General features: G+C 66.6%; 98 protein-coding genes and 1 pseudogene (2 of these 99 running past the window's edge). 53 read left to right on the forward strand and 46 right to left on the reverse strand.

The features are described 5' to 3' along the window. The 7 genes from HL653_RS20680 to HL653_RS20710 all read right to left on the reverse strand — a co-directional run. Nucleotides 1-462 carry the beginning of an MmgE/PrpD family protein gene (locus HL653_RS20680; protein WP_171746170.1) on the reverse strand. The gene continues 924 nt to the left of window position 1, outside the view, so 462 of the gene's 1,386 nt are visible here — the first part of the coding sequence; its start codon is at nucleotides 460-462; its stop codon lies beyond the left edge, outside the window. Between the two features lie 81 nt (nucleotides 463-543). Further along, nucleotides 544-2,595, reverse strand: coding sequence for a S9 family peptidase (locus HL653_RS20685; RefSeq protein WP_253717205.1), 2,052 nt, complete (start codon nucleotides 2,593-2,595; stop codon nucleotides 544-546). A 115-nt stretch (nucleotides 2,596-2,710) separates the two neighbouring features. Continuing rightward, a complete protein-coding gene (locus HL653_RS20690) occupies nucleotides 2,711-3,415 on the reverse strand; it encodes a hypothetical protein (protein WP_171747164.1) in 705 nt (234 codons plus the stop codon). A gap of 92 nt (nucleotides 3,416-3,507) precedes the next feature. After that, nucleotides 3,508-3,819 carry a hypothetical protein gene (locus HL653_RS20695; RefSeq protein WP_171746171.1) on the reverse strand — a complete coding sequence of 104 codons (312 nt, stop codon included), beginning with the start codon at nucleotides 3,817-3,819 and terminating at the stop codon, nucleotides 3,508-3,510. A gap of 164 nt (nucleotides 3,820-3,983) precedes the next feature. Beyond that, nucleotides 3,984-4,583, reverse strand: a complete 600-nt coding sequence (locus HL653_RS20700) for a hypothetical protein (protein WP_171746172.1) — start codon at nucleotides 4,581-4,583, stop codon at nucleotides 3,984-3,986. 70 nt (nucleotides 4,584-4,653) lie between these two features. Next, on the reverse strand, nucleotides 4,654-4,848 hold the full coding sequence (locus tag HL653_RS20705) for a hypothetical protein (RefSeq protein ID WP_171746173.1): 195 nt from the start codon (nucleotides 4,846-4,848) through the stop codon (nucleotides 4,654-4,656). Nucleotides 4,849-4,976: 128 nt separating this feature from the next. Next, a complete protein-coding gene (locus tag HL653_RS20710; protein ID WP_253717207.1) occupies nucleotides 4,977-5,798 on the reverse strand; it encodes a DUF4198 domain-containing protein in 822 nt (273 codons plus the stop codon). Between the two features lie 73 nt (nucleotides 5,799-5,871). Here HL653_RS20710 and HL653_RS20715 point away from each other — a divergent pair, with 73 nt between their 5' ends. Continuing rightward, the gene (locus tag HL653_RS20715; RefSeq protein ID WP_171746174.1) at nucleotides 5,872-8,106 is read left to right on the forward strand and encodes a TonB-dependent hemoglobin/transferrin/lactoferrin family receptor; all 2,235 of its coding nucleotides are present in this window, start codon (nucleotides 5,872-5,874) and stop codon (nucleotides 8,104-8,106) included. 12 nt (nucleotides 8,107-8,118) lie between these two features. Continuing rightward, nucleotides 8,119-9,096, forward strand: a complete 978-nt coding sequence (locus HL653_RS20720; RefSeq protein WP_171746175.1) for a DUF6607 family protein — start codon at nucleotides 8,119-8,121, stop codon at nucleotides 9,094-9,096. A 46-nt stretch (nucleotides 9,097-9,142) separates the two neighbouring features. Here the strand turns inward: HL653_RS20720 and HL653_RS20725 are convergent, their stop codons facing one another. Then, complete coding sequence (locus tag HL653_RS20725) at nucleotides 9,143-10,474, reverse strand: HAMP domain-containing sensor histidine kinase (RefSeq protein ID WP_171746176.1); 1,332 nt, start codon at nucleotides 10,472-10,474, stop codon at nucleotides 9,143-9,145. Next, nucleotides 10,471-11,124, reverse strand: a complete 654-nt coding sequence (locus HL653_RS20730) for a response regulator transcription factor (protein ID WP_171746177.1) — start codon at nucleotides 11,122-11,124, stop codon at nucleotides 10,471-10,473. The genes HL653_RS20725 and HL653_RS20730 overlap by 4 nt, the downstream gene beginning before the upstream one ends. A gap of 50 nt (nucleotides 11,125-11,174) precedes the next feature. Between HL653_RS20730 and HL653_RS20735 the strand changes: the two genes are divergently transcribed. From HL653_RS20735 to HL653_RS20755, 5 genes are all read left to right on the forward strand, one after another. Then, a complete protein-coding gene (locus HL653_RS20735; RefSeq protein WP_171746178.1) occupies nucleotides 11,175-12,257 on the forward strand; it encodes an efflux RND transporter periplasmic adaptor subunit in 1,083 nt (360 codons plus the stop codon). 1 nt (nucleotide 12,258) lies between these two features. Beyond that, the gene (locus HL653_RS20740; RefSeq protein WP_171746179.1) at nucleotides 12,259-15,327 is read left to right on the forward strand and encodes an efflux RND transporter permease subunit; all 3,069 of its coding nucleotides are present in this window, start codon (nucleotides 12,259-12,261) and stop codon (nucleotides 15,325-15,327) included. Beyond that, nucleotides 15,324-15,626, forward strand: a complete 303-nt coding sequence (locus HL653_RS20745) for a DUF3240 family protein (protein ID WP_171746180.1) — start codon at nucleotides 15,324-15,326, stop codon at nucleotides 15,624-15,626. Before HL653_RS20740 ends, HL653_RS20745 begins: the two co-directional genes overlap by 4 nt. Beyond that, nucleotides 15,623-16,849: a TolC family protein gene (locus HL653_RS20750; RefSeq protein WP_171746181.1), complete on the forward strand. Its 1,227-nt coding sequence runs from the start codon at nucleotides 15,623-15,625 to the stop codon at nucleotides 16,847-16,849. Before HL653_RS20745 ends, HL653_RS20750 begins: the two co-directional genes overlap by 4 nt. A gap of 157 nt (nucleotides 16,850-17,006) precedes the next feature. Beyond that, nucleotides 17,007-18,398 carry an NAD-dependent succinate-semialdehyde dehydrogenase gene (locus tag HL653_RS20755; protein WP_171746182.1) on the forward strand — a complete coding sequence of 464 codons (1,392 nt, stop codon included), beginning with the start codon at nucleotides 17,007-17,009 and terminating at the stop codon, nucleotides 18,396-18,398. Nucleotides 18,399-18,425: 27 nt separating this feature from the next. Here HL653_RS20755 and HL653_RS20760 read toward each other — a convergent pair whose 3' ends face one another. Beyond that, nucleotides 18,426-19,322, reverse strand: a complete 897-nt coding sequence (locus HL653_RS20760; RefSeq protein ID WP_171746183.1) for an AraC family transcriptional regulator — start codon at nucleotides 19,320-19,322, stop codon at nucleotides 18,426-18,428. A gap of 147 nt (nucleotides 19,323-19,469) precedes the next feature. On the opposite strand from HL653_RS20760, the gene HL653_RS20765 reads away from it, so the two are divergent. Continuing rightward, nucleotides 19,470-20,195, forward strand: coding sequence for an SDR family oxidoreductase (locus HL653_RS20765; protein ID WP_171747166.1), 726 nt, complete (start codon nucleotides 19,470-19,472; stop codon nucleotides 20,193-20,195). A 65-nt stretch (nucleotides 20,196-20,260) separates the two neighbouring features. On the opposite strand, the gene HL653_RS20770 is transcribed toward HL653_RS20765, so the two are convergent. Both HL653_RS20770 and HL653_RS20775 read right to left on the reverse strand, forming a co-directional pair. Further along, nucleotides 20,261-23,320, reverse strand: a complete 3,060-nt coding sequence (locus tag HL653_RS20770; protein ID WP_216599907.1) for a glycoside hydrolase family 2 protein — start codon at nucleotides 23,318-23,320, stop codon at nucleotides 20,261-20,263. 100 nt (nucleotides 23,321-23,420) lie between these two features. Continuing rightward, on the reverse strand, nucleotides 23,421-26,669 hold the full coding sequence (locus HL653_RS20775) for a TonB-dependent receptor (protein WP_171746185.1): 3,249 nt from the start codon (nucleotides 26,667-26,669) through the stop codon (nucleotides 23,421-23,423). Between the two features lie 359 nt (nucleotides 26,670-27,028). Between HL653_RS20775 and HL653_RS20780 the strand changes: the two genes are divergently transcribed. From HL653_RS20780 to HL653_RS20820, 9 genes are all read left to right on the forward strand, one after another. Beyond that, nucleotides 27,029-28,807, forward strand: coding sequence for a rhamnogalacturonan lyase (locus HL653_RS20780; RefSeq protein WP_301337975.1), 1,779 nt, complete (start codon nucleotides 27,029-27,031; stop codon nucleotides 28,805-28,807). 29 nt (nucleotides 28,808-28,836) lie between these two features. Next, nucleotides 28,837-30,114 carry a GDSL-type esterase/lipase family protein gene (locus HL653_RS20785; RefSeq protein ID WP_171746187.1) on the forward strand — a complete coding sequence of 426 codons (1,278 nt, stop codon included), beginning with the start codon at nucleotides 28,837-28,839 and terminating at the stop codon, nucleotides 30,112-30,114. Between the two features lie 221 nt (nucleotides 30,115-30,335). Then, entirely contained in the window at nucleotides 30,336-33,203 is a 2,868-nt protein-coding gene (locus HL653_RS20790; protein ID WP_253717211.1) for a TonB-dependent receptor, read from the forward strand. Between the two features lie 15 nt (nucleotides 33,204-33,218). Next, nucleotides 33,219-33,902: a DUF6250 domain-containing protein gene (locus HL653_RS20795; RefSeq protein WP_171746188.1), complete on the forward strand. Its 684-nt coding sequence runs from the start codon at nucleotides 33,219-33,221 to the stop codon at nucleotides 33,900-33,902. A gap of 10 nt (nucleotides 33,903-33,912) precedes the next feature. After that, the gene (locus HL653_RS20800) at nucleotides 33,913-36,612 is read left to right on the forward strand and encodes a Tat pathway signal sequence domain protein (protein WP_171746189.1); all 2,700 of its coding nucleotides are present in this window, start codon (nucleotides 33,913-33,915) and stop codon (nucleotides 36,610-36,612) included. A 187-nt stretch (nucleotides 36,613-36,799) separates the two neighbouring features. Further along, entirely contained in the window at nucleotides 36,800-37,966 is a 1,167-nt protein-coding gene (locus tag HL653_RS20805; RefSeq protein WP_171746190.1) for a PepSY domain-containing protein, read from the forward strand. Then, entirely contained in the window at nucleotides 37,963-38,154 is a 192-nt protein-coding gene (locus HL653_RS20810) for a hypothetical protein (RefSeq protein WP_171746191.1), read from the forward strand. The genes HL653_RS20805 and HL653_RS20810 overlap by 4 nt, the downstream gene beginning before the upstream one ends. 46 nt (nucleotides 38,155-38,200) lie before the next feature. Continuing rightward, on the forward strand, nucleotides 38,201-40,411 hold the full coding sequence (locus tag HL653_RS20815; RefSeq protein ID WP_253717213.1) for a TonB-dependent siderophore receptor: 2,211 nt from the start codon (nucleotides 38,201-38,203) through the stop codon (nucleotides 40,409-40,411). Between the two features lie 137 nt (nucleotides 40,412-40,548). After that, nucleotides 40,549-42,669, forward strand: coding sequence for a hypothetical protein (locus tag HL653_RS20820; RefSeq protein ID WP_253717214.1), 2,121 nt, complete (start codon nucleotides 40,549-40,551; stop codon nucleotides 42,667-42,669). A gap of 160 nt (nucleotides 42,670-42,829) precedes the next feature. Here the strand turns inward: HL653_RS20820 and HL653_RS20825 are convergent, their stop codons facing one another. Both HL653_RS20825 and HL653_RS20830 read right to left on the reverse strand, forming a co-directional pair. Next, a complete protein-coding gene (locus HL653_RS20825) occupies nucleotides 42,830-43,705 on the reverse strand; it encodes a tyrosine-protein phosphatase (RefSeq protein ID WP_171746192.1) in 876 nt (291 codons plus the stop codon). Nucleotides 43,706-43,719: 14 nt separating this feature from the next. Further along, entirely contained in the window at nucleotides 43,720-46,023 is a 2,304-nt protein-coding gene (locus HL653_RS20830; protein ID WP_171746193.1) for a TonB-dependent receptor, read from the reverse strand. 171 nt (nucleotides 46,024-46,194) lie between these two features. Here HL653_RS20830 and HL653_RS20835 point away from each other — a divergent pair, with 171 nt between their 5' ends. The 3 genes and pseudogenes from HL653_RS20835 to HL653_RS20845 all read left to right on the forward strand — a co-directional run bounded on the left by HL653_RS20835 (nucleotide 46,195) and on the right by HL653_RS20845 (nucleotide 48,814). Continuing rightward, on the forward strand, nucleotides 46,195-47,421 hold the full coding sequence (locus HL653_RS20835) for a TetR family transcriptional regulator (RefSeq protein WP_171746194.1): 1,227 nt from the start codon (nucleotides 46,195-46,197) through the stop codon (nucleotides 47,419-47,421). Nucleotides 47,422-47,492: 71 nt separating this feature from the next. Next, nucleotides 47,493-48,485 (forward strand): annotated as a pseudogene (locus HL653_RS20840) (MFS transporter); the annotation flags it as partial. A gap of 65 nt (nucleotides 48,486-48,550) precedes the next feature. Next, complete coding sequence (locus HL653_RS20845) at nucleotides 48,551-48,814, forward strand: hypothetical protein (protein ID WP_171746195.1); 264 nt, start codon at nucleotides 48,551-48,553, stop codon at nucleotides 48,812-48,814. A gap of 115 nt (nucleotides 48,815-48,929) precedes the next feature. Here the strand turns inward: HL653_RS20845 and HL653_RS20850 are convergent, their stop codons facing one another. The 4 genes from HL653_RS20850 to HL653_RS20865 all read right to left on the reverse strand — a co-directional run bounded on the left by HL653_RS20850 (nucleotide 48,930) and on the right by HL653_RS20865 (nucleotide 54,069). After that, a complete protein-coding gene (locus tag HL653_RS20850; protein ID WP_171746196.1) occupies nucleotides 48,930-49,550 on the reverse strand; it encodes a histidine phosphatase family protein in 621 nt (206 codons plus the stop codon). 17 nt (nucleotides 49,551-49,567) lie between these two features. Then, nucleotides 49,568-51,844: a TonB-dependent siderophore receptor gene (locus HL653_RS20855; protein WP_171746197.1), complete on the reverse strand. Its 2,277-nt coding sequence runs from the start codon at nucleotides 51,842-51,844 to the stop codon at nucleotides 49,568-49,570. A gap of 88 nt (nucleotides 51,845-51,932) precedes the next feature. Continuing rightward, nucleotides 51,933-53,231, reverse strand: coding sequence for an MFS transporter (locus tag HL653_RS20860; protein WP_171746198.1), 1,299 nt, complete (start codon nucleotides 53,229-53,231; stop codon nucleotides 51,933-51,935). Continuing rightward, nucleotides 53,224-54,069 carry a metallophosphoesterase gene (locus tag HL653_RS20865; protein WP_171746199.1) on the reverse strand — a complete coding sequence of 282 codons (846 nt, stop codon included), beginning with the start codon at nucleotides 54,067-54,069 and terminating at the stop codon, nucleotides 53,224-53,226. Before HL653_RS20865 ends, HL653_RS20860 begins: the two co-directional genes overlap by 8 nt. A 137-nt stretch (nucleotides 54,070-54,206) precedes the next feature. Here HL653_RS20865 and HL653_RS20870 point away from each other — a divergent pair, with 137 nt between their 5' ends. The 5 genes from HL653_RS20870 (at nucleotide 54,207) to HL653_RS20890 (ending at nucleotide 63,705) form a co-directional block, all read left to right on the forward strand. Further along, nucleotides 54,207-55,259, forward strand: coding sequence for a LysR substrate-binding domain-containing protein (locus HL653_RS20870; protein WP_171746200.1), 1,053 nt, complete (start codon nucleotides 54,207-54,209; stop codon nucleotides 55,257-55,259). Nucleotides 55,260-55,457: 198 nt separating this feature from the next. Continuing rightward, complete coding sequence (locus tag HL653_RS20875) at nucleotides 55,458-58,400, forward strand: TonB-dependent receptor (protein ID WP_171746201.1); 2,943 nt, start codon at nucleotides 55,458-55,460, stop codon at nucleotides 58,398-58,400. A 124-nt stretch (nucleotides 58,401-58,524) separates the two neighbouring features. Then, nucleotides 58,525-59,112 (forward strand): RNA polymerase sigma factor, encoded by a 588-nt coding sequence (locus HL653_RS20880; protein WP_171746202.1) that lies wholly within the window; start codon nucleotides 58,525-58,527, stop codon nucleotides 59,110-59,112. Nucleotides 59,113-59,194: 82 nt separating this feature from the next. Further along, nucleotides 59,195-60,163, forward strand: coding sequence for a FecR family protein (locus HL653_RS20885; RefSeq protein ID WP_171746203.1), 969 nt, complete (start codon nucleotides 59,195-59,197; stop codon nucleotides 60,161-60,163). 497 nt (nucleotides 60,164-60,660) lie between these two features. Continuing rightward, nucleotides 60,661-63,705: a TonB-dependent receptor gene (locus HL653_RS20890; RefSeq protein ID WP_171746204.1), complete on the forward strand. Its 3,045-nt coding sequence runs from the start codon at nucleotides 60,661-60,663 to the stop codon at nucleotides 63,703-63,705. A gap of 404 nt (nucleotides 63,706-64,109) precedes the next feature. On the opposite strand, the gene HL653_RS20895 is transcribed toward HL653_RS20890, so the two are convergent. From HL653_RS20895 to HL653_RS24385, 3 genes are read right to left on the reverse strand one after another with little or no spacing between them, the layout of a single operon-like run. Next, the gene (locus HL653_RS20895; RefSeq protein WP_171746205.1) at nucleotides 64,110-65,042 is read right to left on the reverse strand and encodes a formylglycine-generating enzyme family protein; all 933 of its coding nucleotides are present in this window, start codon (nucleotides 65,040-65,042) and stop codon (nucleotides 64,110-64,112) included. Nucleotides 65,043-65,075: 33 nt separating this feature from the next. Then, nucleotides 65,076-65,675: a PEPxxWA-CTERM sorting domain-containing protein gene (locus HL653_RS20900; protein ID WP_171746206.1), complete on the reverse strand. Its 600-nt coding sequence runs from the start codon at nucleotides 65,673-65,675 to the stop codon at nucleotides 65,076-65,078. A 14-nt stretch (nucleotides 65,676-65,689) separates the two neighbouring features. Next, on the reverse strand, nucleotides 65,690-66,598 hold the full coding sequence (locus tag HL653_RS24385; RefSeq protein ID WP_253717216.1) for a PEPxxWA-CTERM sorting domain-containing protein: 909 nt from the start codon (nucleotides 66,596-66,598) through the stop codon (nucleotides 65,690-65,692). A 224-nt stretch (nucleotides 66,599-66,822) separates the two neighbouring features. Here HL653_RS24385 and HL653_RS20910 point away from each other — a divergent pair, with 224 nt between their 5' ends. After that, nucleotides 66,823-67,248, forward strand: a complete 426-nt coding sequence (locus tag HL653_RS20910; RefSeq protein ID WP_171746207.1) for a hypothetical protein — start codon at nucleotides 66,823-66,825, stop codon at nucleotides 67,246-67,248. A 16-nt stretch (nucleotides 67,249-67,264) separates the two neighbouring features. Here the strand turns inward: HL653_RS20910 and HL653_RS20915 are convergent, their stop codons facing one another. Beyond that, nucleotides 67,265-67,942 carry a PEPxxWA-CTERM sorting domain-containing protein gene (locus HL653_RS20915; protein WP_253717218.1) on the reverse strand — a complete coding sequence of 226 codons (678 nt, stop codon included), beginning with the start codon at nucleotides 67,940-67,942 and terminating at the stop codon, nucleotides 67,265-67,267. A gap of 608 nt (nucleotides 67,943-68,550) precedes the next feature. Between HL653_RS20915 and HL653_RS20920 the strand changes: the two genes are divergently transcribed. The 4 genes from HL653_RS20920 to HL653_RS20935 all read left to right on the forward strand — a co-directional run bounded on the left by HL653_RS20920 (nucleotide 68,551) and on the right by HL653_RS20935 (nucleotide 71,759). Beyond that, a complete protein-coding gene (locus tag HL653_RS20920) occupies nucleotides 68,551-69,699 on the forward strand; it encodes a DNA/RNA non-specific endonuclease (protein ID WP_171746208.1) in 1,149 nt (382 codons plus the stop codon). 92 nt (nucleotides 69,700-69,791) lie between these two features. Beyond that, a complete protein-coding gene (locus HL653_RS20925; protein ID WP_171746209.1) occupies nucleotides 69,792-70,208 on the forward strand; it encodes a hypothetical protein in 417 nt (138 codons plus the stop codon). Between the two features lie 181 nt (nucleotides 70,209-70,389). Next, nucleotides 70,390-71,265, forward strand: a complete 876-nt coding sequence (locus HL653_RS20930; RefSeq protein ID WP_171746210.1) for a DUF1521 domain-containing protein — start codon at nucleotides 70,390-70,392, stop codon at nucleotides 71,263-71,265. Nucleotides 71,266-71,360: 95 nt separating this feature from the next. After that, nucleotides 71,361-71,759, forward strand: coding sequence for a hypothetical protein (locus HL653_RS20935; protein ID WP_171746211.1), 399 nt, complete (start codon nucleotides 71,361-71,363; stop codon nucleotides 71,757-71,759). 22 nt (nucleotides 71,760-71,781) lie between these two features. Here HL653_RS20935 and HL653_RS20940 read toward each other — a convergent pair whose 3' ends face one another. From HL653_RS20940 to sctU, 15 genes are all read right to left on the reverse strand, one after another. After that, nucleotides 71,782-72,099 (reverse strand): hypothetical protein, encoded by a 318-nt coding sequence (locus HL653_RS20940; RefSeq protein WP_171746212.1) that lies wholly within the window; start codon nucleotides 72,097-72,099, stop codon nucleotides 71,782-71,784. Nucleotides 72,100-72,180: 81 nt separating this feature from the next. Then, nucleotides 72,181-73,344 (reverse strand): phage tail tip lysozyme, encoded by a 1,164-nt coding sequence (locus HL653_RS20945; RefSeq protein ID WP_171746213.1) that lies wholly within the window; start codon nucleotides 73,342-73,344, stop codon nucleotides 72,181-72,183. Nucleotides 73,345-73,431: 87 nt separating this feature from the next. Continuing rightward, entirely contained in the window at nucleotides 73,432-74,286 is an 855-nt protein-coding gene (locus HL653_RS20950; protein ID WP_171746214.1) for a hypothetical protein, read from the reverse strand. A gap of 29 nt (nucleotides 74,287-74,315) precedes the next feature. Then, complete coding sequence (locus tag HL653_RS20955) at nucleotides 74,316-74,798, reverse strand: hypothetical protein (protein ID WP_171746215.1); 483 nt, start codon at nucleotides 74,796-74,798, stop codon at nucleotides 74,316-74,318. A 2-nt stretch (nucleotides 74,799-74,800) separates the two neighbouring features. Beyond that, entirely contained in the window at nucleotides 74,801-75,322 is a 522-nt protein-coding gene (locus tag HL653_RS20960; RefSeq protein WP_171746216.1) for a hypothetical protein, read from the reverse strand. Between the two features lie 79 nt (nucleotides 75,323-75,401). Next, a complete protein-coding gene (locus tag HL653_RS20965) occupies nucleotides 75,402-75,959 on the reverse strand; it encodes a GNAT family N-acetyltransferase (RefSeq protein ID WP_171746217.1) in 558 nt (185 codons plus the stop codon). Beyond that, nucleotides 75,959-76,699, reverse strand: a complete 741-nt coding sequence (locus tag HL653_RS20970; RefSeq protein WP_171746218.1) for a hypothetical protein — start codon at nucleotides 76,697-76,699, stop codon at nucleotides 75,959-75,961. The genes HL653_RS20965 and HL653_RS20970 overlap by 1 nt, the downstream gene beginning before the upstream one ends. Before the next feature lie 70 nt (nucleotides 76,700-76,769). Then, nucleotides 76,770-77,441 carry a hypothetical protein gene (locus HL653_RS20975; protein WP_171746219.1) on the reverse strand — a complete coding sequence of 224 codons (672 nt, stop codon included), beginning with the start codon at nucleotides 77,439-77,441 and terminating at the stop codon, nucleotides 76,770-76,772. A 166-nt stretch (nucleotides 77,442-77,607) separates the two neighbouring features. Continuing rightward, complete coding sequence (locus HL653_RS20980) at nucleotides 77,608-77,982, reverse strand: LuxR C-terminal-related transcriptional regulator (RefSeq protein WP_171746220.1); 375 nt, start codon at nucleotides 77,980-77,982, stop codon at nucleotides 77,608-77,610. Beyond that, a complete protein-coding gene (gene sctT, locus HL653_RS20985) occupies nucleotides 77,979-78,755 on the reverse strand; it encodes a type III secretion system export apparatus subunit SctT (protein WP_171746221.1) in 777 nt (258 codons plus the stop codon). Before sctT ends, HL653_RS20980 begins: the two co-directional genes overlap by 4 nt. Beyond that, nucleotides 78,752-79,033 carry a type III secretion system export apparatus subunit SctS gene (gene sctS / locus HL653_RS20990; protein WP_171746222.1) on the reverse strand — a complete coding sequence of 94 codons (282 nt, stop codon included), beginning with the start codon at nucleotides 79,031-79,033 and terminating at the stop codon, nucleotides 78,752-78,754. Before sctS ends, sctT begins: the two co-directional genes overlap by 4 nt. Before the next feature lie 24 nt (nucleotides 79,034-79,057). Next, nucleotides 79,058-79,714 (reverse strand): type III secretion system export apparatus subunit SctR, encoded by a 657-nt coding sequence (sctR, locus tag HL653_RS20995; RefSeq protein ID WP_171746223.1) that lies wholly within the window; start codon nucleotides 79,712-79,714, stop codon nucleotides 79,058-79,060. 5 nt (nucleotides 79,715-79,719) lie between these two features. Beyond that, nucleotides 79,720-80,736, reverse strand: a complete 1,017-nt coding sequence (locus HL653_RS21000) for a FliM/FliN family flagellar motor switch protein (RefSeq protein ID WP_171746224.1) — start codon at nucleotides 80,734-80,736, stop codon at nucleotides 79,720-79,722. After that, nucleotides 80,733-81,071, reverse strand: coding sequence for a flagellar biosynthetic protein FliO (locus tag HL653_RS21005; protein ID WP_253717220.1), 339 nt, complete (start codon nucleotides 81,069-81,071; stop codon nucleotides 80,733-80,735). Before HL653_RS21005 ends, HL653_RS21000 begins: the two co-directional genes overlap by 4 nt. Next, the gene (gene sctU / locus HL653_RS21010; RefSeq protein WP_171746225.1) at nucleotides 81,071-82,222 is read right to left on the reverse strand and encodes a type III secretion system export apparatus subunit SctU; all 1,152 of its coding nucleotides are present in this window, start codon (nucleotides 82,220-82,222) and stop codon (nucleotides 81,071-81,073) included. Before sctU ends, HL653_RS21005 begins: the two co-directional genes overlap by 1 nt. 489 nt (nucleotides 82,223-82,711) lie before the next feature. On the opposite strand from sctU, the gene HL653_RS21015 reads away from it, so the two are divergent. Genes HL653_RS21015 through HL653_RS21070 form a run of 12 tightly spaced genes read left to right on the forward strand, consistent with a single transcriptional unit; the run spans nucleotide 82,712 to nucleotide 93,521 of the window. Continuing rightward, complete coding sequence (locus HL653_RS21015) at nucleotides 82,712-83,398, forward strand: lytic transglycosylase domain-containing protein (protein ID WP_171746226.1); 687 nt, start codon at nucleotides 82,712-82,714, stop codon at nucleotides 83,396-83,398. 11 nt (nucleotides 83,399-83,409) lie between these two features. After that, nucleotides 83,410-85,380 (forward strand): flagellar biosynthesis protein FlhA, encoded by a 1,971-nt coding sequence (locus HL653_RS21020; protein ID WP_171746227.1) that lies wholly within the window; start codon nucleotides 83,410-83,412, stop codon nucleotides 85,378-85,380. 11 nt (nucleotides 85,381-85,391) lie between these two features. Further along, nucleotides 85,392-87,269 (forward strand): type III secretion system outer membrane ring subunit SctC, encoded by a 1,878-nt coding sequence (gene sctC, locus HL653_RS21025; RefSeq protein ID WP_171746228.1) that lies wholly within the window; start codon nucleotides 85,392-85,394, stop codon nucleotides 87,267-87,269. After that, nucleotides 87,266-88,408 carry a hypothetical protein gene (locus HL653_RS21030; RefSeq protein WP_171746229.1) on the forward strand — a complete coding sequence of 381 codons (1,143 nt, stop codon included), beginning with the start codon at nucleotides 87,266-87,268 and terminating at the stop codon, nucleotides 88,406-88,408. The genes sctC and HL653_RS21030 overlap by 4 nt, the downstream gene beginning before the upstream one ends. A gap of 60 nt (nucleotides 88,409-88,468) precedes the next feature. After that, nucleotides 88,469-88,780: a hypothetical protein gene (locus HL653_RS21035; RefSeq protein WP_216599908.1), complete on the forward strand. Its 312-nt coding sequence runs from the start codon at nucleotides 88,469-88,471 to the stop codon at nucleotides 88,778-88,780. 14 nt (nucleotides 88,781-88,794) lie between these two features. Further along, a complete protein-coding gene (locus HL653_RS21040) occupies nucleotides 88,795-89,193 on the forward strand; it encodes a hypothetical protein (RefSeq protein ID WP_216599909.1) in 399 nt (132 codons plus the stop codon). A gap of 19 nt (nucleotides 89,194-89,212) precedes the next feature. Beyond that, nucleotides 89,213-89,965 carry a type III secretion system inner membrane ring lipoprotein SctJ gene (gene sctJ / locus HL653_RS21045; protein WP_171746230.1) on the forward strand — a complete coding sequence of 251 codons (753 nt, stop codon included), beginning with the start codon at nucleotides 89,213-89,215 and terminating at the stop codon, nucleotides 89,963-89,965. Beyond that, the gene (locus HL653_RS21050; protein ID WP_171746231.1) at nucleotides 89,962-90,480 is read left to right on the forward strand and encodes a hypothetical protein; all 519 of its coding nucleotides are present in this window, start codon (nucleotides 89,962-89,964) and stop codon (nucleotides 90,478-90,480) included. Before sctJ ends, HL653_RS21050 begins: the two co-directional genes overlap by 4 nt. Further along, nucleotides 90,477-91,082, forward strand: a complete 606-nt coding sequence (locus tag HL653_RS21055; protein ID WP_171746232.1) for a FliH/SctL family protein — start codon at nucleotides 90,477-90,479, stop codon at nucleotides 91,080-91,082. The genes HL653_RS21050 and HL653_RS21055 overlap by 4 nt, the downstream gene beginning before the upstream one ends. Next, complete coding sequence (locus tag HL653_RS21060; RefSeq protein WP_171746233.1) at nucleotides 91,079-92,404, forward strand: FliI/YscN family ATPase; 1,326 nt, start codon at nucleotides 91,079-91,081, stop codon at nucleotides 92,402-92,404. Before HL653_RS21055 ends, HL653_RS21060 begins: the two co-directional genes overlap by 4 nt. Then, nucleotides 92,401-92,853 (forward strand): hypothetical protein, encoded by a 453-nt coding sequence (locus HL653_RS21065; protein WP_171746234.1) that lies wholly within the window; start codon nucleotides 92,401-92,403, stop codon nucleotides 92,851-92,853. The genes HL653_RS21060 and HL653_RS21065 overlap by 4 nt, the downstream gene beginning before the upstream one ends. Further along, complete coding sequence (locus tag HL653_RS21070) at nucleotides 92,850-93,521, forward strand: hypothetical protein (RefSeq protein ID WP_171746235.1); 672 nt, start codon at nucleotides 92,850-92,852, stop codon at nucleotides 93,519-93,521. The genes HL653_RS21065 and HL653_RS21070 overlap by 4 nt, the downstream gene beginning before the upstream one ends. Nucleotides 93,522-93,528: 7 nt before the next feature. On the opposite strand, the gene HL653_RS21075 is transcribed toward HL653_RS21070, so the two are convergent. The 3 genes from HL653_RS21075 to HL653_RS21085 form a co-directional block, all read right to left on the reverse strand. Next, the gene (locus HL653_RS21075; protein ID WP_171746236.1) at nucleotides 93,529-94,401 is read right to left on the reverse strand and encodes an ankyrin repeat domain-containing protein; all 873 of its coding nucleotides are present in this window, start codon (nucleotides 94,399-94,401) and stop codon (nucleotides 93,529-93,531) included. A 43-nt stretch (nucleotides 94,402-94,444) separates the two neighbouring features. Next, complete coding sequence (locus tag HL653_RS21080; protein WP_171746237.1) at nucleotides 94,445-95,371, reverse strand: DUF2974 domain-containing protein; 927 nt, start codon at nucleotides 95,369-95,371, stop codon at nucleotides 94,445-94,447. 129 nt (nucleotides 95,372-95,500) lie between these two features. Next, nucleotides 95,501-95,902: a hypothetical protein gene (locus HL653_RS21085; protein WP_171746238.1), complete on the reverse strand. Its 402-nt coding sequence runs from the start codon at nucleotides 95,900-95,902 to the stop codon at nucleotides 95,501-95,503. Nucleotides 95,903-96,171: 269 nt separating this feature from the next. Here HL653_RS21085 and HL653_RS21090 point away from each other — a divergent pair, with 269 nt between their 5' ends. Together HL653_RS21090 and HL653_RS21095 are read left to right on the forward strand one after the other, a co-directional pair. Continuing rightward, on the forward strand, nucleotides 96,172-96,684 hold the full coding sequence (locus HL653_RS21090; protein WP_171746239.1) for a hypothetical protein: 513 nt from the start codon (nucleotides 96,172-96,174) through the stop codon (nucleotides 96,682-96,684). A 32-nt stretch (nucleotides 96,685-96,716) separates the two neighbouring features. After that, nucleotides 96,717-97,838 (forward strand): hypothetical protein, encoded by a 1,122-nt coding sequence (locus tag HL653_RS21095; protein ID WP_171746240.1) that lies wholly within the window; start codon nucleotides 96,717-96,719, stop codon nucleotides 97,836-97,838. 486 nt (nucleotides 97,839-98,324) lie between these two features. On the opposite strand, the gene HL653_RS21100 is transcribed toward HL653_RS21095, so the two are convergent. After that, nucleotides 98,325-98,975, reverse strand: a complete 651-nt coding sequence (locus HL653_RS21100; protein WP_171746241.1) for a hydrolase — start codon at nucleotides 98,973-98,975, stop codon at nucleotides 98,325-98,327. Nucleotides 98,976-99,124: 149 nt separating this feature from the next. Between HL653_RS21100 and HL653_RS21105 the strand changes: the two genes are divergently transcribed. The 4 genes from HL653_RS21105 (at nucleotide 99,125) to HL653_RS21120 (ending at nucleotide 102,620) form a co-directional block, all read left to right on the forward strand. Further along, nucleotides 99,125-100,018: a LysR family transcriptional regulator gene (locus HL653_RS21105; RefSeq protein WP_171746242.1), complete on the forward strand. Its 894-nt coding sequence runs from the start codon at nucleotides 99,125-99,127 to the stop codon at nucleotides 100,016-100,018. Between the two features lie 188 nt (nucleotides 100,019-100,206). Further along, nucleotides 100,207-101,169 carry a retropepsin-like aspartic protease gene (locus HL653_RS21110; protein ID WP_171746243.1) on the forward strand — a complete coding sequence of 321 codons (963 nt, stop codon included), beginning with the start codon at nucleotides 100,207-100,209 and terminating at the stop codon, nucleotides 101,167-101,169. Between the two features lie 184 nt (nucleotides 101,170-101,353). Next, nucleotides 101,354-102,094 (forward strand): SDR family NAD(P)-dependent oxidoreductase, encoded by a 741-nt coding sequence (locus tag HL653_RS21115; protein WP_171746244.1) that lies wholly within the window; start codon nucleotides 101,354-101,356, stop codon nucleotides 102,092-102,094. 124 nt (nucleotides 102,095-102,218) lie between these two features. After that, nucleotides 102,219-102,620: a RidA family protein gene (locus HL653_RS21120; protein ID WP_171746245.1), complete on the forward strand. Its 402-nt coding sequence runs from the start codon at nucleotides 102,219-102,221 to the stop codon at nucleotides 102,618-102,620. A 77-nt stretch (nucleotides 102,621-102,697) separates the two neighbouring features. On the opposite strand, the gene HL653_RS21125 is transcribed toward HL653_RS21120, so the two are convergent. From HL653_RS21125 to HL653_RS21145, 5 genes are read right to left on the reverse strand one after another with little or no spacing between them, the layout of a single operon-like run. Next, nucleotides 102,698-103,537: a CoA ester lyase gene (locus tag HL653_RS21125; RefSeq protein WP_171746246.1), complete on the reverse strand. Its 840-nt coding sequence runs from the start codon at nucleotides 103,535-103,537 to the stop codon at nucleotides 102,698-102,700. Then, nucleotides 103,534-103,986 (reverse strand): MaoC family dehydratase, encoded by a 453-nt coding sequence (locus HL653_RS21130; protein ID WP_171746247.1) that lies wholly within the window; start codon nucleotides 103,984-103,986, stop codon nucleotides 103,534-103,536. The genes HL653_RS21125 and HL653_RS21130 overlap by 4 nt, the downstream gene beginning before the upstream one ends. Then, nucleotides 103,986-105,839, reverse strand: a complete 1,854-nt coding sequence (locus tag HL653_RS21135; protein WP_171746248.1) for a biotin carboxylase N-terminal domain-containing protein — start codon at nucleotides 105,837-105,839, stop codon at nucleotides 103,986-103,988. The genes HL653_RS21130 and HL653_RS21135 overlap by 1 nt, the downstream gene beginning before the upstream one ends. Nucleotides 105,840-105,844: 5 nt before the next feature. Then, nucleotides 105,845-107,440: a carboxyl transferase domain-containing protein gene (locus tag HL653_RS21140; RefSeq protein ID WP_171746249.1), complete on the reverse strand. Its 1,596-nt coding sequence runs from the start codon at nucleotides 107,438-107,440 to the stop codon at nucleotides 105,845-105,847. Continuing rightward, nucleotides 107,437-108,588 (reverse strand): acyl-CoA dehydrogenase family protein, encoded by a 1,152-nt coding sequence (locus tag HL653_RS21145; protein WP_171746250.1) that lies wholly within the window; start codon nucleotides 108,586-108,588, stop codon nucleotides 107,437-107,439. Before HL653_RS21145 ends, HL653_RS21140 begins: the two co-directional genes overlap by 4 nt. A gap of 92 nt (nucleotides 108,589-108,680) precedes the next feature. Here HL653_RS21145 and HL653_RS21150 point away from each other — a divergent pair, with 92 nt between their 5' ends. The 5 genes from HL653_RS21150 to HL653_RS21170 form a co-directional block, all read left to right on the forward strand. Further along, entirely contained in the window at nucleotides 108,681-109,625 is a 945-nt protein-coding gene (locus tag HL653_RS21150; RefSeq protein WP_171746251.1) for a LysR family transcriptional regulator, read from the forward strand. Nucleotides 109,626-109,667: 42 nt separating this feature from the next. Beyond that, nucleotides 109,668-110,387 carry an RNA polymerase sigma factor gene (locus HL653_RS21155; RefSeq protein ID WP_253717222.1) on the forward strand — a complete coding sequence of 240 codons (720 nt, stop codon included), beginning with the start codon at nucleotides 109,668-109,670 and terminating at the stop codon, nucleotides 110,385-110,387. Further along, nucleotides 110,384-111,379 carry a FecR domain-containing protein gene (locus HL653_RS21160; RefSeq protein ID WP_171746252.1) on the forward strand — a complete coding sequence of 332 codons (996 nt, stop codon included), beginning with the start codon at nucleotides 110,384-110,386 and terminating at the stop codon, nucleotides 111,377-111,379. Before HL653_RS21155 ends, HL653_RS21160 begins: the two co-directional genes overlap by 4 nt. An 84-nt stretch (nucleotides 111,380-111,463) precedes the next feature. Continuing rightward, on the forward strand, nucleotides 111,464-114,685 hold the full coding sequence (locus HL653_RS21165) for a TonB-dependent receptor (protein WP_171746253.1): 3,222 nt from the start codon (nucleotides 111,464-111,466) through the stop codon (nucleotides 114,683-114,685). A gap of 78 nt (nucleotides 114,686-114,763) precedes the next feature. Next, on the forward strand, nucleotides 114,764-115,343 hold the 5' end (the start) of the coding sequence (locus tag HL653_RS21170; protein ID WP_171746254.1) for a BNR repeat-containing protein. The gene runs 788 nt beyond the window's last position; the window shows 580 of its 1,368 coding nt (coding positions 1-580); its start codon is at nucleotides 114,764-114,766; its stop codon lies beyond the right edge, outside the window.

The following is a 115,343-nucleotide window of genomic DNA, read 5'->3' on the forward strand; positions in this document are numbered from 1 at the left end:
CGCCGGATCCTCGGCCAGGGCCAGCCCCATCCGGCACACCAGATCGCAGCCGATCGCCAGCGCGGTGAGGAACAGGCGGCCATCGATCCCCCCCTGCCCTTCCGCCCAGGCGAGCGCGGCCGGGATCGGCACCGCATTGGGATGGACCGGAGCGCCATCATGCCCGTCCTCGAAATCGATCGCGTGGGCTAGCGCCCCATTGGCCAGCGCGGCCAGCGCCGGCGTCGCGCTCGCGCCGCGCCCGATCAGCGTCGCCGATCCCGCGCCGCCTTCGCGGGCCAGATCGGCGAAGGGTTCGCAGCCGGTGCCGAGCGTGGTCGCGGCCATCATCACGCCGATCGCGTCGAGCAGCGAGCGCTTCGTCGCCCGCACGACGGCGGGCGACAGATCCTCATAGGAGGTCGTGACGATATACTCCGCGATCCGGCGCGACAGCCCCTCCGCGTCCTGGGTCCCGTTCATATCGATCCTCCCCTCCCGGCCTTATCGGTGTGGCCAGCTGGAAACCTTCCGGGGGCGTCACCGCGCCCCGGAACGCCTCCCTCAACGCGGCCGATAGCGATCGAACCATGCCAGGATGGCGGCATTCTCGCCCACGAGCTGGGACGGGCGATCCGCGAGGCCGCCGTGGCTGGCGCCGGGCACGCGGATCAGGGTGGTCGGCACCGATCGGATCTGGAGCGCGGCATAGAATTGCTCGGCCTCGCCCGGCGGGGTGCGATGATCCTCCTCGCCCACCATCACCGCCGTCGGCGTCTTCACATTGCCGACGAGGCTCAGCGGCGAGCGGCGCCAATATTGCTCCTGATCCTCCCACGGCATCTTGCCGAACCAATATTTGGCCATCGTGGTATAGCCGTCGGTGGTCAGCACCTCGCTCGTCCAGTTGATCACCGGCTTCTGCGAGACCGCCGCCTTGAAGCGGTCGGTCTTGCCCACGATCCACGCGGTGAGCAGGCCGCCGCCCGATCCGCCCGTGACGAACAGGGCGTTCGGATCGACATGCCCGCCCGCGATCGCGGCATCGACGACGCTCATCAGGTCGTCATAATCCTCGCTCGGATAATTGTGGTGGATGCGGTTCGCGAATTCCTCGCCATAGGAGGTCGAGCCGCGCGGATTGGCATAGACCACGATATAGCCCGCCGCCGCATACAGCTGATCGTCGGTCGACCAGACCGGGCCGTAGCTGGAGAAGGGCCCGCCGTGGATCTCCAGGATCATCGGATATTTGCGGTTGGGATCGAAATCGGGCGGTGTCACCATCCACGCATCGATCGGCAGCCCGCCAGCCGAGGAGGTCACCGCCATCGGCTTGACCTGCCCCAGCGTCTTGCCCTCGAACAGATCGCGGTTGAGGTTCGTCAGGCGCCGCAATTCGCCCCCTCGCCCGACGATCGCGACATCGCCCGGATGCGTTCCATCCCCCGCCGTAACGGCGACGGCGCCGCTCTTCGAGACGCTGTAATCGCCGCTGGAATACGGCCGGTCGAGTTCGCCGCTGGCGAGGCCCGACGCCACATTCGTCATGTGGCCGTCCAGCGTCACCCGCGCCACCTTCGTCACGCCGTGATCGGCATAGCTGACGAAGATCGACTTGCCGTCGCCCGACCATTGCGGATCGCCGAGATCGCGATCGATCGTGGCCAGCACGCGGGCGTTGCTGCCGTCGGCGTTCATCACCGACAGCCGGTTGCTCTGATTGCCCAGCAATTTGTCGTCATAGCCGACGAACGCGATCAGGCGGCCGTCGGGCGATGTGGCCGGCTGCTCGTCAGGACCGTAGCGCGTGGTCAGCTGGCGCAGCGCGCCGCTCTCGGCATCCACGGAGAAGATGTCGCTATTCTGGGCGTCGCGCTCCGGATCCTTGCCGCGATTGGCCGAAACCAGCAGGCTGCGGCTGTTCCCCGCCCAGGCGATGCTGCGGCCATCGTCATAGGGCCCGAAGGTCAGCTGACGGGCGGCGCCGCCATCCGCCGAAACGGTGAAGACGTGACGATATCCCGGACGCAGATAGCCGGCACCGTCCGCCCGGTAGCGCACCTGCCCGATGATCTTCAGCGGCTCCGCCCATTTCGCCCCCTCGGGCTTGGCGATCGGAGCGCCGAGCTTCTCGCCCTCGCCCGGCACGAACATCGTGAAACCGATCTTCCTGCCGTCCGGCGACCAGGCCATGTCGGACGGCGCCTCGGGCACGGTCGTGATCGCGGCATTGGTGCCCGTGGCCAGCCAGCGGACATAGATTTGCGGCTTCTGCCCGTCGGCCCGCGCGGAAAAGGCGAGACGGGTGCCGTCCGGCGACCAGCGCGGCCGCGAGCTGCCCGCCACGCCCAACGGCGTCTGCTGACCGCTGGCGACATCGACCAGCCAGACCTCATTGCGATCCCCGTCGATCATGATGTCGCCGGTGGCGCGCGTATAGGCGATGCGCTTGCCGTCGGGGCTGATCTGCACGTCGCTCGCCTGCGACAACGAGAAGACGTCGCGCGGCCCGAAGCGATGGGACGGCGTCGTCGCATCCGCCACCGGCTGCCCGGCCTGGGCCACAGCCGCGCTCCCAACGAGCAGAGAGAGCATCATAGCGGGCCGGAACATGGGCAACTCCAATCAGACGACATCATCGAGATGTGGCAGATAGACCGCCTCGGACCGCACAAACAATGGCGGCGTTGCCCCGCGTCCGCCCCGGCCTCCCGCTGCCGCAGTCACCTCATTCCCCGGTGGCGCCCGCCGTTACCGCCTGGACGCGCAGCCGCGGGAAAACCACCTCGATCGGCTTGGTGTCGGGCAGAACGTACACATAGCCGCCTTTCTTCTGGAAGAGCGGGCGCAGGAGCTTGCCGTAGAACAGCTTGGGCACGTTGATGCAGCCGAAGGTGATGCGATTGTCGTCGGCGGTGAGCGACAGCATCCGCTCGCGCCGCCTTTCTCGGGCGCCGACATCCTTGGGAATCGGATGGAGCGCGACGGAGGTCGCATAGTCCACCCACAGCACGCGCTCCCCTGCCACCGGCAATCCGAACTTGGCGAGAAAGCGCCCGGCGGGTGTCGTCTTTTCTGCGGGGCCGAGATCGGCCAGCTTCTTGCTGCCGACACCGGGGCTGGCATCATCGCCCTCGGCAAGGCCGAGCAACACGGGCACCGCGTCCAGCGATCCGCCCTTCGCATCGAACAGGAACAGCGCGGCCCGTTTCTTGTCGACGACAAGCCAGGGCAGGCCATGATTGTCCTTTGACGCGAGCACCCATGCGATCACGCGCGCGGCTTCCGCGGACGGACTGATCTGCGCCTTGGCCTTGTCGGCCGGGGCTTCGATGCCAACGGGTCCGGCCGGCGCGGGCTTGGGCGGGCGAGCGTTCGACCAGGTCGGAATCATCAGCACGATTCCGGCGAGCAGCCGCAGGATCAGGATCATCACTCTCGAACGCTCAAACAGGTTCGGCCGCCTCACGCGGAGACGGCCGAAACAGGAAAAACAGGCAGGTCAGTCCGTCGCGCGGGGCGCGATCAATGGCGCGCTTGCTTCGCGCGCTTCGCTTCCTGCACCGTCAGCCGCTGATCGAGGCCATCGACGCGCCCGTTGATCTGGTCGAGCCGCTGGCCATTATTCTGCGCCTGCCCGGATGCGGCCTGCGCCTCCGCCAACGCCGATTTGGCGGTGCCGTCCGTTTCCTGCAATTTCGCCTCAAGCGTGCCGACGCGCTGGCTCACGGGGGCGATCTGTTCGCGCACATAGGATTTCGTCGCGCAGCCACCGAGACCCATGGCACCCACCAAAGTTACCACAGCCAGCGCAGATTTCGACACAAATGGGGACATCGCATATCTTCCAGTCGTTAAACGATTGGAACAATCAAGCCGAGGAAGGATAGGCCTGCAATCCCGATCTGTTCGAATGTGCATCTTCTCCGGCCAGCGGTTTACCGCAATTTTCACATCGCACGGCTGGGGCGCTTCATCGCATCTTCCGCCGCGCATCTGTGCTATTTCTTCGTGCTTCTCAACTTTCGTTTCGGATCCGCAGCGAACGGATCCGCTGGTATGTCGTCGGATGCCCGTTCGTCGGGACCCGCCTTCACCGGCTTGTCCCGTTGCGCCTCGACACAGGTGCGCAATTCCACCACTGCGGCACCGCTGCCATCGAGGGCCAGCCGCTCGACCGGAACGTCGCCGCGAAAGATCTGGAGGATCTTCGACGTCGCGAAGAAGGTCGGGAATTTCGTCTCGAAACTGGTCACGAACCCCTGTTTTCCCTCGGACACCATGCCGACGGCGAAATGCTTCGTATAGCCGCCATTCGAAAGGCGGAAGTCGAGCTTGAGCCGATCCTGCGGCTTGATCGACCAATGCGTGTTCAGCACCGACAGATGGTTTTTCCCGTCGAGATCGAGGCCGAGGAGCAGGGTCGTCTCGCCGGGCCGATCGAACGTCCGGGTGACGAAGCATCCCGACCCATCCTTGCTGGGCGCGACGGTCCAGCCGCCGATATCGCGCGATGCATAGGGGCCGGCGATCGCGGCGGCACTCGCGAAAAGCCCTGTCGCGCAGGCCAGCAGAAGCGCCGATTGTCTCATGATGGCCATAGTCCTTTCCTCCACGCCGATGCCGGAAACCCATCGAACACGGAGCAACGCACGATCGCCTGCCGCCGGTTCAGAGAAGCGGAGCGAGCGGCGGCCGCAGATCCAGCCGCCGCTCCGCGACTTCGCCGAACCGGCGATCGGGAAACACCGTTTTCCAGATGTCGCAGGTGGCGCCGATCTGGCACAATTCGACGAGCGTGCGATCCTCATCGGGGGTCCATGGCCTGGAGGGCGGCCAGGCCGGTCGGCGTCGGGATCGTCTCATGGCCGCCCGATAGTGCGGGCGGGATTCCCCGGTCCAGCCCCAAAAACAGATCTTCGGGTTCGGTGCCGAAAAGCCGGCCATCCTGCCGCGTCATGGGATGAGCCCGCGCCCATCCCATCGCCTCAGCGCTACATCGCTTCGAACGCGAGCGTCACCGAATAGCTGTAATAAGGCGCCGCCGCCGTCTGCGGTGCCGCGTCCCGATGTCGGACGAGAAGGAGGTAGCGGCCGGCATCGGGTGGCGTGAGGCTGAACCGGCCGTCCGCGCCCGTGATCGCATCCGGCAAGGTCTTCCGGCCGTCATAATAGCCGGCCTCCCGGAAGGCCGAAACGGTCGCGCCCGGCAACGGCTTGCCCTGATACAGGATCTCGAACGCGATCGGCTCCCCCTTCCCCGCCGCCGTCGGATCGCCGAGCGGATGGATTTCCAGCCCCGTGCCCCGCGGCTTCAGCGCGCCGGCCGCTCCCGGATGGCCGCGCAGCACATAGGCATCGGCCAGCGTGGTACTCTGCACCTTGAGGATCGTCGCGCCGGCCGGCGCGGCCGCATCTTCGCCCAAAACCTTCCACGTGGCGCCGTCCCGCACCATCCGGTTCATCCGGCCGAGCCGCTGGCCGGACGAGATGCGCCAGATCCCTTCCGCCGACAGCGGCGCTTCGGCGACGGTGCGATCCCCGAGACGGGTCGGCGCCGCCAATCGGACGGTCGTGCCATTCGGCCCCGTCGCTTCGAACGGAGCATTGTCCATGCCGATTTCGGGCCGGAACGCATCCTCGCTGAAGGCCGCCTCGATGCCGATCGCGCTGCGCGTGCCCACGTCGAATACCGACGGAAGCACGTAAGGCATGTGAGCGGCCGCCGGCGGCGCCAGCATCAACACCCCCAGCGCGCCCCGCAGCGCCATCGCGCCACGTTTCCGCTCCGCCATAACCCGATCCCGCCGCGTCATTCCATCCTCCATCACCCCCTCTTGCTAACGAGAACGATTCGCAATAGCAACAAGATGAGAAGGGGAATGATCCATGAAGTCGAGTTACCTGACCGGCGCCGCCCTCGCGGCGCTGATCCTGTCGTCGCCGGTCCATGCCGCCGACCTGTCCGCCGCCGATGTCGGCGCCGCTGCCGACGGCACGAGCGAAGCCGAACAGATCACCGTGACGGCCACGCGCACCGAAAAGTCCGTGATTGATGTGCCGGCGACCGTGTCCGTCATCGACGCATCCACCATCACCGATCGCTTCGTGAACGATATCAAGGATCTGATCCGTTACGAGCCCGGCGTCGCCGTCCGCCGCGCCCCCGCCCGCTTCACGGCGGCCGGCGCCTCCACCGGGCGTGATCGCAACAGCGGCTTCAACATTCGCGGGCTTGAGGGCAATCGCGTGCTGATCACCGTCGATGGCGTGCGTGTGCCGGACGGGTTCAGCTTCGGCGCGCAGTCCGTGGGCCGGGGCGACTATGTCGACCTTGATCTGGTCAAGTCGGTTGAGATCCTGCGCGGCCCGGCCTCCGCGCTTTACGGCTCCGACGGTGTGGCCGGCGCGGTGAGCTTCATCACCAAGGACCCGGCGGATTTCCTGAAGGACGGCAAGACGATCGCGGGCGGCGCCCGCGTCGGATACGACAGTTCGGACGAAAGCTGGAGCGAGAGCGCCGTCCTCGCCGGCAAGTCGGGCCAGTTCTCGGCGATGGTCGCCTACACCCGCCGCGACGGCAAGGAACTGGACAACAAAGGCACGAACGACAGCGCCAACACCGATCGCACCACGCCCAATCCGCAGGATACGGCGTCCAACGCGGTGCTCGGCCGGGTCGTGTGGCAGCCGTCCGACGCGCATCGCGTGCGCGCCACCTACGAGCATTTCGATTCCGACGTGGATACGAACGTGCTGAGCGCGATCGCCAAGCCGCCGCTCGCCTCCACCTCGGTTCTCGGTCTCACCGCCGCCGACGATACGAAGCGTGATCGTGCGACCCTCGACTATCGTTACATCGGCGAAGGGCTGATCTCGGGCGTCCGCGCCGCCGCCTGGTGGCAGAACAGCCGCACGCTGCAGGATGCGCTGGAGGATCGCAACACGGCCGCCGATCGCCGCCGCATCAATCGCTTCAACAATCGCGTCTATGGCGCGATGCTGCAGCTGGAAAGCAAGGCGTCGATCGCCGGCACCGAGCATCTGTTCGTCTATGGCGCGGATTATAGCCGCACCCGCCAGACCGGCGTGCGCGACGGCACCGTGCCGCCTGCGGGCGAAGTCTATCCGACGCGCGCCTTTCCCACCACGAACTACAGCCTCGTCGGCCTGTTCGCACAGGACGAGATCCGCATCGCGGACGGCCTCGTCACGCTCTATCCGGCGCTGCGCTGGGATCATTACAAGCTGGATCCGAAGGCCGACGCCCTGTTCACCGGCTTCGTACCGAGCAAACAAAGCGGATCGAAGCTCACCCCCCGCATCGGCGCGGTGGTGAAACCGATCGAGCAGATCCGCCTGTTCGCCAATTACACACAGGGTTTCAAGGCGCCCGAGCCCAACCAGATCAACAACAGCTTCGCCAATGTGGTGGCCAATTACCGCTCGGTCCCGAACCCGGACCTGAAGCCCGAAAGCAGCCGCAGCGTCGAGGGCGGCATCCGCTTCGCCGGCAGCGGCGCGACGGCCGAGCTGGTCGCGTTCAGCAGCCGCTTCCGCAACTTCATCGATCAGATCCAGGTGCGCGGCAGCTTCACCGCCGCCGATCCGGCCGTCTATCAGTACGTCAATCTCGGCCGGGTGAAGATCCACGGGATCGAGGCGAAGGGCGATTATCGTCTGCCGCAGGGCTTCGGCGTGCGGACCGCGCTGAGCTGGGCGAAGGGCTCCGTGCGGCAGGCCGGCGTGGCGGGCACGCGCCCGCTCGACAGCGTCGAGCCGTTCAAGTTCGTCGCCGGCGCCTTCTACCAGCCCGAGGGCGGCCCGTTCCGCGCCGAGATCGTCACCACCCATTCGGCCGGCAAGAAAGTCTCGCGCACGAACAACAGCTGCAACACCACCACGACGAGCTGCTTCACGCCGTCGGGCTTCTGGATCGTCGATGCGACCGCCTCGTTCCGGATCCTCGATCATGCGACGATCCGCGCCGGCCTGTTCAACATCTTCGACAAGAAATATTTCTGGTGGAGCGATGTGCGCGGCCTCGCCGCGACCTCGTCGATCCGGGATGCCTACAGCCAGCCGGGCCGCAATTTCGGCCTTTCGCTCGCCGCGACCTTCTGAGGACCAACGATCATGACATATCGCATTTTGCTCTCGATCGCGGTGCTGACGGCGCCGCTGGCGGCCGCGCCGGCCGTCGCCCAGGCGTCGTTCGCGGTCGCCCCGGTCTATGGCGACAAGGCGAAGGACCGCGCCTCGATCCTCGCCATGGCCGGCACCTTCAAGGTGACGTTCGACATGCGCGAGACCGTCCCCCTCGTCGCCGGCTACAAGCTGTTCGAGCCCAAGCTCAGCGGCGGGCACGAGGTCGTCCGCGTCGTGATCGACACGCCCGATGTGATCGGCCTCCAGCATCTGCTGGTGGTCGAGGGCGAGGACAAGAAGCCCATGGTAATCAAGCATTGGCGTCAGGACTGGGCGTGGCAGCCCGCCACCGTCCTGTCCTATGTCGGACGGGGCCGCTGGTCGCTGCTCCCCGTCTCGGCGACGGCCCGCAAGGGCGCCTGGTCGCAGACCGTCTACCAGACCGACGACAGCCCGCGTTACGGCGGCCTCGGTCGCTGGCGCTATGACGACGGCGTCGCCCGCTGGATGAGCGACGAGACCAGCCGCCCCCTCGCCCGCCGCGACGCCACCCGCAAGCCGCCCTACGATCATTATATCGGCACCAATCGCCACGCGCTGACGCCCACCGGCTGGGTGCATGAGCAGGACAATGCCAAGATCGGGACGAAGGACGGCACCCGGCAGACTTTCGCGCACGAGGTGCTGCTCAACTCCTATGTGCCGGCCAGTGATTTCCCGGTGGCCGCCGCCGACGAATATTGGGTGAAGACGAAGGATTATTGGGCGGCCGTCCGCGCAGACTGGGCGCAGGCGGTCGCCCGGAACAAGGGCCTCACGCTCGGCGAGGATGCCGATGCCGGCTCGGTCACGGGCCACCAGCTCATGCTGCTGGCGGACGATATCGCCTCGGGCGAAGCGAAGGCCGACGAGGCCAAGGCGGAGGCCGCCAAGCTGATCCAGGAGGCCAGTTCGCAGCGCCCCTGATCCCGGATCGCATCGGGATGGGCGCCTCCCGCGCCCATCATCGGCGTCATCGGCGGGGCAATCGCACCATCACAACCAGACCTTGCGCATCGGGGGCCGTCCGCAGATCGAGCGTGCCCCCGTACAGCGCGGCGATATCGCGCGAGATGGTGAGGCCGAGCCCGGTTCCGGGCGTGGTTTCGTCGAGGCGGACACCGACTTCGAGGACCCTCACTCTCTCGGAGTGGGGGATTCCGGGGCCGTCATCCGCCACTGAGATTGCGATCCCTTCAGCATGCGCCGCGGCGCCGATCCGCACGGTCGAGCCGGCCCATTTGCAGGCATTGTCGATCAGGTTGGACAGAATCTCGGCAAGATCGCCGGGATCGCAGGCGACCGACAGGCCCGCCGGAATATCGTTGGCGATCGCCACGTCGCGCGCGGCATGGAGCCGCCGCAACGCGTCGGCGATCGGGCCGATGAAGTCGCGCAGATCGGCGACGATCCCGGTCCCGCGCGCGCCGGCGGCGGCGGCCCGCTTCATCTGATAGTCGATCTGGCGCTGCATCCGGTGGCACTGGTCGAGGATGAAGGCCGCGCTGGCATCGTGGCCGGCATCGGCCAGTTGCTCCGCTTCCCCGGTGACCAGGGCCAGCGGAGTGCGCAGATTGTGGCCGAGATTGCCCGCCTCGATGCGCGCACGCGCGACGAGCGCCGCCTGCGCTTTGATCAGTTCGTTCATCTGCTGCACGACGCCCGCAAATTCGCTGGGCACGTCGTCCGGCAACCGATCGCGCCGCCCCCGGCGCAGATCCTCGATCCATTCGGCCAGGCGCTGCGTGGGACGCAGGCCATATTGCACCTGGAGAGCGGCCCCGACCAGCATCAGCGTGGCGAACACGCCGAGCGAGACGGCCAGATCGGTGCGGAAGGCTTGAAGCTCGGCGTCCAGCACCCGGCCGGACGCGGTGATCGAGAAGAGCAGGCCAGCGGGGCCCGGCCGATCGATCCGCAGCAGCCACTCGCCATGATCGCGCGTCCAGATCGGCAGGTCCGTATCGTCGCCACGGGACGGCACGAGGTGATGGCCCGCCAGCGATGCGGAGATGAGCGCCGGCCGCCCGTCGCGTTCGATCTGCCAGTAGAAACCGGAGCGCTTCTCCTGAAAACGGGGATCGGAGAGGGGGCGATCGATCGCCGGGCGCCCGTCCGCACCCTTGACCGTAAGGCTCGCCAGTTCGTCGAGATGGTTGGCGAGATCGCTGACGAAGGTGTGCGTGACGTGGCGGCGATAAAGACCGCTGATGACGAGGCCCGCCACCAACGTTCCGATCCCCACCCAGAGCAGAGACGCGACCGCGAAGCGGAAGCGCAGGCTGTGCGCGCGGGCGCCGCTCACGGGACGAGCCGATAGCCGAAGCCGCGCATCGTGGCGACGCGCGCATGGCCGATCTTGCGACGCAGGCGCCCGACCAGCACCTCCACCGTATTGGGATCGCGCTCCGTCTCCAGCGCATAGAGCCTGTCGAGGATCGCCTCGCGGGACAGCGTGCGGCTCGGCTCCAGCAGGAAGGCGCGCAGCAGGCGGAATTCGTTCTTGGTGAGATCGATCGCCGATCCCTCCAGCCACGCCTCCCGCGTGCTGGTGTCCAGCGCGAGCGCGCCCGCTTCCAGCCGCGAGACGAGATGCCCCGCCGCACGGCGCGCCAGCGCATGAAGGCGCGCGATCAGTTCCTCCGCGCGCACCGGCTTCACGAGGAAATCGTCCGCACCGGCATTCAGGCCTTCCACTTTCTCCTCCCAGCTCCCCCGCGCCGTGAGGATCAGGATCGGCGTCGCCACCCCGCGACGGCGGAGCAGGCGGATCAGGTCCAGCCCGCTGATGCCGGGCAGGCCGAGATCGACGATCAGCGCATTGAAGCCGTCCTCGGCGAATCCCGCCGCATCCTCGGCCTTGGGCAGCCATTCGGCGGTGATCCCCGCCCGCGCCAGGCTGGCGATCGTGCGCCGCGCCAGTTCCGCCTCATCCTCGACCAACAAAATCCGCATGGGCGGTAAACTGACAGCATTTTGGCAGCTTCGCCAGATAGGGACGCGCCGTGGCCCATCGCATCCTCCCCTCCGCCTGCGCGCTTTCGCTGCTTCTCGCCGCCTGTTCGGGTGGGGAGGAGGCCAAGGCGCCGGAGCCCGCCGCCAAGGGCCCGCCGGGCTCGATCGGCCTGACCCCGGCGCAGGTCGCCCGTCTGGACATCGCCTTCGCGGCGGCGACGGCGGCGACCGAGGTGCCCGTGGCGGATGTACCCGCGACGATCGCGCCGCCCCCCAATGCGCGCGTCGCGGTGGCGGCGACGATCCCCGGCTCCGTCACGCGGACGATGGTGGTGGAGGGGCAGCAGGTGCGCGCCGGCCAGCCGCTCGCCGTGATCGCCAGCCGCGAGGTGCTGACGATGCAGGCGGCGATGGAGCAGGCCTCGGCCCGCGCCGCCGTCTCGCGCGCCTCCGCGCATCGGCTCGATCAGCTGGCGCGCGAGGGCGTGATCGCCGGCGCCCGCGCCGACGAGGCGGGCGCCTCCCGGCGCGAGGCGGAGGCCGAACTGGGCGAGCAGAAGCGCGCCCTCGCGCTGATCCACGCCGGACGCAGCGGCGGCACCTATACGCTCACCGCGCCGATCGCGGGCACGGTCACGAAAGCCGCGATCGAGGCGGGCGCGCCCGTCGACGGCACCAGCGCGCCCTACGTGATCGACGCCGCCGGCCGCTACGAGATCACCGCCCAATTGCCCGAGCGCCTGATCGGGCAGATCCGGCCCGGCATGAAGGTCGTTCTGGAAGGCGTGACCGGCACGGTCACCAGCGTCGGCTCGACGGTCGACGCCACCACCCGTTCGGCGCTGCTGCGCGCGACCGTGCCCGCGTCGGCGGGCTTCATCTCCGGCCGGGCGACGACGGTGACGCTGCTGAAGCCCGCCACCTCCGGCGCGATCGCCGTGCCGACCAACGCGGTCGTCATGATCGAGGGCAAGCCCGTGGTGTTCGTGCGGACGCCGGGCGGCATCGTCCGGCGCGCGGTGACGAGCGCGGGGGCTGCAGGCGATCTCACCGTTTTGCTGTCCGGCGTGAAGGCGGGCGAGCAGGTCGCGATCTCGGGCACGAGTGAGCTCAAGGCGCTGGCGGCGAACTGAGATGCTGCGCGCTCTGGTTGCCTGGTCGCTGTCCTATCGGCTGCTCGTGCTGGCGCTCGCGCTGGTCACGGCCGGCCTTGGCGCCTGGGCCTTCTCGACCCTGCCGGTCGATGCCTATCCGGACATCGCCCAGACGCAGGTGAAGATCATCCTCAAGGCGCCCGGCATGACGCCCGAGGAGGTGGAAACCCGGATCATCGCGCCGATCGAGCTGGAGATGCTCGGCCTGCCGCGCCAGGCGGTGCTGCGCTCGACCGCCAAATATGCGGTGGCGGACGTCACGATCGATTTCGACGAGGGCACCGACCTCTACTGGGCACGCCAGCAGGTAACCGAACGGCTGGCGGGCGTGATGAAGGACATGCCGGAGAGCGTGTCCGGCGGCCTCGCCCCCATCTCCACCCCGCTCTCCGAAGTCTTCATGTTCACGATCGAGGGCCCGCTGTCGCTGGCCGAGAAACGCGAGCTGCTCGACTGGACGATCCGCCCGGCCCTTCGCACCGTGCAGGGCGTGGCGGATGTCAATGTCCTGGGCGGCCATGTGCGCACCTATGAAGTGCGCCCCGATCCCGTGCGCCTTGCCGCCGCCGGCCTCACGCTGGACGAAGTGCGCCAGTCGGTGGAGCGCGGCAATCGCAACGATGGCGCGGGGCGCCTCGCCCGGGGCGACGAGGCGCTGATCGTGCGCGCCGTGGGCGCGATCCGCGATGCGGACGATCTGCGGCAGATGGTGGTGGTCGCGAAGAATGACCGGATCGTGCGGCTGGGCGACGTCGCCACCGTCGGCGCGGGCAGCCTCACCCGCTATGGCGGCCTCACGCGCAACGGCAAGGAAGCGGTGGAGGGCCTCGTCCTCGCGCTGCGCGGCGCCGATGCGCGCAAGGTGGTGGAGGGTGTCGAGGCCCGGCTGGAAGAGCTGCGGCCCGGCCTGCCCAAGGGCACCACGCTCGACGTCTTCTACAATCGCTCCGATCTGATCGAACATGCCGTGGGCACCGTGCAGGAAGCGCTGCTGGAGGCGATCGTGCTTGTCGTGATCCTGTTGATCGTGTTCCTCGGGGATTGGCGCGCGGCCGCGATCGTGGCGACGACCTTGCCGATGGCGGCGCTGATCACCTTCCTCGCCATGCGCTACATGGGCATGTCCGCCAATCTGATGAGCCTGGGCGGCCTCGCCATCGCGATCGGCATGCTGGTGGATGGCGCGGTCGTGGTGGTGGAGAATGTGGTCGATCGCCTCGCCCATGCGGGTGAGAGCGGGACGCCCCGCCTGAACATCGTCTTCCGCGCGGCGGCCGAGGTGGTGGTGCCGGTGTCGGCGGGCCTCGTCATCATCGCGCTCGTCTTCCTGCCCTTGCTGTCCCTGCAGGGGCTGGAGGGCAAATTGTTCGCGCCGGTCGCGCTGACGATCATGTTCTCGCTCGCCGCCGCTTTGCTGCTGGCGCTGACCCTGGTGCCGGTGCTGGCATCCTACGGGCTGAAGACCGGGCATCATGGCGAGCCGTGGATCATGCGCGCGCTGGCGCCGCGCTATCACACGCTGCTGGCGGGCGCGTTCGCGCGCAAGCCGATCGTCTATGGCGCCGCCGGTATCGGGCTCGTCATCGCCGTGCTGGCCTATGGCCGCGTCGGCAAGACCTTCATGCCGACGATGGATGAGGGCGCGGTCGTGATGCAGACCGCCAAGCTCCCGTCGATCGGGCTGGACCGCACGCTCGCGCTCGACGGACGGGTGGAGCAGGCGATCCTCGCCGCCGTGCCCGAGGTGGACCGCATCGTCGCGCGCAACGGCGTCGACGAGATCGGGCTCGACGCGATGGGGCTCAACGAGACCGACATGTTCATGGCGCTGAAGCCACGGGCCAAATGGCGCGGCACGAAGGAGGACATCGTCGACGGCATCCGCAAGGCGATGGAAGGCCTGCCGGGCATCGATCCCGTCTTCACCCAGCCGATCGAGATGCGCGTGTCCGAGATGCTGACGGGATCGCGTGGTGATCTCGCGATCAAGATCTTCGGGCCGGATCTCGCGACCCTCTCCACGCTCGCCGGCCGGGTCGAGGCGACGTTGCGCGGCGTGCGCGGCGCATCCGAAGTAGTCACCGCCGCCACCAGCAGCGTCGATTATCTCCAGCTCGACGTGGACCGCGCCGCCGCCGGCCGCTTCGGCCTTCCGGTCGATACGTTCGAGGATATGCTGCGCGCCCAGATCGAGGGCATTCCCGCCGGCACGGTGATCGAGGCGCAGAAGCGCATCCCCGTCGTCATCAAGGGCGGCGACGAGATACGCGGCGATGCCGCGCGCTTCCGCGACATGCAGATGGTGACGCCCACCGGCACGGTCGCCCGCGTGAGCGACATCGCGCGCATCACCGAGACGCAGGGCCCCGTGATCCTGAGCCACGAAAGCGGCGGACGCTATGCGCTGGTGCAGGCGTTCGTCTCGGGCCGCGATCTGGTGGGCTTCGTCGAGGAGGCCAAGGCGCAGGTGGCGGCGCAGGTGCCGCTGCCGGCCGGCTACCGCCTCGTCTGGGGCGGGCAGTTCGAGAACCAGCAGCGCGCCGCCGCGCGGCTGATGCTCGTGATCCCGATCGCGCTGGTGATGATCTTCTTCGTCCTGTTCGGCACGCTCAAGTCGCTGCGCGGCGCACTGCTGATCCTCGCCAACATTCCGTTCGCGGCCGTCGGCGGGATCGTCTCGCTCTGGATTTCGGGCGATTTCCTGTCGGTGCCGGCCTCGGTCGGCTTCATCGCCCTGCTCGGCATCGCGGTGCTGAACGGCCTCGTCCTCGTCTCTTACTTCCGCCAGCTGCGCGAGGAGGGCGTGTCGCTCGCCGATGCGGTCCGGCTGGGTGCGGAGCGGCGCTTGCGGCCGGTGCTGATGACCGCGTCGATCACCGCCTTCGGCCTCGTGCCCCTGCTGTTCGCGACGGGGCCGGGATCGGAGATTCAGAAGCCGCTCGCGATCGTCGTGATCGGCGGACTCGTCACCTCGACGCTGCTGACGCTCGTGCTGCTCCCCCTGCTCTATGAGCGCTTCGGCGAAAGCGCGGCGGAGCGCGCGCGATGACGGGCCGGGTTCTCCTGACTCTCGCCTGCGCCGCCGCCGACGCGGAGCCGATCGCCGAGGCGCTGCGTGCGGCCTGCACCGCGCCGATCCATCTGCGCGACGAGATCGTGCGTGGCCTCGATTTCGCGGACGCCGGTACGGCCGAGCGCGTGACGGGCGCGCTGCGGCGGGTCGCGATCGAACTCGTCGTCGCGGCCGATCAGGTCCCCGCGCTCGTCTCGGCGGTGGAGCGTTCGCGTCGCCGCCTGCCCGTGCGCTGGATCACCCTTCCGGTGCTGGCGGAGGGGCGCCTGTCATGAAGTCTTCGTCCTTGCTGATCCTCGCCTTGCTCGCCCCCGCCCCGCTGTTCGCGCAGCAGGCCGATCTGCCGCCCGTCGATCAAGTGCGCGAGGCGCTGGAACATTCTCCCGCCGTCGCCGCCGCCGACGCGCGCGTCGATGTGGCGCGCGGCGGCGCGGCGGCGCTGAACGTCGGCCCGCATGAGGTGACGCTGCAGGGCACGGTCTCGCGCCGCCGCGTCGATCTCGAGGGTCGCGACTATCAGGAATTCGATGCCACGCTCAGCCGGGCGATCCGCCTGCCGGGCAAGGCCTCGCTCGATCGCAAGGCGGGCGCGCTGGGTGTCGAGGTGGCGGCCAATCATGCCGAGGATGCGCGCCATCAGGCGGCGCTGTCGCTGGCCGAACTCTGGTATCGCTGGCTGGGCGCCAGCGCGCGGCATCGCAATGCGGAGCAGACGCTCGCCAATCTGACCTCCGCCGCGCGCGGGATCGATCGGCGCGTGGCGCTGCGCGATGCAGCGGCGCTGGACGCGGATCAGGCGGCGGCGGCGGTCGCGGCGGCGGCGGCGCGCCTGAACGATGCCGCCGCGACACGCGATCGCGCGCGGGCCGAGCTGGCGGCGACCTTCCCCGATCTGGCCCTGCCCGCGGAAGCTCCCGACATCACGGTGGCCGAGCTTTCGGCGGCGACGCTGGAGGGGCTGGCGGCCGATGCCGTCGCCAAGAGCCACGACATCACCGCCGCCGACAGCGAGTCCGCGCGACAGGATGCGATGGCGCGCCGGTCGCGGCTGGATCGCATTCCCGATCCCTCGCTCGGCTTCCGCGCCTTTCAGGAGCGTGGCGGGCAGGAGAAGGGGCTCGGCGTCTATGTCGCGATGCCGTTCGGCGGCGGCTACCGCAAGGCGCTGGCCGATCAGGCCGCGGGCGAGGCGCGCGCCGCGTCCGCCGAGGCGGCCGTCGTCCGCCGCGAGGTCGAGGCGCATGCGGCGGGCGATCTCGCCGAGACGCGCGCGCGCCTCAGCGCCTGGCGCAGCGCGCGCGAGGCGCTGAGGCGCTCGGATGCCGCCGCCGCGAAGACGGAACGCGGCCAGCAGGTCGGCGTCATCGATCTCGCCGACCGCCTCTATGCCGATCGCCTCGCTTATGAGGCGCGCGCGGCCGAGATCGACGCGCGCGTGGCGGCGGCGCACGCCGTCACCAGGATGCGGATCGACGCCCACAGCCTCTGGATCGATTGAGCCGCAGCGGATCGAAGGCCGCATGACGCCGCGACGATTTTGCGCGGCGCTTTCCTGATCCCATGCGAGCCATCGGTGGATGCGCATGAGAACCGGTGGTGATCGGATCGGCCCGTCCTACGTTCTGACTCTCGAGCATTCCCGCAGAGAGGCCATCATGACGAATAACCCGACCGGCGCCGTGTCGCGCAATCCGGCGACCGGCACCCTGATCGCAACCTATCCGTTCCAGACCCCGGCGGACGTCGACCGCACGCTCGCCGCCTCCGTCGCCGGGTTCCGGCTGTGGCGCGATACCCCCATGGCGGAGCGGGTGGCGGCCTATCGACGATTGGCGTCGGTGCTGCGGGACCGCGCCGAAACGCTCGCGACGACGATCACGGCCGAGATGGGCAAGCCGATCGGGGCCGCCCGCGCCGAGGTGGAGAAATGCGCCGTGACGATCGAGTGGATCGCCGATCACGGCCCAGCCATTCTCGCCGATGAGCCCGTCGCCGTCGAAGGCGACGATCAGGTGCATGTGTCCTATCTGCCGGTCGGCACGATCCTGGCCGTGATGCCGTGGAACTTCCCGTTATGGCAGGTCATCCGCGCCGCCGCGCCGATCATGCTGTCGGGCAACGGCTTCCTCCTCAAGCATGCGCCCAACGTGATGGGCTCGGCCTATGCGCTGCAGGATGCCTATGAGGCGGCCGGTTTCCCGCCCGGCCTGTTCGCCAATCTCAACGTCGGCAACGATATGGTCGCGCAGGTGATCGAGGATCCGCGCATCGCCGCCGTCACGCTCACCGGCAGCATGCGGGCGGGTGCGGCGGTCGCGGCCATCGCCGGCAAGGCTCTCAAGAAGAGCCTGCTCGAACTCGGCGGCAGCGATCCGTTCATCGTGCTGGCCGACGCCAACATCGATCTCGCGGTGCAGACCGCGATCGAGGCGCGCTTCCAGAATACGGGCCAGGTCTGCCTCGCCGCCAAGCGCTTCATCCTGGAAGCGCCGATCGCAGAGGAATTCACGCGCAAATTCGTGGCGGCGGCCCGGGAGATGGCGATCGGCGATCCCATCGATCCGGCGACGCGCATCGGCCCGATGGCGCGCGCCGATCTGCGTGACGAACTGCACGCGCAGGTCCGCAAGACCATCGATCAAGGCGCCACCCTGCTTCTGGGCGGCGACACGATCGAGGGCGCGGGCAATTTCTACCAGCCGACCGTCCTCGCGAACGTGCAGCCGGGAATGACCGCGTTCGACGAGGAGACGTTCGGCCCGGTCGCGGCGATCACCGTAGCCGAGGACGAGGAGCATGCGATCACGCTCGCCAATGCCAGCGATTATGGCCTGGCTGGCAATCTGTGGACCAGCGACATCGCCCGCGCGCAGCGCATCGCCCGCCGCCTGGAGACGGGTGGCGTGTTCATCAACGGCTTCAGCGCGACCAACGCCCGCATCCCGGTCGGCGGCGTGAAGAAGAGCGGCTACGGACGGGAACTCTCCCATTTCGGGCTGCGCGAATTCACCAATGCCCAGGCCGTATGGGCGAAAACCGTGGGGTGATCCGGGCGGACCGCGTCGGCTGGAGCCTCACAGCGCCACGGCGAGGTCCTGCGTCGCCTGCAATCGCTCGATATCCTGCCGGGGCGGCGCGCCGAACAGGCGGCGATATTCGCGGCTGAATTGCGAGGGGCTGTCATAGCCGACCGCGAAGCCCGCCGATCCCGCGCTCGCGCCCGCGACGAGCATCAGCCGCCGCGCCTCCTGCAGGCGAAGCTGCTTCTGATAATCGAGCGGGCTCATCCGCGTGATCGCCTTGAAATGCGCGTGGAGCGACGACGGGCTCATCCCCGCCGCGCTGGCGATGTCGTCGATCCGCAGCTGGGTGTGGAAGCCGCCGCGTATCGTGGCGATGGCGCGGCTGACCTGGCTCAGGTGGCTGTCGACCGATGCCATGTGCCGCAGCATCGCGCCGTGCGGGCCGGTCAGCAGGCGGTACAGGATTTCGCGCTCGATCAGCGGCGCGAGCGCGGCGATGCTCTCCGGCCGGTCGAGCAGGTTCACGAGCCGACAGGCCGCGTCGATCAGATCGGGGTTGCCCGGATAGACGGCCAGCGCGGGCAGATCATGCCGGGTGCCGACACGGCCCTCGGCGACGATCAGGTCGGCGAGCGCGGCCTGATCGAAATCGATCTTGCAGCACAGATAGGGCGCATCCGCGCTCGCCTCCAGCACATGGCCGACCAGCGGCAGATCCACCGACACGAGCAGATAGCGTGCGGCATCATAGACAACGCTCTGTTCTCCCAGCGAAACCCGCTTGGATCCCTGGGCGATCAGGCAAAGCGATGCCTCATAGACGGCCGGCACGGGCTCGCTCGGCCGATCGGCGCGGATCAGGGTGAGACGCGGCACGGCGGTACCCGCCAAACCGGAAACGGGCGCATGACGCGCGATCGCGCCGGCCAGATCGGCGATATCCCTCATGCGAGCCTGATCCACGATGCGGCGATGATCCGCAAGGGCGCGCCGCACCGATTTGGAGGATCGTGCAAAGTGTTCGGGCGATCGCTCTACCTCTCGCCGGTACGCGGCGGCATCTTGCCCCCATCACCTGAAGCGAAAGGAAAGATCATGTCGGGAGTGAGCGAGAAGGTTGTGCTGGTCACCGGTGCATCGAGCGGCATCGGCGAGGCGACGGTGCGCGAACTGGCCGCCGCCGGGGCCAGGCTCTTCATCGGCGCGCGCCGGGGCGAGCGGCTCAAGGCGCTGGCCGAGGAACTGGGCGATGCGGTCGCGTGGAGCGAACTGGATGTGACCGACGCGGCCAGCTTCGATGCGTTCGCCGCCGCCGCCGAAGCGCGGTTCGGACGCATCGACGTGCTGGTCAACAATGCCGGCGTCATGCCGCTCTCGCCGCTCGCCGCGCTGAAGCGCGACGAATGGAAGCGGATGATCGACGTGAACATCCACGGCGTGCTCAACGGCATCGCCGCCGTGCTGCCGCGCTTCCTGGCGCAGAAGAGCGGTCATGTCGTCAACGTCGCCTCGGTCGGCGCGCATCTCGTCCTGCCCACGGCGGCCGTCTATTGCGGCACCAAATATGCGGTGTGGGCGATCACCGAAGGGCTGCGGCAGGAGCATGATGACATCCGCTCCACGATCATCTCGCCGGGCGTGACGGCGACCGAGCTGGGCGACGATATCAGCGATCCCCAGGTGGCGTCCGCGCTCAAGGAATGGCGCCAGAAGTCGCTCACGCCGGACGCGATCGCGCGGGCGATCCGTTACGCGCTGGAGCAGCCCGAGGGCGTCGATATCAACGAAGTGATCGTGCGCCCCACGGCAGCCAATATGTGAGCGCCCGGATCAGGCTTTCGGGCAACCCGAAAGCCTGATCTCTGAAAGGACCGCGCGGGGCGCCGTCATTTTCCCGGATCAGAGGGGTTCGTCACCGGCCCCGCTATGTCGGCCTCCACGATGCTGAGCCGCCATCCGGCTGGCACCGTATCCGCCCCCACGCTGGCCGCGACCTTGTCGTTCTTGACCTCGACGATGTTGCCGAACGCATCGCGATCGGCGGTCGGGCCGGTCAGCGCGATCCGCAGGCGGCTGCCCATCCCCGCCTTGAGCGGCAGCGTCACATATCCCAGCGACTTGGGCGTCACCCCTTCATAGACGACCCGATCGTCCAGCGTGACGCGGATCGGATAGGAGCGGATGCGCCAGCCGGTCAGCCGCAATTGCAGGGTGGAAACCGTCGCAGGGCGCGCGAAGCGATATTCGATCCAGGCGGTGTCCGGCTTGCCGTCGCTGCTCCAGGTCGAGGCCTCGTCATCATCGTGGCTCTTCGTGGCATCGGCCATGTTGGACCCGGCGATGATCTCCGCGACCGGCACCGTCCGCAGGCGCGGCACCACCGTCGAGACGGAGGGCGTCGGCCCGCGCGAAAGATCGGAGGGCTGGGCGTCCTCGGGAAAGTCGCGCGACAGCCCATCCTTCTCCGCCACCGCCCGCGTCGTCACGGACAAGGTCGCCGGTTTCAGCCCGGCCGCCTGTGCGGTCAGCCGGATCGTGCCGGCCTTGGTCGCCGAGCGGACCAGCACGCGATTGATCCCCAGTTCCACCGGCAGATACCGCGCGAGGATATGATTGTCCTCGTCGCGCGCCGTGCCGGCGGTCGAGGTGGTGCCGGCCGTGGTCGGCAGCATCACCGCCCTGTCCGATCGGGGCTTGCCCGAGCTATCCCCCTGGGCGATGCCCCCGCGCCATTCGGCGGGGCCATCGAGCGTGAAATCGATCGGATCGAATGCGGTCGGCACGCGCCGGCCCTTGGCGTCGACCACCTCCACATCGACCAGCATCAGATCGGCCCCGTCGGCGACGAAACCGCGCGGGCCGGTGTGCGAGGTCAGCCGGAGCGCGGCGGGCGCGCCCGCTGTCGTCAGGACATCGTCGGCGGTCTTGCCATCCTTGAAGGTCGCGACGGCCTTCAGCGTGCCCGCCGCGAAATGCACGTCCTTGAACGTGAACAGGAAGCCCTCCCGCTCCCCCTTCCCCAGCGACGCGCCGTTCAGGAACAGCTCCACGCTCTCGCCATTCGAGACGACATAGACCGACTTCACCGTACCCGCCGGATAGGTCCAGTGGCCGATCGTGTGGACATGATGGCCGCCGCTTTCGACCCAGCCGTCCCACATCGCCTGATGGACGTACCAGGGATCCTTCTTCAGCCGCACCGCATCCACCACGCCCGAACGGCGATAATTGTTGTCGCCCCGGAAATGCGAATTGCTGTCGGTGAAGCCGATCTTCACGCCGCCGGCATTGGCGCGATCGCCGCCGCCGGGCCGCTGCTCGTAATAATCCCACCAGCGGCGGGCATCCTCCACCGCCATCGTCTCGACATTGCGATTATAGTCGGGCGAATCCTTGTGGAAGGGCGGCGTCCAGTCGTCCTGATAGGCGCGGGCCGCCTCGTCGCGCGAATATTCCATCTGCCACAAGGGCTTGCCGGCGCTCTTGTTGATATAGAGCATCTCGCCGCCATAGTCGGCCGTCTTCGATCCCAGCATCTCGCGCGATCCGATCGCGCGGCCGCCATGCGGATCCCACCGGTTCCGCACCGCCAGCATGTCCGCCATGTGCGCTTCGGTGATGCCCTTGTTCCCGCTTTCGTAAAACAGGATGGAGGGGTTGTTGCGATTGTAGATGACCGCATCCTGCATCAGCGCGACCCGTTGCTCCCAGCGGCGGCCGGTGGGATCGCCCTCGCTGTCGCCGGCCGGCATCGCCTGGATCAGGCCGAGGCGATCGGCGGATTCCACATCCTGCTTCGGCGGGGCCACATGCATCCAGCGCACCAGATTGCCGTTGCTGCCGGTGATCAACCCGTTCGAGAAATCGCTCACCCACGGCGGCACGTCCGGCCCCACGCCCGCCCACTCGTTGGTGGAGCGCTGGGCATAGCCCTTCAGATGCAGCACCTGCCCGTTGAGCGTCAGCACGCCCTGATCGAAGCGCGTCTCGCGAAAGCCGGTGCGCGTATCGACCGCGTCGATCACCTTGCCGGCACCGTCCTTCAACTCGCCCGTCACGGTATAGAGATAGCCATAGCCCCAGCTCCAGAAATGGAGGCCGGTGAGGCGCTGTTGTGCCGAGAGCGTCGCCTGCGCGCCGGGCGCGAGCGTCTGCCGGTCGCCCGCGAAGCTGGCGACGACCTTGCCGGCAAGGTCGCGGACGATCACATCATAGGAGATGGTCGCGGGTGCCGCCCCATCGTTGCGCACCTGCGTTTCGGCATGGACCACGGCCGAGGCCGCCGGAATGTCGAACCCGTCCGCCCACACATACGGCCCGCTCGTCCCGAGGCTGCTCCACAGCGGCAGCGTCTGATAGACCGGCCCGGTCAGATGGAGGCGGACCGGCTTGTTGATGCCGCCGAAATTGGCGTAGAAATTCCGGTCTTCCCATTGATATTTGGAGCCGGTCGCGCGCTCCTTATAATCCCAGTGATTGTCGATGCGGACGGCGACGACATTGTCGCCCGGCTTCAGCGCCTTCGTGATGTCGAAGCCGAACGCCATCACCCCATTTTCGCTGAAGCCGACCTTCTCGCCATTCACCCAGACATCGGCCGCCTGCCGCACGCCCTGAAATTCGAGGAAGGCCCGCCCCTTCGGCGCCTCGGACGGCAGGCGGAAATGCTTGCGATACCAGATGATCCCCTCGGCATGATTGTGCCCGTCGACCGCGAAGGCCTGATCCTCGTTGAACGCGTGCGGCAGGGTCACCGGCTGCCATCCCGCATCCCCGGCGGAGGGCGCGGAGAAGGTCGCGTCGTCGCCCACATGCATGCGCCAGCCCCGGCTGAACTCGAAGCTCTGCCGCGGCGAGGCCACCCCGACGGACGCCCGCTGTGCCAAGGCAGCGACGGCGGCCGTGCCGGCCAGAAGCAGGCATCCCAGAAGGCCGTGCCATTTCATCGCGATCATCTCCCGTCAGCCCTCGCTCCCCGTATCGCCAAAAAAAGCCCCCGCCAGCAAAACCGGCGGAGGCGAGGAGGCAACGGGAAGAGTATAAAGATTACAGCTTGTACTGGACGCCCGCGAAGAAGCGGCGGCCAGGATAATAGATTTCCACCGGCGCCAGATTCTTGATGAACGATTCCGATTTCTCTTTCAGGATGTTCTGCGCCTCCACGAACGCGCTGAACTTCTGATGGAAGAAGCGGAACGTGATCTTTCCGTCAAGATATCCCTCGCCCTTGCGGTAGATGGGATTGTTGCCGTTGTTCGCATCGAGGACGGATACCAGCCAGTCTGACCGGAAATTGTAGTTCAGGCGCGCGTTGAGGAAGCCCTTGTCGTAGAAAATGCTGGCATTGTAGGTCCACTTCGACAGGCCGGGATATTCCTTCAGCTCGGCGCCCGTCGCCGAATTGGTGAGGTTGGTCTTGATCGCGCGGGCGAACGTGATGTTGCCGCTCGCACCAAAGCCATCGAACGGCGCCGGCAGGAACGAGAAGACGGTCTGCGCGCTCGCCTCGACCCCGTCCAGCACCGCGCCGAAACCGTTGATCGGCTGACGCACGGTGTAAAGCGTCCCGTCGCCGAACAGATCGACACCGGCGATCGTCTGCGCGGCGATCACGAAGCTCTTCTCGTTCTTCCGGTAATAACCGAGGCTCACCATCGTGTCCCGGTTGGGATACCAGGCGGCGTTGAACTCCCACTGATTGGCACGATACGGCTGGAGATTGGGATTGCCGGCCGTGCAGACATCCTCGGTCGGCAGCAGGATCGTGGTGTCGTCCGTGCAATTGATGTTGGGAACCAGATCGGTCGGCTTCGGCCGGGCGAGATTCTTCGCCCAATTGGCGCGCACCACCAGGTTCGGCGTGATCTCCAGCGCCATGTTGAAGGCGGGCAGCCAGTCCGTATAGCTGTTCTTCAGCGTGCGGGATTCCGCGCTGACCGGGACGGTTTCGGTTCCGCCCGTCGCCGTGAAGCGCGTGATGTTCACGCGGTTCGTGCCCGTCCCGTTATCCTTGGTGTGGATGTAGCGGACGCCGGCATTGCCGGTGACGCGCATGCCCCACACGCGGAATTCGTAATCGCCCTTCAGATAGGCGGCGGTGATGTCTTCGCTGATCTTGTAGGCCGGGATCTGCGGCTTGCCGTCCGCGAACTTCACGATGTCCTGATCGAAGCCCGACAGGTCATAATATTTGGACAGCGCGTCCGTATTGAACAGCGGAATGGCGAGGCGCGTGGGAATGCCGGACGGCAGGCCGGAAAGTCCGCTGAATAGCGGCGCCCCGCCCGTCACACCGCTATTGGCGCTGACGAAGGACGCATATTCGGCCGGCGTCATGAAGTAGGTCGAGCCATTGTTGCGCTGGGTGACCGTCGGCACGATGTTCGTCGTGTAGGAAACGTTGGCGCTGCTCTGGAAGACGGCGGCCGTCGTGCCGGTGGCCGGCGTCAGGATCTGCGTGCCGCCGCCATTATACTGCTGATAATATTGCGAGCGGATCTGCGTGCCGGCTTCGATCATCTTCAGGAAGGGCAGATTGACCTTCCAGTCGGCGTCCAGCTTCAGCTGGTTTTCCCGGTTGCTGTTGTCGATCGGGCGGTACTGGACGGTCGGACCGGAGACGGGCAGCAGATTGCCGGCCGGATCGCGCCGCGTGGCATCCGAATAGACGCTCGGATCGGACGCATCGAACGTGCTGGGGAAGATGAAGCCCGGCACGCCGGCATCGTTGCGGCGGTCGACGGTGATGCCGCTGACGCTGGTGCCATAGGATACCAGATTGGTATTGTTGATATTGCGCCCTTCGGCATGGGACAGCAGCGCCTTCACCTGCAGCCGATCGAGATTCCACTCCGCCCCGCCGGTATAATATTGCGAGCGGCTTTCATTCTTGAAGTTGCGGCGCTGCACGCCGACGATGTTCGCCGCACCGCTGTAGACGGGTGCCGCCGCGGTGCCGATATTCACCACGTTGCGGGCCGTAAGATAGCTCGTCACGACATGGTTGGCATCGACGGTCGAGGTCCCGGTCTGCACTTGCGGACGCGACGTGCCGCCATTCAGGCCCGCCGGCAGCGTCGGATCGAGATTGTACCGCTGGAAGCGGCCCATATCGAGCGAGTAGTTGACGTCGCTCAGCCGGTTGTTGCGGTTGTTGACCTGCGCCTCACCATAGACGCGCAGATTGGAGGCGATCTCATACTGGAGAGAGACGTCGGCGGAGATGCGCTTGTCGTAGCGATTGAGCGTCCGATAGCGCGGCACGCGCGGCGCCCAGTCGAAGAACTGGGTTTCGCAGGCCAGTCGCCGCGATGTCGCATTCGCCGTGCTGGTGCCGCCGACGTTCGCGCAGCTCGCATAGGTGCCGAAATTGGCATAGAGCGGATCGGCCACCGTCTTCTGATCCGAATGATCGAAGTCGGCGTCGCGATTCCAGTTGGTGTTGCTGATATAATCCTGACGGGTCAGCACGTCGCTGTAGGTGACGGTGCCGAGAATACCGAGGCCGTCGAGCAGGAAATGCGGCGTGCCGGCCACCAGCGTCGCACGCGGACGCCATTTCTGCTGCAGCTCCGCATATTGGCCGGAGGCGACGACGGACGCGAGCGGCTTCGCCAACTCCAGCGGCTTGCGCGTCTCGATCTGCACCGTACCACCCAGGCCGCCTTCGGTGAGATCCGCCGAATAGCCCTTGTAGACGTCGATCGACTTGACGAGCTCGGTCGCGAGCTCGCGGAAGTCGCCGCCACGCGTGCCTTCCGAACTCTGCTGGGACACGCCGTTGATCTCGATGCGGTTCAGGTCGGGCTCGACACCGCGGATCGAGACCTGCGTGCCTTCGCCAAAGTCACGGCTCAGCTGAACGCCGGTGATGCGCGCCAGCGACTCGCCGACATTCTTGTCCGGGAAGCTCGCAATATCGTCCGCGACGATCGAGTCGACCACCGTATCGGCATTGCGCTTGCGATTGATAGCGGAGCGCAGCGACGCGCGCGTGCCGACGACGAGAATATCTTCGGCCTTCCTGGCCTCTTCCGCCGAAAGATGCGTCTTTTCCGGACGGTCCTCGGTGTTTGACTGGGTCGCGACATCCGGCGACGCGGAGACCGGCTGATCGGAAGTCGAGGTCTGCTCTCCGCCCGACTGCGGCTGCGCCGTGATCAAAGGCGTGGAAGTCGTTTCCGGTGCAACGGCCTGCGCCACGGCACCCGTCGCCGCGCACAGCCCCACGAGCGTAATCACCAGATGCGAACTGGTGGTGAACTGGCCGCTCAGGCGGCGCCCTTTCTTCAACATACCCCTCTCCCCCTGGCACGAAGCCTTGCTGGGCGCCGCCTGTTCAGTCGGCGACGACCCTTCTTCATCGATGGTGCGGGCTAGGCCGGCATCCTCTTCTCATCATCGGCCCATTTGCAGGCCGTAAGTCCGATTGATCTTATTAATGTGGGAGCAAGGTACTTGACCAATATGCGGTCTGCAATACCATATTTTGAATTCAGAAAACGAAGACCGCAAATGAGGGGATGGCAATGGGTTGGCGCACTTCGGTATTTCTGCTCGGCCTGCTGACGGGCACGTCGCCCCCCGCGATCGCGGCGCGTCAGGTCGAGCGACTCGATCGCGGCGCCGTCGCCGCCCCTGCCCTCGACGGCGGGATCCTGCTGAATTGGCGGTTATTGGCCGAGGACGGGGCTGCCGCACGCTTCGATCTGTTCCGCAACGGCACCCGCATCGCCACGACCGGCGCGAACGATCCGACCAGCTATGTCGACAGGGCCGGCAAGGCGGAGGATCGTTATGCCGTGAAGCGGATCGGTGCGAGGCAGGAGGCCTCGCCGGCGCTGGCCATCACGGGCCCCTATCTCCCCATCCCGCTCGACCTGCCGCCCGGCGGCACCTGCCCGGACGGGACCAGCTATAGCTACACCGCCAACGACGCGAGCGTCGGCGATCTGGACGGGGACGGCCGCTACGAGATCATCCTCAAATGGGATCCCACCAACAGCCACGACAACAGCCAGGCCGGCTTCACCGGGCCCGTGCTGCTCGATGCCTATACGCTGGAGGGCAAGAGGCTGTGGCGGATCGATCTGGGTCAGAACATCCGCGCCGGCGCGCATTACACGCAGTTCCTCGTCTATGATTTCGACGGCGACGGCCGCGCCGAAATCGCGATGAAGACCGCCGACGGCACGATCGACGGCACCGGCCATGTGATCGGCGACGCGAAGGCCGACTGGCGCGAACATGGCGGCGAGGTGCCCCAACCCGACCGGACGGGCGCGAAGGTGCTGGCGGACGGCACGAAGGTCGCCCCCCTGATCGGCCGCATCCTGAGGGGCCCCGAATATCTCACGGTGTTCGACGGCCGCACCGGCCGCGCGCTGGCCACCGTCCCCTATGATCCGCCGCGCTATCCGGGCGGCAATCCCACGTTCGAGCAGCTCCGCGACACGTGGGGCGATGGGTACGTCAACCGCGCCGATCGCTTCCTCGCCGGCGTCGCCTATCTCGATGGCCAGCGCCCCAGCATGGTGTTCGGGCGTGGTTATTATGCGCGCACCGCGATCGCCGCATGGGACTATCGCGACGGCAAGCTGACCGAGCGCTGGCTGTTCGACAGCGCCAAACCCGGCAACGCCGATTATGCCGGGCGCGGCAATCACCAGCTCAGCATCGCCGATGTCGATCAGGATGGCCGCGACGAGGTGATCTACGGATCGATGGCGATCGACGATGACGGCAAGGGCCTCTGGACCGTGCCGCTGTTCCACGGCGACACGATGCACGTCTCGGATCTCGACCCCGCCCGCCCCGGCCTCGAAAAATGGGGCGTCCACGAGGATATGGCGCGCAACGGCCATATCGGCTCGGCGCTGCTCGATGCGCGCACCGGCGAAATCCTCTGGAAGAAGCCCGCCGAGAAGGACACGGGTCGCGGCCTCGCCGCCGACATCGATCCGCGCCATGTCGGCGCCGAGATGTGGGGCTCCAACTCCCCCAGCCTGTTCGATGTCCACGGCACCGACATCGGCCCCGCTCCGCGCCAGACCAATTTCGCGATCTGGTGGGATGGCGATCGGCTGCGCGAGCTGCTCGACGGCGCGACGATCAGCAAATGGGACTGGAAAGCGGGCCGCGCGGTGCCGCTGTTGAAGGCGGAGGGCGCCGCGTCGAACAACGGCACGAAGGCCACGCCCGCGCTGCAGGCCGATCTCCTCGGCGATTGGCGCGAGGAGGTGATCCTGCGCTCCGCCGACAATCGCGAGCTGCGGATCTACGCGACGCCCTATCCGACCACGCACCGCTTCGTCACGTTGATGCAGGATCCGGTCTATCGGCTCGGGGTGGCATGGCAGAATACGGCGTACAACCAGCCGCCCCACACCAGCTTCTATCTCGGCGAGCCCACGCCGACCGAGGATCCCCGGTGACGCGGGCGGACACGATGCGAAGAGTAGGGATGAAGCGGATGGCCGCCGCCTGGCTGCTGGGCGCCGCGATCGGGGCGCCCTCGCACGCGGCGGCCCAGCGCCTCCTGATGGGCAAAGACGATGCCGACACGGCCTCGGCGCGCGCGGCCCCCGGAAGCGCGCCCGTGACGTTCGACATCGCCGGTGACACGCACGCCGATCGCCAGGGCGTCCAGAGCGAACATTCCTTTTACGTCTCGCTCGACGAGCCACCCGGCAATTACCGGGTGACGCTCCTTCTCGGCGGAGCGCTGGCGAGCGACACCACCGTAAAGGCCGAACTGCGCCGTCTGGAGCTTTCCGGCCTGTCCGTCCCGGCCGGCGGCACGAAGCGCGCATCCTTTCTGGTGAATGTGCGCACCCCGGACATCGTCGGCGGCGGAACCGTGCGCCTGAAAGCTCCTCGCGAGACCACGCAGGAGGCGGTGGCATGGGACCGGCGCCTCACGCTCGAATTCAACGGCCTCCGCCCCTCCGTCCGCGAGATCCGGATCGAGCCCGTCACGGTCCCGACCCTCTATCTGCTCGGCGATTCCACCGTCTGCGATCAGTCCGGTGAGCCTTATGCGAGCTGGGGCCAGATGCTGACCGCGATGGTCGGGCCCGGCGCCGTCGTCTCCAATCAGGGCGAATCCGGCGAGTCCGTCAGCGCCTCCAACGATCGCGGCCGGTTCGCGAAGATCCTCGGCGACATCCGCGCCGGCGACCTCTTCATCGTCCAGTTCGGGCACAATGACATGAAGGAGAAATTGCGCGATCCGGAGGCGTCGCTGAAATATCGGGACGGCCTGATCGCCTGGGTCCAGGCCGTCCACGCGAAGGGCGCTCGCGCGATCATCGTCACGCCGATGGAGCGGCACAATTTCGTGAACGGCCGCATCGCATCGTCCCTCGACGACTATCCCCAGATGGCGCGCGAGGCGGCACGGCTGAGTTCGGCCGGCCTGATCGATCTCACTGCGCTGTCGACCACCCTCTATGAGTCGTTCGGGGAGGCGCCGTCCTGGGCTTTGTTCAAGCATGATGCGGACGGCACCAACCGCGACATGACCCACCACAGCCCGTTCGGGGCGTGGGAGCTGGCGCGGCTGGTGGCAGCCGGGATCGCGCGGAGCGACAGCCCCCTGTCCGCCGCGATCAAGCCCGAATTCCGGCATTTCGATCCCGCGAAACCGGATCGTCTCGTCGATTTCCGCGTCCCCGCCAGCCCGGTCAGGCTCACGATACGGCCCCTCGGCGACGACGCCAACCCCGCAAAACCGCGCTGAATTGCGCGACTCGATATGGTGGCACGACGCGCCCGCCGCGCAGCGCTGACCCGCGCGCCCATTCCGCTTCACCACAAGGCGTGCCGCGAAGACGGGAGGCACGCCTTCAAGCGCAGGGTTGAAAGATTGTACATCCACGCTTAATGATCGCTCACAAGCCGGGATCCAGTTCCAAAATATGGGACGATTCCAAGAACAAAAAGTGTGAGGGAGAGGATGGCATGATCAGCAATTCGCGCGCGTGGACCCGTCAGTCGTCATGTCTGGCGATGGCGATCGCTTCGTTGGCGGCGATCGAGCCGGGCCTCGCCCAGAGCGCCTCTGCCCCACCCGCCCCCGCCAAGCCTGCCGCCACGCCCATCTCGCCGGAAGCCGCCGAAGAGATCGTGGTCAGCGGCATCCGCCAGAGCCTCGCCAATGCGCTCAACGTGAAGCGCGAGTCCGCCCAGGTCCTGGATGCGATCTCGGCCGAGGATATCGGCAAGTTCCCCGACAAGAATGTCGGCGAAGCGCTCCAGCGCGTGACCGGCGTCCAGATCACCCGACAGGGCGGCGAAGGATCGGGCGTCGCTATCCGTGGCGCGGATCCCTCGCTGAACCGCGTCGAGGTCAACGGCCAGACCCAGCTTTCCACCGGCGCTGGCGTGTCGAACCGTCAGGTCGAATTCCGCGACATCCCCGCCGAATTCGTCTCGCGCCTCGAAGTCGTGAAATCGGCCACCGCCGACATGACCGAAGGCGGCCTCGGCGGCACCGTCCGCATCATCACGCGCCGCCCGTTCGACAATAACGGCAAGCCCTTCCTCGCCGGCTCCGCGCAGACCGTTTATTCCGATCTCGGCAAGCGCTGGGATCCGAAGTTCGCGCTGATCGGCAGCAAGACCTTCTTCGACGACAAGCTCGGCATCCTGCTCTCGGGCACCTATGAGCGCCGCAGCCTGTGGTATGATCAGGCGCGCACCACCGGCTGGCGCCAGGTCGAGCGCAACTCGCCCGCCACCGCGCCGAACTGCCTCGCCGGTCGCAATCAGGGCGCCTGCGTTGATACCGACAATAATGGCTTCGGCGATTTCGCGCCGGATATCCCGCGCTATGTGATCAACCGCGAGCTGACCACGCGCTACGCTTTCAACGGCATCGTCGAATACCGTCCGACCGACACGCTCAAGCTGTTCGTCGAAGGCACCTATACGCGCGGCAAGCAGAAGCTGAACTCGCAGTTCCTGCAGCTCGGCACCGTCCAGAATGCGCCCAATGGCGGCATCGATCTCGCCAATTCCACGCTGGGCGACGATCAGACGTTCGACAAGATCACGTTCGTCGATCGCACCACCACCCGCAACGGGGCGGGCCAGGTGATCAATCCCGGCGCGCTGAGCGCCACCTATCGCAACATCCTCGGCACGATCGACCGCCAGAACATCAACAGCCAGATCGGCGGCGACTGGAACGTCACGGACCGCTTCACCGTCTCGGCGCGCGGCAGCTACGCCAAGGCGAAGGCCGTCAACAACGAGATCAACGCGACGGCAGCGGCGCAGGGCCTGTCGTCGATCGTCGTCGACTATACCGGCAGCGAGCATGCGCCGAACATCACGCTGCCGATCGATCCCACCACCACGCAGGGCCTGACCCAACTGATCGTGCTGCGCCGCCCGCGCTACAACAACCAGATCGAAAAGGCCGGCAAGCTCGATTTCGAGTATAAGCCCGAAAGCTGGCTCACCTCGATCAAGTTCGGCGTGCAGAAGCGCGACGTGGACGTGACGAGCCGCCTCTATGACGGCACCAAGACCTATAATGGCTATGTCGCGGGAACGCCGGGCATGGGCAACATCACGCTCGCCAATTACGCGAGCGGTGTGTCCGTTGCGCAGGTCCAGTCCACCGGCACCAATGCCGCTATCCTGCAGCAGATCCAGAGCATCGTGCAACCGAACTTCGATCTCGGCGACCATGATTTCTTCAACACGGGCTCGCTGGGCTTCAACGGCTACAGCCGCTTCCTCAATCTCGGCATGGACGTCGCCAATGCCGCCGGCATCCCCGATCCGTTCGGCAACCTGAATCCCACCGACACGTGGGGCGTCTACGAGAAGAATATCGCGGGCTATGTCTCCACCGCCTTCGCCTTCGAGCCCGCCGGCATCAAGGTGAGCGGCGTGATCGGCGCGCGCGTGATCAACACGAAGACGGAATCACGCGGTTCGGTCGTCACCGGCACGGGCGCTGCCGCCCGCGTCACGCCCTTCTCGTCGAAGGGTGAATATACCGAGTTCCTGCCCAGCCTGAACCTGAAAGCCGAACTGATCCCGAACAAGCTGCTGGCACGTGCGACAGCGACGGAAGTGATCGCACGTCCGAACCCGTCCGATCTGGCTCCGCGTTTCACGCTGGATACGGTCGGCTTCACCGGATCGCGCGGCAATCCGAACCTGCAGCCCTATCGCGCCAAGCAGTATGACATCGGGCTGGAATGGTACATCAGCAAGGTCAACTTCCTGTCGGCCACTTTCTTCCGCAAGGATATCAGCTCCTTCGTCGATCGCACGACGCAGCAGGAAGTGATCGGCGGGGTCAATTACACGATCTCGCTGCCGATCAACGGCACGTCGAAGGTACAGATCAACGGCGTCGAGGTCGGCAGCCAGATCGCGTTCGATTTCCTGCCGAGCCTCCTCAAGAATACCGGCATGACCGCGAATTACACCTATTCGAAGGACAAGGGCTACAATCAGAAGGACTATTTCACGAATAGCGCCCTCACCTTCCCCGGCCTGTCACGCCACAGCGTGAACGTATCCGGTTATTATGAGGACGATAAATTCTCGGTCCGCCTGTCGTACAACTGGCGCTCCAAATATCTGATCGCGGCGCTGGATCGCGGCAACAATCCGGCCGTGGGTGCCGCCTTCGGCCAGTGGGACGGATCCGCCAGCTACAATATCAACGATCATTTCTCGATCTTCCTCGAAGGCGTGAACCTGTTCCACGCGCAGCGGACCGAGAATGCGAACAGCATTTATCGGCAGAATATCGTCGAAACTTACGGTCGCCGCATCTACGGCGGCATCCGGGCGAAACTGTAAGAACGGAATTGGGCGATGCGGGTTTTGACGGGGCGACAGAGGCGGCTCGTCATGCTCGCCGCTCTGGCCGGAGCTGCGGCTCCGGCCGCCCTTTCCGCAGAGCGCGTGCCACTCGCATTGTCGCACTGGCGGATCGAGGCCGAGGACAGGAATGCCAAGGTCAGCCAGCACGGCCCACTGATCGACATCGACAGCGCCAAGGGCCTCACTTTGTGGTTCGATCGCCCGCTGACAGCGCCCGTCACGATCCGCTTCGAGGCCCGCGCCGTGTCCGGCTCCGGCCCGAACGATAAGGTGAGCGATCTCAACGCCTTCTGGATGGCGACCGAGAATGACGGTGGCTCCCCGCTCGATCATCCCCGCAACGGCGCGTTCGAGGCTTATGATACGCTGCGGACCTATTATGTCGGCATCGGCGGCAACCGGAACAGCACCACGCGCATGCGCCGCTATGTCGGCCGCCCCGGCGACCGCCCGCTCCTTCCCGAGCATGACCGGCAGGACAAGGCCGCGATGCTCGTGCCCGATCGCTGGACGGCGATCACCCTGATCGCGGATGGCGCCCGCATCGCGGTGGAGCGCGACGGCCAGCCCCTCTTCTCGCTCACCGATGCGGCGCCCTACCGCCATGGCTGGTTCGGCCTGCGGACCACGTGGAGCCACATCCAGGTGCGCCGCGTCACTCTCTCCCCTCGCTGAGGATCCCCCGATGCAGATCAGCCGCCGCGACACGATGAAATTGCTGGGCGCCACCGCCCTGCTGCCGACCGCCGCCATCGCCCGGCCCGGCACGGCGACGGCATCGCCCGCGCCGCTCCACTGGCTGGAAGGTGACACCCCGCCACTTCAGCTCGGCCAGACGGTCGGGGTGGCCTGGCCGCGCGGCGCGCTGCCCAAACGGTCGAGCTTCCGCGTCGATGGTGGCGGCAAGGAACTGCCCGCACAAAGCTGGGTGACGGCCACCTGGCCGGACGGCTCGGTCAAGTGGACCGCCCACGCTCTGGAGGCGGGCGTCGGCGCCCCCGACATCATGATCCGTCCAGGCCGTTCCGCCGTCACCTCCGCCACTCCCGTCCGCGTCGAGGAGACACCCGACGCCATCCTGATCCGCATCGGCAGCCTGAGCTGGACGATCCCGCGCAGCGGCGACGTGCCGATCCGCTCCGCCACCCGCGCCGGCCGGCCGCTGATGGGCGCGCTCACGCTCGTCGGCAGCGTGCGCCCTGCGCTCGACGGTGCGCCCGTGCCGTTCACCGGCCATGTCGACAAAGCCGTGGTCGAGCAGAGCGGCCCCATCCGCGCGGTCGTGAAGCTCACCGGGATGCACGTGGCCGAAGGCGGCCGGCGCTGGCTGCCCTTCACCGTGCGCCTCTATGCCTATGCGGGCGCGAACCATCTGCGGATCGTCCACAGCTTCGTCTTCGACGGGGAGCCTGCGAAGGACTTCCTCTCCTCGCTGGGTCTGCGCGCGGCGGTGCCGATGCGCGGCGCCCCGCATGACCGCCACGTCCGCTTCGCCAGCGACGGACCGATCTTCGCCGAGGCGGTGCGCCCGATCACCGGCCTGCGCCGCGATCCGGGCGCCGCCTATCGCGAGGCGCAGATCGCCGGCCGCGCGATCCCCGATCTGGCCGGCATGAGCAAGCCGGTGCGCGAAGGCCTCGACATGATCCCGACGTGGGGCGACTTCACGCTGGAGCAGGCCAATGCCGACGGCTTCCGCATCGAGAAGCGCACGGCGGACGGCTTTGCGTGGATCGCGGCCCGATCGGGCAAGCGCGCGCCGGGCCTCGCTTATGTCGGCAGCCCCACCGGCGGCGTTGCGATCGCGCAGCGCTGGTTCTGGCAGCGCCACCCGAGCGCGCTGGCGATCCGGAATGCCGCGAGCGACGAAGCCAGCCTCACCGCCTGGCTCTGGTCACCCGAAGCGCCGCCGATGGATCTGCGCACCTATCGCGGCGTGCTGGGCATGGAAGGCTATGCCGCGCAGAACCATGCGCTCGACGTCACCTACGAGGATTACGAGCCCGGCTGGGACAGCGCGATCGGCATCGGCCGCACCAACGAACTGACTCTCTGGGCGCTCGATGCGACGCCCGCCAGCGACGACATCACCGCCATGGCGCACGCCAATGCGCTGCCGCCCCAGTTGATGGCCGATCCCGCGCATCTGCACGCCGCGCAGATCTTCGGCGACTGGGCGCTCCCCGATCGATCGACCCCGAACCGGAAAATCGTCGAGGATCAGCTCGCCAACCTCGTCGACTTCTACGCGAACGAGGTCGAGCAGCGATCCTGGTACGGCTTCTGGGATCATGGCGACGTGATGCACACCTATGATGGGGATCGCCATGTCTGGCGCTACGACATAGGCGGCTTCGCGTGGGACAATAGCGAGCTGTCGCCCGATCTGTGGCTCTGGCTGCAGGCGCTCCGCACCGGCAAGGCGCAGGTCTGGCGGCTGGCCGAGGCGATGACGCGCCACACGTCGGAGGTGGACACCTATCATCTCGGCCGCTTCACCGGGCTCGGCACGCGCCACGGCGTCCAGCACTGGAGCGACAGTTCCAAGCAGCCGCGCGTCAGCAACGCCAATTATCGCCGCATCTATTATTACCTCACCGCCGACGATCGCATGGGCGATATCCTGCGCGATCTGCTGACCTCGGATCAGACGCTGGAGCATGTCGAGATCGGCCGGAAGATCCCGAACGCCAAGCCTTATGCCGGCCCGCCCGGCACGATCGACATGGGCTTCGGCCCGAGCTGGACCGCTTATGCCGCGGCCTGGCTCACCGAATGGGAGCGGACCGGCGATACGCGCTGGCGCGACCGGCTGCTGGCCGGCATGACGACCATCCCCAAGCTGCCCCACGGCTGGATGACGGGGTCGGGCGTCTATGATCTCAAGACGGGCCGTTTCCTTTCCGGCGACGGCAAGGTCCACTTCCAGCATCTGACGGCGGTGTTCGGCGCGGTCGAGGTCAATTCCGAGCTGATCCAGCTGATCGATCTGCCCGCCTACAAGGCGACGTGGCTCGATTATTGCCGCTGGTTCAATGCGCCCAAGGCCGATTACATCGCCAAGTTCGGCGAGCCGTTCGGTGCGCGCAATCTACGGGAAAGCTATGCCCGGCTCACCGCCTATGCCGCGCATGCGACGCACGACCGCGCCCTCGAAGACCGCTCCACGCAGGAATTCTTCTCCGGCGATCAGGGCCTCGGCACCTGGACCGGCGATCCCCGCCACACGGTAGCTGGCGTGATCGAATGGCCGTCCGTCTCCACCAACGCCGCCTCCCAATGGGGATTGGCCGCGATCCAGATGCTGGCGCTGGTGCCTGAAGCGATCGACCGCGCCACCATTCCACCGCACCACAGCTCCGCGCAGGAACCGCGCGGCGCCTGACGACCGGGCGAAGGCCCACGAAACCGGATCGCGGCGTCACGGCGCATGCCGTGGCGCCACTCCCTTCGCCCACGGTTCGCACAGAGCCCCGACGCCCACATTCGGCGGCGGGGTCGAGTTGACAACCCGCCGCGCACCCCATACCGCGCTAATGAGAATTGATATCAACGCGCCGGCTTAATTTCCCATGAAGAGTTCTTCGATCCGCGCGTGGTACGTCGTGCACAAATGGACCAGTCTGGTCTGCACCCTGTTCCTGCTGATGCTGTGCATCACCGGCCTGCCCCTGATCTTCAAGGACGAGATCGATCGTCTGGGCGGCAAGAGCCTGCAGTTCGGAATGCCGGGGGTCGGCTCGTCCGGCACCGCTCATGGGCTCCTGCCGCTCGATACCATGATGGCCAAGGCGCTTGCCGCGCGGCCCGGCGAAGTGCCGCTGTTCATGGCATTCGACAACGATCAGCCTTCGATGACGATCACCACCGGCCCGCGACCCAACTCTCCGGGTTCGGAGATGACGATCCAGGTGTTCGACCGATCGACCGGCAGATTGCTGGGCAAGGAGGATGGCAGCGGCGTGATGGCCTTCCTGCTCAAACTGCACACCGACATGTTCCTGGGCCTGCCGGGCATGCTGTTCCTTGGCGCGATGGGCGTGCTGTTCACCGCCGCGCTCGTGTCCGGCGTGGTGCTGTATGCGCCGTTCATGCGGAAGCTTGCGTTCGGCACGCTCCGGACGTCGCGCAGCGCGCGGCTGAAGTGGCTCGATTATCATAACCTGCTCGGCATCGTCGCGCTGGCATGGATGACGGTGGTGGGTGTCACCGGCGTGATCAACACGCTGGAAAAGCCGATCAACGCCTTGTGGCAGCGGAACGAACTGGCGGAGATGACCCGCCAATATGCCGACAAGGGTGCGCTGCCGCCCGCGCGTTACGGCTCGCTGGACAAGGCGATGGCGGAAGCGCGCAAGGTGCTGCCCGGCAACAATCCGCAGTTCATCGGCTTTCCCGGCGGTCGCTTCAGCTCCAAACATCATTATGCCGTGTTCTTCCAGGGCGACACGCCGCTGACCGAGCGCCTGCTGACCCCCGCTTTGATCGACGCCGAAACCGGCGCCTTCACCGCGGCGCGGACGATGCCGTGGTACAACAAGTCGCTCTCGCTCTCGCGTCCGCTGCATTTCGGCGATTATGGCGGCCTGCCGCTCAAATTGCTGTGGGCCGTGCTGGACCTGTTCACGATCGTGATCCTGATCACCGGGCTCTACCTGTGGCTCGGCAAGCGCCGCGCCTCCTCGGCCGCGCATGTCCGCGAAGTCGAGACGGGCGGGATCGCGGTGCCGGCCGAATGACGCGGCGCACGCCCTCCGGACAGAGCCTTCGGACGATCTTCGCGGCCCCGCTGGCCATCGCCTTGCTGAGCGTGGTGGCGCTGGTCGCGGCGCTCACCGGCGACGGGTGGCGCGATGCGCTTTCGTGGGTCGGGCTGGCCGTACCGATCCTGACGGTCGCGTGGGCGATGAAGGCCCGCCGGACCTGAACGATATCGCGCGCGGCCACCGCGTGCCCAAAAAAGGGACTTATCTGTGATCCATAGCCGTCGCCGCATCGCCCTGGGCCTTACGATCGGCACCTCCGCTCTGGCCCTGGCCTTTCCGGCTTACGCGCAGGCCGCGAACTCCGAAGGACGCGAGGAGGAAATCCTCGTGACCGCGCAGAAAGCGAACCAGACCGGCGTGACGCACGCGGGCAAGATCGGCGTCCTCGGCGACAAGCCGGCCGAGGACGTGCCGTTCGCGGTCAAGAGCTACAATTCCGCGCTGATCCTGAACCAGCAGCCCCAGACGCTCGGCCAGGTGCTCGATAACGATCCGTCGATCCGCACCAGCTACGGCTTCGGCAATGCCGCCGAGCAGTTCGTGATCCGTGGCTTCGCGCTGGCGGGCGACGATATCGGGTTCGATGGCCTCTATGGTATCACCCCTCGCCAGCTGATCGCGCCCGAACTCTATGATTCTGTCCAGGTGCTCAACGGATCGAGCGCCTTCCTCAACGGCGCCGCTCCGGGCGGCACCGGCATCGGCGGCAGCGTCAACCTCCTTCCCAAACGCGCGGGCAAAACGCCGCTGACCCGGCTGACCGCGAACTACACCTCCAGCGCGCACTTCGGCGGCAGCTTCGATGTCAGCCGCCGCTTCGGCGCCGGCGGCGAATGGGGGGTGCGCGTCAATGGCGCGGCCCGGCGCGGCGACGTGGGCATCGATGACGAATTCCGCAGCGCCTATCTGCTCGGCGGCGCGATCGACTACAATAACGGCCCGCTGCGCCTCTCGCTGGATCTCGCCTACCAGAAGGTGCGCGTGAACCAGCTCCGCCCCAAGCTGACGCTGCCGGCCGCGATCACCGTGATCCCGCGCGTGCCGAAGGCGAGCACCAATTACGGCCAGCCTTATTACTTCACCAACCTGCGCGACATTTACGGCCAGTTCCGCGCCGAATATGATCTGTCGGACAATGCGATGGTCTATGCCGCCTTCGGCGCGCGCGACGGTTCCGAAAACGGCTTCTACAGCACGCTCTCCCTGCTCAACGCGACGACGGGCGCGGCGTCCGTCTCGGGATCGCTCATCCCCCGCACCGACAATAACGAAGCCGCGCAAGCCGGCCTGCGCGTGAAGCTCGCCGCCGGCGGGGTGACTCACGAATTCAACATCGGCGGGTCGATGAACTGGCTCGTGAACCGCAACGCCTTCGAATTCTATGCGGTCTCCCCGGTCACCAATAACATCTACAATCCTGTCGTGGTCCCGAAGCCGAGCGCGGTCTCCTCGCGCGGCGGCAACATGGCCGATCCCTTCCCGATCTCGCGCACGCGCCTGACGAGCGCCTTCGCGTCGGACACGATCGGCGTCTGGGACGATCGCATCCTGCTGACCGGCGGCCTTCGCCTCCAGCAGATCGACGTGAAGACCTACGCCTCAAGCGCCATCCCTTTGCGCAACATTGCCGCAGGGCAACTCTCCGCCGAATATCGCAAGGACGCGATCACCCCGGTCGTCGGCCTCGTGGTGAAGCCGGTCGAGCATGTATCGCTCTATGCGAACCGCATCGAGGCGCTGGTGCAGGGCGCGGCAGCCCCGGCGATGAGCGGCGGCTTCAACATCGTCAACGTCGGCGAGGTGCTGCCGCCCTACAAGTCGAAGCAATATGAGGTCGGCGGCAAGCTGACGTTCGACAAGGTCACCGCCAGCCTGGCCTTCTTTACCACCGAGCGGGCGACCCAGATCCTGGAGCCCGTCGCGACCCCCGCCAACTCGGCCCGCTTCGTGGCGTCCGGCCGCCAGCGCAACAAGGGCATCGAACTCAGCGTCCAGGCGGAGCCGGTGAAGGGCGTGCGCATCATCACCGGCGGCTCCGTCATCGACGCTCGCCTGCGCCGCCAGACGAACGGCCTCAACGAGGGCAACAAGGTGGCCGGCGTGCCCGACTATCTGATCAACGGAAACGTTGAATGGGATGTGCCGTTCATCCCGGCTCTCACGCTGACCAGCCGTGTGGTCCACACCGGCGAGCAGCCGGCCAACAATAGCAACACGCTGTCGCTGCCGAGCTGGACCCGGTTCGATCTCGGGGCACGCTATGTCCTGCTGGTGAAGGACATGCCACTTACGCTGCGCGCGGGCGTCGATAACGTGGCGAACAAACGCTATTGGGCCTCCGCGTTCGACAATTCGCGGCCCGATCTGCTCCAGGGCGCTCCCCGCACCTACAAGCTGTCGGCCTCGATCGACCTGTAGCCTGATTGTCGGTGGTGGAGCGGGTGGCGGGCAGCCCCGCCCGTCAACGGGTAGCCCCCGACGGCGGATGCGCGGAAATCAGGCGGCAATCGGAGAGCGCGACGGGATCGGTTCAGGTCGCGCCGCGTATCACTCCGATGATGCGCCGTCTTTTCCTGTCCGCCGCCCTGCTCGCCAGCCTCCCGTCCAGCGTGGGAGCGGCCGAAGTCGCGCCTTTCGATCTGGCCGGGCCCGTCCTGCGCGTGATGGTGACGCATGACGGGCAGACGCTGCCGATCGATCAGGTGCCGCAGCTGGCGGCGGGCGACACGATCGCGGTTCGCGCCGATCTCCCGAAGGATCAGTCCGCGCATTACCTGCTCGTCACGGCATTCCTGCGCGGCTCCACCAATCCGCCGCCGGACAAATGGTTCTCGCAGTCCGAAACCTGGTCGAAGAAGGGGCGCAAGGGCGTATCGCTGGTCGTTCCCGAAGGCGCGCAACAGGTCATGCTGTTTCTCGCACCGGAGACGGGCGGCGACTTCCCGACGCTCCGCAACGCCGTGCAGGGCAAACCCGGCGCCTTCGTGCGGGCCGCGCAGGATCTGGCCCAGGCCTCGCTGGATCGTCGGCGACTGGACACGTTTCTGGTGGCGGTGCGCAAGCCGATCGCAGGGGATCCGGATCGGCTGGAACGGATCACGCCGCTTCTCGCGCGCAGCCTGCAGATCAAGGTCAATGCCGATTGCCTGACGAAATCGCCCGAGCTTCAGGCCTCCTGCCTGCTGCAGAATCAGGACTCGCTCGTCCTCAATGACGGCCACACCAATGCGATCACCGATGCGCTCTCCGGGCCCGGCGTCGATCTCGCGCTGCAGCTGAGCGCGACGCCGCAGGGCGGTCTAGGCTATTACAGTCCCTACATTGCCGCCGTGCGCGACATCATCGGCCTGTTCGGCTCGATCCACACCGCCAAATATCAATATATCCCCGCGCTCGCGACGCTCGACGGCGATGCGATGAGGATGGTGCTCAACGCCGCCCCGTCCTTCCACAATCCCAAGTCGGTGCTGGTGGCGGCGCTCCCGATCGTCGCGCCCGTCCGGATACCGCCGCTCGAAATCGCGGAGCCCGATCTGTCGGTCTGCGCGCAGGCGGACGAAATTCTGCTGCCGATCGCCGGCGCCCCGCTCGTCTATGCGACCCACTACGCGCACGATCTGAGCCTGCGCGTCGCAATGCCGGACGGAGGCGCTCTCGATCTGCCCGCCGTTCCGGACGTCGAGCGCGGCGGCCTGGTCGTGAAGACGGGCGGCAAGATACCGATGGACCTAAAGGCCCCGATCAAGGCGACGATCCACGGCCTCTGGGGCTTCCAGCCGTTCGACGGCCCCGGCATCCGCCTCCAGCCCGCCCGTGCCGGCACATGGCGCTTGGCATCCGGCGCGGATCCGGCGCGGCGGGACGGCAATGTCGAGCTGGTCGGCGGGGCCGCCGCCTGCGTCACGCGGGTCGAAATCGGGGACGACAATGGCCGGGTCGTCAACTGGAAGCGGCTCGCGCCGGATCGGATCACGGTCGCGCTGGGGGATGATCGACGCGCGGGCGCTGCGATCGTCGTCCGCGGCCCTGCGGGTTTCGATCCCGACAAGATCGTGATGGCCGGCGCCCCGCAACCGGCCCGTTTCTCCGCCACTGTCATCGCCCGCCATCTCGAACGCCCGCCGCAGACCACGCCGGTCCCGATCCTGCTGGACGGGAACGATCAGGTGCCCGCAGACGCCACGCTCCGCATCTCGCTTCGCGCGGCGGACGGAATGCGGTTCACCAGCCACGAAACCGTGGAGATCTCGGCCGGCGGCAGCGATGCCTCCGCCCTGCTCACCGTCGCCAAGGGTCTGACGATCGCCGACCCGCGGGTCGCGATCGCCACGATCCAGCCGGCGGCCATGCTCGGCTCGTCCGCGTTCGGGCCGCTGCGCGCACGGGTGGTGCATGATGGCGTGCCGGGCGACTGGCTCCCCATCGGCACGCTGGTACGCCTTCCCACGATCCAGCAATTGCGGTGCCCGGAGGATCAGGCCGCGCCGGCCTGCGAGCTTTCGGGGGAGAATCTCTTCCTGATCGGATCGGTTTCGGCGACGCCGGGCTTCGAAAATGCCGCCAGCGTTCCGGATGGCTATCCCGGCAATGCGATCCAGGTGCCGAGGCCCGCCGGCAAGAGCCTCTACGTCCGCTGGCACGACGATCCCGCCAGTACCGGGCGCCTGGGCCAATGAGCCCGGCGCCTCATGGCCTGATCCCGAGCGCACTGTTTGACGGCTCGGCGTACTGAAAGGGGCGGTTATCGATCGATAACGAAGATCGACAACCGCTTCCCAGGCCTTACCGACCGCGCCGTCCGAGGCGGCAGCGGCCTCCGCCCATTCCGCAGCCGCTCTAGCGAGTGTAGAGAGACCGCAGCTTCGTCAGGTCCGCCTTGGTCAGCCCCATCTCGTCGCGGAAATAGCCTTCGGTGCCGCCGGCATGGCTCTCCACCACCTTGAGCGCGGCCTCGATATAGGCGCGATCCGCAGTCATATAGGCGCGCAGCACGTCGGGCGGCAGTTTCAGCCATTCGGTCGAGGTCGTCGCCGGACTGCGGATCACCTTCTGCGGATCGAAGTAGCGATTGGTGAGCAGATAATCCTCCACCACCGTATCATGCGGCACGCCGAGCGCGCTCAGGATCAGCGCGGCGGCGACGCCCGTCCGGTCTTTGCCGGCCGAGCAGTTGAACGCGAGCGGCACGCGCCCGGCGAGCAATTCACCGAACATCCGCCGATACTGGCTGTTGAAGCGCACCAGCATCTGGGGATAGGTCGCGGCCATCGTCGCCTTGGCATTTTCGGCCGTGGGCATCGCGCCCGGCTTGAAGCCGATGCCGCCGGTCAGATCGGCCATCGCATAATCGTCGGCCAGGACATGCGGCGCGCCCTTGGCCGGCCAGTTCGAAGGCTCGCTCTGCCGTTCGTCGGTCGAGCGGAAATCGCAGACGGTGCGAATGCCGAGCTTCTGGAGATAGGCGTAATCGGCCGGCGTCAGGAAATGCATCGATCCGGAGCGGTACAGCACGCCCCAGCGGACGGTGCGGCCATCGGCGGTGCGATAACCGCCAAGATCGCGGAAATTCTGGCCGCCCTGCAGCGGCAACGCCCGCTCGTGCGAGCCTTCCGCCGACGCGGCCGGCGCCGGCTGGAGGGCTGCGGCCGTGAAGGCCGCCGAAGAGAGCCCGATCGCCGCCAGCGGCAGCGCGAGAAGAGAGGTGAAGCGCATGGATGATATCCCGATCAGAAGGTCAGACGGCCCTCAAGCCCATAGGTGCGCGCCTCGTTGTAGATGGCGTAGGTGCCCAGAGCCGAGCTGAAGTTCTTGAGAAACATGAAGTCGTTGTTGAACAGGTTGCGCGCCCAGACCGAAACCTGGAGCTTCGCGCCGCCATCGTTCATCCGGATATCGGCCAGCGACAGGCGCCCGTTGACGGTGAACGATTTGTCGCTCTTCGTCGGATCCGATGACGTCGTATATTGGCGCCCTGCGGCATTGGCATCGAGATGCGCGACGATGCGGGTGCCGGCACCGCCCACCGGCAGGCTATAATCGATCGCGCCGCTGAGCGCGTTCTTCGGCGTATAGACGGGATAGACCGGCACCAGAGGATTGCCCGTCACGAACGGATTGGGCGCCTCGGGCAGGCGGACCGAGGTGTAGGCATAGCTGCCGTTCAGCGTGAGACCGGGCAGCGGCGCCACCGTGATGTCGGCCTCGAAGCCCTTGATCCGGCCATTGCCATTGGCGTTGGTCGTCTCCAGCGTGGTGCGATTGGCGCCCGGGATCAGCGCGTTGAAGTCGATCTGAACATTCTTGTACTGGCCGGTATAGGCGGCGACGTTCAGGCGGACGCGACGATCGAGGAACTCGGTCTTGGCGCCGATCTCGAATTCGGACACCGATTCCGGGCCGAAAGCGCGATAGGTGAGCGAGCGCGAATTGGCGCCGGCCGCGCGATAGCCGGTGCTCCACTTGCCATAGACATGGACGGTCCGCGTCAGATCCAGCGCGATATTGACGAGCGGATCGACCCGGTTCGACTTCACGTGCATCGGCAAGGCGCCGGTCACGCCATTCACCACCGGCGTGAAGCCGTTGATCAGATACAGTTCGCCATCCTTCTTGTCGTGCGAATAGCGTCCGCCCGCCGTCAGGTGGAGGCGCTCGTCCCACACGGGCGGCGTCCAGGTCGCCTGACCGAAGACGGCGGCGCTGTCGGTCTTGGCGATGCTGGCGCGATCCGGGAAGGGCGACTGGGCGATGCCCGGCGTGGACAACACGGTATAGCCGGTGCCATCCGCATTGAACTTCAGCGTGTTCGGCGACCACGCATTGTCGCGAACGCGCTCGTGATAATAGAACAGGCCGCTGACGAAATTGACATTGCCGAGATCGCCGAGGAACTGCAGCTCCTCGCTATATTGATGCTGGTAGAAATTGGCGAGGCTGTTGCGGGCGAAATTGGCATTCGGCGCATAGACCGACAGCACCGAGGCGCCATTGTCATATTGCGACTGATCGAGCTTGCGATAGGAGCTGATCGACTTCAGCTGGAAGCGATCGTCCAGATGCCATTCCAGGTTGAGCATATGGCCGTGCGTGTGGCCAACGCTCTGCTGCAGCGGCACGCCGACCTGCGCGGTATCCAGCCGATAGGGCGTCGGCTGCATGATCGGTGCCGGCGTCAGCGATCCGCGCGAAACCAGCTCGACCAGATAGGGCGTGGTCCCGTCGCGCGAGATATCGAATTCATAGGTCGCGCTGAAATCGGCCGACGGCTGCCAGCGCGCGGCGATGTGGCCGCCCCGGCGATCATAGCCGTTGAAATCCTCCTGCCCCGCCATCGGGTTCTTGATCGTGCCGCTTCGCTTCTGGACGAGGCCGTCCACCTTCACCGCGATATTGCCGACGGCGGGCAGATCGACGTGCATGGCGCCTTCATAGCCGCCGAAATTGCTGACGCCGGCCGTGCCGTCGAAGTGGAATTCGCCGCTCGGCTTCTTGGTGACGATGCTGATCGCGCCGCCTTCGGTGTTGCGACCGAACAGGGTGCCCTGCGGCCCCTTCAGAACCTCGATCCGCTCGACATCATAGAGCGCCGCGCCCAGGCCCTGCGCGCGGCCGAGATAGACGCCGTTGAGATAGACGCCCGCGCCCTGCTCACGCGCGGGCTGGTTGGCATCGCCCAGCGCGCCGACGCCGCGGATGTTGACGACCAGCGCGGACTTGCGCGCGAAGAAGGGCGCCACGCGCAGCGACGGGATCGAGCCGTCACCGAGATCGGTGAGCGACAGAACATGGCGGTTGGCCAGATCGTCACCGCCGAGAACGGCGATGGCGATCGGCGTGCGCTGCAGATTGGTTTCGCGCTTCTGCGCGGTCACGACGATGTCGTTGAGGCCATCGGAATCGGCCGCCGCCGCCGCGTCCGGTGCAGGTGCGGCATCCGCGGCGGCTGCCGCGAGCGCGGGCGTCGACGCTGCAAACAAGAGCGCGGCAGCGAGCGCGGGCAAGCCCGTGCCCCGGCGGAAATCGATCATCATGGTAGCCCCCTGAGGTGAGTCGCGGAATGTTTCGAGGGCCGATTAGAACGTTTGTATGGCACTCCTGTTACGTTCGTCTTGTTTACTTTTTATCGTCATGGAATGTTTGTATGAGCCATCATCGAAAGGTTTCGGCCACCAAGCCGACAGAGATCGGATCAGGGAAACCATATGCTCGGGCAGGGCAGTGAAGGCAGAAAAGAGAGCGAAGGCTCGGCACAAAAGCTGATCGAAGCCGTGCTTACGCAGTGGGAGTATCGCGGATCCAGCGCGATCTCCGCCCGCTCGTTGACGACGGAGGCCGGCGTCCCCGTCTCCAGCCTCTATCACCACTTCGGAAATCTGGAACACTTGTATCTGAGTGCGCAGGCCCATGCGCGATTGGAAGCCGAACGCTGGTGCGCCAAGCATCTGGACTCGTTGGCCGTCGCCGGCTGGCTGCCGCCGAGCGCCTTTCCCGCCCTCCTCGCCGTGCTGATCGACGACTGGACCGAGCGGCAACGCCGCCTCGCCTTCGCCTGGCGGGAATGCGCGCTGGCGGCCGCGCGCGAACCCAGTTTCATGGCCGAGATGGAGGCCTGGCGCGCGCTCTGGTCCTCTTTCTGGCAGACCGTCTGCGACCGGTGCGGCCGATCCCGCTTCGGGGAACTGACCGCCTTCTTCTTCTACAATGAGAGCCTGTTCCACCTGATCCGCTGGCATCGCGCGATCGATTGCGCGGCGCTGCACGATCTCTGCGCCGGATGGAGCCGCTGGCTCGAAGGAGAACTCGCCGAGGAAGGCCCCTGGCGCCGCGCCGCGCGCGAGGAAGCGGCGCGGACGATGCCGAGCCTGCCGGTGCAGGGCGAGCTTTCGGGGCGCATCGCCGAGGCCGCCGCGACCATCCTTCTGCGCGAAGGCCTGTCCGCCCTGACGCATCGGGCGGTCGCGGCCGAGGCGGGGCTGACGCTGGGAGTCGTGTCACACAATGTCCGGACCAGTGCCGATCTGGTCCGCGCCGCGTTCGAGATGGTCTATCGGCGGGTGTCGGGCAGCGACACGCTGACGCCGCAGCCGCTGGACGTCAGCGATGACGAACTGATCGGCCTGCTGCTGGGCTTCCAGCGCGACGAAAAGCCCCTGCCCTCGCTCGACGAACTCCTGCTGGCCGTCGCGCGCGATCCTTCGCTCGCCAGTTTCATCCCCCAGCTTCGCTACATGCGCGGCCGGACGAGCGGCGTGTTGCTTCCCGCGATCGCCGGCGGCGGGCGCACCGGATCGCCACTCGATCACGCTTTGCTCTCGGCTGTCGCTTCGGGCATGCGCCAGGCCTGCCTCGGCACGTCGGAGGATGAGGCCCGTCGGCGCGTCGAGCAAACCGTGGCGACGCTCATCGGAATGCTGCGCCGAAACGCCTGAAAGGCGCCTGTCACAGAAAATTGCGAAAAGGCTGCCGGGCCGCAACACTGCGGCCGGCGGGAACCGGGCCTGTGGCAGCGAGCGAGACAGAAAGACGACTCGGCTGGGGCCGGTTGGCGATCTTTTCGCTGCCTATTCTGCTGATTCAGGCGATCGAGATTCCGTGGCGCACCTATCTGCCCGCCTTCCTCACCGGACCGCTCGGCTTCGGACTGGCGGCGGCGGGCACATTGCTGGCGGCGATCCGCTTGTTCGATGTCGGCTTCGATCTGTTCGTCGGCTGGGCGAGCGATCGCTGGCCAACCCGCTTCGGCCGCCGCAAACCGTGGATGGCGGCGGGCGTGCCGCTGATCATGGCGGGATCGGCAGGCGTTTTTCTGGCGCCGCCGGGCGCCTCACTGGGCGTTCTGGCCATCTGGGCGGTGCTGCTGCACGCCGGCTATACGATGGTGGTGACGCCACATGGCGGCTGGGGGCTGGAAGTCGGCCGCACGCCCCGGGAGCGATTGCGCGTGATCGCGGTCAAGACATGGTTCGGTGCGCTGGCCACGCCGCTGGTGGTCTTTCTCCCGAGTCTGCTCGAGCGCACGATCGCCGCCGACCGGACGATGCAGATGCGCGCGATGGGCGCCGCGATCCTGCTGCTCGCGCCGATCATCATCGCGTGGGTGCTCCGCGTGATCCCCGAACCGGAGACGGTATCGCAGCAAGATGCCCCCCAGCGGAGCATGCTGGACGGAATAAGAGAGCTGCTCCGCCATCCCAGCTTCGCGCGGATCGCATCGCTCTACGCGTTGGCGGGGCTGACCGAGGCGACCGGTTCGGGCTCCTTCATATTCTTCGTCGAAGGACCGCTCGGCCTGCGCGGCTGGGCCAGCACATTGCTGTTGATCCAGGCCCTGATCGCGTTGATGTCGTTGCCGGCCTGGGCCTGGACCGGTGCCCGGATCGGCAAGCGGCGCGCGCTGGCGATCGCGCTCGTCGTGCAGGCCGGCGCGATGGCGCTGGTGCTGATCGTGCCGCCCGGCGCGGCGACGATCGGCCTCGCGTTGCTCGCCGTCCGCTATGCCTGCTGGGGCGTGGACTTCCTGTTCCTCCGCGCGATGGTGGCCGATCTGGCGGGAGCGCGATGGACTCCGGCCACAACAGTTCGGCCACCCATTATTCGGCCTTCAACGTCACGCTTCGCATCTCGTTCAGCCTGGGCGCGGGGCTGGTTTTGTGGATACCGGCGCTGCTCGGTGCCGCCCCCGGCAGCGGCGCTCCGTTCGACGATGCGATGCGCCTGGTCTTCACCGTCCCGGCCTGCCTCGGCGCCATCTGCAGCCTGCTTCTTCTGGCGCACGAAAACAGATCGCTTGCAAAGCTGGCCGGTCACAGGCGGCCGGCCTGACCAAGGCACCGCGGCCGGCGCATCCGTTGCCCGTTCGTCGCTTTCCAGGTTTGCTGAGAGCTCGGAAAAGTCGGGATCAGGCGCACAGCGCCTCAACAGGCGATGGTCAGAACGGCTAGGCCGCTTTCGGCAACCGCCCGGTACCGACATGAAGCACGGTCTGCTCGCCGCCCTCGATGCGGAAGATCGTGCCCTGGGGCGCGTCGTCGGCCAGATCGACGCCCTCGAACGGAGCACCCCCGGCCAGCAGCCCGCGCAGCACACGCAGCGTCACGCCGTGGCTGATCACCAGCACGTCCCGGTCCGGCGCGAGGTCCGCGACCCACGAGCGGAGCCGCGCGGCGATCTCTGGATACCATTCGCCTTCGGGCGGGCGCACCGAGAAGATATGCCGGTCGGGACAATGGATCGGCCCGATCTCGGCCACGACATCCTTGTAGAGCCGTCCCTGCCAGGCACCGACATCGATCTCCAGCAGGCGCGGATCGGTGCGGATGTCGAAGAAGTCGCGGCCGAGATGCTCGGCGATGATCGCGGCGGTCTGCAGCGTCCTGCCCGAGGGCGACGCCCAGATGTCGCAATCCGGACTCAGCCCTTCGTCGGCCGCCAGCGCCACCCCCATCGCCTCGGCTTGCGCAATGCCGGCGCGGGTCAGCGGCGTGTGCCCCATATGACCCTGCATGCGGCCGCCCGCATTGTAGACCGTCTCGGCATGGCGGGCGATCGTGATCCGCATCGAACCGGCTTTTCCTGTCAGAGCGCCATCGAGGCGCGGGCGAAGAATTCGCGACCGTTCGTGCCGATACCCCCGACCTCCGGATATTGATAGCTGCCCCCCTGGCTGAGCGCGCGATCCACGATCCGGTCGGGTGCGACATTGCCGAGATTGAGTACGCCTACCCCGAACGTGAAGCGGCGGCCCACCTTCACGTCCGCCACCAGATCCACCGTCGTCACAGCCGAGAAGACCTGCTCCTGCACGAGCGAGATCGCCTTGAAGCGGCCGAAGCGGACGACATCGGCATTCAGCGCGAGCGGCCCCAGATCGAGCCGCGCCGATCCCGTCACCTTGTCGCGCGGCTGGGCGGTGGTCAGCAGATCGAGCGCCATCGTGCCCAGCAGCGGCAGCGCCGGCACGACGGTGTTGGCGGCGAGCCGGTCGACATCCGTCTTCGCCCGCGCATAGCCCGCATTCAGCGACAGGCGCGCGCCTTGCGCGATCCGCCCGCGCCAGCCCGCGACGATCTCATAGCCGTCGGTGGTGGTATCCAGCGCATTGGTGAAGAAGCGGACCTGGCTGGCATTGGTGATGCCCGCGGTTCGCAGCACGGCGGTGACGGCCGCGCCGCTGAGCGTGTCGCTGAGCGCGATGCGATCGTCGATCTTGATATGGAAGACGTCGGCGGTCAGCGTGAAGCCATGTCCGGGCGTCAGCACGACGCCACCGCTGATGCTGCGCGATTTCTCCCGCTTCAGCGATTGCGCGCCGAGGGCGCGAGCGACCGGATCGTCCACCGCGAACGTGCCCACGTTGACGAGGACGCCACCGCTCGACTGGCTGGTGACGGTGCTGAAGCCGCTCTGCTGAAGCGAGGGTGCGCGGAAGCCGGTCGATCCCGTCGCGCGCAAGGCGATGAACGACGCAGGCTTCACCAGCGCGCTGACCTTTCCGGTCACGGCGCTGCCGAAATCGCTATAATGTTCGTAGCGCACCGCGCCGCCCAGGGTGACGATGGTGACGGGCTTCAGCTCAGCATCGAGAAAGGCGCTGACGGCGTTGCGCGAGAGGCTGACCGGGCTCGGCGGGTTGAAGCCCGGAAAGCCTTGAGCCCCTGCTCCCGTGAACGACGCCGCCTCGCCCGACCGGATCGAATAATGTTCGTGGCGATGTTCGACGCCCACCGCGACATTCGCGCCGGCCAGCAGCGCGAACGGACGGCTCAGCGTGAGGTTGGCGACATTCTGGAAATAGCGCGCGCCGCCCGCGTCGAACCGCGTCGGGCTGGCCGCGCCGAGCGAGGTGTTCGCCGTATCCTTCGCGAGGAACTGCGCGTCGTTATAGCCGATCGTGTCGCTCAGATCCCACTTCCAGCCACCGATCGCACCGCGCAGGCCGAACGTGCCGCCCGCATCGTCCTGATTGAGGCGGATGTGGGGGATGAAGCCGTTCGGATAGAGGACCGAGATGCCCGGCGCGCGGAACTGGGCCGGGCTGGTCGAGCGGCGATGGGAATAGGTCGCATCGCCATACAGTTCGACGCCGCCGAGATCGTAGCGGGCGTTCAGCGCTGTGTTGATGTCCATCGCGTCTGGATCGCCCTGCTCGCCGGTGATCCGGCCATAGCGGCTGTCGACCGCGACGCGGTTGGTGGGCGATTGCGAGCGCAGCTCGGCCGTCAAATTGAGGCTGCCGTGGGCGCCGAGTTTCAGCCCCTTGTTGACGGTCGCCACATAGAGCGCGCCGTCGCCCGCGCCCGTCCTCCCGGCCTGCGCCGTGGCGCTGCCGCCGCTCGCATCGGACTTGAGGACGATGTTGATCACGCCCGCAATCGCATCCGAGCCATATTGGGCGGCGGCGCCATCGCGCAGCACCTCGATCCGGGCGATGGCCGCGAGCGGGATCGTGGCCAGATCGATCGGCGCCGATCCGCGCCCGATCACGTTGTTGAAGTTGATGACGGAAGAGGCATGCCAGCGTTTGCCGTTGACCAGCACCAGCACCTCGTCGGGCGAGAGGCCCCGCAGCGTGGCGGCGCGGGTGTTCGCGGCGGACGGCGCCGTCGCCGAACGCGGATAGTTGAACGACGGCGCGATGAATTGCAGCGCGCGCGGCAGATCGGTCATCCCCCGCGCCATCAGATCCTCGCCGCTATAGACGTCGACGGGCGCCGGGGAGTCTGTCGCCGGACGGCCTGCCGTGCGGGTGCCGAGGACGACGATCGAATCGTCCGATGCCGGCGCATCCTGAGCGAAAGCGGGCGAAGCGAGAGTGGCGCCGGCGAGAGCGATCGCGCGCAGAGAGAAGGTCATGATGGATCCCGATTCTGAGGCTGTCGCCACCGTGTAGAGGGGCTGGGGCACGAGCCGGTATCGCGGAGGTTCGCAGCCTTGTTGTGCGTCACGCAACGTCGGCGACGGCGCGGCGATAGGGCGCCCGCGCGGCGAGCCCGCACAGGCACGAGACGGCCAGCGCGACCGGCAATGCGATGGCCAGCGCTTCGCCCAGCCGCGCCTCGTCGTGCAGCAGCCGATCGGTCAGCAACGCCACCGCCGTAGGGCCGAGGCCGAGACCGATCAGGTTCACCGCCAGCACGGCCAGCGCATGCTGCATTCCCCGCATCCGCGACGGCGTGATCTGCTGGAGCGTGGCCGGTCCGGAGCCGATCGCCAGCGTCAGGAACAGGAAGGTCGGCACGAGCAGGGCGAACGAGAGAGGCGCGCTGCCGGCGAGCGGCGCCGCCACCGCGAACGGCATCGCCAGCATCGCCCCCGCAATCATCACGCGCAGCCGCCCGTCGGATCTCCCCGCAGCGGTCAGGCGATCGCCGAGCAGACCGGCCGCGAGCGTCCCCGTACCGCCCGCCGCCATCACGATGAAGCCGAGCGTCCGCCCGGCATCGGCCGCCGTCATCCCGTAGCGGCGCAGGAAGAAGGTCGCCGCCCAGGCGGACAGGCCGTACATCGCCATCGCCGCGAAGGCGACGCCGAGGTTGACGAGGATCAGCGGCCGACTGCGCACGCGGAACCAGGCCAGAGCCTCGCGCAGGGATACGTGCGGCTGAGCCCCGCTGCGGACGGGTTCGCGCAGGCTCGCCACCCAGAGGGCCACCAGCAGGCCCGGCGCGCCGACGAGCAGGAAGACGAGCTGCCAGCCGTGCATCGTCCCCACCAGTGGCACCACCGCCTCCGCCGGAACGCGCGACGCGACCGCCGCGCCGATGACCAGCGCCAACCCCGCCCCGACATAGGCGCCGACGCTGTAGAGCCCCATCGCCAGCCCCTGCCGTCGTACCGGGAAATAATCCCCGATCAGCGAATAAGCGGAGGGCGTCATCGTCGCCTCCCCCACTCCCACGCCGATCCGGCACAGCAGCAATTGTCCATAGCCGCGCGCCAGCCCGCACCCCGCGCTCGCCAGGCTCCAGACGGCGACCCCCACGCCCAGCAGCCGCGTGCGCGGGCGCGTGTCGATCAGCCGCCCGATCGGCAGGCCGCCGACCGAGAGGAAGAGCGCGAAGGACAGGCCCTGCAGCAGGCTGATCTCGATATCGCTGAGCCCGAGATCACGCTTGATCGGCTGCACCAGCAGATTGAGGATCTGCCGATCGACGAAGGCCAGCACATAAGCGAGGATCAGGACGCCCAGCGCATACCAGCGATAAGCGTTGCTGTTCGACGATGCGGTCCGCTCAGTCATGCCGGCGGCCCGCCATCGCCCGCAATTGATCCGCATAGTCGGGATAGACATCGGCATGATCGGCCAGATCGTGACGAACCATGCCCTCCGGCTGCACCAGTTCGAAACGGTGCGCCCCCTGTTCCAGCGTCACTACGGCCATTCCCACGTCCTTGACCCCCACCGTATCCTGCATCGCATCCGGCAGGATGAAGGCAGTCGAGGGCACCCAGAGATGCTCTATCCCGCCTATGTGAAGCTGCCGCGTCTGATGCGTGTGGCCGGAGACGACGAAGCGCAGCCCTTCGCCGAGCCGCCGCAGCAGGGCGACGCCCGCGTCCGGCGGCACATAGCGGTGGTGCAGGCTCCGGTCGGCGGTGCCGTCGCGGAAGAGCGGCTTGTGCAGAAAGAGGCCGATCGGCCCGGATGCCTTCGCGACGATGCCCTCCAGCCAGGCATCCTGCGCCCGCTCCTCGTCCGCCCCTTGGCCGAACAATTGCGCATCGAGGCCGATCAGCGTCCAGCCTGCGGCGGCCATCGCCCAGCGATCCGGCCCGAATGCGGCGGCATGACGATCCAGCCGTTCGCGGGTGACGGGCGGGTGATCGTGCGGGCCGGGATTGTCGCCGATGTCGTGATTGCCGGGCAGCACGCGGAGGTCGCCCGGCCAATCGGTCAGCATCGCGCGGGCGTGATCGACCTGCGCCGGATCGACCGCGCCATCGGCGGTGATATCGCCGAGATGCACGGTCAGGCCGATGCCGCGTTCGGCAATCCAACGTCGGGCGGCGGCGAGATTGGCGTCGAAGGCCGGCGCGACGGGGGTGAGATGGGTGTCGGAGATAAGGGCGATCTGCATCGGCCCGACCTGCACCGCGCCGACGACACCTCCAATCCCAAGACCCGCAACGCGCCTTGCGTGGCGAGCAACAGGCGCAGACCTGTCCCGAAAGTGTGACAATCCCTGTCTAGAGTATCGTCTTTCGACAGGAGGGAATGTTGCGCCGCCAGACACCGCCGCTGGAAGCGACCGAAGCCTTTCTGCTCGCCGCGCGCGCCGTGTCCTTCCGGGCGGCCGCCGACGAGCTGGCGCTGAGCCCCTCCGCTTTCTCGCGTCGTATCCAGCTGCTGGAAAGCTTCGTCGGCGTGGCCTTGTTCGATCGATCGGGCGCGGTGGTGCAGCTGACGGATGCGGGCGCGCGCTATTTCGCGGAGATCGCGCCGGCGATGGACACGATCCGCCGGGCGACGGTGGGCCTGCGCGATCAGGCCGGCAGCCGCACGTTGCGGCTGATGACCTCGCACAGCTTCGCGGTCGGCTGGCTGGTGCCGCGCCTGCCGGATCTGTTTCGCGCGCACGGCATCGAGATCGACCTGTCGATCGGCCGCGACGCGCAGGCGCTTCGCTCCGGTCAGGCAGACCTCGCCATCTGGGGTGGTCGCCCGCACGAGGAAGACTTGCCACGCGAACGGCTGATCGATCTGTCCGCCGTGCTGGCCTCCGCCCCCCGGCTGGCCGACGGCCGCACCCCGCCCGCATCGGTCCGCGAGCTTGGCGAGCATCGCATCCTCGCCACCAAGGTGCCCGAACATTTCTGGCAAGGCTGGCTGACGGGAATGGGGCTCGACGGTCGGCTTCCGCAACCGGCGACGCGGTTCGAAACGACGCAACTCACCTATGAAGCGGCGGCGAGTGGCCTCGGCCTCACCCTGGCCGTGCCGTTGATTTCCGAACGGTTCGTGGCCGACCGGCGCCTGCTTCCCGCTTTCGGGCCGGCCGTCCCGATCGGCTTCGACTATAGCGTCTTCTATGCGACGGCAGAGATCGAGCGGCGCGCGCCCGTGAAAATATTCGTCCGCTGGCTCCGGGATCAGATCGCGATGTCGCTGTCGCAATTCGAAATGTGGGTTGGATCATCCGATCGAGCCGGCGATCCCGACGCCGCAAACGGCAGACCGGATCCTCTGCAACGCGACGGGCAAATCGCATACGACAGGCCCCTGCCCGGGCATATGGAAGGCGGGAGAGCAGCCCGCATCCCGGCGTAGCTGTCGAACAGATAGTGGGGAGTTGTCGTAACGAACCGCGTTGCGACACGCTGAGCCGATCACACGGCGGCAGCACTGGACGAGGTGCCCCCGCCAGTCTGCCGCACGCCGCAACAAGCTATGGCGGTTTTCCGATCGCCAAACATCGGGACGGGCAGGGGCAGATTTTCAGGCCCCCTTGCTTGGGGATGGGCGATAATGATCCGACGTTTGACGCTGCTGCTCCTGTCGAGCGGCGCCTCTCTTTCCATGCCGGCGATGGCCGCTCCGGTCGCGCCAGCGGCTGAATCCGCCGCGATCGATTTCAACATCCCGGCCTCCGATCTCGGCACCGCGCTCAATGAGGCGGGTCAGCAGGCAAGTCTGCAAATCTCCTTTCCCTACGAGCCGATCGCCGGGCGGCGGGCACCTGCCGTCAAAGGCCGGATGCCGGCTTCTGCTGCGATCCGCCAGCTGATCACGGGCAGCGGCCTCGTCATCTCCGAGATCGGCGACGATCATATCCGCCTCGTCCAGGGGGCGACCGCCAGCGGCGACGAAACCGTCGTCACGGGGTATCGGCTATCGAACCGGCGCGCGCTCGCGTCCAAGCGCGACAGCACGCAGATCCTCGACGCGGTCAGCCAGGACGAAGTGAGCCAGTTGCCCGACGTCAACATCGTCGAAGCCTCGCGCCGCATCCCCGGCATCTCGGTGATCCCGGAGCGGGATTCCAGCCGCTCGCGTGACAATTACCAATATGTCACGATCCGCGGCCTCGACGCGCGCTACAATCTCGTCACCGTCGACGGCGCGCAGATCGCCAGCGCCGACAGCAGCTATCGTGGTGCCCAACTCGCGATGCTGCCCGCCTCACTGGTCAGCGAGATCCAGGCGATCAAGACCGTCACCTCGCAATATGATCCCCACGCGCTGGGCGGCCAGATCAACCTGACCACCAAGAGCGCGTTCGACACCGGCAATTTCGTGACCGCGCAGGCATTGGGCGGGTGGACCTCGCGCGACGGCAAGGTCGCCCCCGCTGATCGCGCCAACATCCGCGCGAGCGGCACCGCGGCGTATCTGTTCGGGGCCGAGAAGCAGTTCGGCCTCGTCGTCTCGGGCGAATATCAGCGCATCCAGACATCGGCGCTGGCGAGCCTGCCGGGCGACACGGGCGGCGGGGGCTGGACCTACTACACAGCCGCCGGCGCCCAGACCGGCGACATCTCCAACTCCACCGGCCGCGCCGTGCCCGTCCGCGTCCAGGACTATGCGTTCACGGACAAGCGCGAGCGCTACAGTGTGAACGCCAAGCTGGAATATCGGGCGGGCGACCGTTTCGGTGCGTCGCTGTTCGGCGGCTATTATCACGAGCTGACCACCGAAAATCGCTACGAGGCGCTGGCTTTGCCCGCCGCCGCCTATACGCCCGGCCCCACGATCGACAGCGGCACGCTTCGCACCGGCAATTATCAGCTGGGCGTGGTCACCCAGCCGGTCACGCGAAGCACCTGGTTCATCAACGGTGACGCCCATTACGACGTCACCGACAATCTGAAGCTGACGGCGGCGGTCTCCGATTCCCAGGCGCGCCGCGTCGAAGACCGATGGATGTACAAGTGGAACACCGGGATGAACGAGGTGACCGGTAGCACCACCAATCTTGCCGATTATGGCTATGGCTATGTGAACACGAACGGCACCCCGTCCATCACGCTCAACAACGCTCCCGCGGCCGCATTGGCGAGCAACTATCAACCCCGTTACTGGCGCAATCTGGATTCCGAGATCAAGAACACGGTCCGATCCGCGCGGGGTGACATCGCATGGAATTTCGACGCGAACTCGCGCGGGCTAGGCCTCAATGCCGGCATCAACCAGACGCTGACGCACGTCGACAGCACGCTGATCTCCCGCGAATGGCTGGCCAAGGATCCAGCATCGGCGTTGCTGATCGGTAATCTCGACCAATATTCGCAACCGACGGTGCTGACGCCGCTGCTCGCCCCCGGCATCAAATTCTATCTGATCGACCCGGCGAAAGCGCGGGCCGTGCTCTATGACCATCTCGATTATTTCCGGCAGGTCGATCACACGTCGGACAACAATGCCGCTTTCTATCAGCTGCGGGAATCGATTACGGCGGGCTATGGTCAGATCGGCTGGCGCAGCGACGCTGTCGCGGTCCAGGCGGGTGTCCGCTACGACGATACGCGCGTGAAGATCGGCTATCTGAACAAGACCGTTACCGGCGGTACGACCAGTTATCCGTTCCAAGAGCGTAATCGCGGTTACAGCTATTGGCTCCCCTCGGGCATGGCGACCTGGAACACGACGGGGCGGCTGAAGCTGCGCGCCGGGATCAGCGAGACCATCGGCCGCCCCGATTACGGCCAATATGGCGCGGCGACCACGACCAGCTATGACGGTGCCACGCTCAACATCAGCCAGGGCAATCCCGATCTGAAGCCGCGTCGCGCGTGGAATTACGACGTGTCGGGCGAATATTATCTCGGCGCCGGCGGGCTGATCTCGGCCGCCTTGTTCTACAAGGACATCAAGGACGAGATCTTCACCCGCACCACGACCACGACGACCGCTTCCTATATGGGGCAGACGAACGTGCCGACCACCATCTCGCAGCCGCTCAACGCGTCGTCGGCGATGGTGAAGGGCGCCGAGGTGCAGATCATCAAGGATCGGCTGGACTTCCTCCCCGGCCGGCTCGCCAATCTGGGCGTGGCGGTGAACGCCACCTGGCTCGATGGCCATTTCGATTTCCAGATGTCGAACGGCGCCACCCGCCGGATCGGCGCGCTCTTCAACCAGCCCGATCATATCTACAACGCGCAGATCTTCTACACCGAAGGGCCGGTGAACCTGCGCCTCGCCTTCAATCGGATCGGCGCCTCGCCATTGTCCGTCGACAGCAGCTTTACATGGCGCGACATCTGGACGGACTCGCGCGACCAGCTCGATCTGCAGGCCAGCTATTATGTCACCCGCTGGCTGCAGGTGACGGCGCAGGTGCAGAACCTCACCAACACCGCGTTCGAGGCGCATCTGGGCCAGAAACGCGAGCTGCTGCAGACCCGATATCCGGTCGGCCGCACGGTCTGGTTCGGTCTCGTCCTGAAGCCGGAAGTTTCCAAGCGCTAACGCTCTACTCCTCCCGGCAACTCTTTGTCGGGAGGAGCTTTTTTCGCAGGCCGATTGTCACAATCATGTATCAGAATCGTCCTAGCCAGACGTGACATTCTCTCCGGCAAGGCGCTTCATTCCGATGTCCTGGCTGCGTCCCATCGACGCATGGTTCGCGGAGGCGATCCTCCCGCACGAACCCGTTCTTCTGCAGCAGGCGCGCCGCTGGACCGGCGTGGACGAGGACGCGCGCGATCTCGTCCACGAAGTCTACACCCAGATCCTGCAGTTGGACGCGTGGGAGCAGATCGCGAACCCCGCCGCTTATGCCGCCCGAATGATGCGGAACAACGCGCTCCAGCGCCTCCGCCGTGCGCGCATCGTCCCGTTTCGCCAATTGACCGCGCTGGAAAATGAGCGGGCCGACCCTGCCCCCGGCAGTTTCCAGATCTGCGCCGGGCGCGAGGAACTGGCGCGGCTGCGGGCCGCGATCGATCGATTGCCGCCCGCCTGCCGCCGCGTGATCCTGCTCCGCAAGTTCGAGGACTGCCCTCCGCGCATGATCGCCGAGCGGCTCGGCATCAGCCTCTCGACTGTCGAGAAGCATCTCGCGCGCGGCCTGATGCTGCTGGCACAGGCGCGGGACATCGACGCGATCGCCACGCCGGCCGAAATGGACGAGGCCGCGACGCCCGAAAGCGCGCCGCGCCAGAGCCTGTCGCACATTTGAAATTTTTTGGACCGGCCATGGCGGTTTTGCCGCTGCCAATCATCGTTTGAATCGTGCCCGGAATCAGGCAGGGTTCCGACACGTGAAGGATGTGATGACGCCAGCCCCAAAGATCGAGACGGAGGCAGCCGCGTGGCTGGCGGCCCTGGATGCGGGCACCGCCGATCGGGCTGCGTTCGAGGCATGGCGCAGCAAACCGGCCCATGCCCTCGCTTTCATCCGCCTTGAGCACACGTGGCGCACGCTCGATCGGCTGCGCGACCCTGCAATGAGCGAGCCGTCTCCACAGGATGCCCAAGCCGCCTCGTCTCCTGCGCCGGAGACGCACGCATCGAGGGTCGACCGGCGCGCTCTGTTGCGCGCGGCCACCTTTGTTGCGGCGGCAGCCGTGGGCGGCGGCGTGCTGTTGACCAAGCGCACCGAGGCCCATGTCGTGGAAACGGCAATCGGTGAGCGGCGCCGCTTCTATATCGGCTCACGCGCGTCGGTAGATCTCAATACGGATAGCCGCCTGCGCTGGTGGCAAACCGGCGGCGGCTTTGAAATCGCGCTCGATCGTGGGGAATGCTCCATAGCGCTGGAGGGCGAAACAACCCCGTGCATACTGCAGGCCGACGGCAATAAAATCCATCTTGCTGCTGGGCATTTCAACGTGCGCCGCCACGCGGAAGACCGGATCCGGTTGGTCCCCCTGTCGGGCGAGGCCCGGCTCGAACGCTTCGGCAAGTCACTGACGGTCGCCCGTGGCCGGCAGCTAGTCCTGACGGATCGAGAGGAAAAAATCGCGCCGATCGCATTCGCCGATCTTCACGCCTTGGCCGCCTGGCAGCGCGACGAACTCCTGTTCAACGGGCAATCGCTGGCCGAGGCTATCGCCGAATATAATCGCTACCTGCCCGTTCCGATCCAGCTGGCTGACGCCAGCCTAGCGTCCGTCCATCTCGGCGGTCGGTATCGATCGAGCAGCACCGACGAGTTTCTCGCAGCGCTCAAGGCCAATTATAATATTCACGCTGTACGCACCCCAACTGCGGTATTGCTGCACCACTGAACCGCCTGCTGCCAATGATACGGCGAGGCTGCGCAGCAGATTGCGCCAAGTTTCGTGCCTCGTTGCCGTGATGCACGATAGATGCCTGCATGACGTTCAGGCGGCGTTTTTGAACAATATGTCGTTGTTCACTTGAGAAGACCCATAATCCGATATTCACAGACTCAAACGCACTCGCCGGGGGCCGGACGTTCGTTCATTCCTTCGCTCGGGTAGCCGGCATTTTACCGTTTCGGCAGGCGCGCTGGACCAGATCCATGCGACTTCACCCGGCCATGGCACGCATCTGCAGCCAAAAAGTTCCGCTCCGCAGCATTTTTCCGAAGATGCCAAAGCAGATCGCGTGAACGCTCTGTACCGACGTTGCAAAAGAGAAACAGTAGCGGGCGGGATTTGCCCGGCAAATTCTCATCAGTTTGCTTCCACGCCAATCGCAGCATTATTCATAAATCAGAAATAAATGGGATCTTGCGGATCCCTTGATGGGGTTTTTGATAATGTCTGATGTTCCGTTCGCTCGGCGTATCCGATTGCTCTTGATCAGCCTGCCGCTCGCGACAGGGCTTACGACAGCCCTTTCCGCTCAGAATGCCGCACCGCAGGACGAGCCGTCGATCGTGGTTACAGGTTCGCGCATCGCTCGGCCGACGCTCGATTCACCGATCCCCGTCACCACGCTGTCGGCAGCGGATCTCTCGAAGACCGGGCAGATCAATATCGGCGATACGCTCACGAGGCTGCCTGCGTTGAGCACCAGCTTCAATCAGGCGGGATCGACCGGCTTCATCGGAACCTCCGGCCTCAACATTCTCGACCTCCGCTCGCTTGGCCAGTCGCGCACACTGGTGCTTGTCGATGGACGCCGTCACATCACGTCGCAGGAAGGCGAGTTTCTCGTCGATACCAACACGATCCCGAACGACCTGATCGATCGGGTCGATATCGTCACCGGGGGCAGTTCTGCCGTTTACGGTTCGGACGCCATGGCCGGGGTCGTCAATTTCGTCCTCAAAAAGGACTTTGACGGACTGCGCCTGAACGCGCAGGGCGGGATCACGTCCCATGGCGACAAAGGCACCTACAAATTGTCCGGTGTCTTCGGCAAGAACTTTGCCGAAGGCCGTGGTAATATCGCTGTCGCGCTCGAATATGATCAGGCGCACTTGGTAACCTACGCCGATCGCGACGATATCACCGGTGCATTTTCCGGGCGCAATCAATTCCAGCAGATCGAGAATCCGACGCTGGACAATACGACGCCAGACCGCACGTTCCTGAACCACGTGCACAGCTACGGCTATTCGCCCGGAGGCAACTTCATCGCTTATTCCGGCAGCAGCATCCGCACCTGCGCAGAGGGCGTGGCGGCGGCATGTCTGCCGAACGGTTTTCCGCGCATCTTCCAGTTCGGACAGAACGGCAACCTCAGCGAGATCAATTACGGCACCGACTTCCGCCCCGCCGGCTCAAGCAACAACCAGGGCGGCGACGGCTCCACGCTGAACGAGAAGGGCACGTTGCAGCCGGCGTACAAGCGCTACGTCGCCAATATCATCGGCCACTATGATGTGTCGGATGCCTTCCGCCCGTATTTCGAGGCGAAGTTCGTTCGCGTGAACTCGTTCAACCAGGCCAGTGGCACCTTCTCCCAGGGCGGCGGCCAGGGCCCTGACGAAGAAGCGTATAACGACTATACGGTTATACCTATCCAGTTCGACAATGCGTTTCTGACGCCGCAGGCGCGCGGGATCGTCCAGTCGCTGCTGCCCGCGGGCTCCAGCTTCTTCACGCTCAACCGCAACAGCAATGATTTGGGGACACGCGACGAACGCGATCGCCGCGATACCTGGCGTATCGTGGGCGGCGTGCAAGGCACCTTCAACGACGACTGGAAATATGACGTCGCCGTCAATTACGGCCGCCTGAAAAAGCACAGCACCTTCTATAACAACCGCGTCGAGCAGAATTTCTACAATGCGATCGATGCCGTCCGGAACGGGGCCGGTCAGGTCGTCTGCCGGATCAACCAGACGAGCGTCACCGATCCCAATTGCGTACCGCTGGATATTCTCGGCGAGAATGCGACTGGACAATCAGCTGCGCAGCGTTCCGCAGCGCTTGCTTATGCCTTCACCAATTCGCACCGGACGGGCCGCGCTTCCGAACTCGACGTCACGGCCAACGTGACCGGCGACAGTTCGCAATTGTTCGAGCTGCCGGGCGGGCCGGTTCGCTTCTCGATCGGGGGCGAATATCGCCGCGAGACCGCGTCTTATGCCTATGACGAACTGGTGAGTTCGGGTGCGACCTTCCTGAACGCCATTCCGGATTTCAATCCTCCGTCATTCGCGGTGAAGGAGGCGTTCGGCGAGATCGAATTCCCGATCCTGCGCAACCGCCCCTTCTTTGAAGAGCTGTCGTTGAACGGAGCGGGCCGCGTTTCCGATTATAAGGGCACTGCAGGGACGGTCTGGGCCTATAATGGTGGCGTGGTTTATGCGCCGATCCGCGACATAAGGTTCCGCGTGAACTACTCGAGATCCGTCCGGGCGCCGACGCTGGGGGACCTCTATTCCTCGAATTCGATCGACTATGCGGGCGTGGACGATCCCTGCGATGTGAATTTCATCAACAAGGGTTCGGCGACCCGGGTCCAGAATTGCCGCACCGCAGGCGTGCCCGTGGGGTATGAGAATTCGACGACCCGTTCCAGCACGCTCCAGATCCTGTCCGGCGGCAATTCGAATCTGGGAATCGAAAAATCGCGCAGCTGGACATATGGCGTCGTTCTTCAGCCGCGTTTCATTCCCGGGCTTTCGCTGACCGTCGATTATTACGACATCAAGATCCGCTCGGTGATTTCGGCGGTCGACGCGCAGAGCATATTGAACGGCTGCTACGATGCCGCCGATCTCAACAACTCCTTCTGCGGCCTGATCTTCCCTCGCTCGACCAGCGGTGATTTCCAGACGCCCGCACTGCTGCAATCGTCGCTGAACTTCTCGGCCGAGCGCGCCAAAGGCATCGATGCCGATCTTGCCTACAATCATGCATTCAATGCGGACAACAAACTCGCCTTGCGCGTGATCGGTACGTACAATCGCTATCGGACCGACTTCCCTTATGTTGACGATCCCTCACGGCCGCAGCGTCTGAAGGGCGGTCTGGGCCAGCCGCGCGTCCAATTCAACGCGAGCGCCGATTATACGTTCAAGGGCCTGACGGTCGGATACACGTTCCGCTTCATCGGCAAGCAGTCGATAACCGATTACGAAACCCAGCATGCCGTCCCTGGCCTGGATGGCACGCCATATGATCCTTATTATGCGGATCGCGTGAACTATCCGAGCGTTATGTACCATGATGTGCGTGCGACCGTTCAGGTCAACAGACAGCTGAGCGTCTATGGGGGCGTTGACAACCTTACGGACCGCAAGCCGCCTTATGGTCTGTTCGGCAATGGCAATGGCTACAACACCTACGACACCATCTACGACAATATCGGCCGCTTCATGTATTTGGGCGTGCGTGTAGCCATATAACCCGCAGCAATGCGGCCGAGCGCTATAGCTCGAATGACGCTGGATGGGGGCGCTGCTGTCGATCCGACCGCTCGCCCCCGGACGGCCACCGGCTTACTGGCCAATATACGCATCGTGTACAATCAACGGTCACATCGCCTCCCGCCCGCCAGTCTTTCGCATCGCGATGCCACTCCTAATTCGTTCGATCATTCGGGCTTTGGTCGAGGAAAGCCGAGATAGGCTTCGGCGCAATTCGATACTTTACCGGCAATCTCGCTCCTGAAGGCGGATATGCCACGGGCTCGACAGGCAAGCGGGACCAGAAGTGTCATTTGCCCTGCATTGCCGCGTGGCCGCCTGAGCCGGTCCGGCGGAGGACGTAGAAAACACCAAGAAAGCCGTTGAAAAAACGATCTTCATATTCATCGTCTGGCCGATCCTGTCCTCGGAGCAACGTCGCTCGAGACTATTCGAAGGCCGAAACCGGCGCTTCTGTATTCAGCCACAACGAGGTTTGGCGGCGGGGCGTAGTTGCGGCTCGCCGATCGGATCAGGGCCGGAGTGTCCCCCCATGTTCCGCCCCGTGCCACCCGGAACGTGCACTCCGCGCTGTCGACCGCCGACGCGTCCTTGGGACGTCCGGCAAGCGAGGCCGTGTAGCAATCCTGGGTCCACTGCCACGCATTCCCGATCATGTCGTAAAGGCCGAAGGCGTTGGGCGCGAACGACTTCACCGGCGAAGTGTTCACCCAGACATCGCGCCCACCCGTCGCGCCGGTGCAGCAGACATCCGCACCATAGTTCGCGAAATTATGCGACGGCTCGTCACCCCACGGGTAAGCGGTGACGGAGCCCGCTCTGGCCGCATATTCCCATTCGGCCTCGGTGGGGAGCCGGTAGGGACGCCCCGTCTTGCGACTGAGCCAATCGGCATAGGCCTGCGCCTCCGACCAGCTGACGCAGACGACGGGCTCGTCATCCCCTTGGGCGAAGCCGAGGTGACGCCAGGACGCTGTTCCTGCCTCTCCCTTCGGCAGGCCGCTATAGGCGCAGCCGATGCCGTCCGGGCGGTGAGTGTCGGCGACGAAGGCTGCCCATTGCCGGCGCGTCACATCGGTCTGCCCCATCGCGAAGGACCGGACCTCGATCTGCGTCGGGGGGCTCTCGTCGTCTTTGCGGCCTTGCTCGGTCGCGGGCGACCCCATGACGAACCGGCCGGCCGGAAGCACGATCATGTCCGAACAGTCCGGACAGTCCCGGAACATCGGAAGGCTCTTGGAGGCCGGTTCGGCCGCAAGGGCTGTCCAAGACATTGCCAGTAACAACGTCGTCAGCGTCGCGGCATACGGCTTCATGCTCGACCTCGGCTATTTGTGGTTCGAAGCGTGTCAGATCGCCCGGGTTCGCGCCAGCCGTTGTCGACGCATCCCCGTGCCAACCAAGCCGAAGCCGCCGATGAACATCGCCCATGTCGCGGGTTCCGGCGCATTCGTTGCCTCGGCAGTCGTATAGGTGATGGCGCCGATGTTGAGCGTCGGGTCCGTTGTAGTGAACAGGATCGAACGGATCGAGCCGGTGGCCGAAAACACGTCGGTTACGCGATAGGCCAACGACGTCGAATCCTGCACGAAGCTCCGCCCATCGGACAGCAAGAACGTCACCGGATTGTGGAGAAGCGTACCGTAGGAGAGCGTCACGCTGACGGCCATCTCGGGCAGCGTCATCAGGATATTCGGGATGCCGGTATAGGATTGCTGGGCCGAGATGATGGGCGGCACCGCGTCAGCATCCGAGCCCACCGTGAACAGGGCGGCGCCACCCAAAGCCGAACTGGTCGAGAAGATCACACCATCATAGGTGACCGACGCATCACCCTTCCCGTGAAAAGTGGTCGCGTCCGGGATCGTAACCGTGAAGGTCGCCGCCTGTCCCGCAGACGCGGCCAGCGAAGCCAGGGCGACCAGAGCTGTCGTCAGAGCGAGCTTCATGACTGGATCTCCGATCAAACGGATACACTGGCGGCGGCCCGGCCACTGCGGCGCATCGCGCAGCCGATGACGCCAAAACCGCAGATCATCATGAGCCAGCTTGCGGGCTCAGGGACGGCTGACGGCGTGCCGCGGATCGCGGAATCGGGCAGTCCTTCAAAGTGATAGGAGGCGGCATTGTCGCCAAGGATGGTGAAGTGTGGATCGACCTTGGCGCTGAACGTGGCATATTTCCCGTTCGGCAGCGAAAATTCATCAAGGCTCTCATCCGTCTGGCCCGTGACGTATGCGTACAGGCTCAGGCCATAGGTCGCTCCTGCCTGAAGGTAGACGATGGTGTCGGTGGTAAAGCCAATACTGCCGGTGGGATCGTCGTATGTATCGGCGACATAATTCAATATTTCTCCCAATGGGCCACCCATCTGGAAGCTGGCAATGGCATGCCCCCTTTCGCCGCCGAGACGGGGATCGGAGATGGATGCAAGACCTGCTGCTTCCACGAGCACGGGAATGATCGTGCCAGGATCGGCGCCGAGGAGGGAGAAGCGGTACGTCAAACCTGCCGACGCGGTGAGTTGTTGCAGATAGCTGTTCGTGCCGTAGCTGAAGTTCGGCGGAGCGCCGACGTCAGCCGTCACCGTGCCGCCATCATCGTCATTGGCGCTAGCCGAGGCGCTCCAGCCGTTGCCGCCAATCAGGCTCGCCTCCTGGGGAAGGGTCGGCGTGGCGTTGGTGAACTGGGTGTAGAATTGCCCGTCGATCTGGGCGACGGCGCTCACATTGTAAAAGCTCGTCGCGCCTGCGGGCGACGCGGCTGCCAGACCCATGCCAGTTGCCAGCAGCGCAATGCGTATCGGTTGTTTCACCACCCGCATCCCGGCGCCGGCACGTTCACCAAGCGATTTCAGGTAGAAGCCAAGCATATCACCACCCCGCTAAAGCCGGCCGCCGCGAGGGTATTCGGACCTTGCCTTCGGTGAGAACGGATCGCGATCACGCCATCCTCACCTGCCCCCCAGCGTCATGCCAATTCGATGAGGCTACGGACCGCATTGGGACCGCGCGTCCGCCAAAAGGGGGATGTGTCACCTTTTTCCGGAAAGCGGCTCTTTATTTCATCGGAAGTCGGCGAAGCCAAAGGCCAGGAGTGGATGAAGCGATCGCGCCCGAACGATTATCCGAGATAATCCGCCTGATTTACGACTGTGCGACAGATCCCGCACAGTGGCCGGTCGCGATGGAGGCGATCCGACCCGCGCTCAATTTTCATAATGCGTCGCTCGATCTGCTCCTTCTTCCATCCTGCGGCCGCATTATGGATCAAGCGAAGCATGGCGAAGACACATCTGTCCTGTCTCTACAAACAAATGGCATTCGTCGCCGAGTCGATCTCATGCAGGTTGCCACGAGATGGCTGTCGGCGAACGGTCATAAACCAAGCGGCTGCACGGACCCCATAAGCGACATTCAGGCTGCCCTACCCACTCACCAACTCCAGCCACTGATTCATGTCGATATCACGGCGCTTGCGGGACACCGGATCCATAGCCTGGACGTCTCCGAGGGGTGGTGAACTGCCGGCCCCGACTTCAGGCGAAGCGTACCGTCCGCCGCATCCGTCGGCGCATCGTGCCGCCAAGCATGCCGAAGCCCGCAAGGAACATGCCCCAGGTCGCCGGTTCCGGCACCGAGGCAAGCGGTGCGAAGGTGGAATAGACACCGGAAATGTCCGGGCTGCCCGACCCGACAAAATCATAGATGCCGGTGAAGCCGTAAGACGTCGCGGTCGTGTCGAGGAAGAAGAAGTAACTGTCCTGTCCCGCACTGAGATTGCTACCGAACAGGAAGTTCACGTAATTCTGCCGGGGCTCGGCCAAGACCCGGGCGGCGTCCGGGCCGACTTCGCCGAGGCCGTCAGTCAGATAGTTGGCGTTGAGGCCGACGACCGAGGCCCCGAACAGGCCGATGCGGAATGCCCGAATATCGAACGGCTGGACGCCCGAGAAACTGGTATCATGGATCCGCCACAGGAAGTCGTAGGTGCCATCCACCGCCAGAACCACCCGGTTCTGCACGAAGCCCGAATACGTGCCGCCACCGGCGACGAAGGTGAACGCCTGATCCACGTCTTCGACGACCATGCCGGCGAGATTCGGCTCCGTTGCAGACGTCGTGCCGTTCAGCGTGTTGAGGCCGGTCGCGAGCGTGGTGGCGTCGGCCGTGCCGCAGACGAGCAAGGCGGCGGCAAGCGTAAGATACGTCTTCATGTGTGTCCCCCCAGACCAGCCGGCCGGGCCTGAAGGGCACGACGACTCGGCATTAAGAATTAGTTTACCTCATTTCGGGGGCGTTGCAGTAACCATCGGAGCCGCCGAAGAGGCTCAGATGACGGCACGCGGAGGCACGCATTGGCTCATGCCGGGGTTGAACTTCAGCGTCGCTGCGCTCGTTGGTCGCAGATGACCATGGGACCCAAGCACAGGATCAGCAGCTGGTGCATGCTCGCCGCGATCTGCCTCGCCATCATGGCGCTTGTCGCGATCGGCATCTACGCAGCGACAGAACCGGACTCTGGTCCGAAGTCCTTGGCACGCCAGCCAGGATCTGAGCCGACACGAGCGCCAGCCCGTATTCAGTGACATCCCATGGATCGAGGTGCGGCGTCCCATTGACCGCCGCGCTTCGATGCCCCGCATGGGATCCTTGTGATCGCCATACGACAATGGATGGCAAGTCCCCGCCCGCACGGCATCTCCAAACGCGGGGAGCGCCTGTCGCCTAGTCGATCCGATTAGGCATGATAGTCGGATCGATCAGCGTATCGGCGGATGACGGCGCCTAAAGTCGGTCGCGTTGATCGATCGGGAGCGACCTCATGGTTTCGCAAGTCGGCGTGAACGGCGCTGCAACGGCACGGAGTGGGCAAGCGGGCGACGACATCGCCGGCTCTCTGCTGACGAGCCATCGCCAGAACGGCCGGCTCGATACGGATGGCCTCGCCGAAGCCGTGAAGGCACAGGCCGCGCAGCACCCGGAGCAGGCGAAGACGCTCACCGCCGCGCTGGAACTCCGGATGACGCCGGTCGAGCGCGGCGCGTTCGAAAGCGCCCTCTCCGGCTCCGAGGAGGGCATCGGCGCTTTCTTCGACGGCGCGATCCGGGGTGATTTCTCCGACAACAACAGTTGGTCGAAGCTCGGCGGACAGACCGCGATGGGGTTCGTGCCGATCGCCGGCCAGATCGCCGACGCTCGCGACACCGCCGCCGCCGTTGGCCAGGTCTGGCGCGGCGAGGACGGCGGTTGGCTCAATCTCGGCGCCGCGGCGATCGGCTGGATTCCCGGCATCGGCGATGCCGCCAAGGGCCTGATCCGGGGTGGCGGTCATGCGGCGGAAGGGGTCGAACGCGCCGCCGTGAAGGGCCTGAAGGCGGCCGACGACGCTGGCGAGGCCGGCCACGCCGCCACCCGCACCGAGACGCGCGTCGCGAAGGAAAGCGAAGAAACCACGGCGCGCGCATCCGCGAAGGTCCGCAAGTTCGACGACGCCGATGCGTTCAACGCGGCCGCCAACGATGCCGCGCCGAACACACGCTATGAATATGGCCGCTATTCCTACACGACCGACGACAAGGGCCGGGTCAGCACCGCCGAGGGGCAGGTCGGCCTCGACGCCACCGGGCGCAACGATCCCAAGCTGCAGGCCGAGATCGGGCATGAGGGAAAATCGACCGACATCGGCTTCCACATCATCGGCGATCGCTTCGGGGCGCAGACGAACCGTCTGAACGTGGTGCCGGGCAACGGCAAGCCGATCGGCGATGGGCTCCCCAACCTCAATCAGGGCGCCTACAAAAAATTCGAGAATACGGTCGCCACGCTCGCCGAAAACCCGAAGAACAAGGTCGAGGTGCGGATCGAGGCACGCTATGGCGCGGACAATGCGACGACGCGGCCCGACGGCTTCCAGGCATCCTATCGCGTCAACGGCGGCGCGTGGCGTACCCAGACCTTCGTGAACAAATAAGCGCGAAGCGTCTGGCACCGGACGCCCGACATCGGCATGAACCCGATGCCCGCATGGACGTTTGATCGGGCGCCGAACCGGAGACGGAGCAGATGATGGATTTCACCGAGGCGCAGGCGCAGGTCGTCCGCACGGTCGCGGCGTCGGCCGATGTCGGCCCGTGGCGGCGGCTGCTCGCCAATGTCGAGATCCTCGAACATGCCGACGATTTCCAGGTCGATTATATCTGCCTCGCCGTGGTGGCGGGCGGGGACGATCTGGAAACGCGCCAGTTCCAGCTTTCCGACGATGCGCAAAAAGCGGTGACCGCTTTCTATCGCCAGCGCAGGGACGATGCGGACGAGACGATCGGCGGCTTCGAGCTTGCGATCGACCCTGACGGTCGCTTCCGCTTCGACATCGATCATGGTGAGCCCAAGCGCATCAACGGCGTATGGGACGAGGCGCGGGAAGGCCGGCTCGACAATTATCTCGAGCATTACAAGGCCGAACTCGCCGCGCACCGCTGACCGGCGGACACGCGCGCGATCGTCTTTTCATGGCCACGGCGTCTCCGTGGCGATAACGATGCTCGTCCTCAAGCCAGGCTGATGCCGTTCTAATCGCTTCGACTAGCCCCCCTAATCGTTATGCGGAGCGCGGGGCGATCGCGATCATGGTCTTATCCTTCGGCAACTCTTCAGGGGACCGATGATGACCACGATCAGCGCCAATGCCTTCGTTTCCACGTCTTCCTCGCTCGCGACGGCCTCGGCGGGCGCGCAATTGTCGCTCGCCGCCGGCATCCTCGGCCGCGCGCTGAACCCGCTGAACGCGGGCCCGCTCGCGGTCGGCACCCTGCCCTCGCTCTGGGCGATCGCCGCCTTCAGCCGGGGCGCGCCGGAGCCGGCCGCGCAATGGACCGCCACGACCGGCGCCGAAGGCCGCGCCTCGATCGATCTCGGCGACGGCTACACGATGGAACTGAACGAGAATAATTCGGAGATCGTGATCAACAACGCCAATACCGGCGAAACCACGCAGATCTGGGGCGACCCCCACGTCAATGTCGACGGCAAGCATGCCTTCGATTTCTGGGGCACGACGACGTTCACGCTGGAAAACGGCACGAAGATCACGATCGGCACGGAGGCGGGCAAGACCAACCCGGATGTCTTCTACGCCAGCAACGTCACCATTACGAAGGGCGATCAGGCGATCGTGGTCGACGGGATCAGCCAGCAGGAGAAAGGCGACCTTTCGATCAGCATGGGGGGCAATGGCCGCGCGATCGACGCCGCCACGCGCGACGGCTTCGTGCTCAACGAGAATGCGAACGGCGCCGGCTGGACCTCGATGCTCACGGGCGACGTCGCGACGCAGGCCGACCTCAACGCCACCAAACCGGGTGCCGCCTACGGCCCCGGCAGCGGCATGCCGAGCGTGGACGAACTCAGCAGCACGCTGTCGAGCTTTCTGGTATTCGGCCTCTTCGCCGCTGCGGTGGCGGATCTGGGATCGGCCTCCTCCGCCTCGCAGAGCCACAACACGGCCGCTTTGTTCGCGCGCGCCTTCCTCGCCGTCTGAAATCCCAGCCGGACGACGAACCCACGCCCCCGGAGACGTACGGAACGTCTCCGGGGGCGTCTCGTTTGCGAAGCAGGGCTCCGGGGAGCGATCCGATGGCAGTTTGGGAGGCGGCGATGATGGTGGCGGCGGCGGCGAGTCCCGACGTGCAGGATCATGCGGTGCGCACGGCGCTCCTCGATGCGGCCCGCGCGCCCGTCGCGCAGGCCTTGGGCAAGCCCGTACTTTTCAAGGTCCGCCAGCTCCGCGCCGCCGGCCGCTGGGCCTTCCTTCTCGCCGACATGGAGGAGCGCGACGGCAAGCCGCTCTCCTATGCGGGCACGTCGCGCGCCGAGGCCGCCACACACGGCATGGTTTCCCGCGCCTATGCGGCGCTGCTCCGACGCGATGGCGAAAGCTGGCGGGTGATCGACAGCGCGATCGGGCCGACCGACGTCGCCTGGGCCACGTGGCCGGCCGACCATGGCGCTCCGGACGCGCTGTTCGTCCCCTGACCCGGCGCGCCGGTCTTATGCCTCAATAGGTGCCGTGTTCGTCGGCCGGATACCACCAGCTGAAGCGCCGCTGGAGATCGCGCGTCGAAAAGTCCGTATAGCCGCGATTGCGTTCGCGCCCCATGGCGGGCCGTCCATCGAGCGTGCCGCTCCACCAGCCATTGGCCCCCTTCCCCTCGAAGACCACGCGCGCCCCACGGCCGGAGAATGTGAGCCGGTGCCGCCCGTCGGGGAATATGCGATCCTCCATCCGGCACCGGGCGATCGGCCGCTCGTCGAGCAGACAAATGACCGGTTCGCCCGCACCGGCGACGGCTGCGATGAGGACGGCGATCATCATCGGAAAATGCCGGAACGGGCGAACCCGTTCCGGCCCAGGCGGGGGTTGGAGGATCGATTCGACCCTCCCGGAGGATGGATGTCAGCGATCGAAGACGCCGACCGCGCGTTCGCCGCGCCGCGTCGCCTCGCCGGCGGCGTCGGCCGGCCGTTCGTAGAGACGGCTCACGATCGATCCGGCCGTCCGCGCATCGTCCGTCCCGCGCAGCGCTCGTGCGGCACCGCTTTCGGTCGTCGAAAGCTCGTGCTGCACGAAGCGCAGCTGCTCCGCGAAGGAGGAGCCGTGAATGTCATGCCCGGCCCAGCGCGCGAAATCGCGCTGGCGCGGCCCTTCCCATTGGGCGAGGCCATAGCCCGGTCCGCCACCGATCTGGCGGATGCCCGCGTCCATCCCGCTTTCGGCATCCAGATTGGCGACGATCCCCGCCGCCTGCGCCTGCGTCCAGCCCTGGCTCCGGAAATAGGCCATCGCCTGGTCGATCCGCTGCGCCCGCGTGCCATCGCCGCTGGGCGCGGCCGCACCGGGCGCGGCCTGCGGACCACCGGGCGCCTCGCTGCCGGCCGGCGCGCGCAGGATCTTGCCGCCATGGCTCAGCGCATAATCCAGGCTGTTGTGCGTGATGCGCTGGCTGCCGTCGGCATTGGCGTTGTTCGATCCGATCATCTGGTTGGGGCCGGAGACGATCTCGGTGTGCGAGATGCCGCCGCCCTGCATGATCACCACATCGCCGGGCCGCGCCTGCGAGGCCGGCACCTCCGTCCAGCCGCGTGCGCGGAGCGTGCTGTTGAGCTGCGCGACGGAATCGGTGTGGAGGTTGGCCGGCAACTGCCCCGCCTCGGTCAGCACCGCCGACACGAAGTTGGCGCAACAGACGTCGGACGGCACGTTGGCGTTCATCGGCAGAGCGTCGCGCGTGTTCGTCTTCAGCGACGATGCGTTCTGCCCGAGATACGTGTCCGCGATCTCCGCGACGTTGCCGGTGCCAGTGCCGGGCGTGGCACCGCCGACCCCGCTCACGCCGCCAGAGCCGGCCCGCACCCCACCCGGCAGGTTGATCTGCTGGTTGGGGAAGATCAGGTTCGGGTTCGCGATCTGTGGGTTGGCCGCCTCCAGCGCCGCGAGCGAGACGCCGTGCGCGCGGGCAATATCCCACAAGGTATCGCCGGATTTGACGGTGTAGCTGCTCGGGCCGCTGCTGCCCGATGCGGAAAACGGGCTGCCCTGGGCTGCACTGACGGCGGTCATGCCTTTGCTCCATGCTCCTGGTCGGATGAGGGAAGGCTAATGGAAGCGCCCGCCGGGGTCGCTAGTCGGAACGCTTAGCGCCTTTGTTCAAAGCGGCTCGCGCTTGCCCACGAAATAGCGCATCTGTGCCGAAAGCGTCCGCGCCGAGGCACGCAGCGCCGCCTCGGAATTCGTCGCCCCGGCGATCCGGTCGAGCGTCGCGAACGAGGCCGTACCGTATCGCTTGCTGGCGAACAGCGGCGTCGCCGCCTTGAACACCGCATTGCCCGCACCCGGCCACGCCGCGAGACAGGCGAGCCCGGCGACCATCTCGTGCAGCGCGGCCGGAGCGATTTCGGCGCGGCGGACGGCGCGATCGGTGCGATAGGCGGTGGGCAACGTCTCGCCCAGTTGCGCGTCGAACGCATCGCCGTCGAGCCCCGCCATGTCGCCGGGGTTGCGGCACCGGAGCGTCTGCGGCGGCGCGATCCGGTCGGCCACCTCGGCGCGCGCATCGAGCGGCCGGACCGCGCCGTTCGCGTAAGCGTAGAGCGTTGGCTCGGTGCCCGTTCCGGGGATCAGTTGCATCTCGAGCCCGTGCAATCCCTGTCGCACGCTGATCCCCTTCGCGCACGTGCCGAACGGCGCGGAGAGGACCGGCGGCTGCCCAGCCCTGGCCGCGACGACGACATAGCGCGCGGCGCAGGTCGCGCCCGCCGTGCCCTCCACTACGTAGAGCGGTTCGGCGGCGGTGCCGTAGCGGCCGATCACGGTCATGCTATCGATCAGATCGGCACCGAACGGGCGCGACAGGAGCGTCTCGCCCAGTTTCAGCGCCTGTTCGCTGCCGGACGTGACCACCGTGAGCGCCGGTGCGGCAGGGCGCTTCGCCCGCATCCGCACCGCAGGAGCCGGAGAGGCGACGAGCGCCGCCGTCGCGAGACCGAGAAATATTATGCGCATATTACCCCCACCCGGACGATCCTGTCGCCTTACGCGCCGGGATCACGGCGGTTCCCGCGATCGATCGACCCAGCCTGATTATCGGCACCGCTGCGCTCGATCGGCGGCGTGGCGGCGGTCGAGACGCCGTAATCGGTGCGCGCCTGCCTCTCTCCCGCCGGTAGCTCCGTCGGCGGCGATGGCGCCTGTCCGGCGCGCAGGACGGGATTGCCGCTCAGGATCCGCTCGCCCGGCAGGCCGAGCCGAGCCGCCAGCCGGTTGAGCGCGTCGCTGGCCCTCAGCGTCAGCGCGGCGGTGCCGGAAGGCATGCGATCGGGATCGTCGGTGCGGAACTTGCCGAGCGGCCCCGCATCGCCGACGAGCCGGTCGAGCGTCGAGGGCTGGTTGAGGAGCCGGTGAAGCGCGCCCGCGCCGGTCGGCGCCGCATCGGCAAGCGCATCGAGCGCACCCGGCGCAAGCGCGATCTCGCGCGCTGATGGCGCATCGTTGCGCGGGGCACCGATCGCCGTCACGATCAGTTCCCGTTAGCGGCCGTCAGGATCGCGGACGCACGTTCGATCCGTTCGATCACGCCATCCGCGCCGCCGGGGGACGCGCCGCTCACGGCTTCGTCCAGCGCCGACTGGATACCGGCCATCTGCCGTTCGCCCGTGGCGCCGGCGAGGCCCGCGACCTGCACGACCGCCGCACGCGTGAAATCCGCGAAGGCGCGGCGCAGTTCACCCTCCTGGATCGGCGTCGCGCCGACCCGGCCTGCGACGTCGCGCGCCAGTCCGTCGAGATCATAGATGTCGCCACCGCGCGCGAGTTCGCCGACATCCGGCCGAAAGCCGCTGCCCTCCCCCGTCGCCAGAGCCCACGCCGCGCTGCCGCCTGCCGCCGAAAGAGCGCCGCCGCTCGCGCCGACCCAGGCCAGCACGCGATGGCCGATCTCGCCGATCGTCTGCCCGGCGATCGCGCGCGCATCCTGCTCCCGCGATGCGGCAGCCAAGCCCAGAGGGGTTGCGGAGGAAAGGCGATCCAGCCCGGTCATCATTCACGTCCTTGGTTCGGCCGGTGTAGGCCGGCCCATCCGATATGGCGGCGCGACCGCCCGACCACCATAATCGCTTCGACTAGCGATACGGGCGGAACGCCGAGCGGATCAGCGAAAAGCGGATGACCGGCCGGTCGAGGAGCCTATCTTCCCCGTCCTCCGTGAAACCCAGCCGGCGGAGCGCAGCCGCCGCCGATCGCTGCGCGGGATCGATCGCGCTCACCAGTCGATCGCGCCCCAGCGCGTCGAACGCATGGTCGATCATCGCGGCGCCCGCTTCGATCGCGATCCGTCCGCCCCAGGCGGAGGGGGTCAGCTTGCCGCCCAGTTCGAGCAGGGCAACGTCGTTTTTGTAGGGCGTCAGCGAGAAGAGACCGATCAGCGCCGGCTCGCCTCGCCGGCGCACCGCGAATGTGCCGAAACCGGCGGCGGCGAACGGCGCGTTCCAGGCGACCACGAGATGCGCCTTCACGATGTCGTCGGGTATGTCGTCGACCAGCATCGCGGTGATACGCGGTTCGCGGTGGAGCGCCACGATTTCGGGGATGTCCCAGAGGCCGATGGGCCGAAAATCGAGCCTCCGGCTGACCGGTCCGGCCGGCGGCCCCACGGTGGCGCGGAGCGCGGCCCGCGGCATCAGCCGACGAAGCCCCGATCGCTCATGCGCAGGCGGCGGAAATCGACATCGCTCTGCCGAAACTGCGCGGCGACACCGTCGCTGAACTGCTGCAAATTGCCTTCGCGCCGCGCCGATTCCCAGCCGCCTTTGAGGATGAGGAACAGAAGCTTCATCTCCTCGCCCAGCTTCGCGCGGCTGCGCGGATCGGCGAAGGTCGGGTTGGTCGACGCGCGCTGCGCAATCTGCGCGCGAACGCCGGCGATCTGCCGGGGGCTGGGATCGGCGGCTCCGGTGGCGATCATCCAGCCGAGCACGGTATAGGCGGTCAGCGCATCGACCGCGTCGTCCGGCCTGATGCCGAACGGCCTGACGAAATCCGCATAGATCTTGCCGAAATCCTTGCGGGCCATCTCGTCGGCGATCGACTTGGCCAGAGCCGGATCCTTCTTGGCGGCACGATCGAGGAATTCGCGACTGGTTTCCTGCCAGAGGGCCGGGCTCTGCTGATAGCGGAACGAGACGGTCGCCATGCCCGGCCGCGCTGGTGCCGCGAAAACATTGCCCTGGGGAACCGCCCGGCCGGGCGCGGGCCGGCGCGCTCCGGCGCCGCCTGTCCCCAGCGAACGGTTCAGCACCTCGTTCTGGAGGCCGAGCATGGCGAAATCGCCGCCGACAGTGTTGGTGGAGCTGATGTCCTGCGCGGCGGCGGCACCTCCCAGCGACAGGGCCAAAGCGATCGCGGCAACTCGTCCCAACATGCACATGCTCCATGAATCGAAAAGAGGCGGGGCGGCGGTCCTGAAACCGCCGCCCCGCGACTTTGGTTCATCAGCTCTTGCGGGCGAGCGTGGTCGCAGCCTCGCCGAGCGACTTGATCGAGTTGTTCAGCGCGTTGCTGAGCATCGACACTTCCTGACCCAGAGCCTGGATCTTCGCGCTCATCTCGGAGATGTGCGACTTGTCGCCGCTCTGGTTGGCCTGATCCAGGTCCTGCGCGGCCTGCATCTGCTGGTCCATCTTGTCGTCGATGACCTGGCCCATGATGCGGGCCAGCGCCATCAGGAAGCTCTCGCCGGGGCGACGGCCACGCGCGCCGCTGACGCCGCCGCCTTCCTGATTCTCGCCATCGACCATCTTCTTGTTGGTCGTCTCAACCAGCTGGTCCAGCACGTCCGACACCTGCCGCTGCAGATCCCCGATCTCGGCGGGCGAGCCGCCCAGGCTGGCGCCGATGTTGCCGGCCAGCGCGACCGAACCGCCGGCCGCCTGGCTATATTCAGCCGCGGCATCGGCATAGTTGCCGCTGGCGGCGGAGAAGGCACCCTGCGCCGCGTCGATCGCGGGCTGCGGCAGGCCCAGCTGGCTGCCGACCTGCTGGATCACGTCCTTGGCGATCTGCGACACGATCTGCATGCCGATCTGCGCGAACAGGCTGGTGCCGCCAGTGCCGAAAGCGAGCGCGGCCTGCGAGACGATGTTGAGGTTGATTCCACCGGACATGTCTATCTCCTTCAGATCATTCGGTTCGGGTGACCGGTCGCTCCGGCCGATGTCGAACCGAATGCTTGGTTCGACGAAGAAAGAGATGCCCGTTTCGACAGAGTCGCGCGCTGCGCGTTTCGATTAGAAAGCCTAGTCGATCCGATTAGCATCCCGCCCCCACACGTCATTCGGCCGGGTAGAAGAGCAGGCCGGCCAGCGCCGCCAGTTCCCGCATCCCGTCCAGTTCCAGTTTGCGGCACACGTTCGACAAGTGAACGCGCACCGTATTCTCCGCGATCAGCAGCAGGGTCGCGATGTCGCCATTGGATCGCCCCCAGCCGAGGAAGCGGATCACGGTCAGCTCCATCGGCGTCAGCTTCAGCAGCGCCTCGCGATGCCGTTTCGGCACGCGCGCGGCCTCGATCATATGCTCACCGATCGCCACGGGAGCGGGTGCCCCGGGCAGCGCATCGGCCTTGCGCAGGAGTTCGGCGATCGCGGCCAGCCGCTCCTCCTCGGGCGTCTGGGCGGGCGGCGGGAGCGCTTCGGCCGCCATCATCGCCCAAACCTTTCGAGCAGCCCGTGCAGCACCTGCGGCCGGCTGGTGATGTCGCGGGTCAACGCCAGCGTGTAGCCGGAAAGCAGCATCAGGATGATCAGCGTCGCGGCGAACGCCTTGATCGACATGGAGAGCGTGAAGACGTTCAGCTGTTGCGCGAAGCGGTTCATCAGCCCCAGCGCCAGATCGATCAGGAACAGCACCGTGAGCACCGGCGCCGCGAACAGGACGGACAGCACCATCATCCGCCCGAACTCGGCCTCGAACAGCTGCAATCCGCGCGGATCAAGCGCCGGCGCGGGCGCCGCGATCGGCCACACCGCATAGCTTTCGATCAGGACGCGCACGATCAGCGAGAGGCCGCCCGAGAAGATGAAGACGATGTTCGCCAGCCGGCCGAGGAACGCGCCGTTGAGCGAGGTCTGGTGGCCGGAAAGCGGATCCACGATCTGCGCCATCGTCGCGCCCACCTTCGTATCGATGATCTGCCCCGCCGCCTCCAGCGCCCACAGCACCGATCCGAAGAAGAAGCCGATGATCAGGCCGACGAACGCCTCCTTGGCGAAGATCCCCACCCAGCGCGTCGCGCCGATCGCGGCCATGTCGAACGGCGGCTGGAGGACGAGGCTGATCAGCCCCATGCCCACGAAGATCGAGTTGCGCACCAGCGCGGGCACCGTCTCGTTGGCGAACAGGGGAAGCATCGCGAACGCGCAGGCGACGCGCGCCGTGCCGACGCCGAGCAGCAGCACCTGATCGGCCCAGCCGCTCACTGCGCCGCTCCGTGCCCCACCATCGACGGGAAATCCGTGAACACACGGTCACCGAAGCGGTAGAGCGAGGATCCCAGCAGAGATGCAGTGACGAACAAGGTCAGCACGATCGCGAAGAACTTGATCGTATATTGCAGCGTCTGTTCCTGGATCTGCGTCGCTGCCTGCACGATCGCGACGGCGAGGCCCGCGATCGACGCGACCAGGATCGGCGGCGCCGACAGGATCAGCACCAGCCACAAGGCGTCGTTCGTGAGGCTCACGAAATCCGCGTTCATCCCGCTCCTCCCCGGCGGACGGGATCACACATAGGACAGCACCAGGCCGTGGCTGAGCTTCACCCAGCCGTCGACGAGCACGAACAACAGCAGCTTGAACGGCAACGAGATCGTCGTCGGCGAGAGCATCATCATGCCCATGGCGAGAAGGATGTTCGAGATGACGAGATCGATGACGAGAAAGGGCAGGAAGATCAGGAAGCCGATCTGGAAGGCGAGGCTCAGCTCCTTCACGACGAAGGAGGGAATCACGATCACGAAATCGCGATCGCTCATCTCGGCGGCATGCGCCTGATCACCCACGCGCTGCGCGGTCTTCAGAAAGAAGACGCGCTCGCGCGGATCGCTATGCTTGAGCAGGAAATCGCGCAGCGGCTCCTTGCCCGCGCCGACGGCGGCCATCATCGTCGATTCCGTGCTCGCGGCCGGCGCCGGATTGGCGACGATCGCGTCCTGCATCCGCTGCGCGACCGGATACATCACATAGAGCGACAGGATCAGCGCCAGCCCGTTGAGCACAATATTGGGCGGCACCTGCTGCAGCCCCAGCGCATTGCGCAGCAGGCTGAGCGTGACGACGATCTTCGTGAACGACGTCACCATCACCGCGAAGAAGGGCGCGAGCGCCAGCGCGATGACGACGACGAGCGCCGAGCCCGGCGTGAAGGTGGAAAGGTCCATGCGCGTCAGTCCGCGGCATCGGTCGCGCGGATCGCCGTGACGAGCACGCCATAGCCCTCGCCCACCGCGACCAGCTCGCCCTCCGCGATCGGCGCGCCACCGGCGATGATGCGCACGGCGAGCGTTCCGCCCGTTGCCGGCAAAGGCAGCACGCTGCCTTCGCCCAGCGTCGCGAGTTGCGCGGCGGTCAGGCGTCCTCCGTCGAATTCGATCGTCGCGGCCACTTTCAATTCGGCCCATTCCGGCATCTCGCTCGTCGGCGCGAGCGGCAATTCCTCAACGCGAGAGACACGATCAGGCACGGCAGTGTCCTCTTCCTGTAGGTCGCGGCCGAGCATCGCGGTCCGCCCCCTGAGATCGATGGTGATCGGCATGCGCCGCGTACGGCCGGGAAGCGTGAGCGCCCCGGTGAGCGGTGCGATGCCGAACAGGATGCAGTCCCCCTGTTCCAGCGCGGCCAACCGCCGCGCCGGGATCGGCGGCAGCGCCACCTCGCCCGACCAGCGGAGCGAGAGCGCGCCGATCCGGGCGGGCAGGTCGCGCGGCAATGGCAGCGGCACGACCTCGACATCGGCCTGCGCCGCGATCAGCAGGCGATGGCACAGCGTTCCGCCGCGCTCATGCGCGTCCAGCCGGATCAGCGCCGGATCGTCCTCCAGTTCCGCCAGCAGCCCGGCCGGATGCAGTTCGACCCCGAGGATCGTCTCCAGCGCGGCGACGAGCGGCTCGATCCTGCCGAGCGTCGCCGCCGCCGCCGCACCGTCCGGAAGCCCCGGCCCGCTCGTCATCCGGGCAAGCTGGTTATCGACCAGCAGCGGCGCGATCATGATCGGTCCGCGGTTCGTGTCGAACCGGATCCAGGCGGGCGCGCCCCGGCGATCGCGCGTCGTCGCCCCACGCGCGATCGTCCGCAGCGTCTCGACGTGACGATGGTTGAGCGCGGCGATCAGCGCGGTCTGCGCCTTCGCCTGCTCGCGTTCGATCGTGGGCAGCCGGCTGTGAGCCGCGAACGGCGCGCTCATGACAGATCCTCCCCTTCATGGCGTTCGGCGGTGCCGCCCGAAGGGCCTTCGCCCGCATCGCCCCAGTTTTTCAGCAGGGTGACCGCGCCGCCGGACACGCCGATCAGCATCACCTCACCCTTCGCCTCGATCAGCATCACCCGCTCGCGCTGGCCGACGGGCAACGCACGGATGAAACGCAGCGGATGCTCGGGCATCGTGCCGCCGGAGCGGAACGTCCCGTCCTGCCATCGCCGCATCGCCTTCAGGCCAAAAAAGGCGAGCCCGAGCACCACCGCCAGCGCGATGATCGTGCCGAACAGGCCGGACAGCGCCATGCCGATCGCGGAATCCATCACGCCGTCCTCAGCATGGGATCGCGGGTCATCTCGGTCGTCCGATCGCCGCCATCCTCGCGGACCTTCTTCGCCCACAGGATGATCTGCGCGATCGCGTCGAACATGTCGCGCGGGATCACCTCATTGATCTCGCCATGCTCGAACAGCCCGCGCGCCACCTCCACGTAGCGGACGATCGGCACATCGGCCTCCGCCGCCGCTTCGCGCATCGCCTGGGCCAGCGGGCCCTCGCCCTTGGCGGTCATCACCGGCACGGGACAGGTTTCCGGATCATAGTCGATCGCGATCGCGATATGGGTGGGGTTGGTGACAAGGACGTTGGCACCGCGCGCCGCGCTCACCGCATTCTGGTTCGCCCATTCCTCGTGCATCTGCCGCCGGTTGGACTTGATCAGCGGATCGCCCTCATTCTCCTTATACTCCTGCTTGATGTCGCGGAGGCTCATCTTCATCTTCTTGGTATAGCTGTGCTTCTGCCAGGCCATGTCGAGCACGGCGACCAGCAGGAACACGCCGAACGTCCACAGCAGCGCGGATCGCAGCAGGTCTCCCGTTTCGGACAGCACGGTGGCGATGGCCGCGCGGCCGTCCGTCTCGGCGGTCGGCTGGAGGACGGGGCCGGTCTTGTCGATGATCTCGGCGAGTGATCCGCGCAGCACCAGCCAGCAGATGAAGACGATCAGCACCGCCTTGATCATCGTCTTGGCCAGCTCGACCAGATTGTCGAGACTGAACATCTTCTTCAGCCCTTCGACCGGATTCATCTTGTCGAGCGAGGGCTTCACCTTCTCCAGCGCGAAGACGCCGCCCGCCTGCAGGAATTCAGTGAGCGCGCCAGTCAGCGCCGCCGGGATCAGCGCGATCGCGGTCAGCATCAGCAGCAGGTTGAAGGCCGCCTGCCCCATCAGGCCGGCGGCATTGGCGAACGGGGCATCCTGCGCGACGAGCGCGAAGCCCTGATCGAACAAGCCCGCCAGCCGCGCGCCAGCGAAGCCCGCACCGAACATCAGCATCAGCAGCCAGACCAGCAACGTCGCCGTCGCGGTCACATCGCGCGATTTGGCGACATCGCCCTTCTTGCGCGCGTCCGCCAGCCGTTTCGGCGTCGGCTTTTCCGTCTTGTCGCCGCCATCATTCTTGTCGGCCACGCGAATCTCCAAAGCGACCCCCGCGCGCCGAAAAGCACACGGAACACGCCGGACATGGCAACCACCCAATAGATCCGCATTCGCATCAGGTGCGAAACGAAATATCGACCGCAGGACCAGAGCAATCGAACGCCGTAATTATTCTTGTGAGAACTTGTGAAGTCAACGACAGCCCATGTCACGTCACTGTCACACGGTATTGCGAATCGATGCTTTCCGGCATCGGCCTCAAACAGATTTTCCCTTGCGCCAGAGGGCGATTCACAATCCTTTCCGTCCGGTTTCTCTAACGACGAACTGCCAGATTTTCGTGATGACCCGTCCCTTTTGCGCGATGAACGGAGCCAGATCGCGATAGTTCCGGTTCGAACATGTCGTTAGCCTTTAGGCCACCGGACGAGATCGCCCGGATCGCAGGACCCGCGATTTGAACATTGAGTGACGCCATCGGCCGGAAGGTCGTGGCAGGCTTTGTGGGAGAGTGGGCTCATGCCTGTTGGGCAGCGGTGGGTAGAGCCGGTCGACGGCACCCGAACGACATTCGCCTTCGTCGGCCTCGCGGCGTTTTTCGCGGCGACGCCGGGGCAGGCCACGGACTGCATCAGCAGTCGCGGCATGATCGAAGCGGTCCGCCCCTGCGTGGCCGCCGACGCATCGGCTCCGGTCGATTTCGTCGAATTGCCTCGATCGGTTTCGGTACGGATGCCCGCCGCAACCGGCCGCACCACGCCATCGCACGCCGCAGCGGGGCGCACCACCCGGACGGCGCCCCACGCCGCCATCATCTCCGACGTCGCTTATCGGTATCGGATCGATCCTCGCCTGCTTTCGGCGATGGTCGCCGCCGAATCCGCCGGACGGCAGGACGCCGTTTCGAACAAGGGCGCGCTGGGGCTCATGCAGGTCATGCCCGCCACCGCGCGCAGCATGGGCGTCGCCGATCCCGGCGCGCTGCTGGCCGATCCCGCGCTCGCGATCGAAACGGGCGCCGCCTATCTCAAAACGCTCCAGGCCCGCCTGGGCAACGACGTGCCGCTGGTCGTCGCCGCCTATAATGCGGGGCCGGGCGCAGTGCTGAAAGCCGGTCGACGCGTGCCCGCCTTCCGGGAAACGCAGGCCTATGTCGACAAGGTGATGGCGGGCTATGCCGCCGGCCGCGCCGAAACCCTGCGTTGAAGGGTGCGGCCATGAGCATTCAAAGCTATTTCGCGTCCAGCAACGTCCGCACGCCGGTGAAATTCTCCGCGCGCGTCGCCGATCTCGCGCTGGTCGCCGGCGTCGTCGCGATCGTCGCGCTGATGATCCTGCCGATGCCGGTGCTGATCATCGACTTGCTCGTCGGCGTGAACATCACGTTCGGCGTGCTCCTGCTGATGAACACGCTCTACATTCGCGGCGCGCTCGATTTCTCGGCCTTCCCGTCCATCCTGCTCGTCTCGACCCTGTTCCGCCTCGCGCTTTCGATCGCGACGACGCGCATGATCCTGACGACCGGCCACGCCGGGCACATCATCCAGACGTTCGGCAAGATGGTGGTGGGCGGCAATATCGTCGTCGGCCTCGTCGTGTTCCTGATCATCACGGTCGTGCAGTTCATCGTCATCGCCAAAGGCGCGGAACGCGTGGCCGAGGTGGCGGCGCGCTTCAGCCTCGATTCGATGCCCGGCAAGCAGTTGTCGATCGACAGCGATCTGCGCTCGGGCCTGATCGACAAGGATGATGCGCGCCGGCGGCGCCGCGTGCTGGAACTGGAGAGCAAGCTGCACGGCAGCCTCGATGGCGCGATGAAGTTCGTGAAGGGCGATGCGATCGCCTCGATCGTCATCGTCGTGATCAATCTGATCGGCGGACTCGCCATCGGGGTGATGCAGCAGGGCATGGATCTCGGCGCGGCCACGCACAAATATTCGATCCTCACGATCGGCGAGGGCCTCGTCGCGCAGATCCCGGCGCTGCTCGGCGCGATGGCGGCCGGCCTGATGGTCACGCGCACGACCGATGAAGAGCAGGGCGCCAATCTTGGCGAAGCGATCCATCGCCAGCTCTCGTCCAATCCGCGCGTGCTGATCTTCGTGGGGCTGATCTGCTTCCTGCTCGCCTGCGTGCCGGGCTTCCCGGCGCTGGTCTTTCTCGCACTCGGGCTCGGCGCGCTGCTGTCCGGCGCGGGCATGCATCCGCGGCTGCAGCCCTATGTGATGCGCTACGGCGGCCCGCTCCAGAAGATGCTGGTGCGTCGCCCTCCGCCGCCCCCTGCCACGTTGCTCGCCGCGCCCGAGCCGCCGCGCCCGGTCGTGCCGCTGCTGCTCGAACATTCGGGTCCGCATCCGGGCGAGGCGGCCGCGCACGCGCTCGGCCAGGCGCTCACCGAAATGCTCGATCGTCTCCAATATCGCACGGGCGTGCCGCTGCCCCGGCTGGCGATCCACTTCACGGGCGCGGGCGCCGGCTGGCGACTGCTCGCGTTCGAAGTGCCGATCGGCGCCGCCGAGACGCCCGACCGCCTGGTCGAAGCGGTCGAGCAACTGCTCCGCCGCAACCTGTCCCTGTTCCTCGGCGTGCAGGAAGCCGTCGAGCTGCTGAACAAGATCGGCGACGACTATCCCGAAGTCGTCAAGGAAGCGGTACGTGCCGTCCCCGCCGCACGCATCGCGGAGATCCTGCGCCGCCTCGCCGAGGAGGAGGTGCCGATCCGCAACATGCGCGACGTGCTGGAGGGGATCACCGCCGCCGCCGCGCTGGAGCGCGAACCGGCGCGGATCGCCGATCATGTCCGCGTCGCGCTGAAGCGCACGATCCTCGATGCTCATGCCGTGGACGGCGTGATCCGCGCGCTCGCCGTCTCGCCCGATCTGGAGGCGATGGTGCGCGATCGCACACGCCTGATCGACGGCGTCGAGCGGCTCGCGCTGGAGCCCGATTTCGCCCGCGATCTCGTCGGCACGATCGGCGCGACCGCGACGGACACGAACACGGCCGTGCTGGTCGCCGCGTTCGACGTCCGCCGCGCGCTGCGCAAGCTGATCGAGCCGAGCCTGTTCGATCTTCCGGTGCTCGCCTTCAACGAGCTCTCTCCCGCGGTCCGCTTCGAGATGGTCGGCCAGATCGGCCTGCCGGCCGGCATGATCGCCGCCGAGCCCGCCTCGATCGCCGCCGAATGAAGGAGCAGATTTTGCCAGCCAGTCGTCTGCCTTTTGCCCTGCGTCTCGCCGCCCTCGCCGCCGCGGCCTCGCCGCTGCTGGCGCCTGCCGCCGCCGCGCCGATGCCCATGCGCCCGGTGGTCGTCTCGATCCTTGCCCGCGAGGAGCCGATCGGCGATTTCGTCCGCGATCTCTTCGGCCGTGTCGGCGTCCCCGTCGTGGTTGGTCAGGGTCTCACCGGCACGATCAACGGCCAGTTCAACGGTCCCGCCGCCAAGGTGTTCGACGATGTCGCCAAGGCTTTCAATCTGGTCGGCTATTATGATGGCGCGGCGGCCTATGTGTATGCCGCCAGCGAACTGACCGTGCAGACGCTGAACCTGGACCCCGCCGCCGGCGCGCGCGTCGCGCGGCAGGTTCAGGCGCAGGGCTTCACCGACGCGCGCAACATGGTTCGGGCGTCGCCCGACGGCACGCTCGTCGCCAGCGGCACGCCGCGTTTCGTGGAGCAGGTCGGCACGCTCGCGCGCGGCGGCAGGCCTTCGGTCGCTGTCGCCGGCGCGGGCGGGAGTGCCGCCGGCACCCTGCTCGGCGCCAGCCCCCGCCTGCCCTATGAGAGCCTCGACCCCCAGCCGCTGGAATTCCGTGTCTTCTATCTGCGCTATGCTCGCGCCGAGGATACGACGATGGAAGCCGGCGGGCGCGAGATCCGGGTGCCGGGGCTCGCCACGATCGTCCAGAATCTCGTGCTCGACCGGCGCGCGCCGAGCAACAATTTCGGCTCTTACCCGATCCGCCAGAGCGCTACGCGACTGAAGGGTCAGGGCATGGATTCGATCCGGCCGAACGTATCGCAGACGCCCCTGCTCGGCCTGCCGATGGGCGGCATCTACCCGACCGGCCCCGCCACCGCGCCGCAAACCGCGATGGGCTTCGCCGAGGATGGCGCCGCCGCCCCGCTCACGTCGGACATTATCCGCGTCGAGGCCAATCCCTTCACCAACGCGCTGATCGTGCGGGACGTGCCGGCGCGCATGTCCGCTTATGACTCGCTGATCCGCGCGCTGGATGTCGAGCCGCAGATGGTGGAGGTCGAGGCGACGATCGTCGACATCAATGTCGACAAGCTCCGCCAGCTCGGCATCAACTGGCGCTTCAATTCAGGCGGCTTCGGCGCTCTGTTCGGCCAGGGCAACGCGAACGGCAATGACGGCGACATCCGCCTGTTGCCGACCGACGGATCGCGGCGCGGCAATGTCGAGAATATCACGCCTTCGGCGCTGGGCGGCACCATCTCCACCATCATCGGCAGCCACCGCGAATTCCTCACCCGGATCACCGCGCTGGAGCAGAAGGGCGCCGCGCGGATCGTCTCGCGGCCCGAGGTGATGACGCTGTCCAACGTCGAGGCCGTCTTCGATCGCACCCGCACCTTCTACGTCCGCGTCGCGGGCCGCGAGGAGGTGGACCTGTTCAACGTGACCGCCGGCATCGTGCTGCGCGTGAACCCGCACGTATTCCGCGATCACGACCAGACACGCATCCGCATGCTCATCAACATCGAGGACGGCCAGCTCAGCCAGCAGTCGGTGGTCGACAATATCCCGATCGTCGATCGCTCCTCGGTCGCGACACAGGCGATGGTGCTGAACGGCGAGAGCCTCCTCCTCGGCGGCATGACCTCCGATGCCGAAACAAACGATATCACGAAGGTGCCGCTGCTCGGCGACATCCCCCTGCTCGGCAATCTCTTCAAGACGCGTTCGAAGCAGCGCGGCCACACGGAGCGCCTGTTCCTGATCACGCCTCGTCTCGCCACGCTTTCCAGCGGTGTGGGCACGGTGACGGTGTCGAAGGCGTCCGAAGCGGCGCAACCCTTTCAGTCCAACTCTCCGGAGCGGGTGCAATGACGGGCGACGATATGACGCGATCGCAGGTGTTGCGTGTGCTGAGCGGGCGGCTGGCGGGAGTCGAGAAATCGCTGCCCGCCGGCGGGACGCTCTCGATCGGGCATGAATATTGGCAGGACGTGGTGCTCCGCGATCCGGCCGTGAAAGGCACCGCGCTGGATTTCGCAATCGACGGCGGCACCACCCGGATCACGGTGCTGAGCGGCGCGGCCAGCCTCCTCGGCTCGACGCTCGCGGCGGGCGAGGCGGCGATCCTCCCTCCCTACGTGCCGTTCACGGTCGGCGGCGTCGCGCTGGCTTATGGCGAGGCCGCGAGCCTACGCTGGGCGGATGCGGGCGGTCTCGCCGCCGCCCTTCCGGAGCCGCCCACCCTGCCGCCGACGCTGCAGGACCAGGCGATGACGCTTGCGGCCCGGATGGGCGAGCGGACCGGCGATTTCCTCGCGGGATGGCGCCTGCCGACACTGGCCGGAGCGAGCATCCTGCTCGTGGCCGCCGCCGCCGCCGGCCCGGCGATGGACGCGATGGGGTTCACACCCGACCGCGCCGGCCGGGTGGAACGCGCCCTCGACAAGGCGGGCCTCACCGATTTGCGCGCGACGACCAATCACGCGACCAACGCGGTGATCGTCGCCGGCGTCGTCAATGGCGAGGCCGACCGGGTGCGCGCCAACGAGGTGCTGCGCACCGTGGCGGTGCCCGCCCAGCTCGACGTGCAGACCAGCTCCGATCTCGCGCAGGCCAGCGCCGACATCGCCCGCATCCGGGGCCTCTCCGCCCGCGCGCGGCCGATCGGTCGCACGGACGTCGAACTGCACACCAGCCCGCTCACCGCAGAGGCGCGCGACCAGCTCGTCGATGCCGTGAAGTCGGACGTGCGCGAGGTCGGCCGCGTCGTGCTTCATGACGATCTGCCGCCGCAGCCGCAGGAGGGCGAAGGCGGCCCGGTGCGGACCGTGGCCGATGCGACCAAGAAGGTTTCGACCGTCGTCTCGGGCGATCCCGCCTACATCCAGACGGCGGATGGCGCCCGCTATTTCGCCGGCGCGATGATGCCTTCCGGCCATCGGCTGATGGGCATCGAAGGACAGAGCGTGCGGCTGGAGAAGGACGGCCGCGAGATCCGCGTCACGTTCTGAGCAGATGATGTAATGGTGCGTAACCCATTGATGTTCCTGGTAACGTAAAGGAGTTGAACCATGACGACTACGACAACTGGCGGTCTTGGCATGCTTGCCGCCGCTCCGCTCAATGGCGCCAACCAGGCCCGCAGCAAGACGACCGGAGGCACCTGGTTCGAGGCGCTCGCCAATGCCTGGGGCCAGACTCTGGACACACAGGCCGGCCGGATCGAGCAGATGTCCGACACGGTCAGCGCGGGGAGCGACAATCCCAGCCAGATCACGCAGCTCACCGCGGAATCGCTCCGCATGAGCTTCATGGCGCAGAGCAGCCAGAGTTCGATCGACAGCGTCGGCAAGGCGCTGGAAACGATGGCGCGCAAAGGCTGAGCGGAGGCGGCACCATGTCGATCGAAGCCATCGCGGCGGCGCAGGCGGGCCTTGCGCCCGCCCATGCGCAGTCCGTCCAGACGATCGAGGCGGGTCCCGCCGCCTCGATCGCCGACATCACGAGCTTCCAGGGCTCGCTCTCCGCCGCCGGCGCGCGCGGGCCCCTCGCACCCGACGCGCTGGCGCCGGCGCTGAAAGGCATGTTCACCCAGCTCGAGAAGGTGAACGGCGAGGCACGGCAAGTCTCCGCTTATGCCAAGGCCGCCGAGGCCAAGGGCGTGGCGATGACGCCCGGCGACATTCTCGGCCTCACGGTCCGCTGCCAGGAATTCATGTTCCACTGTCAGCTCACCTCCAACATCGCCAACCGCACGTCCGACGGCCTGCAACAGCTGTTCCGTCAGCAGAGCTGACGGACCGCCGAGGAGAGAGATGATGACCTGTCAGGGCCGCGGCGGCCTCGCGATGCTGATCGCGTTCGCCTTGTTGCTGGCCGGCTGTGGCCGTGCCGACCTCTATAGCAAGCTGACCGAAGCGCAGGCGAACGACATGATCGCCGTGCTCCAGTCAGCAGGCATCTCCGCCAACAAGGAGGATGGCGGCGAGACGGGCTGGACCGTTTCCGCCGCTCCGGGCGATTTCTCCCGCGCTATCGCGGTGCTGCGCTCGCAGGGCCTCCCGCGCGAGGATTTCTCGTCGCTCGGCACCGTCTTCAAGAAGGAAGGCTTCGTCTCCTCGCCGGTCGAGGAGCGGGCGCGGCTCAATTACGGCATGAGCCAGGAACTGGCCCACACCATTTCCGACATAGATGGCGTGGTGCAGGCGCGCGTCCATCTCGCGCTGCCGCAGAAGGATCCGATGGCGGACGCGAAGGAAGCGGCCTCGGCCTCCGTCTTCATCAAATATCGGCCCGGCGCCAATATCGAGGCGCAGGTTGGCAAGGTGAAGGCGCTCGTCGTCAATTCGGTCGAAGGCCTGAAATATGACAATGTCTCGGTCGAAACCTTCCCGGCCGAGCCGCTGCCGGGGCAGGCGCCGGGCACGCCCGGCAGCGTGATCGCGGCCAATTTCGCCTATCTCCTGCTACCTCTCGTCTTCGTGCTTGGCCTGTTGACCGGCTATCCCGCGCTCCGGCGCTGGCAACAGAGGCGGCAGGCGCTCGTCCGGCGGGAGCCGCGCGCATGACGGCGCGGGACCGGCGGCACACGCTCGCCGCGATCGGAACCGCGTTGCTCGCGCGCGACGGCGGCCCCGGCGAACGGCGCGCCGCCGCGCTCCGCCGCAGGCTTGCCGGCGGCCCGGCGACGGCGCTGTCGTTCGAGGATCTCCCCGCCGTGCCGTCATGGGCGCGTCTGCCCCATGCCGCGCGCCGGCAGATCGCCCATCGCGCGGCGCTCGCCTCGATCGCTCCCACGCTCGCCGTGACGATCGACGGCGCGGTGCTGCGCGACCATGCCGCGGTGGCGGGAGAGGAGGCGCTCGACTGGGCGATCGCGCAGGCCGACCGCCTGCCGGCCGACGCGGGTCTGCCCGCCGTGGATGCGGCCGGCCTCGATGCGCGCGGTCTGGCGCTGATGCGGGCGACGCTGCCGGAGAATATGCGCTGCCTCGTCGATCCGGGCGCGGAGCCGATCGACCCGCCTCGCGCGCTCGCCGAGGCCTGCGTCGCGGCGGCCATCGAAGGAGCCGCGACGTCATGAGCTTCATCGTGTTGCATGCCGATCGCGTCGCCACGGCGATGACGGACGATCCCATCGTCCCGGCTCGCGACCTCCGCCTCCTGAACGGCGCAGTCGCCCTGCTCGCCGAAGCCAATCAGGTTCACACCGATATGGGAAGACAGGCCGATATGGCACGCAGGGCGGCGCGGGACGAGGGCTTCGCCGAAGGCCGACGCGCGGGCGTCGAGGCGGGCGCGGCCGATGTCCGGGCCGAGATCTTCCAGCTCGCGATGCGGGATGGCGAGGAACGGCGTCGCCGGCAGGGCGAGATCGCCGCTCTCGCTCTGGAAGTCGTTCGCCGGATCGCGGGCGAAGTGGGCGAAGCAGTCTTCGTGGCGGGCCTCGCCGAGCGCGCCACCGCGGCGCTGGCCCCGGATACGATCGCCACGATCCGCGTCGCGCCCGCACAGGTCGAAACCGTCGCGGCCCGCCTCGCCCACCGGGCGGGGCTTGCCGTCGAGGGCGATGCGACGCTCGATCCCACCGACTGCGTCGTCGAGACCGCGCTCGGCCGCACGCATGCCGGGCTCGAAACCCAGATCGCCCAGATCGAGGCCGCCTGGGCCCGGGCAGCGTCATGACGCTGCTCGCCGCGCCCGAGCCCGGCGCGCTGCTCGACAGCCTGCGCCGGATCAGCACGGTCGAACGCCGGGGCCGGCTGATCGAGGCGGTGGGCACCACGTTGCGCGTGACCGGCATCGACGCGCGCATCGGCCAGATGTGCGAGGTCGTGGAACCCGCCACGGGTCATAGCGTGCCCGCCGAGGTGATAGGGCTCGCCGCCGGAGCCGCAATCCTCACCCCGCTCGCCGATCTGCGCGGGCTTTCGGTAGGAGCCGAGGTGCTGGTCCGCGCCGGCGAGGAGGGCGTTCCCTTCGGTCCCGCCTTGCTCGGACGCGTGCTGGACGGTCGCGGCCGGCCGATCGACGGCGGCGACCCGCTGCCCGCCAACCTGCCCCGTCGCCCGCTCTACGCGCCCGCCCCGCAACCGATGGCGCGCACGCCGATCGATACGGTGCTCGCCACCGGCGTGCGCGCGGTCGATACCCTTCTCACCATCGGCGAAGGGCAGCGCGTGGGCGTGTTCGCGGCAGCGGGCGGCGGCAAATCGACGCTGCTGGGCATGCTCGCGCGCTTCGCCACGGCGGAGATCATCGTGATCGCGCTGATCGGCGAGCGCGGCCGCGAAGTCCGCGAGTTCATCGAGGACAGTCTCGGGCCGGACGGGCTCGCCCGTTCGGTGATCGTGTGCGCCACCTCCGATCGGCCGGCGATGGAACGGGTCCGCGCCGCGCACCACGCGACGGCCATTGCGGAAGGCTTCCGCGCGCAGGGCAAGAGCGTCCTGCTGCTGATGGATTCCGCCACGCGGTTCGCCCGCGCGCTGCGCGAGATCGGGCTCGCCGCGGGAGAGCCGCCGGTCCGGCGCGGCTTCCCGCCCTCCGTCTTCGCCGAGTTGCCGCGCCTGTTCGAGCGCGCCGGCACGGACGAAAGCGGCGCGATCACAGGCATCTACACGGTCCTGATGGAAGACGAGGACAATAGCGATCCTGTCGCCGAGGAGGTCCGATCGATCCTCGACGGGCACATCATCCTCTCGCGCAAGCTCGGCGCCGCCGGCCATTATCCGGCGATCGACGTGCTTGGCAGCCTGAGCCGCCTCTTCACCCGTCTCTCGGAACGCTCCCACGCGCAGGCGGCCGCCCGCGTTCGCGCCTTGATGGCCAAATATGCGGAGATCGAATTTCTCGTGCAGGTGGGCGAATATAGCGCCGGCGCCGATCCGCTCGCCGACAAGGCGATCGCCGCGCGCGCCGAGATCGAGGCGCTGCTCCGCCAGCCCGCCGACCGCAACGAACCTTTCGCCCAGTCGCTGATGCTGCTGCAGGGAGCGGGGACATGACCACCACCGTTCCACAGCCGCGCCTGCTCGTCCGCCTGCGCGAGATGCGATTGACGCGCGCGCATCGTGCGCTGCTCGCCGCCCGCGCGGCGCACGAGGCGGCCGTGGCGGCGGCGCGCGCGGCCGACGCGGCGGCGGCCGACGCGGATCTCGCGCTGGCCGAGAACCGGATGGAATTGTCCGCCGATCTCAATGCCGCCGCTACGCGGCTCGCATTGGTCGATCGCTCGACCTTTCTCCAGGCCGTCGCCCGCAGTGCCGCCAGCGACGCGACAGAACAGCGGCGCCTGTGCGATGCCGCCGAGCGCGATCGCCGTCACGCGATGATCCTCGCCCATGCCCGGCGCGATCGGATCGCCGATCATGCGCGCCTCGTCGCGCGCGGCGCGGCGGCCGCCGCCGAGGAAGGCATCGCCCTCGACATGGAAGAAAGCCGGAGCCGACGATGATGACGACCCCGAGCCCCGCCGCCCGCCCTCCGACCTCTTCCCGCAATGCCGCCGCGCAGCCCCGTCCCCATACCTCTACCGAGGATGTGGGCGCGATGCGGCAGGCGCTCGATCGCGCCTCGGGCAAGCCCGTTCAGGCGCGACCGGGCGACCGCCCTGCCCCGCGCCTCGGCCGCGCGCCCGAGCGGCTTGCGGACGGCCGGATCAAGAGGGAGGACTTCCCCCTGGAGCGCGAGACACAAGGCGAGGACCAAGTCGCCATCACGCCCCGCGAAGAGCGCCGGAGCCCGACGTTCGAGGACAGCGACCGGGATCGGCAGACCACCTCGCTCCTCTTGCTCGCGACCGCCCAGCAGCCGGTCCAGCCCGTCACCGTGCCCGACGCGCCCGCGCCTCATGTCGATCCTGCCGCCTTCGCCCAGTTGATGACGACGCTCTGGCTGCGCGAGCGGAGCAAGGGCGCAAGGGAGGTCGTCGTCACGTTCGGCAGCGATGCATGGCCGGCGACCGGCGCGCGGCTCGTTCGCAACGCCGCAGGCTCGCTCGACGTCCAGATTCATGCCGCCGACGGCGGCGCGCGCTTCGAGGGCGAGCCGATGGACCGATTGGCGGGCCACATGGCGGACACCGGGATCGCGATCGGTGCGCTGAGCCTCCGCGACGGCTGACGCCGGGTTACTTCGCCCGTTCCGCGCGCCGTCGGATCAGCGCGAGGACCGCCTCCGGCACTGGCTTCGCACCTTTGGCGCGAGCCGCCGCCGGCGGCCATTCGCCCGCCAGCGCGAGCGCGCGCACCCGAGCCGGATCGGGAGCCGGCACCGGCCAGCGGAGCGTCTTCCGGCGCCCGCGCAGCCTCGCGCGCGCGGCCTCCTCTTCCGCCGACCGGGTCAGCATCGGCGCATCCAGCGCACTGCCCAGATTGCCGCCCCCCGCGTCGATCGCCCAGGGATCGGCGCCGCGATCGAGCAGCAGTTCGGCGATGCGGAAATGCTCCATGTCGAGCGCGCTCTGGAGCGGCCGGTTGCCCGTCGCCTCCATCCGGTTCGGATCGGCCTTGTGATCCAGCAGCAGGCGCACCGCACCGATCGAATTGAGCGCGATCGCGGTCGCCATCGGCCCGGCGGCATCGCCCTTGGGCTCGGGCGAAGCGCCCGCCTCCAGCAGCCCGAAGGCCAGATCGGGTGCGGTCGCACGCAGGGCGAGCCCCAGCGCCACCCCGGGCACCGTCCCGTCCATCGGCGCGCCATGCCGCGCCAGCAGCGCGATCGCGCGCGCGTCGCAACTCGCCACCGCAACCGAGAGCATGTCGTGATGCGCGCCGACCCGCAGTCGACCCAGCGCCGGATCACGTGCAATCAGGCTCTCCGCCCGTGCCCAGTCCCGGCCCAGCAGTGCCAGCGCGAGATCGCGGCCGCTCTGGCCGAGCCCTGCATCCAGCGCGATTTCGTCCTGGGTCGGCGGCGTCGTCCCGGCGACGAAGCAGCCGGCCATGGCGTTGGTGGAGATCAAGGTCAGCGTCACGGCCAGGATCCGGTCAATTCGCATCATGCGGCCTTATCCGGAGCCATGCCGCCTCCGGTCAATGGCGGCGTCAGCGGAGCGCCGCCGCGCCCGCCAGCACCCAGTCGATGCCATGGCGATCGACCGGATTGAGCCCGTCCCAGAAGGATTTCCCCTCGGGCCGCACGTCGGGCAAGGTGTGGCGCGAGCCATAAGCCTCGGGCGCATCCGCTCCGACGCCACCGGCAATTCCCCCGATCGGCCCTCCCAGCAGGCCGCCCAGGATCGATCCGGCCACCCGATCGCCGCCGTCCTGCACCAGCGTCAGCGCTTCGCCCGGCACATGCCAGGCCTGTACCGCTGCGGCGCCGCGACCTTGGGCGGCGGCGATGCCGCGCGCCTCGCCGATCGTGCGGTCGGAAAGCCCCGCCGCGTTGAACGTGTCCGCCTCACGCCCGCTCGCGATGGCGGCCGCCGAGGCCAGTCCGCCGCCAAGCGAGTGCCCCGTCAGCGTCACCTCCGCGCCCGAGCGCGCCAGCTGCCGGCCGATCTGCAGGGCTTTGGCATAACTCGGCGCGTCCATACCGAGCCCCTGCTGGAGGTTGTTCTGCCAGTCCTCGCCCGTCTTCGATCCCCGGAAGGAAACGATGTAGCGCGTCCCGCCCTCGCCATCGGCCGTGGCGTAGACGCGCGCGCGAAAGCTGGAGACGCCGGGCTGCTCCAGCATCGTCGGCGTCAGGCCGAGCTCCGCCAGCTCGCTCTCGCCGGCGACGCGGTATCCGGCGGGCGGCTTCGGGACATCGTTGTAGACGTCGGCGGCGAGCAGCGCACTTTCCTGCGTGCGTGCGGTGAGATCCGTATCGTTGGCGGGTGCGGCCGGGGCCGAGGGCGCCGGCGCGCGGGCGACCGAGGGCGTGCCCTGCCAGTCCGCGGCATAGGCGGACGCGCCGCTACCGCTCGCGCCGTCCGAGGGACGGGATGCCGGGGCTGCGGCGACAGTGCTGACGGACTGAATCATCGACGGGCCTCCCTGACCATGCCGTCAGGGTGATCGGTCGCGCCGTCCCGCGCCATAATCGCAAAGACTAGGGCGCTTTCGAAGCGGGCGGATCACCTGCGGGCTCTGAAATCGCGCCGAAACGCCGGTCTAGCGTCGGATCCGCTCGGCGAGCGCACGATAGCTGGCGGGGTGGATGCGATCGCGGCTGGGCAATTGCGCGAGATCGACGACATCGTCGCCGAAGCGGAAGGCGATACGCGTGACGGCATAGGCCGATTGCCGCCGATAGGGCAGGATCCACACCACCCGCGCGCGGCCCAGCGCCATGCGACTGCCGATCAGATTCGCCTCCAGGTCCGCGCGCGGCGGATCGTTCGTGCCAGCCGACAGCACGACCACCGGCCGCGAACCGACCGCCGCGATCTGCCGGGACAGATCGGCCGAACGAGCGCCCACCCGCGCCGCGACGTCGCAGGCGATGCCCCCCGCCTTCAATGCGGCTGCCAGACCAAGCGCGATGCTGTCGCCGAGAAGCAGGCAGTCCGTCACGCCCCGCCTGTGCGGCACCCGGCCGGCGGGCGCAAGGCGCCGTTCGCTGTGAACGGCGGGAAGGATCGAACATCGCTGGAAGGCTTATGCGGGAAGACTTATGCGGACAGAAGCGTCGAATTCCCCCGTCTCTATACCCCGAACGGCAACGGCAGGCGGTCATGATGCCGTAACCTCCCCGTCGCCCGGATCGACCGGCCCGTCGCGCATGGATTGCCATCAAGCGGCCGCTTCGACGACGGTCAGGCACAGGCGATTGCGAGGTGGTCATGCGCGTCCCGATCCGGCTCGGCTTCGCCCTGCTGCTCGCTTTGGCTCCCGCCGCCTCCGGCCGGGCGGCGGGGTTCGCCGTCCACGATCTGACTTCGCTCGGCCCCGACATGGAAAAGACGCTTGGCCCCGGCTTCGTCCATCGCGCGGAAGCCCGGCGCGTCACCCTCACCTGCCTCGGCTGCGCGGCAAACCCGATGATCGACGTTCTCCTCGGTCGTCAGGACGACGGCACCGAGGACCGTGTCCGTGCCGGCGAAACGACGATCGCCCGGCTCGAGGCCATATGCCGAGAAAAGGATCCGGCCTGCCGGTTGACCGCGCTTGAAATCGCGCCGGCGGTCGGCTGGATGTCGCACTGGCGCATGGCCGACCGGCCCGGCGCGACCGTCGTGATCCTGCGCGACGGAGACCTGCTTACGATCCGTTCTCTCGCGGATACCGATGCGGTGGCGCGCGCGAACGCGGAGAAGCTGGTGACGGCGATCGGTGGCCGGGTCGTCGGACGCTGATCGAAGCAGGGGCGCTCATGAAGGAAGCCGGGATGGACCTGTGGAGATACGGCACGATGGCTCTCCTTTTCGGCGTTGCGTCCGCCGTCGCGGCCCAGTCGGGCGGGCCGACGCTGGAAATGGTCGAAACCGGGGCGACAGCCACTACGGCCAGCGCACGCATCGCCGCCGCCGCGCGGACGATACAGGCCGGCCGGCTCGGTATCGGTCGCCCGCTCGGGCCGCTGGGGCAGAAAAGCGTGGCCGGCCGGTTCATCACCTCGCGTCTTTACGCGTTTCCTGGCGATCCCGGCGGCGGCCACGCCTTCCTCACCGGAGCGAGCGGGACGGCCGTCTGCCATGTCCGTATCCCGAAAGGGACGACGCCTTCGCGCCTCGCAACATTCATCGACGGCTGCGTCGGCCGGCTCGGCGATACGGCCGGCATGGCCGCCTCACCGGTGGGCCGCACCGCACGCAATGCCGCGAGGGAAGACATCCCGAACAGCCATCCCGAAAACTGGCGCGCCGTCTCCGGCGTGTATTTCTATCGGGGCGTCAGCTTCGGATATGGCGGCGCGATGATCATTACCTTCCGGCCGGTCGTGCTCTTCACCGACAGCAGCTATTACGAAATAGACGACGCGCCGCTGGAAGATATCGACCTCCCCGCCGAGCGTGCCGCGCATCCGAAACGGTTCGGCCGCTGGACCAGACGGGGCGCCACCTTTACGCTCTTTGACGAGAAAGGGCGCGGCCATGATTATGCCATGGGGACAGGCAATTTCTTCAAGGCCTTCCCCGCCACCGAAAGGTCCGGACTTTCTGGCAGCTATTCCAGCGTCTCCGGTGGCGGGAACAACGCGATCGGCGGCACGACCGGCTACCTCGCCGATAGCCGAATGAACTTCACACCGGATGGTGCCTTCACCACCGGCCAGAGCGTGGCCTTTTCGGATACGGGCGCGCAGTCCGGAGTTGCGACCACGATGCGGAGCCGCAATCCCGTGCGGACGGCTGGTCGCTACAGCACCGATCATTATACGCTGACCGTCACCCAATCGGACGGCCGCCAGCTGCGCCGCTTCTTCTGCTTCGCATCGGATGGCAGCACGGGCGCGATCCAGACCTCGATGATCTTCGTCGGGGACAATGGCTACACGCAGAAAAGATGAAGATCAGAGATATACTGGAATCCGTCTGATCCCGGCTGATTTCTTCGCTTCGGCTTGATTGACTTATGTCATTAAAAATTTCTGTTTTTGTCAGTAGCATCCGCCCCCACGCGTTCCGCCAAATCCTTGAACTAACCGAAGAGGCGCCGCCACCGTCACAGCCTGCAACGACGCCCCATCTCTCCGACATTCACTGACGCTCGTCAGCAAGCCAGTTTCGGATATTCGTTCGCTTACTTCCACGACATCCGAACGCGTGATGGCAGGATTTTCATCTTACTCCCGCCTCGTGCCGGTGCTTCGAAACGCGACCGGCCTCGACGCCGGTGATGAGACTCGGCGCACACCCGAAATCGATTGTGACCCGAGTATGCGCCGCGCCCGCGACGGCGCTAGCGACCTGCCGCATCCCGCATGAAGCGATTGGAAATGGGCACGCGAACAAACTCGCCGTCCGAGCTTATCCGACATCCGTCTCCGCAAACATCAGCCAGCGCTGCCGACCGGCGTGTTGAGCAATTGCTGCTCCCACATATAGGCAATGCCGCTGCCACCGCAGTGGTCGATCAGAATCTCCGGCAGCAGAGCCGCGGTGTCGAGGCGTGCCCAGTCCCGCTGCCATTCGGAGCCGACCGCAACCCAGCTCATCATGTTCACGCCGGCCGCGATCATGCGCTGGATCGCCACCTGGTGAGCCTCGATCGAAGTGCCGCCCGAGGCATCGGTGACCACAGTCACATCCCAGCCCTCGCCGGCCGCCTGGATCGCCGGCATTGCGACGCACACTTCGGTCCACAATCCGGCGATGATCAGCTGTTTGCGCCCGGTCGCCTTGACGGCATCCACGGTCGGCTTGTCTTGCCAGGTGTTGATGAAGGTGCGGTCGATCACCTCCTGATCGGGAAACACGTCGGTCAGTTGCTTGAAGAGCAGGCCGCCGCGCGCGGCGATGACGCTGGTCAGGATGGTCGGCACCTTGAAGGCCTTGGCCAGCTTGGCGAGCGCAGTCGTATTGTTGACCACCGCCTGCGGGTCGTGGCTGTTCAGGTTCGCGAGTTGGTAGGGCTGATGATCGATCAGGAGGAGCACCGAATCTTCGGGACGAAGGAGGGAGTCCAGGCCGTTGCGAAAGGTCATGATTTTTCCTCTACTACCGTTGTTTTGGAGGATGGGTGCGGACGACACGCACGGGGAAACGGCGATGTCCGGTAGACTTTGCCTTTGCGACTTGTGATACGGTAGCACCTGATCGCGCCACACTGTGTCGCAGTTTCTGGAACGTTGCGATGGACATCGAAGAGTTGCGGACCTTCGTTGAGGTCGCGGATGCCGGAGGCGTGACGTCTGCGGCGCGCAGGCTCGGTGTGTCCAAGTCGATCGTCAGCCGCAGGCTCGCCCGGATCGAAGAGGACCTTGGCATTCAATTGCTGGCGCGAACCACGCGAGGCGCCGCCCTGACGGAAGCCGGCGTTATTTTTCGCGACCATGCGGCCCGGGTCTGTACCGAGATCGACATCGCCCGGGAGACAATTCTACCTGCCGGGGAGCTTCGTGGGCGATTGCGGATCGCCGCACCGCTTTCGTTCGGTCCGACCCATTTCGCCCCGGTCCTTGCAGCCATGGCCCAGCGTCACCCGCAATTGCAGATTCAAACCAGTTACACGGACCGCTTCGTCGATCTGATTGCGGAAGGCTTCGACTGCGCGATCCGGGTCGGACATCTGACCGACTCCACTTTGCTCGCGCGCCGGGTGGGGTGGACGACGGCGAAATATGTCGCGAGCCCGGACTATATCGAAAAGCACGGTGCACCCGAAACGCCCGAGGAATTCGTCACGCACGAAGTCGTCATGCAGGGAACGGAAACCTGGATGGCGTTGGACGGTGACAAGGTTATGCCGATGAAGCCGCAGGGGCGCTTCAAGGCCGACAACGCAGTTGCTCTCGTTGCTGCGGCTCTTGCCGGGATTGGCCTTGCCGGGCTTCCCGAAGAGCTGATCGGCGATCATCTGGCCTCGGGTGCGCTCGTTCCCGTAATGCCGAGATATCCCTGCCCCGACCTCGGCATCTACGTTCTCCGGCCGCCGGGACAGCATCCCGCCCGAAAGGTGCGCGTACTCACTGAGATGCTGGTCGAATGCTATGGCCACTTCACCCCCGCGGCGACAGCGGAGCGCTGAACACCACCTGGCGTTCCCCATCATGCGACACAGAATGTCGCGCAGCACGACTACCGCTTCGATGTCCCGGACAACAGATGCCGGCTGACAATCCGTGGTTCTCGCCGGCGCAGGTCCGCGCCCGGCCCCTGCGGCAGCAACGCCCCTGGTGATCAGCGCATCGGCGTGTCCGTCATCAACGAGAAAGGATGCGAGTTGCCATGAATAAGAACCGCCTGGCGTGCGCCATAATCGCCGCCATGATCTGCGCGTCGGGTCCTGCCGGAACAGCAACGGCGCAAACACCCGAAGCGGTCAATGACGCGCCAGCGATCGCGCCATCCCGACCGTCGAGCATCCCCTTCAAGCTGCGCGATAATCTCGTCACGATCGATACGACCATCAACGGTCGCAGGCTGTCCGCCGTCCTGGACAGCGGTGCCAGCTATATGATCATCGATCGAAGCATGGCCCAGGAACTGGGGCTCAGCGAGGGCGCGTCGACCGGCGATGTCGCGGCAGCTGGCAGTCACGCGGAGCAGTTGCGGCCCATCGACATCGAAAGCCTGATCGTCGGACCGCTGCGGTTCGAGCATGTTCCGGGCCACACCGTGAACCTCGGACAATTGTCCTCATCCGCCGGCTTCCCGATCCCGCTGCTGATCGGAGCGCCAGCGTTCAAACATGGCGCCGTGACCGTGGACTATCGGCGGCATCGCGTAACGTTCGGGCCGAGCCGGAGCGCTCCGGCATGTGCGGCACCGATCCCGCTGAATGTCGTCGATAACGTGCCTGTCGTGGAGGTGGATGTCCGAACGACGCCACAGGCCGAGCCCGTTAGGCTCAAGCTCGTCGTGGATCTGGGAACACGGCACAATGCGATGATGGTCGGCGGCCCCTTCCTCCGCAGCGAGGCCGGAATGGCGTTGATGCGATCTGGCCGCGAACAGAAGGTCGGGCACGGCGTGGGAGGGGCTGTCCAGGGAAACATCGCGCGGATCGCAGAACTGCGTGCGGGAGCCCTTCAGGTTGCCGATGTCCAGGTCGCCCTGACCGCCGGCGCGTCGGCGTTCGAGGCCGGGATCGTCGATGGATCGCTCGGGGTGCCCTTCTGGGAGAAGGGGGTCATCACCTTCGACTATCCCGCCCAACAAATGTGCATGGAGAGGTGAAGGCGACGTGATGCGCGCGGAGGCCGCGACCAGCGTTCCACGCCAAGCAACACAGTTTGCCATTGGGCGGGGCTAAGTCAGCCCCTTCGCCTCCATTATCTCTACCTGACAGGCCCCCGGACATCAGCCGCATCGCATGCGCGCCGCTCCGGCCCGGCCAACACAGATAGAGAAGGACAGGTTAATGATCGATCTCAGTGGAAAGCGCGCGTTGGTGACCGGCGGATCGCGGGGTATCGGCGCCGCGATTGCGCTGGCGCTGGCGGAGAACGGGGCGGATGTGGCGTTCACCTATCAGCGTTCGGCGGAAAAGGCCGAGACGCTGGTCAAATCCATCGAAGGAACGGGCCGTCGTGCGGTCGCGATCCAGGCGGACAGCGCCGATCCGGACGCCATCTCCCGTTCCGTCAGCGAAGCCGTCTCCGCGCTTGGCGGGCTCGACATTCTCGTCAACAGCGCGGCCATCGGCCACATGGGTACGATCGCCGAAACCGACCTCGCCGACTATCAGGCGGTGATGGACGTGAACGTGCGGGCACCGTTCCTGTTTGCGAAGGCAGTCATCCCGCACCTCGGCGAGGGTGGGCGCATCGTCACGATCGGTTCAGCCTTGGGAGAGCGCGTGCCGTTTCCGGGCATCACGCTGTATGCGATGTCGAAGGCGGCGCTGACGTCCTTCACTCGCGGGCTTTCGCGTGAGCTTGGGCCGAGCGGGATCACCGTCAATCTCGTCCAGCCCGGCGCAACGGATACCGATGCCAATCCCGCCGACGGCGAGGCGGCAGACTTCCAGCGTGGTTTGACCTCGCTCGGCCGCTATGGAACCCCGCGCGAAATCGCGAACGCGGTCGTTTTCCTCGCGAGTCCAGCGGCCAGCATCATCACCGGCGCAATCCTGACCGCCGATGCGGGCGCGATCGCCTGAGCGAGCGCCCACGCCACCAAATGCTCAAGCGCCGGTTGTCATCGACATGGCCCTGGGTCGGGTCGAGACAACTGGGAGGAGAATGGGTCCGCACTGGACCGGCGATCGGAAGGACGAACGAAACATGGCTCAACCAGAATATTTCGCCACGCCCGGCTATGGCGACGCGATGCGGGAGCGACTGCATTACTCGCAGGCCGTGCGGATCGGGGATCGGGTGGAAACGTCCGGCCAGGGCGGCTGGTCCGATCAGTTCGAGATACCGGAGGATCTTGAGGAGGAGATCGAACGGGCGTTTCACAATCTCGAGCGCACGCTTGCCACCGCCGGTGCGGACTGGACGCATGTCGTGCACCTCAACTCATACCATGTCGGCGGCTTTCCGGCGGTGGTGAACGAGACGATGGTGCGGCTCTTCCGCAAGCTCATGCCGGATCACGCCCCGATCTGGACCCAGCTCGGCGTCGAGGCGCTGGGTCTGCCTGCCATGCGGATAGAAATCCGGGCGACAGCGGTCATCGCCTAGCCATGGGCTTTCGCCTCAAACAAAGGGAAAGGCGGCAGTCCTGCATGACCTTCGAGCAGATTGTATCTCGATCTCCGTCATTTAAGTTCCCCCGCTGCTGCGAGAAGACGGCGCGCCTGCGCGAGGTGCGGCGCATCGATCATCCGACCGTCCATCTGCAGCGCCCCGACACCTGGGTTGGCCTCGAACGCCGCTATTACCGCACGTGCATGAGCAAGCTCGTCGTCGCGAAGCGTGAAGGCATGGTTGATGACCGCCACCTGTGACGGGTGGATCGCCATCATGCCCGTGAACCCGTCGCGCCGCGCGCGCGCTGCATAGGCCGCGAGGCCGTCGAGATCGCGGAAGGCGGGATAGACCGTTTCGATCGCCGCCACGCCGGCGGCGTGCGCGCCGAACAGCGTGAGCGAACGTGCCAGCTCATAAGGTGCGGTAAAGCGCCCGTCCTCCTCACGCGAGGTCGATGCACCCATCGCGGCCGGCAGATCCTCCGCACCCCACGTCATCCCGAGAAGGTGACGGGAAACCCCGGCATAGCTGCCGAGCTGGAAGATCGCTGCGGGGGTCTCGGTTGCGATCGGTAGTATGGGTATGTCGCCGGCCTTGCCGACGAGCGTCGTCACGCTGGTGCAGCCGCCGGCCTTGGGCAGCACGAGACCGTCGGGGCGCTGCGCGATCACGGCGGCGACATCCTCGTCGATCAGGCCGCTGTCGAGCGGATTGACCCGCACCAGCACGCGGGCGCTGCGCGGCGCATCGCGCAGGAAGCGCGCGATCGCCGCGCGCGCGGCGGGCTTGGCGGCAGGCGCGACCGAATCCTCGAGATCGAGGATCAGTGCATCGGCGCCCAGCCCGAGCGCCTTCTCCATGCGATCGGGCCGGTCGCCGGGCACGAACAGCAGCGAGCGCAGTCTCATGCCGGTTTCCGGTGGAGCAATGCCGCGCGCAGGCAGCGGCAGACGATCTCGTCGCGCTGATTGAGCAGATCGTGGCGGAAGGTGACGATGCCCGCCGTCGGCCGCGAGCGGCTCTCCCTGAGCTGCGCCACCTCGGTCTCGGCGCGCAGCGTGTCCCCGATGAACACCGGCGCGGGCATCACAAGCTTGTCATAGCCCAGATTGGCGACGAGCGTGCCGAGCGTGGTGTCGGCAACCGAGAGCCCGATCATCAGCGCGAAGGTGAAGGTGCCGTTGACGACGATGCGCCCGAACTCGCTCGCCCTGGCCGCCTCGGCGTCGAGGTGGAGCGGCTGCGGATTGTGCGTCATCGTCGAGAACAGGAGGTTGTCGGTCTCGGTGACGGTACGGCGGATTTCATGGACGATCCGGTCGCCCACCCGCCACTCGTCGAAATGCCGCCCCGCCATCAGGCCTCTCCCTCGATCCTGGCCAGGATCGCACCCTCGCTCACCTGCTCGCCCTCGGTCGCCCTGAGCTCGGCGACGACGCCGTCAAAGGGCGCGAGCAGCGCCTGCTCCATCTTCATCGCTTCGATGACGACGAGGCGATCGCCCTTCGCCACCTTCTGGCCCTGCTCCACCACCGCCGCGATCACCCGGCCGGGCATCGGCGCGAGGATCGCGCCGTCGCCAGCGCCGCCGCCCGCGACATGATCGGCGCGTCGCGGGCCCACCGGCCAAGCCTCGCCTTCGACGAAGAGGATGCCGTTGTGAAGCCGGGTCCCGACGGCGCCGGGCGCAAGGTCGACCAGATAGGGTCGATGGGCGATCTCGACCTCGATCCGGCGCGAAGGCGCGGCATTGGCGCGCAGGCCGCGTAGCGCCGTCCACGGATCGCCCCCCCCAGCGGGCACGATCGCACTGGCGGCGGCCTGAAGCACTGCGGGCGAGGGCTCGCCCGTGGGCACGAGCGTATCGGCGTGCGTTTCGATGAAGCCGGTGTCGATACGCCCCGCGATGAAATCGGGATGCGCGGCGGCGCGTGCGAGGAACGCGGCGTTGGTCCGCACCGGCCACACCTTCACGCCGGCGCAGGCCCGGGCAAGACAGGCGGCCGCCTCGGCGCGGCTGCGGCCCCATGTGATGATCTTGGCGATCATCGGATCGTAATGCGGCGTGACCTCGCCGCCTTCTTCGACGCCGCTGTCGATACGCGGCCCCTCGGGGAAGCGCAGCGTGGCGAGCGGGCCTGTCGAGGGCAGGAAGCCGGTCGTCGGGTTCTCGGCATAGAGCCGCGCCTCCATCGCCCAGCCAGTGATGGCGAGTTCCTCCTGGCGGCGGGGCAGCGGCTCGCCGCTCGCGACGCGGAGCTGCCATTCGACCAGATCCTGCCCGGTGATGCCCTCGGTGACGGGATGCTCGACCTGGAGCCGCGTGTTCATCTCCATGAACCAGATCCGGTCGGCACGCAGGCCCTCGGACGCGTCGGCGATGAACTCGATCGTGCCCGCGCCGACATAATCGACCGCCTGCGCGGCCTTGACCGCCGCCGAGCAGACCGCCTCGCGCGTCCCCGCGTCCATGCCGGGCGCGGGCGCCTCCTCGATCACCTTCTGGTGGCGACGCTGAAGCGAGCAGTCGCGCTCGAACAGGTGGACGACGTTGCCGTATGTGTCGCCGAACACCTGCACCTCGATATGGCGCGGCGAAAGGATGCATTTCTCGATCAGCACGCGATCGTCGCCGAACGACGATGCCGCCTCGCGCCGGCAGCTCGCCAGCGCCTCCGCAAAGGCCGAAGGGTCGTCGACCCGGCGCATGCCCTTGCCGCCGCCGCCGGCGACCGCCTTGATCAGCACCGGATAGCCGACCGCATCGGCCTCCCGCGCCAGCCGATCGGGGCTCTGGTCCTCGCCCAGATAGCCCGGCGTCACCGGCACGCCCGCAGCGATCATGCGCCTCTTGGCGGCGTCCTTAAGACCCATGGCGCGGATCGAAGATGGCGGGGCACCCACCCAGATCAGCCCGGCGGCGACCACACCCTCGGCGAATTCGGCATTTTCGGAGAGGAAGCCATAGCCCGGATGGATCGCCTGAGCGCCCGTCCCGCGCGCCGCCTCGATGATGCGATCCTGCCGCAGATAGCTGTCGCGCGCTGCGGCGGTGCCGATGCACACCGCCTCGTCGGCCTCTCGGGCGAAGGGCATCTGCGCATCCACGTCCGAATGGACCGCGATGGTGCGCACGCCGAGAGAGCGGGCGGTGCGGATGATGCGGCGGGCAATCTCGCCGCGATTGGCGATGAGAAGGCTTGCGATCATCGCCGTCACATCCTGAACAGGCCGAACTGCGCGCGCTGCGGGATCGGCGCGTTCAGCGTGGCGGAGAAAGCGAGGCCGAGTATGTCGCGGGTCTGGACCGGATCGATCACGCCATCGTCCCACAGGCGCGCAGTGGCGTAATAGGGGTTGCCCTCGTCCTCGTATTTCTGGCGGATCGGCGCCTTGAAGGCCTCGGCCTGTTCGGGCGTCCAGTTCGGGGCGTCGCGATGGACGGCGGCAAGCACGCTCGCCGCCTGCTCGCCGCCCATCACCGAGATGCGCGCGTTGGGCCAGGTGAAGAGGAAGCGCGGCTGATAGGCGCGGCCGCACATGCCGTAATTGCCCGCGCCGAAACTGCCGCCGATCAGCACGGTGATCTTGGGCACCGACGCGGTGGCGACCGCGGTGACGAGCTTGGCGCCGTGCTTGGCGATCCCTTCCGCCTCATATTTGCCGCCGACCATGAAGCCCGAGACATTCTGGAGGAACAGCAGGGGCACGCGGCGCTGGCAGGCGAGCTCGATGAAATGCGCGCCCTTCTGCGCGCTCTCGCTGAACAGCACGCCGTTATTGGCGAGGATCGCGACGGGCATTCCCCAGATCCGCGCGAAGCCGCAAACCAATGTGGTGCCGTAGAACGACTTGAACTCGTGAAACTCGGACCCGTCGACGATGCGACCGATCACCTCGCGCACGTCATAGGGCGCGCGCACGTCCTGGGGCACGATACCGTAGAGTTCCTGCGGATCGAGCACGGGCGGGAGGGGATCGGCGAGGTCGATGTCCACCGCCTTGGAGCGGTTGAGCGTGGCGACGATGTCGCGCAGGATCATCAGCGCGTGCTCGTCATTCTCGGCGACATGATCGACCACGCCGGACTTGCGGCCATGGGTCTCCGCGCCGCCCAGTTCCTCCGCGGTGATGACCTCGCCCGTCGCCGCCTTCACCAGCGGCGGCCCGGCGAGAAAGATCGTGCCCTGGTTGCGCACGATCACCGTTTCGTCGGACATGGCGGGTACGTATGCGCCACCCGCGGTGCAGCTCCCCATCACGCAGGCGATCTGGGGAATGCCCTCGGCGGACATCTGCGCCTGATTGTAGAAGATGCGGCCGAAATGGTCGCGATCGGGAAAGACCTCGGCCTGGTGAGGAAGATTGGCGCCGCCGGAATCGACCAGGTAGAGACAGGGCAGCCGGTTCTCGCGCGCGATCTCCTGCGCGCGCAGATGCTTCTTCACCGTCATCGGGAAGTAGGCGCCGCCCTTCACCGTGGGATCATTGGCGAGGATCAGGCATTCGCGGCCCTGCACCCGGCCGATGCCCGATATCGCGCCCGCGCCGGGCGCGCCGTCGTCATACATGCCGTTGGCGGCGAGCTGACCGATCTCGAGAAAGGGAGAGAGCGGATCGAGCAGGCGATCGATGCGGTCACGCGGCAACAGCTTGCCGCGCGCGACGTGGCGCTCGCGGTGCGCCGCCGATCCGCCCAGCGCCGTCGCCGCCACCTTCGCGCGCAGCACCTCGGCGAGCGCGCGATTGTGCGCGGCGTTGGCGGCGAACGCATCCGATGCGGGATCGGCGAGGCTGGTCAGCCGGGTCATGCGCCGATCACCTCGCGGCCGATCAGCATCCGGCGGACCTCGTTGGTGCCGGCGCCGATATCGAGCAATTTGGCGTCTCGCCAGTAACGCTCGACCGGCCAGTCCTTGGTATAGCCCGCGCCGCCGAGCGCCTGGATCGCCTGTTCGGCGACCTTCACCGCCTGTTCGGACGCAAAGAGAATCGCCCCTGCGGCATCGTGCCGCGTCGCGTTGCCGGCGTCGCACGCCTTGGCGACCGCATAAACGTAGGCCCGCGCCGTGCCGAGCGCGACGACCATGTCGGCGACCTTGGCCTGCATCAACTGGAACGATCCGATCGGCGTACCGAACTGCTTCCGCTCGCGGACATAGGGAAGCACCGTATCGAGGCACGCCCGGATGATGCCGATCTGGATGCCCGAAAGCACGACGCGCTCGTAATCGAGCCCGGACATCAGCACCTTCACCCCGCCGTCCAGCGGGCCCATGATCTGGCTATCGGGAACGAAGCAATCGTCGAACACCAGTTCGGCGGTGGGCGATCCGCGCATCCCGACCTTGTCGATCGTCTGTCCGATCGAGAAGCCCGCGAAATCCTTCTCGATCAGAAAGGCGGTGATGCCCTTCGATCCGGCATCGGGGCGGGTCTTGGCATAGACGACGAGCGTGCTGGCATAGGGCGCGTTGGTGATCCAGAATTTGGTGCCGTTGAGACGATAGCCCCCTTCCACCTTGTCGGCGCGCAGCTTCATCGAGACCACGTCCGATCCCGCCCCGGCCTCCGACATGGCGAGCGAGCCGACATGCTCGCCCGAAACCAGCTTCGGCAGATATTGGGCTTTCTGCTCGGGCGAGCCCCAGCGGCGTATCTGGTTGACGCACAAGTTGGAATGCGCGCCGTAGGAGAGGCCCACCGAGGCCGAGGCGCGGCTCACCTCCTCGCAGGCGATCACATGTTCGAGATAGCCCAGGCCGAGCCCGCCATAGTCCTCCTCCACGGTGATGCCGTGCAGCCCGAGCGCGCCCATCTCCGGCCACAGCTCGATCGGGAAACGATCCTGCGCATCCACCCGCGCCGCAATGGGCGCGATGCGGTCTGCGGCGAAGCGGGCGGTGGTGTCGCGGATCGTGTCCGCCATCTCACCGAGATCGAAGTTCAGGTCGGCCATGCGCGTATCCTCATCCTCTCCGCTCCCCTTTTACGACGCAAAGCACTATAAAGAAAAATTGATATTGGATAACCAATGTATAGATAACATCTATGATTGATCGTTACCTGCTGCGTTATCTCCTGGCGGTTGTCGACAAAGGGAATTTCTCCCGCGCGGCGGCGCATTGCGGCGTGTCCCAGCCGACGCTTTCCGTGGGCATTGCGAAACTGGAATCGGAGATCGGAAAGACGCTTTTTCTGCGATCGAGCCGCCGCGTGGAACTGACGGGTGCGGGAGCAAGGCTGGTCGAACGCGCGCGGAGGATCGAGCGCGAATTCACGCTCGCCGAGCAGGAGACGCGCGCCACCCGATTCCAGACGACGGTCCGGCTCGGGGTGATCTCGACCCTCCCGAGTTCGTGGCTGGAGGCGGCCGTCGGTCGGCTGGCGGCTGAGGCGCCCGACGAGCGTGTCGAGATCGTCGAGGCGAGCGAGCGGGCCCTGCTGTCACATCTGGACCGCGGGCGCCTCGACGTCATTCTCACCGCGATCAGGCCCGACCGCGTCCGCTTCGCGAACATTTTGTTCGAGGAGCCTTATCGCCTCGTATTGCCAATCGATCACCGGTTGGCTGGACAGGAGGTGGTCGAGGCAGAGGAGCTTTCCGACAGCCCCATGATCGCGCGGCGACACTGCGAGGGACTCGCCGAGACCAGCCGCTTCTTTACGTCGCGGGGCGTCCGCCCGTTCATCTCCGCGCGCACCACCAGCGACGATCAGGCTCTCGCTTATGTGCGAGGGGGACATGGATTGACCGTGATGCCCCTCGCATTCGCGAGATGCGCCCCTGTCATGGCGGAACTTGCCGGGTTCAAACTCACGCGCCAGATCGGATTGATGCACCATCAGAGGCCAGGGGATCATGCTGACGGCTGCGCGCTCCGCGTGATCGCGGACAGCATCCGGGCATCGCGATCGAGCCTATCCCAACGCCCCATTTTTCCGGATGAGCCGGTGGACAGGGTTCGTGCCGTGATCGCGCCGAGGTCATCGTAAGCGCGATCCGGCCCTCGATGGTCGCATCCCAAAAGATCCACGATGCGATCGGGCCTCAGGCTTTCACGCGCTCCGGTCATGATTTGTCATACAACTCGGCTTGTGCCAATATCCGCCGAAATTCAGTTCCGCGATCGGCGGGCATATCCGGGAGGATCAGATATGAGCGACGATGTCGTGGCGTTCCGCACGCTCCAGGCTCGTCAGAAGCGGGCCGCCTGGGTTGCCGATCATATCGTGCCGTATGAGCCCCGGATGCGCGCTTGGCTCAGCCGCTGGAACGTTTCGCCGGAGGATGCCGAGGAGCTTCTCCAGGACGCCTATTGCAAGATCGCGCTTCTGGAAACGCTCGACCATATCGATCGGCCGGTCTCCTATTTCTTTTCGATCGTTCGCAATCTCCTGGCACGCCGTCACCGCCGCCAGCGCGTCATTTCGTTCGAGCTGATCGCGGAAGTCGATGCATTTCAGGATAGCCCGGACATGGCGTTCGAGGATCGGGCTTCCGATCGTCTGGTCTATGAGAAGATCGTGGCGCTGATCGATCATTTGCCGCCGCGCTGTCGCCAGATCGTCCGCCTGCGGAAGCTGGAGGACTGGTCTCAAAAGGAGATTGCAGCCCATCTGCAAATCAGCGAGAAGACGGTGGAATGCCAGATCCGCCTTGGTCTCAGGGCCATTCGTGACGCCTGGAACAGGCAAGAGGCGCAGGCCAAGAGCATGTCCAACCGGCGATCTCAGGCGGGAGCGCAATCGCGATGAGCGGCAGAAGCGATCCGGGCGTCCAGGATGATGCCATCGCCTGGGTTGCCCGCATGGATGCGGGCACTTGGTCGGCCGCGCTCGAAGCGGAGCTTCAGGCGTGGCTTGCCGGCGATCCGCGGCGCCACGGTGCCTTGCTTCGCGCCCAGGCGACCTGGTCGATGATGACCCCGAAAAAGGATCCGCCAGACCACCCCGATACGCTCGACGACCGTGACGAGGCCACCCGCGATGCGGCGCGGTCGAGAACGCTGATGGACAGGCGCGCCCTGATGGTCGGCGGCGGGACGGCGCTGGCGGCGTCGCTGATCGGCGGCATCGCCCTGATGCGCCCCCGGACGGTGCTGCGAACCAATCTCGGCGAGATCCGCCACGTACCCCTCGACGATGGCTCGATCGCGGCGCTCAACACCGGGTCCGAAGTGGACGTCGCCTTCGGCGACGACCGGCGCGATATCCGCCTGAAGCAGGGCGAGGCCTGGTTTCAGGTCGCCAAGAACAAGGCCAGGCCGTTCCTCGTCGAAACCGGCCCCATTCGCGTGCTGGCGGTCGGCACGGCCTTTTCCGTGCGCCGCCGCGAGGCTGGCGCCGATATCGCCGTGACGGAGGGCGTCGTCGAAATCTGGTCCGAGGAGTCCGGAGGGCAGAGAGCCCGGCTCGTGGAAGGGCAGAGCGTCTTCCTGCCCGACAAGGCCCATGCCGGCGATCTCGTGGTCGCCAGCGCCGGCGGCGAACATATGCTCGCCTGGCGCAGCGGCCGGATCGAACTGGTCGACGAGGCGCTCGGCGACGCGATCGCGGAGTTCAACCGCTATAATCGCCGCCGCATCGTGCTGCTGGATCCGGCCATCGCCACCAAGCGGCTCGACGGCTTTTTCCGCACCGACGATATCGATGGCTTCGCCCGCGCGGTGAACGCCACCTTCGATGTTCCCGTCGATTTCAGCGGGGCGGACGAGATCCGCATCGGCGCTGCCCAAAAAAATGCGTAGGTTTTTTTAAGGGTAAGTCCCCGCTCGAGGCCTCTTTCCCAAGACAGGTGCATCGCATCTGAAAAAACAAAGGGGGAGAATGCCATGACGCTGAAATTTCTGTGCGGGACGACCGCGCTCACCTGCCTCGTTTCGGTCGCGGCGCCGGCACTCGGCCAGATCAAGACCTTCGATGTTCCGGCCCAGCCGATCGCGCCCGGCCTCGTCCAGATCGGCAAGCAGGCCGACGTCCAGATCCTCGTCGCCCGCGACGTGTCCGACAACAAGCGCGGCAATGCCGTCCACGGCGCGATGACCGTGCCCGTCGCGATCGAGCGCTTCACGCAAGGATCCGGCCTCACCACCCGCCAGACGGGCGAGCATACCTATGCCGTCGTCGCCACCAAGGCAGCGCCCAAGAGCCAGGAGGTCGCCGCCCCCGTCCCTTTAGCGCTGGCCCAGGCAAATAGCGCGGCGCCACCACACATCATCCCTGTCGCAGCGCAGACCTCCGGGCCGGCCGAGCCCGTCAGCGAAGGCGTGGCCGAGGACATCGTCATCACCGGCTTCCGCCAGTCCTATATCGACGCGCTGCGGATGAAGCGCGACGATCTCGGCGTGTCGGACAGCATTTCGTCCGATGGCCTCGGCCGCTTTCCCGATCTGAACGTGGGTGAGGCGCTGCAGCGCATCCCCGGGGTGCAGATCAACCGCGAAGCGGCCTCGCGCGACGCCACGATCAACCTGCGCGGCCTGCCGGGCACCTATGCGCGCTACACAATCAACGGGCAGGCCTTCGCCGATCCGGTGCTGGATGGCGCAACCCCGCTCGGCGCGTTCAACGCGGACGTCTTCTCGGCCATCTCCGTCCGCAAGACGATCTCCGCGACCGATCAGGCCGGCGGTCTGTCCGGCATCGTCGATCTCCAGATCCAGCCGGCTTTGTCGCGCAAGGATGGCGGCTTCTTCAAGGTCGCGGGCGAATATAACAGCTTGGGCGATTACAAGACGCCCTCCGCCACCGTCGGCTACAATTACCACATCACGCCCGATCTCGCGGTGTTCGGCGTGGTCGCCTATAAGAAAGAGAAGTTCCGCCGGGATTCGATCTTCTTCAACGCCTATTCGCCGCTTTCGCCGACCACGACACCCAATTTCGCGCAGTACGCCGATTATTATTCGCCCTTCAACGCGAACGGCACCTGCCCCTCCGGCAATGTCTGCGCCGCCAACGGCACCGGCAGCAAGGGCAAGACCGGCGTTCTCTACGCCTCCGATCAGCGGCAGGCGGTGAAGTATAACGAAGGCTCGCTCATCACCGCCGCCGGCGGCGCCGAGTGGAAGCCGACGAGCGACCTGCGCCTCGGCGTCACGGGCTTCTACACCCGCCGCAATCTCAACAAAAATTTCACGAACCTGATGGAGCTCGACATGCGCTCCACGCGGGCGATCATCAGCCCGACCACGCCGGTCGTCGTGCAGGGCGACGGCAATGCCTATGTGCAAGGCTTCAATTATTCGAACGTCCAGATCAACGACTCCTTCCGCTCGCAGCCTCTGCTGGAGCAGATGTGGGACGTGCTGGGCACCGCCGAATGGAAGAATGACGACTGGCGCGTCACCGGCACCGTCAGCGATTCCCGCGGCGAGAACAACGCGGTCGAAACCCAGCTCGACGTCCGCAATCTGCCGACGGCGGCGGGCAATGGCGCGAACGGCGCGTTCAATTCGGGCGGCGGCAATATCGGCAATTATCTGCTGACGCTCAACCGCAACCCGGCCGTGATCGTCCCCTCCGGCCCCTTCACCTGGAGCGCCGCCAACCAGCCGACGCAGGTGGCGGCCAATGGCGACCAGATCATCGTCGCCGGTTCCTCCGCGTACGGCCTGAACAAGGTGAAGGCGGCGCAGGGCGAAGTGGAGCGCAAGTTCGATCTGCCGGTGCTGAGGGGCATCACCGTCGGCGCGCGCTACCAGCAGGATCGCTATATCTCGCAAGGCTATCGCACCAGCGCGAAAGGCGTGCAGACGCAGAATATCAACGGCAATTTCCTGACCGACAATCCCTATACGAGCAGCTTCTTCGGCGGGACGGCCGGCAATTATCTCACCGCATGGCCGCAGCTCGATTACAATTACATCGTCTCGCAGCTGCAGCCGGTGACGACGTCCCCCGGCGATGTCGTGACGCCGACCGGCTGGATCAACGATCCGACCAATTCGGCTTACTCGCTCTATAATTTCAACACGCGCCGCAACATCTTCGCCGCCTACGCGCAGGCCCAGATCGGCTTCGAAGTGTGGAATATACCGGTCAAGGGCTATGCCGGCGTTCATTACGAACAGACGCATCAGTTGATCAACGCGATGTCGCAGCAACTGACGTCGGCCGGCACGGTGTTCGTGCCGACCCAGTTCCGGCAGAATTATCACGATTTCCTGCCGTCCGTGTTCCTCTCGGCCAATCTGACGTCCAAGCTCGTGCTACGCGGCGGCTACAATAAGGCGTTCGTGCGCCCCGTCGTCCGCGCGCTGACGCCGACCACCACGGTCAGCCCCAACTCCACCGGCTATTCGATCCAATATGGTGGCTCGGATCTGAAGCCTTATTATGCCAAATCCTGGGATGCCTCGGTCGAATGGTATAACCGGCCGGGCGGCCTCTTCTCGCTGGCTTTCTATCGCAAGACGATCACGAACCTGATCGCGCCCGAAAACAGGCGTGACCGGCTGTGCCCGTCCGACGCGACCGCGCTGGGCCTCGGCCATCTGACCACCGTCGGCACCACCTGCCTCAGCGACGTCCTCGTCGCCGGAAATCCCGCGATCATCACGGCATCGGGCAATTACAATCAGCCCAACCCGATCACGGTCACCGGCCTGGAATTCACCGCCCAGCAGAATTTCGATTTCCTGCCCGGCCTGCTCAAGAATCTGGGTGGCCAGTTCAATTATTCCTATACGCGCATCTCCGGCACGAATTCGGACGGGACCAAGGCGATCCTGCCCGGCGTATCGAAGAACAATATCAACCTGATCGGCTATTATGAGAGCCCGAAGATCGGCCTGCGCGTGGTGTATACGTGGCGCGACCAATATTCGCTCACCGGCGCGAACAGCTTCACGGGTGGCAACAGCTTCGTCGCCACGCGTGGGCAGGTTGATGGATCGCTGTCGTTCAAGTTCAACGAGCAATATTCGCTCTCGCTGGACGCGTTCAATCTGAACGACGCCAAGCGCGTCCAGTATCAGGTGGTGCAGGGCATTCCGCGTCAGGTCGACTATGACGGCCGCACCTTCACGCTCAGCTTCCACGGCACCTTCTAAGCAGAGTGCGCGCCGGGTGAAGACTCGGCGCGCACGCTCGTTCTGACGACCCCATCCTGCCTTTCGAGGACGAAAAAGATGCCCGCCATCAAGCCGATCGGCCTCTTCTCCGGCGTCGCCGCAGCGGCTCTGTCGCTCGGCACCACCGCGCCCGCGCTACGCGCCCAGACGACCGTGGCCGAGGCGCATAGCCCCGCCGCCCCGGCCACCTCCTACGACCTTTCGGCGGTCGACACCGTCTGGTCCGGCCACAGCGTCAAATCCGCAGTGGTCGTGACCGACACGATGATCTTCGTCGGTTACTATGACGCCAATCGCCAGTTGACGATCGCCCAGCGCGGGCGCGGCGATGCCGCCGGCTGGCGCTATCACAAGCTGGATTCGTGGGTCGGCTGGGACTCGCACAATTATATCGCGATGGCTGTGGACGCGGCCGGCAACCTCCACGTCTCCGCCAATATGCATCGCGATCCCCTGCTCTATTACCGCACCACCACGCCCGGCGACGTCCGCACACTCGCGCGTGTGCCGGTGATGGTCGATGAAGCGCTGGAAAAGAGCGCGACCTATCCGATCTTCCTGCACGACGCCGCCGGCCGCCTCGTCTTCAAATATCGCGACGGATCGAGCGGCAACGGCAACGAGATCTACAATATCT

The sequence above is a fragment of the Sphingomonas sp. AP4-R1 genome, from assembly GCF_013113735.1.
Taxonomy (GTDB): domain Bacteria; phylum Pseudomonadota; class Alphaproteobacteria; order Sphingomonadales; family Sphingomonadaceae; genus Sphingomonas_I.

Excerpts from the sequence above, each read along its gene's own strand:
- HL653_RS20945 (WP_171746213.1), bottom strand. The coding sequence starts at position 73,344 with ATGACCGCCGTCAGTGCAGCCCAGGGCAGCCCGTTTTCCGCATCGGGC.
- HL653_RS20710 (WP_253717207.1), bottom strand. The coding sequence starts at position 5,798 with ATGACGCGGCGGGATCGGGTTATGGCGGAGCGGAAACGTGGCGCGATG.
- HL653_RS20800 (WP_171746189.1), top strand. The coding sequence starts at position 33,913 with ATGCAGATCAGCCGCCGCGACACGATGAAATTGCTGGGCGCCACCGCC.
- HL653_RS20830 (WP_171746193.1), bottom strand. The coding sequence starts at position 46,023 with ATGATGATCGATTTCCGCCGGGGCACGGGCTTGCCCGCGCTCGCTGCC.
- HL653_RS21145 (WP_171746250.1), bottom strand. The coding sequence starts at position 108,588 with ATGGCCGACCTGAACTTCGATCTCGGTGAGATGGCGGACACGATCCGC.
- HL653_RS24385 (WP_253717216.1), bottom strand. The coding sequence starts at position 66,598 with ATGCTTGGCTTCTACCTGAAATCGCTTGGTGAACGTGCCGGCGCCGGG.
- HL653_RS21100 (WP_171746241.1), bottom strand. The coding sequence starts at position 98,975 with ATGACCTTTCGCAACGGCCTGGACTCCCTCCTTCGTCCCGAAGATTCG.
- HL653_RS20805 (WP_171746190.1), top strand. The coding sequence starts at position 36,800 with ATGAAGAGTTCTTCGATCCGCGCGTGGTACGTCGTGCACAAATGGACC.
- HL653_RS21020 (WP_171746227.1), top strand. The coding sequence starts at position 83,410 with ATGAGCATTCAAAGCTATTTCGCGTCCAGCAACGTCCGCACGCCGGTG.
- HL653_RS20870 (WP_171746200.1), top strand. The coding sequence starts at position 54,207 with ATGTTGCGCCGCCAGACACCGCCGCTGGAAGCGACCGAAGCCTTTCTG.
- HL653_RS20750 (WP_171746181.1), top strand. The coding sequence starts at position 15,623 with ATGAAGTCTTCGTCCTTGCTGATCCTCGCCTTGCTCGCCCCCGCCCCG.
- HL653_RS21125 (WP_171746246.1), bottom strand. The coding sequence starts at position 103,537 with ATGAGACTGCGCTCGCTGCTGTTCGTGCCCGGCGACCGGCCCGATCGC.
- HL653_RS21015 (WP_171746226.1), top strand. The coding sequence starts at position 82,712 with ATGCCTGTTGGGCAGCGGTGGGTAGAGCCGGTCGACGGCACCCGAACG.
- HL653_RS20760 (WP_171746183.1), bottom strand. The coding sequence starts at position 19,322 with ATGAGGGATATCGCCGATCTGGCCGGCGCGATCGCGCGTCATGCGCCC.
- HL653_RS20795 (WP_171746188.1), top strand. The coding sequence starts at position 33,219 with ATGCGGGTTTTGACGGGGCGACAGAGGCGGCTCGTCATGCTCGCCGCT.
- HL653_RS21035 (WP_216599908.1), top strand. The coding sequence starts at position 88,469 with ATGACGACTACGACAACTGGCGGTCTTGGCATGCTTGCCGCCGCTCCG.
- HL653_RS21090 (WP_171746239.1), top strand. The coding sequence starts at position 96,172 with ATGCGCGTCCCGATCCGGCTCGGCTTCGCCCTGCTGCTCGCTTTGGCT.
- HL653_RS20935 (WP_171746211.1), top strand. The coding sequence starts at position 71,361 with ATGGCAGTTTGGGAGGCGGCGATGATGGTGGCGGCGGCGGCGAGTCCC.
- HL653_RS21130 (WP_171746247.1), bottom strand. The coding sequence starts at position 103,986 with ATGGCGGGGCGGCATTTCGACGAGTGGCGGGTGGGCGACCGGATCGTC.
- HL653_RS21065 (WP_171746234.1), top strand. The coding sequence starts at position 92,401 with ATGACCACCACCGTTCCACAGCCGCGCCTGCTCGTCCGCCTGCGCGAG.
- HL653_RS20965 (WP_171746217.1), bottom strand. The coding sequence starts at position 75,959 with ATGCCGCGGGCCGCGCTCCGCGCCACCGTGGGGCCGCCGGCCGGACCG.
- HL653_RS21135 (WP_171746248.1), bottom strand. The coding sequence starts at position 105,839 with ATGATCGCAAGCCTTCTCATCGCCAATCGCGGCGAGATTGCCCGCCGC.
- HL653_RS20765 (WP_171747166.1), top strand. The coding sequence starts at position 19,470 with ATGTCGGGAGTGAGCGAGAAGGTTGTGCTGGTCACCGGTGCATCGAGC.
- HL653_RS20975 (WP_171746219.1), bottom strand. The coding sequence starts at position 77,441 with ATGTCCGGTGGAATCAACCTCAACATCGTCTCGCAGGCCGCGCTCGCT.
- HL653_RS20950 (WP_171746214.1), bottom strand. The coding sequence starts at position 74,286 with ATGCGCATAATATTTCTCGGTCTCGCGACGGCGGCGCTCGTCGCCTCT.
- HL653_RS21120 (WP_171746245.1), top strand. The coding sequence starts at position 102,219 with ATGGCTCAACCAGAATATTTCGCCACGCCCGGCTATGGCGACGCGATG.
- HL653_RS21160 (WP_171746252.1), top strand. The coding sequence starts at position 110,384 with ATGAGCGGCAGAAGCGATCCGGGCGTCCAGGATGATGCCATCGCCTGG.
- HL653_RS21080 (WP_171746237.1), bottom strand. The coding sequence starts at position 95,371 with ATGATTCAGTCCGTCAGCACTGTCGCCGCAGCCCCGGCATCCCGTCCC.
- HL653_RS21105 (WP_171746242.1), top strand. The coding sequence starts at position 99,125 with ATGGACATCGAAGAGTTGCGGACCTTCGTTGAGGTCGCGGATGCCGGA.
- HL653_RS20845 (WP_171746195.1), top strand. The coding sequence starts at position 48,551 with ATGGACTCCGGCCACAACAGTTCGGCCACCCATTATTCGGCCTTCAAC.
- HL653_RS21050 (WP_171746231.1), top strand. The coding sequence starts at position 89,962 with ATGACGGCGCGGGACCGGCGGCACACGCTCGCCGCGATCGGAACCGCG.
- HL653_RS21005 (WP_253717220.1), bottom strand. The coding sequence starts at position 81,071 with ATGGATTCCGCGATCGGCATGGCGCTGTCCGGCCTGTTCGGCACGATC.
- HL653_RS20920 (WP_171746208.1), top strand. The coding sequence starts at position 68,551 with ATGGTTTCGCAAGTCGGCGTGAACGGCGCTGCAACGGCACGGAGTGGG.
- sctS (WP_171746222.1), bottom strand. The coding sequence starts at position 79,033 with ATGAACGCGGATTTCGTGAGCCTCACGAACGACGCCTTGTGGCTGGTG.
- HL653_RS20925 (WP_171746209.1), top strand. The coding sequence starts at position 69,792 with ATGATGGATTTCACCGAGGCGCAGGCGCAGGTCGTCCGCACGGTCGCG.
- HL653_RS20875 (WP_171746201.1), top strand. The coding sequence starts at position 55,458 with ATGATCCGACGTTTGACGCTGCTGCTCCTGTCGAGCGGCGCCTCTCTT.
- sctJ (WP_171746230.1), top strand. The coding sequence starts at position 89,213 with ATGATGACCTGTCAGGGCCGCGGCGGCCTCGCGATGCTGATCGCGTTC.
- HL653_RS21155 (WP_253717222.1), top strand. The coding sequence starts at position 109,668 with ATGCGATCGGGCCTCAGGCTTTCACGCGCTCCGGTCATGATTTGTCAT.
- HL653_RS21000 (WP_171746224.1), bottom strand. The coding sequence starts at position 80,736 with ATGAGCGCGCCGTTCGCGGCTCACAGCCGGCTGCCCACGATCGAACGC.
- HL653_RS20960 (WP_171746216.1), bottom strand. The coding sequence starts at position 75,322 with ATGATGACCGGGCTGGATCGCCTTTCCTCCGCAACCCCTCTGGGCTTG.
- sctR (WP_171746223.1), bottom strand. The coding sequence starts at position 79,714 with ATGGACCTTTCCACCTTCACGCCGGGCTCGGCGCTCGTCGTCGTCATC.
- HL653_RS20715 (WP_171746174.1), top strand. The coding sequence starts at position 5,872 with ATGAAGTCGAGTTACCTGACCGGCGCCGCCCTCGCGGCGCTGATCCTG.
- HL653_RS20880 (WP_171746202.1), top strand. The coding sequence starts at position 58,525 with ATGTCCTGGCTGCGTCCCATCGACGCATGGTTCGCGGAGGCGATCCTC.
- HL653_RS20720 (WP_171746175.1), top strand. The coding sequence starts at position 8,119 with ATGACATATCGCATTTTGCTCTCGATCGCGGTGCTGACGGCGCCGCTG.
- HL653_RS20770 (WP_216599907.1), bottom strand. The coding sequence starts at position 23,320 with ATGAAATGGCACGGCCTTCTGGGATGCCTGCTTCTGGCCGGCACGGCC.
- HL653_RS21095 (WP_171746240.1), top strand. The coding sequence starts at position 96,717 with ATGGACCTGTGGAGATACGGCACGATGGCTCTCCTTTTCGGCGTTGCG.
- HL653_RS20810 (WP_171746191.1), top strand. The coding sequence starts at position 37,963 with ATGACGCGGCGCACGCCCTCCGGACAGAGCCTTCGGACGATCTTCGCG.
- HL653_RS20755 (WP_171746182.1), top strand. The coding sequence starts at position 17,007 with ATGACGAATAACCCGACCGGCGCCGTGTCGCGCAATCCGGCGACCGGC.
- HL653_RS20890 (WP_171746204.1), top strand. The coding sequence starts at position 60,661 with ATGTCTGATGTTCCGTTCGCTCGGCGTATCCGATTGCTCTTGATCAGC.
- HL653_RS20900 (WP_171746206.1), bottom strand. The coding sequence starts at position 65,675 with ATGAAGCTCGCTCTGACGACAGCTCTGGTCGCCCTGGCTTCGCTGGCC.
- HL653_RS20835 (WP_171746194.1), top strand. The coding sequence starts at position 46,195 with ATGCTCGGGCAGGGCAGTGAAGGCAGAAAAGAGAGCGAAGGCTCGGCA.
- HL653_RS21140 (WP_171746249.1), bottom strand. The coding sequence starts at position 107,440 with ATGACCCGGCTGACCAGCCTCGCCGATCCCGCATCGGATGCGTTCGCC.
- HL653_RS20915 (WP_253717218.1), bottom strand. The coding sequence starts at position 67,942 with ATGAAGACGTATCTTACGCTTGCCGCCGCCTTGCTCGTCTGCGGCACG.
- HL653_RS21165 (WP_171746253.1), top strand. The coding sequence starts at position 111,464 with ATGACGCTGAAATTTCTGTGCGGGACGACCGCGCTCACCTGCCTCGTT.
- HL653_RS21150 (WP_171746251.1), top strand. The coding sequence starts at position 108,681 with ATGATTGATCGTTACCTGCTGCGTTATCTCCTGGCGGTTGTCGACAAA.
- HL653_RS20895 (WP_171746205.1), bottom strand. The coding sequence starts at position 65,042 with ATGAAGCCGTATGCCGCGACGCTGACGACGTTGTTACTGGCAATGTCT.
- HL653_RS20980 (WP_171746220.1), bottom strand. The coding sequence starts at position 77,982 with ATGATGGCGGCCGAAGCGCTCCCGCCGCCCGCCCAGACGCCCGAGGAG.
- HL653_RS20860 (WP_171746198.1), bottom strand. The coding sequence starts at position 53,231 with ATGACTGAGCGGACCGCATCGTCGAACAGCAACGCTTATCGCTGGTAT.
- HL653_RS20930 (WP_171746210.1), top strand. The coding sequence starts at position 70,390 with ATGATGACCACGATCAGCGCCAATGCCTTCGTTTCCACGTCTTCCTCG.
- HL653_RS20740 (WP_171746179.1), top strand. The coding sequence starts at position 12,259 with ATGCTGCGCGCTCTGGTTGCCTGGTCGCTGTCCTATCGGCTGCTCGTG.
- HL653_RS20850 (WP_171746196.1), bottom strand. The coding sequence starts at position 49,550 with ATGCGGATCACGATCGCCCGCCATGCCGAGACGGTCTACAATGCGGGC.
- HL653_RS20825 (WP_171746192.1), bottom strand. The coding sequence starts at position 43,705 with ATGCGCTTCACCTCTCTTCTCGCGCTGCCGCTGGCGGCGATCGGGCTC.
- HL653_RS20730 (WP_171746177.1), bottom strand. The coding sequence starts at position 11,124 with ATGCGGATTTTGTTGGTCGAGGATGAGGCGGAACTGGCGCGGCGCACG.
- HL653_RS20690 (WP_171747164.1), bottom strand. The coding sequence starts at position 3,415 with ATGATCCTGATCCTGCGGCTGCTCGCCGGAATCGTGCTGATGATTCCG.
- HL653_RS20865 (WP_171746199.1), bottom strand. The coding sequence starts at position 54,069 with ATGCAGATCGCCCTTATCTCCGACACCCATCTCACCCCCGTCGCGCCG.
- HL653_RS21075 (WP_171746236.1), bottom strand. The coding sequence starts at position 94,401 with ATGATGCGAATTGACCGGATCCTGGCCGTGACGCTGACCTTGATCTCC.
- HL653_RS21060 (WP_171746233.1), top strand. The coding sequence starts at position 91,079 with ATGACGCTGCTCGCCGCGCCCGAGCCCGGCGCGCTGCTCGACAGCCTG.
- HL653_RS21110 (WP_171746243.1), top strand. The coding sequence starts at position 100,207 with ATGCGAGTTGCCATGAATAAGAACCGCCTGGCGTGCGCCATAATCGCC.
- HL653_RS20970 (WP_171746218.1), bottom strand. The coding sequence starts at position 76,699 with ATGTTGGGACGAGTTGCCGCGATCGCTTTGGCCCTGTCGCTGGGAGGT.
- HL653_RS20700 (WP_171746172.1), bottom strand. The coding sequence starts at position 4,583 with ATGGCCATCATGAGACAATCGGCGCTTCTGCTGGCCTGCGCGACAGGG.
- HL653_RS20790 (WP_253717211.1), top strand. The coding sequence starts at position 30,336 with ATGATCAGCAATTCGCGCGCGTGGACCCGTCAGTCGTCATGTCTGGCG.
- HL653_RS20820 (WP_253717214.1), top strand. The coding sequence starts at position 40,549 with ATGATGCGCCGTCTTTTCCTGTCCGCCGCCCTGCTCGCCAGCCTCCCG.
- HL653_RS21115 (WP_171746244.1), top strand. The coding sequence starts at position 101,354 with ATGATCGATCTCAGTGGAAAGCGCGCGTTGGTGACCGGCGGATCGCGG.
- HL653_RS20940 (WP_171746212.1), bottom strand. The coding sequence starts at position 72,099 with ATGATGATCGCCGTCCTCATCGCAGCCGTCGCCGGTGCGGGCGAACCG.
- HL653_RS20705 (WP_171746173.1), bottom strand. The coding sequence starts at position 4,848 with ATGAGACGATCCCGACGCCGACCGGCCTGGCCGCCCTCCAGGCCATGG.
- HL653_RS20695 (WP_171746171.1), bottom strand. The coding sequence starts at position 3,819 with ATGTCCCCATTTGTGTCGAAATCTGCGCTGGCTGTGGTAACTTTGGTG.
- HL653_RS20785 (WP_171746187.1), top strand. The coding sequence starts at position 28,837 with ATGAAGCGGATGGCCGCCGCCTGGCTGCTGGGCGCCGCGATCGGGGCG.
- HL653_RS20775 (WP_171746185.1), bottom strand. The coding sequence starts at position 26,669 with ATGTTGAAGAAAGGGCGCCGCCTGAGCGGCCAGTTCACCACCAGTTCG.
- HL653_RS20745 (WP_171746180.1), top strand. The coding sequence starts at position 15,324 with ATGACGGGCCGGGTTCTCCTGACTCTCGCCTGCGCCGCCGCCGACGCG.
- HL653_RS21055 (WP_171746232.1), top strand. The coding sequence starts at position 90,477 with ATGAGCTTCATCGTGTTGCATGCCGATCGCGTCGCCACGGCGATGACG.
- HL653_RS21030 (WP_171746229.1), top strand. The coding sequence starts at position 87,266 with ATGACGGGCGACGATATGACGCGATCGCAGGTGTTGCGTGTGCTGAGC.
- HL653_RS20855 (WP_171746197.1), bottom strand. The coding sequence starts at position 51,844 with ATGACCTTCTCTCTGCGCGCGATCGCTCTCGCCGGCGCCACTCTCGCT.
- HL653_RS21040 (WP_216599909.1), top strand. The coding sequence starts at position 88,795 with ATGTCGATCGAAGCCATCGCGGCGGCGCAGGCGGGCCTTGCGCCCGCC.
- HL653_RS20685 (WP_253717205.1), bottom strand. The coding sequence starts at position 2,595 with ATGTTCCGGCCCGCTATGATGCTCTCTCTGCTCGTTGGGAGCGCGGCT.
- HL653_RS21070 (WP_171746235.1), top strand. The coding sequence starts at position 92,850 with ATGATGACGACCCCGAGCCCCGCCGCCCGCCCTCCGACCTCTTCCCGC.